The 115343-nt window shown below is 50.1% G+C and carries 99 protein-coding genes, 1 tRNA gene, 2 pseudogenes and 1 riboswitch (1 of these 103 running past the window's edge); of the genes and pseudogenes, 50 read left to right on the top strand and 52 right to left on the bottom strand.

Features of this window, described 5'->3' with window-relative positions:
* Positions 1-613, bottom strand: the 5' portion of a protein-coding gene (thiM, locus tag FDX11_RS03445) for a hydroxyethylthiazole kinase (protein ID WP_042307380.1). Its footprint begins 176 nt before the window's first position; the window shows 613 of its 789 coding nt (coding positions 1-613); the start codon lies at positions 611-613; its stop codon lies off the left edge, out of view.
* Positions 614-644: 31 nt separating this feature from the next.
* Positions 645-741, bottom strand: a riboswitch (TPP riboswitch).
* A gap of 243 nt (positions 742-984) precedes the next feature.
* Here thiM and FDX11_RS03440 point away from each other — a divergent pair.
* Positions 985-1311, top strand: coding sequence for an RcnB family protein (locus FDX11_RS03440; protein ID WP_032941982.1), 327 nt, complete (start codon positions 985-987; stop codon positions 1309-1311).
* A gap of 53 nt (positions 1312-1364) precedes the next feature.
* Here FDX11_RS03440 and FDX11_RS03435 read toward each other — a convergent pair whose 3' ends face one another.
* The 6 genes from FDX11_RS03435 to apbC all read right to left on the bottom strand — a co-directional run bounded on the left by FDX11_RS03435 (position 1365) and on the right by apbC (position 8118).
* Positions 1365-2372, bottom strand: coding sequence for a fimbrial protein (locus FDX11_RS03435; RefSeq protein WP_137349911.1), 1008 nt, complete (start codon positions 2370-2372; stop codon positions 1365-1367).
* Positions 2344-4830 (bottom strand): fimbrial biogenesis outer membrane usher protein, encoded by a 2487-nt coding sequence (locus FDX11_RS03430; RefSeq protein ID WP_137397491.1) that lies wholly within the window; start codon positions 4828-4830, stop codon positions 2344-2346. The genes FDX11_RS03435 and FDX11_RS03430 overlap by 29 nt, the downstream gene beginning before the upstream one ends.
* Before the next feature lie 14 nt (positions 4831-4844).
* Positions 4845-5528, bottom strand: coding sequence for a fimbria/pilus periplasmic chaperone (locus FDX11_RS03425; RefSeq protein ID WP_137349909.1), 684 nt, complete (start codon positions 5526-5528; stop codon positions 4845-4847).
* Positions 5529-5591: 63 nt separating this feature from the next.
* Entirely contained in the window at positions 5592-6176 is a 585-nt protein-coding gene (locus tag FDX11_RS03420; RefSeq protein WP_165407144.1) for a fimbrial protein, read from the bottom strand.
* Between the two features lie 271 nt (positions 6177-6447).
* Positions 6448-6732 carry a DUF2574 family protein gene (locus FDX11_RS03415; protein ID WP_137349907.1) on the bottom strand — a complete coding sequence of 95 codons (285 nt, stop codon included), beginning with the start codon at positions 6730-6732 and terminating at the stop codon, positions 6448-6450.
* Between the two features lie 276 nt (positions 6733-7008).
* Complete coding sequence (gene apbC / locus FDX11_RS03410) at positions 7009-8118, bottom strand: iron-sulfur cluster carrier protein ApbC (protein ID WP_137397489.1); 1110 nt, start codon at positions 8116-8118, stop codon at positions 7009-7011.
* Between the two features lie 164 nt (positions 8119-8282).
* Between apbC and metG the strand changes: the two genes are divergently transcribed.
* The gene (gene metG / locus FDX11_RS03405; RefSeq protein WP_079223487.1) at positions 8283-10316 is read left to right on the top strand and encodes a methionine--tRNA ligase; all 2034 of its coding nucleotides are present in this window, start codon (positions 8283-8285) and stop codon (positions 10314-10316) included.
* Positions 10317-10521: 205 nt separating this feature from the next.
* On the top strand, positions 10522-10980 hold the full coding sequence (locus tag FDX11_RS03400) for a YehR family lipoprotein (RefSeq protein WP_042307369.1): 459 nt from the start codon (positions 10522-10524) through the stop codon (positions 10978-10980).
* Positions 10981-11024: 44 nt separating this feature from the next.
* On the opposite strand, the gene FDX11_RS03395 is transcribed toward FDX11_RS03400, so the two are convergent.
* From FDX11_RS03395 to FDX11_RS03385, 3 genes are read right to left on the bottom strand one after another with little or no spacing between them, the layout of a single operon-like run.
* Positions 11025-11495 (bottom strand): DUF1456 family protein, encoded by a 471-nt coding sequence (locus FDX11_RS03395; protein WP_137397488.1) that lies wholly within the window; start codon positions 11493-11495, stop codon positions 11025-11027.
* Positions 11496-11541: 46 nt separating this feature from the next.
* Positions 11542-12261, bottom strand: a complete 720-nt coding sequence (gene btsR / locus FDX11_RS03390; protein ID WP_042307368.1) for a two-component system response regulator BtsR — start codon at positions 12259-12261, stop codon at positions 11542-11544.
* The gene (locus tag FDX11_RS03385; RefSeq protein WP_042307365.1) at positions 12258-13943 is read right to left on the bottom strand and encodes a sensor histidine kinase; all 1686 of its coding nucleotides are present in this window, start codon (positions 13941-13943) and stop codon (positions 12258-12260) included. Before FDX11_RS03385 ends, btsR begins: the two co-directional genes overlap by 4 nt.
* Before the next feature lie 225 nt (positions 13944-14168).
* Here FDX11_RS03385 and mlrA point away from each other — a divergent pair, with 225 nt between their 5' ends.
* Together mlrA and FDX11_RS03375 are read left to right on the top strand one after the other, a co-directional pair.
* Positions 14169-14900 carry an HTH-type transcriptional regulator MlrA gene (mlrA, locus tag FDX11_RS03380; protein WP_042307362.1) on the top strand — a complete coding sequence of 244 codons (732 nt, stop codon included), beginning with the start codon at positions 14169-14171 and terminating at the stop codon, positions 14898-14900.
* 51 nt (positions 14901-14951) lie between these two features.
* A complete protein-coding gene (locus FDX11_RS03375; RefSeq protein ID WP_003027354.1) occupies positions 14952-15059 on the top strand; it encodes a protein YohO in 108 nt (35 codons plus the stop codon).
* On the opposite strand, the gene FDX11_RS03370 is transcribed toward FDX11_RS03375, so the two are convergent.
* The 5 genes from FDX11_RS03370 to bglX form a co-directional block, all read right to left on the bottom strand.
* A complete protein-coding gene (locus FDX11_RS03370) occupies positions 15040-15771 on the bottom strand; it encodes an ABC transporter permease (protein ID WP_042307360.1) in 732 nt (243 codons plus the stop codon). The genes FDX11_RS03375 and FDX11_RS03370 overlap by 20 nt on opposite strands.
* On the bottom strand, positions 15755-16702 hold the full coding sequence (locus tag FDX11_RS03365; RefSeq protein WP_042307358.1) for an ABC transporter ATP-binding protein: 948 nt from the start codon (positions 16700-16702) through the stop codon (positions 15755-15757). The genes FDX11_RS03370 and FDX11_RS03365 overlap by 17 nt, the downstream gene beginning before the upstream one ends.
* Positions 16695-17861, bottom strand: coding sequence for an ABC transporter permease (locus FDX11_RS03360; RefSeq protein ID WP_305764235.1), 1167 nt, complete (start codon positions 17859-17861; stop codon positions 16695-16697). Before FDX11_RS03360 ends, FDX11_RS03365 begins: the two co-directional genes overlap by 8 nt.
* A gap of 15 nt (positions 17862-17876) precedes the next feature.
* Positions 17877-18794: an ABC transporter substrate-binding protein gene (locus tag FDX11_RS03355; RefSeq protein ID WP_079223473.1), complete on the bottom strand. Its 918-nt coding sequence runs from the start codon at positions 18792-18794 to the stop codon at positions 17877-17879.
* Positions 18795-19017: 223 nt separating this feature from the next.
* Positions 19018-21315, bottom strand: coding sequence for a beta-glucosidase BglX (gene bglX, locus FDX11_RS03350; RefSeq protein ID WP_072014726.1), 2298 nt, complete (start codon positions 21313-21315; stop codon positions 19018-19020).
* A gap of 232 nt (positions 21316-21547) precedes the next feature.
* Here bglX and dld point away from each other — a divergent pair, with 232 nt between their 5' ends.
* Positions 21548-23257 (top strand): D-lactate dehydrogenase, encoded by a 1710-nt coding sequence (dld, locus tag FDX11_RS03345; protein WP_042307352.1) that lies wholly within the window; start codon positions 21548-21550, stop codon positions 23255-23257.
* A 64-nt stretch (positions 23258-23321) separates the two neighbouring features.
* Here dld and pbpG read toward each other — a convergent pair whose 3' ends face one another.
* Together pbpG and FDX11_RS03335 are read right to left on the bottom strand one after the other, a co-directional pair.
* Positions 23322-24269 carry a D-alanyl-D-alanine endopeptidase gene (gene pbpG, locus FDX11_RS03340; protein ID WP_038641951.1) on the bottom strand — a complete coding sequence of 316 codons (948 nt, stop codon included), beginning with the start codon at positions 24267-24269 and terminating at the stop codon, positions 23322-23324.
* Between the two features lie 181 nt (positions 24270-24450).
* Positions 24451-25038 (bottom strand): Yip1 family protein, encoded by a 588-nt coding sequence (locus FDX11_RS03335; protein ID WP_038641953.1) that lies wholly within the window; start codon positions 25036-25038, stop codon positions 24451-24453.
* A 163-nt stretch (positions 25039-25201) separates the two neighbouring features.
* On the opposite strand from FDX11_RS03335, the gene FDX11_RS03330 reads away from it, so the two are divergent.
* Positions 25202-25774 (top strand): DedA family protein, encoded by a 573-nt coding sequence (locus tag FDX11_RS03330; protein ID WP_042307347.1) that lies wholly within the window; start codon positions 25202-25204, stop codon positions 25772-25774.
* Between the two features lie 24 nt (positions 25775-25798).
* Here the strand turns inward: FDX11_RS03330 and mdtQ are convergent, their stop codons facing one another.
* On the bottom strand, positions 25799-27238 hold the full coding sequence (gene mdtQ / locus FDX11_RS03325; RefSeq protein WP_137397486.1) for a multidrug resistance outer membrane protein MdtQ: 1440 nt from the start codon (positions 27236-27238) through the stop codon (positions 25799-25801).
* Positions 27239-27407: 169 nt separating this feature from the next.
* Here mdtQ and FDX11_RS03320 point away from each other — a divergent pair, with 169 nt between their 5' ends.
* Entirely contained in the window at positions 27408-28142 is a 735-nt protein-coding gene (locus tag FDX11_RS03320) for a class I SAM-dependent methyltransferase (RefSeq protein ID WP_042307342.1), read from the top strand.
* A gap of 257 nt (positions 28143-28399) precedes the next feature.
* On the opposite strand, the gene dusC is transcribed toward FDX11_RS03320, so the two are convergent.
* From dusC to FDX11_RS03285, 6 genes are all read right to left on the bottom strand, one after another.
* The gene (dusC, locus tag FDX11_RS03310; protein WP_137397485.1) at positions 28400-29344 is read right to left on the bottom strand and encodes a tRNA dihydrouridine(16) synthase DusC; all 945 of its coding nucleotides are present in this window, start codon (positions 29342-29344) and stop codon (positions 28400-28402) included.
* Between the two features lie 61 nt (positions 29345-29405).
* Positions 29406-30599, bottom strand: a complete 1194-nt coding sequence (locus FDX11_RS03305; protein ID WP_061382060.1) for a 3-hydroxybenzoate 6-monooxygenase — start codon at positions 30597-30599, stop codon at positions 29406-29408.
* A gap of 14 nt (positions 30600-30613) precedes the next feature.
* Positions 30614-31258 carry a maleylacetoacetate isomerase gene (gene maiA / locus FDX11_RS03300; RefSeq protein ID WP_137360893.1) on the bottom strand — a complete coding sequence of 215 codons (645 nt, stop codon included), beginning with the start codon at positions 31256-31258 and terminating at the stop codon, positions 30614-30616.
* 8 nt (positions 31259-31266) lie between these two features.
* Complete coding sequence (locus FDX11_RS03295; protein ID WP_042307334.1) at positions 31267-31968, bottom strand: fumarylacetoacetate hydrolase family protein; 702 nt, start codon at positions 31966-31968, stop codon at positions 31267-31269.
* Between the two features lie 15 nt (positions 31969-31983).
* Complete coding sequence (gene gtdA / locus FDX11_RS03290) at positions 31984-33021, bottom strand: gentisate 1,2-dioxygenase (protein ID WP_137397484.1); 1038 nt, start codon at positions 33019-33021, stop codon at positions 31984-31986.
* A gap of 11 nt (positions 33022-33032) precedes the next feature.
* Positions 33033-34391, bottom strand: a complete 1359-nt coding sequence (locus tag FDX11_RS03285) for an aromatic acid/H+ symport family MFS transporter (RefSeq protein ID WP_079223452.1) — start codon at positions 34389-34391, stop codon at positions 33033-33035.
* Positions 34392-34517: 126 nt separating this feature from the next.
* On the opposite strand from FDX11_RS03285, the gene FDX11_RS03280 reads away from it, so the two are divergent.
* The 8 genes from FDX11_RS03280 to preA all read left to right on the top strand — a co-directional run bounded on the left by FDX11_RS03280 (position 34518) and on the right by preA (position 41472).
* A complete protein-coding gene (locus tag FDX11_RS03280) occupies positions 34518-35426 on the top strand; it encodes a LysR substrate-binding domain-containing protein (RefSeq protein WP_042307328.1) in 909 nt (302 codons plus the stop codon).
* A 121-nt stretch (positions 35427-35547) separates the two neighbouring features.
* Positions 35548-35946: a CidA/LrgA family protein gene (locus FDX11_RS03275; protein ID WP_038641975.1), complete on the top strand. Its 399-nt coding sequence runs from the start codon at positions 35548-35550 to the stop codon at positions 35944-35946.
* Complete coding sequence (locus tag FDX11_RS03270; RefSeq protein ID WP_137397483.1) at positions 35943-36638, top strand: CidB/LrgB family autolysis modulator; 696 nt, start codon at positions 35943-35945, stop codon at positions 36636-36638. Before FDX11_RS03275 ends, FDX11_RS03270 begins: the two co-directional genes overlap by 4 nt.
* A 148-nt stretch (positions 36639-36786) precedes the next feature.
* The gene (gene cdd / locus FDX11_RS03265) at positions 36787-37671 is read left to right on the top strand and encodes a cytidine deaminase (RefSeq protein WP_137397482.1); all 885 of its coding nucleotides are present in this window, start codon (positions 36787-36789) and stop codon (positions 37669-37671) included.
* A gap of 135 nt (positions 37672-37806) precedes the next feature.
* Positions 37807-38526 (top strand): outer membrane permeability protein SanA, encoded by a 720-nt coding sequence (sanA, locus tag FDX11_RS03260; RefSeq protein WP_038641981.1) that lies wholly within the window; start codon positions 37807-37809, stop codon positions 38524-38526.
* 2 nt (positions 38527-38528) lie between these two features.
* Positions 38529-38768 carry a DUF2542 family protein gene (locus FDX11_RS03255; RefSeq protein WP_061382065.1) on the top strand — a complete coding sequence of 80 codons (240 nt, stop codon included), beginning with the start codon at positions 38529-38531 and terminating at the stop codon, positions 38766-38768.
* Positions 38769-39001: 233 nt separating this feature from the next.
* On the top strand, positions 39002-40243 hold the full coding sequence (locus FDX11_RS03250; protein ID WP_137397481.1) for an NAD(P)-dependent oxidoreductase: 1242 nt from the start codon (positions 39002-39004) through the stop codon (positions 40241-40243).
* Complete coding sequence (preA, locus tag FDX11_RS03245) at positions 40237-41472, top strand: NAD-dependent dihydropyrimidine dehydrogenase subunit PreA (protein ID WP_042307320.1); 1236 nt, start codon at positions 40237-40239, stop codon at positions 41470-41472. Before FDX11_RS03250 ends, preA begins: the two co-directional genes overlap by 7 nt.
* 56 nt (positions 41473-41528) lie before the next feature.
* Here preA and mglC read toward each other — a convergent pair whose 3' ends face one another.
* From mglC to folE, 6 genes are all read right to left on the bottom strand, one after another.
* Positions 41529-42539 (bottom strand): galactose/methyl galactoside ABC transporter permease MglC, encoded by a 1011-nt coding sequence (gene mglC, locus FDX11_RS03240; protein WP_005129205.1) that lies wholly within the window; start codon positions 42537-42539, stop codon positions 41529-41531.
* A gap of 15 nt (positions 42540-42554) precedes the next feature.
* Positions 42555-44075 carry a galactose/methyl galactoside ABC transporter ATP-binding protein MglA gene (mglA, locus tag FDX11_RS03235; RefSeq protein WP_005129207.1) on the bottom strand — a complete coding sequence of 507 codons (1521 nt, stop codon included), beginning with the start codon at positions 44073-44075 and terminating at the stop codon, positions 42555-42557.
* 70 nt (positions 44076-44145) lie between these two features.
* On the bottom strand, positions 44146-45144 hold the full coding sequence (gene mglB, locus FDX11_RS03230) for a galactose/glucose ABC transporter substrate-binding protein MglB (RefSeq protein ID WP_006683804.1): 999 nt from the start codon (positions 45142-45144) through the stop codon (positions 44146-44148).
* Positions 45145-45436: 292 nt separating this feature from the next.
* Positions 45437-46462: an HTH-type transcriptional regulator GalS gene (gene galS / locus FDX11_RS03225; RefSeq protein ID WP_038641992.1), complete on the bottom strand. Its 1026-nt coding sequence runs from the start codon at positions 46460-46462 to the stop codon at positions 45437-45439.
* Positions 46463-46606: 144 nt separating this feature from the next.
* Positions 46607-47764, bottom strand: coding sequence for a DUF418 domain-containing protein YeiB (gene yeiB / locus FDX11_RS03220; RefSeq protein WP_137397480.1), 1158 nt, complete (start codon positions 47762-47764; stop codon positions 46607-46609).
* 14 nt (positions 47765-47778) lie between these two features.
* Positions 47779-48447, bottom strand: coding sequence for a GTP cyclohydrolase I FolE (gene folE, locus FDX11_RS03215; RefSeq protein WP_003027410.1), 669 nt, complete (start codon positions 48445-48447; stop codon positions 47779-47781).
* 321 nt (positions 48448-48768) lie between these two features.
* Between folE and fghA the strand changes: the two genes are divergently transcribed.
* Entirely contained in the window at positions 48769-49605 is an 837-nt protein-coding gene (gene fghA / locus FDX11_RS03210; RefSeq protein ID WP_042307313.1) for an S-formylglutathione hydrolase, read from the top strand.
* Here the strand turns inward: fghA and FDX11_RS03205 are convergent, their stop codons facing one another.
* Entirely contained in the window at positions 49606-49995 is a 390-nt protein-coding gene (locus FDX11_RS03205) for a helix-turn-helix domain-containing protein (RefSeq protein WP_061382069.1), read from the bottom strand.
* Positions 49973-51355 (bottom strand): L-serine ammonia-lyase, encoded by a 1383-nt coding sequence (locus FDX11_RS03200; RefSeq protein WP_137397479.1) that lies wholly within the window; start codon positions 51353-51355, stop codon positions 49973-49975. Before FDX11_RS03200 ends, FDX11_RS03205 begins: the two co-directional genes overlap by 23 nt.
* A 214-nt stretch (positions 51356-51569) precedes the next feature.
* Here FDX11_RS03200 and serB point away from each other — a divergent pair, with 214 nt between their 5' ends.
* The 3 genes from serB (at position 51570) to FDX11_RS03185 (ending at position 56135) form a co-directional block, all read left to right on the top strand.
* Positions 51570-52457, top strand: a complete 888-nt coding sequence (gene serB, locus FDX11_RS03195) for a phosphoserine phosphatase SerB (RefSeq protein ID WP_061382071.1) — start codon at positions 51570-51572, stop codon at positions 52455-52457.
* 30 nt (positions 52458-52487) lie between these two features.
* Entirely contained in the window at positions 52488-53810 is a 1323-nt protein-coding gene (locus tag FDX11_RS03190) for an MFS transporter (protein ID WP_137397478.1), read from the top strand.
* Between the two features lie 339 nt (positions 53811-54149).
* A complete protein-coding gene (locus FDX11_RS03185; protein ID WP_137397477.1) occupies positions 54150-56135 on the top strand; it encodes a ligand-gated channel protein in 1986 nt (661 codons plus the stop codon).
* An 860-nt stretch (positions 56136-56995) separates the two neighbouring features.
* Here the strand turns inward: FDX11_RS03185 and lysP are convergent.
* Both lysP and yieE read right to left on the bottom strand, forming a co-directional pair.
* The gene (lysP, locus tag FDX11_RS03170; protein WP_042307301.1) at positions 56996-58465 is read right to left on the bottom strand and encodes a lysine-specific permease; all 1470 of its coding nucleotides are present in this window, start codon (positions 58463-58465) and stop codon (positions 56996-56998) included.
* A gap of 195 nt (positions 58466-58660) precedes the next feature.
* A complete protein-coding gene (gene yieE, locus FDX11_RS03165; protein WP_079223428.1) occupies positions 58661-59542 on the bottom strand; it encodes a DNA-binding transcriptional regulator YeiE in 882 nt (293 codons plus the stop codon).
* A gap of 244 nt (positions 59543-59786) precedes the next feature.
* Between yieE and FDX11_RS03160 the strand changes: the two genes are divergently transcribed.
* From FDX11_RS03160 to FDX11_RS03150, 3 genes are all read left to right on the top strand, one after another.
* Entirely contained in the window at positions 59787-60836 is a 1050-nt protein-coding gene (locus FDX11_RS03160) for a YeiH family protein (protein WP_042307297.1), read from the top strand.
* Positions 60837-60901: 65 nt separating this feature from the next.
* Positions 60902-61759 (top strand): deoxyribonuclease IV, encoded by an 858-nt coding sequence (gene nfo, locus FDX11_RS03155; protein WP_137397475.1) that lies wholly within the window; start codon positions 60902-60904, stop codon positions 61757-61759.
* Between the two features lie 2 nt (positions 61760-61761).
* Positions 61762-62850 carry a sugar kinase gene (locus FDX11_RS03150; protein ID WP_061382074.1) on the top strand — a complete coding sequence of 363 codons (1089 nt, stop codon included), beginning with the start codon at positions 61762-61764 and terminating at the stop codon, positions 62848-62850.
* Positions 62851-62893: 43 nt separating this feature from the next.
* Here FDX11_RS03150 and FDX11_RS03145 read toward each other — a convergent pair.
* The 4 genes and pseudogenes from FDX11_RS03145 to hypT all read right to left on the bottom strand — a co-directional run bounded on the left by FDX11_RS03145 (position 62894) and on the right by hypT (position 67497).
* Positions 62894-64321, bottom strand: a pseudogene (locus FDX11_RS03145) (NupC/NupG family nucleoside CNT transporter).
* A gap of 96 nt (positions 64322-64417) precedes the next feature.
* The gene (locus FDX11_RS03140) at positions 64418-65353 is read right to left on the bottom strand and encodes a pseudouridine-5'-phosphate glycosidase (RefSeq protein WP_079223423.1); all 936 of its coding nucleotides are present in this window, start codon (positions 65351-65353) and stop codon (positions 64418-64420) included.
* The gene (locus FDX11_RS03135; RefSeq protein WP_042307288.1) at positions 65341-66282 is read right to left on the bottom strand and encodes a pseudouridine kinase; all 942 of its coding nucleotides are present in this window, start codon (positions 66280-66282) and stop codon (positions 65341-65343) included. The genes FDX11_RS03140 and FDX11_RS03135 overlap by 13 nt, the downstream gene beginning before the upstream one ends.
* 303 nt (positions 66283-66585) lie before the next feature.
* The gene (gene hypT, locus FDX11_RS03130; RefSeq protein WP_137397474.1) at positions 66586-67497 is read right to left on the bottom strand and encodes a hypochlorite stress DNA-binding transcriptional regulator HypT; all 912 of its coding nucleotides are present in this window, start codon (positions 67495-67497) and stop codon (positions 66586-66588) included.
* A gap of 353 nt (positions 67498-67850) precedes the next feature.
* Here hypT and FDX11_RS03125 point away from each other — a divergent pair, with 353 nt between their 5' ends.
* Positions 67851-68570 (top strand): aspartate/glutamate racemase family protein, encoded by a 720-nt coding sequence (locus FDX11_RS03125; RefSeq protein WP_042307286.1) that lies wholly within the window; start codon positions 67851-67853, stop codon positions 68568-68570.
* Between the two features lie 73 nt (positions 68571-68643).
* Positions 68644-69942, top strand: coding sequence for an anaerobic C4-dicarboxylate transporter (locus tag FDX11_RS03120; protein WP_079223422.1), 1299 nt, complete (start codon positions 68644-68646; stop codon positions 69940-69942).
* A gap of 66 nt (positions 69943-70008) precedes the next feature.
* Here FDX11_RS03120 and FDX11_RS03115 read toward each other — a convergent pair whose 3' ends face one another.
* The 4 genes from FDX11_RS03115 to fruB all read right to left on the bottom strand — a co-directional run bounded on the left by FDX11_RS03115 (position 70009) and on the right by fruB (position 74165).
* Positions 70009-70245 (bottom strand): YgdI/YgdR family lipoprotein, encoded by a 237-nt coding sequence (locus FDX11_RS03115; protein WP_042307282.1) that lies wholly within the window; start codon positions 70243-70245, stop codon positions 70009-70011.
* Positions 70246-70391: 146 nt separating this feature from the next.
* Positions 70392-72080, bottom strand: coding sequence for a PTS fructose transporter subunit IIBC (gene fruA / locus FDX11_RS03110; RefSeq protein WP_137350017.1), 1689 nt, complete (start codon positions 72078-72080; stop codon positions 70392-70394).
* Between the two features lie 16 nt (positions 72081-72096).
* Positions 72097-73035: a 1-phosphofructokinase gene (fruK, locus tag FDX11_RS03105; RefSeq protein WP_006683781.1), complete on the bottom strand. Its 939-nt coding sequence runs from the start codon at positions 73033-73035 to the stop codon at positions 72097-72099.
* The gene (gene fruB / locus FDX11_RS03100) at positions 73035-74165 is read right to left on the bottom strand and encodes a fused PTS fructose transporter subunit IIA/HPr protein (RefSeq protein WP_137397473.1); all 1131 of its coding nucleotides are present in this window, start codon (positions 74163-74165) and stop codon (positions 73035-73037) included. The genes fruK and fruB overlap by 1 nt, the downstream gene beginning before the upstream one ends.
* A 368-nt stretch (positions 74166-74533) precedes the next feature.
* Between fruB and setB the strand changes: the two genes are divergently transcribed.
* Positions 74534-75715 (top strand): sugar efflux transporter SetB, encoded by a 1182-nt coding sequence (gene setB, locus FDX11_RS03090; RefSeq protein ID WP_038642028.1) that lies wholly within the window; start codon positions 74534-74536, stop codon positions 75713-75715.
* Here setB and FDX11_RS03085 read toward each other — a convergent pair.
* Entirely contained in the window at positions 75712-75966 is a 255-nt protein-coding gene (locus tag FDX11_RS03085; protein WP_042307277.1) for a YkgJ family cysteine cluster protein, read from the bottom strand. The two genes, setB and FDX11_RS03085, sit on opposite strands and share 4 nt — an antisense overlap.
* 157 nt (positions 75967-76123) lie before the next feature.
* Between FDX11_RS03085 and yeiP the strand changes: the two genes are divergently transcribed.
* Positions 76124-76696, top strand: a complete 573-nt coding sequence (gene yeiP, locus FDX11_RS03080; protein WP_038642029.1) for an elongation factor P-like protein YeiP — start codon at positions 76124-76126, stop codon at positions 76694-76696.
* Between the two features lie 791 nt (positions 76697-77487).
* On the opposite strand, the gene torD is transcribed toward yeiP, so the two are convergent.
* Genes torD through torC form a run of 3 tightly spaced genes read right to left on the bottom strand, consistent with a single transcriptional unit; the run spans position 77488 to position 81751 of the window.
* A complete protein-coding gene (torD, locus tag FDX11_RS03070; protein ID WP_042307276.1) occupies positions 77488-78120 on the bottom strand; it encodes a molecular chaperone TorD in 633 nt (210 codons plus the stop codon).
* On the bottom strand, positions 78110-80608 hold the full coding sequence (gene torA, locus FDX11_RS03065) for a trimethylamine-N-oxide reductase TorA (RefSeq protein ID WP_137397472.1): 2499 nt from the start codon (positions 80606-80608) through the stop codon (positions 78110-78112). The genes torD and torA overlap by 11 nt, the downstream gene beginning before the upstream one ends.
* Before the next feature lie 9 nt (positions 80609-80617).
* Positions 80618-81751, bottom strand: coding sequence for a pentaheme c-type cytochrome TorC (torC, locus tag FDX11_RS03060; RefSeq protein ID WP_079223412.1), 1134 nt, complete (start codon positions 81749-81751; stop codon positions 80618-80620).
* A 165-nt stretch (positions 81752-81916) separates the two neighbouring features.
* Here torC and FDX11_RS03055 point away from each other — a divergent pair, with 165 nt between their 5' ends.
* Positions 81917-83389: a PLP-dependent aminotransferase family protein gene (locus FDX11_RS03055; RefSeq protein ID WP_137397471.1), complete on the top strand. Its 1473-nt coding sequence runs from the start codon at positions 81917-81919 to the stop codon at positions 83387-83389.
* Positions 83390-83434: 45 nt separating this feature from the next.
* Here FDX11_RS03055 and uxuA read toward each other — a convergent pair whose 3' ends face one another.
* A complete protein-coding gene (uxuA, locus tag FDX11_RS03050; RefSeq protein ID WP_042307270.1) occupies positions 83435-84625 on the bottom strand; it encodes a mannonate dehydratase in 1191 nt (396 codons plus the stop codon).
* A 202-nt stretch (positions 84626-84827) separates the two neighbouring features.
* On the opposite strand from uxuA, the gene FDX11_RS03045 reads away from it, so the two are divergent.
* The 9 genes from FDX11_RS03045 to yejF all read left to right on the top strand — a co-directional run bounded on the left by FDX11_RS03045 (position 84828) and on the right by yejF (position 96487).
* Positions 84828-86294 (top strand): mannitol dehydrogenase family protein, encoded by a 1467-nt coding sequence (locus FDX11_RS03045; RefSeq protein WP_137397470.1) that lies wholly within the window; start codon positions 84828-84830, stop codon positions 86292-86294.
* 119 nt (positions 86295-86413) lie between these two features.
* Entirely contained in the window at positions 86414-87400 is a 987-nt protein-coding gene (locus tag FDX11_RS03040) for a GTP-binding protein (protein ID WP_137397469.1), read from the top strand.
* Positions 87401-87434: 34 nt separating this feature from the next.
* Entirely contained in the window at positions 87435-88148 is a 714-nt protein-coding gene (locus FDX11_RS03035) for a phosphatase PAP2 family protein (RefSeq protein ID WP_079223388.1), read from the top strand.
* Positions 88149-88561: 413 nt separating this feature from the next.
* Positions 88562-89131, top strand: a complete 570-nt coding sequence (gene mepS / locus FDX11_RS03030) for a bifunctional murein DD-endopeptidase/murein LD-carboxypeptidase (protein ID WP_003027474.1) — start codon at positions 88562-88564, stop codon at positions 89129-89131.
* 170 nt (positions 89132-89301) lie between these two features.
* Positions 89302-90861 (top strand): cyclic di-GMP phosphodiesterase, encoded by a 1560-nt coding sequence (locus FDX11_RS03025; RefSeq protein WP_137397468.1) that lies wholly within the window; start codon positions 89302-89304, stop codon positions 90859-90861.
* A gap of 100 nt (positions 90862-90961) precedes the next feature.
* Positions 90962-92776 carry an extracellular solute-binding protein gene (locus tag FDX11_RS03020; protein WP_137397467.1) on the top strand — a complete coding sequence of 605 codons (1815 nt, stop codon included), beginning with the start codon at positions 90962-90964 and terminating at the stop codon, positions 92774-92776.
* Positions 92777-93871 carry a microcin C ABC transporter permease YejB gene (locus FDX11_RS03015; protein WP_137397466.1) on the top strand — a complete coding sequence of 365 codons (1095 nt, stop codon included), beginning with the start codon at positions 92777-92779 and terminating at the stop codon, positions 93869-93871. It abuts the gene before it with no gap.
* On the top strand, positions 93871-94896 hold the full coding sequence (locus FDX11_RS03010) for an ABC transporter permease (RefSeq protein ID WP_061382084.1): 1026 nt from the start codon (positions 93871-93873) through the stop codon (positions 94894-94896). Before FDX11_RS03015 ends, FDX11_RS03010 begins: the two co-directional genes overlap by 1 nt.
* A gap of 1 nt (position 94897) precedes the next feature.
* A complete protein-coding gene (gene yejF / locus FDX11_RS03005; RefSeq protein ID WP_137397465.1) occupies positions 94898-96487 on the top strand; it encodes a microcin C ABC transporter ATP-binding protein YejF in 1590 nt (529 codons plus the stop codon).
* Positions 96488-96490: 3 nt separating this feature from the next.
* Here the strand turns inward: yejF and FDX11_RS03000 are convergent, their stop codons facing one another.
* The 3 genes from FDX11_RS03000 to rsuA form a co-directional block, all read right to left on the bottom strand.
* On the bottom strand, positions 96491-96835 hold the full coding sequence (locus tag FDX11_RS03000) for a YejG family protein (protein ID WP_029139605.1): 345 nt from the start codon (positions 96833-96835) through the stop codon (positions 96491-96493).
* A 334-nt stretch (positions 96836-97169) separates the two neighbouring features.
* Positions 97170-98360, bottom strand: coding sequence for a Bcr/CflA family multidrug efflux MFS transporter (locus tag FDX11_RS02990; protein WP_042307254.1), 1191 nt, complete (start codon positions 98358-98360; stop codon positions 97170-97172).
* A gap of 15 nt (positions 98361-98375) precedes the next feature.
* Complete coding sequence (gene rsuA, locus FDX11_RS02985) at positions 98376-99083, bottom strand: 16S rRNA pseudouridine(516) synthase RsuA (RefSeq protein ID WP_061382086.1); 708 nt, start codon at positions 99081-99083, stop codon at positions 98376-98378.
* 151 nt (positions 99084-99234) lie between these two features.
* On the opposite strand from rsuA, the gene FDX11_RS02980 reads away from it, so the two are divergent.
* Complete coding sequence (locus tag FDX11_RS02980) at positions 99235-100995, top strand: DEAD/DEAH box helicase (protein ID WP_042307971.1); 1761 nt, start codon at positions 99235-99237, stop codon at positions 100993-100995.
* Between the two features lie 124 nt (positions 100996-101119).
* Entirely contained in the window at positions 101120-101404 is a 285-nt protein-coding gene (gene rplY / locus FDX11_RS02975; protein WP_006683755.1) for a 50S ribosomal protein L25, read from the top strand.
* Positions 101405-101523: 119 nt separating this feature from the next.
* Here the strand turns inward: rplY and yejK are convergent, their stop codons facing one another.
* Positions 101524-102531 carry a nucleoid-associated protein YejK gene (yejK, locus tag FDX11_RS02970; protein ID WP_006683753.1) on the bottom strand — a complete coding sequence of 336 codons (1008 nt, stop codon included), beginning with the start codon at positions 102529-102531 and terminating at the stop codon, positions 101524-101526.
* 134 nt (positions 102532-102665) lie between these two features.
* Between yejK and FDX11_RS02965 the strand changes: the two genes are divergently transcribed.
* From FDX11_RS02965 to FDX11_RS02935, 7 genes are all read left to right on the top strand, one after another.
* On the top strand, positions 102666-102893 hold the full coding sequence (locus FDX11_RS02965; protein ID WP_003027506.1) for a YejL family protein: 228 nt from the start codon (positions 102666-102668) through the stop codon (positions 102891-102893).
* 31 nt (positions 102894-102924) lie between these two features.
* Complete coding sequence (gene yejM, locus FDX11_RS02960; RefSeq protein WP_137397464.1) at positions 102925-104682, top strand: LPS biosynthesis-modulating metalloenzyme YejM; 1758 nt, start codon at positions 102925-102927, stop codon at positions 104680-104682.
* 74 nt (positions 104683-104756) lie between these two features.
* Positions 104757-104833 (top strand) — tRNA-Pro (locus tag FDX11_RS02955).
* A gap of 206 nt (positions 104834-105039) precedes the next feature.
* A complete protein-coding gene (locus FDX11_RS02950; RefSeq protein WP_071259011.1) occupies positions 105040-106296 on the top strand; it encodes an integrase domain-containing protein in 1257 nt (418 codons plus the stop codon).
* 151 nt (positions 106297-106447) lie between these two features.
* Complete coding sequence (locus FDX11_RS02945) at positions 106448-107686, top strand: ABC-three component system protein (protein ID WP_071259014.1); 1239 nt, start codon at positions 106448-106450, stop codon at positions 107684-107686.
* Positions 107676-108362 carry an ABC-three component system middle component 1 gene (locus FDX11_RS02940; protein WP_071259017.1) on the top strand — a complete coding sequence of 229 codons (687 nt, stop codon included), beginning with the start codon at positions 107676-107678 and terminating at the stop codon, positions 108360-108362. Before FDX11_RS02945 ends, FDX11_RS02940 begins: the two co-directional genes overlap by 11 nt.
* Positions 108325-110646, top strand: a complete 2322-nt coding sequence (locus tag FDX11_RS02935; RefSeq protein WP_071259019.1) for an AAA family ATPase — start codon at positions 108325-108327, stop codon at positions 110644-110646. Before FDX11_RS02940 ends, FDX11_RS02935 begins: the two co-directional genes overlap by 38 nt.
* A 285-nt stretch (positions 110647-110931) precedes the next feature.
* Here FDX11_RS02935 and FDX11_RS02930 read toward each other — a convergent pair whose 3' ends face one another.
* The gene (locus FDX11_RS02930) at positions 110932-112545 is read right to left on the bottom strand and encodes a tail fiber protein (RefSeq protein WP_137397463.1); all 1614 of its coding nucleotides are present in this window, start codon (positions 112543-112545) and stop codon (positions 110932-110934) included.
* On the opposite strand from FDX11_RS02930, the gene FDX11_RS02925 reads away from it, so the two are divergent.
* The 4 genes and pseudogenes from FDX11_RS02925 to FDX11_RS02910 form a co-directional block, all read left to right on the top strand.
* Positions 112528-112737, top strand: a complete 210-nt coding sequence (locus tag FDX11_RS02925; RefSeq protein WP_170975591.1) for a phosphotransferase — start codon at positions 112528-112530, stop codon at positions 112735-112737. The genes FDX11_RS02930 and FDX11_RS02925 overlap by 18 nt on opposite strands.
* A 274-nt stretch (positions 112738-113011) precedes the next feature.
* Positions 113012-113452 (top strand): hypothetical protein, encoded by a 441-nt coding sequence (locus FDX11_RS02920; protein WP_071260294.1) that lies wholly within the window; start codon positions 113012-113014, stop codon positions 113450-113452.
* Positions 113421-114725 (top strand): relaxase/mobilization nuclease domain-containing protein, encoded by a 1305-nt coding sequence (locus tag FDX11_RS02915; RefSeq protein ID WP_071260292.1) that lies wholly within the window; start codon positions 113421-113423, stop codon positions 114723-114725. Before FDX11_RS02920 ends, FDX11_RS02915 begins: the two co-directional genes overlap by 32 nt.
* A 309-nt stretch (positions 114726-115034) precedes the next feature.
* Positions 115035-115322, top strand: a pseudogene (locus tag FDX11_RS02910) (hypothetical protein); the annotation flags it as partial.
* Between the last annotated feature and the right edge of the window lie 21 nt (positions 115323-115343).

Raw genomic sequence — 115343 nt, 5'->3', positions numbered from 1 at the left:
CAGATAGCGCGCAACCTGTGCCGACCACGCGCGTCATCAATATATCGCCGCCATTCACGCAGACGGTACGCTGAGCATCGGTAACATAGTCCACTTCGCCGGTCACCACGACGATGGTCCCTACCTCACGAGCCAACGCCTGGGCCGCGCCAAGCGCAGCGGTTGGCGTATCGGTCGTATCCACGCCACGCCCCCCGCCGTTCATCCCCGCCAGCGCCAGTATTTCCGAGGCATTACCGCGAATTACGGCTGGCTGTAGCGACAGTAAATCCAGACAAAAGCGGCGGCGAAACTCAAGAGCGCCCACGGCAACGGGATCGAGCGCCCAGGGGGTTTTAGCAAGGTATGCCTGCTCAACGGCAGCGCGCATCGCCGTGGCCCGGTCACGAGTAAGCGTGCCGACGTTAACCAGCAACGCGCTGGCGATAGCCGCAAACTGGCTGGCTTCCTCGGGCTCAATCACCATCGCAGGTGATGCGCCTAACGCCAACAGCGTATTGGCGGTAAAGTTTTGCACGACCTCATTGGTCATACAGTGTACAAGTGGGGAAAGCGTTCTAAATTGGTGTAAGGCGTGGGCCGCGAGCGCGCGGCTGTGCAGGTCAGGCTGCATGGTTCAGCTCCTGCCCGCGCGAAGAAGGGACACGAGCAGTGTCAGACTTCCCTACGCTGGCATTATCCAGATCAGGTGGTACGGGTATTTCTCAGCCTTCACCAGGAAGGGCACCCCGAGTCGTTGAAACACAAACGTAATATGCTGGTTTCAGCAACAGGATACTGTCTGTGTCTGATGATGTAAATCGGCACGGCACGCTGATGCTTCGCCGCTAAACCTCTGGTCACAGTTGCCTGATTTCTGTACTTTCATTTACACTTTTTACGAAATTACTGGAGTGATAACAAAATAGTGCTTGTCAGATGTCCTGTTAGCCAGGAATCATACATGACTGATTTTGATGACCCGAACAGGTAGAGAGGATGGGTATGAAGAAGAAAATGTTGCTGGGTGCGCTGTTGCTTGTAACCAGCACCGTCTGGGCCGCGCCTACAGCTACTGCTGCCGCAAAGGGTATTGATCAATATGAGCTAAAAAGTTTTATTGCTGACTTTACCCATTTCAAACCCGGTGACAAAGTTCCACCACTGTATCTCACCGAAGAATACACCATTAAGCAATGGAATCTGCGCAACCTGCCCGCACCTACCGCAGGCACCCACTGGACCTATATGGGCGGCGCGTATGTGCTGGTCAATGATGCCGATGCTAAGATCATTAAAGCCTACGACGGCGAGATTTTTTATCATCGCTAAAAAAACGCACCCAACATTATTGGGTGCGTCAACTTTCTGTCAAACTGACATTTTTAGTTATAATCTACAACAACTTTTACCCGACTCATTGTATCCCCAGCCGTGACTTTTCCTGCGTACGTTCTGGTGCGGGCATAGATATTGATTGGCACCGTATTCCCTGTCACTTCCTCAGATCGGTAAAGATTATGACTTCCATACTGAATACTGTTGATACCATCCATGGATAACTGAAATCCCACTGAGCCTGCGCTGTTCGCCGCAGTACCATAGTCATTAGTCAGCGTAACCGCATCTGGAGCCAATTGACTCATGGGTTCAAAATAAAATAACAGATTATCCGGTGTAAATTTTAGACTTCCTGCCCCGCTTGCCTGACAGGTGAATTTTACCGGATGAAGCTCAAATTCCTTCTTATCAAGATCTTTAATGTTAATAACGCCAAGATCAATTTCCTGATTGCCAAAATAGCAGGTTGTGATATCGATAAGAATAGTAACATTCAGATTATATATTATTTTTTTAGGGTTACATTTATCCTCTTTTCCTTGACAATAATCGAGCGTTAACTCAGTAACCAGTGGAATAGTTGCACCAGGCGCGATAATCGTTGCACTGCCAGGGCTTGACGCTTCAACAATTTTATAATTCAGGACCAACCCTGCCATGTTAAAAAAGTCGGATAGCGTATATTGCATTTTACTTTCAGGGGGATTACCTGAATTATAACTCACTGAAAATGAAATAATATAGTATTTACTACCAACCTTAAATGCATATTCATTACTACGCATAAAGGCCATTGCCGCCTTCAACCAGGCATTCTCTTTTGAGGTACATTGCAGTATGACCATGCTGTCCTGACCAGAGGAAAAAACGCCACCAGAAAGCGTACCTGACATTGCATCTGGGGTGAATGAATATGCCCCCGTAATATCTCCCGGAAGAACAAAGTCACATTTATCAGCCTGTGCCCAAAAAGAGCATAATGTTAATACCATCAACAATATCCATCTCATCATCATCATCCTTTTACTGGCAAGAGTATGTCTTACTGGCATCAATCTCCTGATTGAAGGATATTGTGCAGTAACGTCCTTGTTGTTTATCAATGGCAACTTTTATTTTTGCAGGTACGTCATTAGTGCGAATAAACAACATACTGCCTTGCCCAACCAGACCAATATTTTCGCCCTGTTCGCTTTCCACTTCATAATCAAAGGTTAATGGGGAACCATCCGGTCGCAGTGCTTTAAAATACCAGGGTTTACGCTGGTCTGTATCAAAGCGAGCTTTGACCACAGCTCCGCGATATGGCGCAACACTTTTACGGTTACCTTGTAACTCTGTTTCACTATGCGAATTAGACACATCCAGCGTCAGCATATTCTCGCGATACGGTGTCATACCGTCATATACCACGGTCCCTTTGCTGTTTGTGACCCGATATTTCTGTCCATTGATATAGGCGTCTTCAAGTCCTGGCGCCTCCACTATCGCAATAGTATCCGAGAATGTGTTTGCCAGATTAACTCCCCCAGACCATGCCACTATCCCACCAGACAGGCTTCCGCTGCTCTGTTTATATTTTGACGATTGGCTATAGCTCCCATTAACCGTTGCCACAGGAGCTCGCCATGTCAGATTTGCTCCGGCCGTCGTTTCGCTATCTTGCCGCTGATGACTCAGGTTTACGCCATAATTAAACTGATTACGATCACCTGCAATACCGCTAATACCGGTGTTATTTGACGCAAAGCCATCATCATCAAACGTAGTCGAGTTTGAGAGATACATTTGTCGCCGTGGGGTTGATACGCCATCTCCCCAATTAAACGGTATAGAGATAAAAATGTTGAAACGTTTATCTTCATTATGATCTTCATCGTAAGCCTGACTGGCCGAAAGCGTATAACTAATACGCTGCCAGCTGTTGGTATAGCTCAACTGGTAATCTTTATTACTACCGCTACGCCCCCAGTAGTCACGCCACAATGTGCTTAGCGATACGGATCCCCAACCTTCAGGAAGAGATTGATTGATGTTGGCTGTAAAACTATTTTTACGGCCAAAATCATACTGATAATAATCAGCTATATCGTAAACATCATTTTCGTCACGGTGATAATTATTTTTATTATTCGCCCACACATGATCGTTAAAAGTTCGGTAATCTCGGGAAGAATATCGATAGGCAGCTAAGCCGAAACGCGTACCTGTTTGCGTAAGATATTTATTCCAGGCGACCTGATAACTCTGTCCGTCAAAAACATCGCCATTATCCTGTTTACTATGTGATTGCGTGGCGTCAAAAGAAACAGCGCCAATACGCGTATTCCAGCCAGTCCCTAGCGTAAAGGCATTATAGTGATCCCCAAGCATTGTGCCGCCGTACAGCGTTAAGAGATTATTATAGCCATACTGATAGCTGGCCTGAACAAAATCACTTTGGTTACTGGCCCCTTCTATATGGCTGCGACCCGCGACAAAATCATACTTAGATACGCCAGGCTGCAGCATATTGGGTACGGAGGAATAAGGAACCAGATAGGTCGTAACCGTTCCATCCGCTTCCTTTACACTCACATCAAGATCTGCCCCCCCGCCAGCTAACTGTAAATCAGCAATTGAGAAAGGTCCCGGCGGCACTTCTTTCTGGTACACGATAAAACCATTTTGCTCAATAGTAACAAGGGCATTGCTTTGCGCGATCCCCTGCACTAACGGCGTAAAATTCTGCTTTGAGTTCGGGAGCATCTGCATATCACGATATAAGCGTACCCCGCGAAACCGCACGGTATCGAAAATATCGGATGATGTATACATATCGCCTGCGCGCAACGTTCCGAGGATTTCAGGGATCCCACGTTCCAGATAAAGAGTATTACTCTTCCACTCACCGCTACTATCATCAGTTTTGTTGTAACTGGCATCAGAGTGCAGTTGCCAACCAAATAAATTTAACCCGCTATTGAAGCGCGCAAAGGTATTTTTACTGTTACCTGCGTCTTTGTAATCGCTATAGTATTGGCTGACATAATATGACGTATATAGCGCATTAATCCCGCGATCCCAGTTTTCAGGTTCGACATAACCGTATTCAAGCTCATTGACAAAAGCTTGCGGGACATTGAGATCAAGGCGAAATCGACTCATATCAAACGTTGACGTTCCGCCCTGCAACGCCGCTTTTAGCGGGACGCACTGTGCATCTTTATCAGCTTTAATCCCTTCAGACTTAATGCCCAGACGATGAACGAGACTCCAGCTTAAGCAGGTCTCATCAGGTTCATCCTTCACGTTGAGCTCATACTTACCACGCCATTGATTGTTTAGATAAAGATCTAAATCATAGGTGCCAGGTAACGGTTTTTCACCATCGAAACTAAAATTACTAATTTTTTCGCCCTTCAATCCCCCCATCATAAAGTGGGTATCAAAAGTTTCCTCTTCAGCAAATAACTGGCCTGAAAACAGCAGCAAAAAGATCGCAGAAGCAAGTGGAGTTATCCTTAACATAGCCACACCTCATATTATTTAACACTGACCGTATCGCTAACATAATTCCCACGATCATCAATAATGGTGACAATATATCGATTGCTGCCGTTGTTTCTCAGTTGAAGTATCTGGCTGGATAACGGTGGCAATAAAATTGTCTTACCATTTAGTTGTACTTTATTTGCCTCAATTTTTGGCACTGTAATCCAGTTAGCCGTAGCGTTTTGCAAACTTAAGCCACTACTATTGCGAGAAAAGGTTAATTTTTTAATACTATTTTGTGTGACCGCCTCAACACCTTTTGGCCGATACAGCATTTTCAACCTATTTTGCATGGCAAATTTAAGTGTGTTTTTTCCATCTTGATTGTTGGTGTTGGGTGGGATATCCAGCACATTAAAATAAAACATACTTTCTTTGTCATCTGGCAGCGTATTGGCCATTTTCTTAATTTTTATTTGCTGACCTGAATTGCCTTTAACACGAACAACCGGTGGTGAAAGCAAAAATGGTACATTAATCTTTTCTGGTGGTAATGACGTGTCTCCATCATCAATCCAGCTTTGTACCAGAGATGGTCGACTGCTCTGGTTCATTAACTGAACGACAATTTCTTTTTGATCAGCCGGATAAATAACACGAGTGCCATAAATCACGATATCGGCGTGTGCCGGGAGCGTCAGCGCTATCAGGCCTGCAAGTAAAATCCGTTTCATAATATACTACCTTAGTGATAGCGCTATATTGCCGGCAACTCCCGGCAATATAGCCATTGAGAATTAATCAGTTACGACAGTAAATTTAATAGTGGATTTTACTTCGCCCGCTTTAATATCCTGAGCCAGACGGGCCCATTGTGCATCAAATTTTAAGGTGTATTTAACGCCCTCAGCGCCAATATCTTCGCCATCCAACTGGCTAACATCCACAATCTGATCGTTATTGTTAATATTAACAAAATTCGAGGCGGTGTTATAAAAATTAACAGAGAAACCTACGCCAGTAGTATCGCCATCATCATCTTGCAATAATCCTGGAAGTGATGAGAAACTAGTTGGCGAAAAAGTAATGTTTTGTAACTTCACGCTTTTCGGGCAAATAATTTCAATTGAATCGGCGCCCGCATCCCATTTAGTAGGATTGACTGCACCAACATTAATTTTGTAAACATCAGATGTTGAGATCGTGCCCATATCAATGATCGCGGACTCTCCACCACCTGCATTAAAATGACACGAAGAACCTTCCACAGTTGCTTTAATAATCAACTGTCCTTCTTCAGTGATAACATTCTGATCAGCCGCGTGTGCCATGCCTGCAAATAAAAAAGGGAGAAGCGCTGAGCAAATAATTGATCTTTTCATACGACATTCCTTATAGGTATAGAAAACACATCCTTTTAACATCCTGGAAATCAAAATGTCACAGGCCTAATCCTGACGCAATATGAAATGATGTTTTATTTGATTTAAAGCAAATTTCAATAAGCATTATTTAATTATTAGATAATAGTTATTTAAGAAATTCACAAATATAATAAATAACGGAAAGTAAATTCATTTACAAAAAAGAACAAAAAAAACAGCAGCATCACATTGCGTAAGCTGCTGTTCAACAGAATAAATTTTGTCGTGATTAATCGTAGGTATTGAGCACGATTTGTCGTTGAGTATCACCCGGCAACATAACACGTTGGGTACTGATGCCCTGGTAGTTTGGCTTTTCACTTCTGGCCATCAACCGCGCCCCGGTCTCCTGACAATCAGTTCGGGGTTTTTCGCCAGTCATGTCGACACGGCACGTAGGCTCGACGACATGCGCAACAATAGTTAACTTTCCGTCAAGTGAATCAGAAGCAACTGCCTGCAAACTCATTCCATAAGCCAGAGTGATAATTCCCAAGAATAAACTAGTTTTCATGCGTTCATTATTCCTGTCATGGGGTAGAAACAGCGCACAAGCTGCTTGTCCGTTGAATTATGAGATAACTTCCCTGCTAAAACCAATTGAAATTATAGATTGATGAAATTGGTTTGATCAATTTGAATGATGCGTTAAGAGGAAATATTCGGAAAAAGGCGTGAATTATAGTGATGTGATGAATAATATTGTGCAGTTTGTTCGGCCAATATATTCACCGCACCAATATATCATTAATACGGTGAATAGGTATAACACTTCTTACGTCAGCAAAAATTACACCGCGCGGAAGGCAATCTCGCCAGGAATAACTTCACCCTGCCAGTACAACTGCGCTGCTACGCGCCCTGCAAGGTCACGGTAAATGGCAGTAAATTCGCTGTCTGGGCGGCTGATAACCGTCGGTGTACCGCGATCGAGGTCTTCACGCAGAGAAATATGCAGCGGCATTTGTCCCAGCAGTTGGGTGTGGTACTGCTCGGCCAGTTTCTGCGCGCCACCGGTGCCAAAGATTGGCTCATGATGACCGCAATTGCTGCAAATATGCATACTCATATTCTCAACAATACCCAACACCGGCACTTCGACTTTTTCGAACATCACAATGCCTTTTTTCGCATCGATCAGCGCAATATCCTGCGGCGTGGTCACTACAACCGCCCCTGTTACCGGAATGTTCTGCGCCAGCGTCAGCTGGATGTCACCGGTGCCTGGCGGCATATCCAGTACCAGATAATCAAGATCCGGCCATAAGGTTTCCTGCAGCATCTGCAACAGCGCTTTACTGGCCATCGGGCCGCGCCACACCATGGCGTTATCGTCAGTGACCAGATAGCCAATGGAGTTGGTCGCCAGACCGTGAGACATAATCGGCGCCATATGAGTGCCGTCCGGCGAAGTTGGACGCTGGTTTTCCGCACCGAGCATCGTCGGGATGGACGGGCCATAAATATCGGCGTCAAGAATGCCCACCTTCGCCCCTTCCGCAGCCAGCGCCAGCGCCAGGTTCACCGCGGTCGAGGATTTTCCTACGCCACCTTTGCCCGAGCTAACGGCAATGATGTTCTTCACACCATTAATACCCGGCTGGTTTTTCACGCGCTTCAGCGTCGCGATGTTATGCGACAACTTCCAGTCAATCGCCTTCGCGCCGGTAATACGCAGCAGATCGGCACTGCATTGCTCTTTTAATGCTTCAAACGCACTATGCCAGACGAAGGGCATGACCAGCTCGACGTGCAACGTGTCATCCATCCAGGCGACGTGGTGCAACGCTTTAAGCGTCGTCAGATTATGCTTCAGGGTTGAATGCTGAAAATTCGCCAGCGTCCCGGCGACCATCGCGCGCAGGGTTTCTGGTGATTTGGCCTGGGATTGTGAGTTCATCCCGACTCCTTTTTGTTGTTCTGAAAATACAATAGTCACCAGGTAGTTTACTCCAACCGCAACAATTATTCATTTACGTATAAATGCCCTTATCGCTTGGCGCAGTAATTACCATTTTGGTACTATCAAAGCCCTTTTCACTACAAAAGAAGTAATTGCCCACTATGACTCAAGTCGCGAAGAAAATTCTGGTAACGTGCGCGCTGCCGTACGCCAACGGCTCTATCCACCTCGGCCATATGCTGGAGCACATCCAGGCTGATGTCTGGGTCCGTTACCAGCGAATGCGCGGCCACCAGGTAAACTTCATCTGCGCGGACGACGCCCACGGTACGCCAATCATGCTGAAAGCACAGCAACTTGGGATCACGCCAGAGCAGATGATCGGTGAAATGAGTCAGGAGCATCAGACTGATTTTGCAGGTTTTGACATCAGCTACGACAACTACCACTCTACGCATAGCGAAGAGAACCGTGAGCTGTCTGAGCTGATTTACACACGCCTGAAGGAGAACGGTTTTATTAAAAACCGCACTATCTCCCAACTGTACGATCCGGAAAAAGGCATGTTCCTGCCTGACCGTTTCGTTAAAGGCACCTGTCCGAAATGTAAGTCTCCGGATCAGTACGGCGATAACTGTGAAGTCTGCGGCGCAACCTACAGCCCGACCGAACTTATCGAGCCGAAATCCGTCGTTTCCGGCGCAACACCGGTGATGCGTGACTCAGAACACTTCTTCTTTGACCTGCCATCGTTCAGCGAAATGCTGCAGGCGTGGACGCGCAGCGGCGCGTTGCAGGAGCAGGTCGCCAACAAAATGCAGGAATGGTTTGAATCTGGCCTGCAGCAGTGGGATATTTCCCGCGACTCACCGTACTTCGGTTTTGAAATCCCGAATGCGCCTGGCAAGTACTTCTACGTCTGGCTGGATGCGCCAATTGGCTATATGGGATCGTTCAAAAATCTGTGCGACAAGCGCGGCGACACGACCAGTTTTGATGAGTACTGGAAAAAAGACTCCGACGCCGAGCTGTATCATTTCATCGGCAAGGACATCGTCTACTTCCACAGCCTGTTCTGGCCTGCCATGCTGGAAGGCAGCAACTTCCGTAAGCCGACCAACCTGTTCGTACACGGTTATGTGACGGTGAACGGCGCGAAGATGTCCAAATCTCGCGGCACCTTTATTAAGGCCAGCACCTGGCTGAAGCACTTCGACGCCGACAGCCTGCGTTACTACTACACGGCGAAGCTCTCTTCACGTATTGATGACATCGACCTGAACCTGGAAGACTTTGTCCAGCGCGTTAATGCCGACATCGTCAACAAAGTGGTCAACCTGGCCTCCCGTAACGCTGGCTTTATCGCCAAGCGTTTCGACGGCGTGCTGGCGGCTGAACTGGCCGACCCGGCACTGTATAAAACCTTCACCGATGCCGCTGCAGTCATTGGCGAAGCGTGGGAAAGCCGTGAATTCGGTAAAGCTATCCGTGAAATCATGGCGCTGGCCGACGTGGCAAACCGCTACGTTGACGAACAGGCCCCGTGGGTTGTGGCTAAACAGGAAGGCCGCGATGCGGACCTGCAGGCAATTTGCTCAATGGGCATCAACCTGTTCCGCGTTCTGATGACTTACCTGAAACCGGTACTGCCGACGCTGGCTGAACGCGTTGAAGCCTTCCTGAACAGCGAACTGAACTGGGATGCTATCGAGCAGCCGCTGCTCGGTCACAAGGTCAACACCTTTAAGGCGCTATACAATCGCATCGACATGAAGCAAGTTGAAGCGCTGGTTGAAGCGTCTAAAGAAGAGGTGAAAGCCGCGGCCGCACCGGTTACCGGCCCGCTGGCGGACGATCCGATTCAGGAAACCATCACCTTTGACGATTTCGCCAAAGTTGACCTGCGCGTCGCGTTGATTGAAAACGCTGAGTTCGTAGACGGTTCTGACAAACTGCTGCGTCTGACGCTGGATCTCGGTGGCGAGAAGCGTAACGTCTTCTCCGGTATTCGTTCTGCTTATCCGGATCCGCAGGTCCTGATTGGACGCCAGACCATTATGGTTGCCAACCTGGCACCGCGTAAAATGCGCTTCGGTATTTCCGAAGGTATGGTAATGGCGGCAGGTCCTGGCGGGAAAGATATCTTCCTGTTAAGCCCGGACGAAGGTGCAAAACCTGGCCAACAGGTGAAGTAAGATATATCAAGCGCTGCAATGGCAGCGCTTTTTTTTGCGTTAGCTTTTCCCCTAATCTTAAGCTCGTCATATCACTCCATTTTCGGACTGCTCAGTTATCACGATTAGATTTATTCTATACTGCTTTGCTATTAAGGTCGTACGGGCCCATTAAATTCACAGGCTCTATTATTTTGCATCCAATATTCATGAAATGGAGTTTTACATGAAAGCGTTACAAAAATTACTTTCACTCGCCGCGGCATCTGTTCTGGTTTTTTCCCTCGCGGGTTGTGGTGATAAAGAAGAGACGAAAACATTCAATGCCAACCTTAACGGCTCGGATATTACCGTCTCTTACACCTATAAGGGCGATAAGGTTCTGAAACAAATTTCTGAAAGCAAAATCAGCTATGCGTCTGTCGGCGCCAGCAATAAAGAAGAAGCAGCAAAAGTCTTCGACGCCTTAAGCGCTAAATATCATAATATTCCGGGCATTGAAGAAAAGCTCACCTATACAGACACCTACGCGCAAGAAAATGTCACTATCGATATGGAAAAGGTCGATATAAAATCGTTGCAGGCCATCTCCGGGATGAAGCTATCTGAGAATGCCGATAAAAACATCAGCATGAAGCAAATGCAAACGGTAATGGAAGCGGCGGGTTTTAAAGAAGTGAAATAAACGACCGGCGACCCGATTTTAATCGTGGTCGCCCGTTTTTTTCGTTATGCTTTCGCGCTATGTACGCGTGAGGTCAAACCGCGCAGGAAATAACGCAGGAACTGATCGCCACATTCGCGATAGTTTTTATGATCCGGCGCGCGCATCATGGCGGTAATTTCCGGCATCGACACGCGAAATTTCTGCTCGGTCATAATGGCCAGAATATCATCGGTTTTCAGCGAAAAGGCGATACGCAGCTTTTTCAGCACCGTATTGTTATTAACACGACGCTCAAGCGCCAGTTCCGGCGCTGAATCATCTTTCCCGCGCAGATGATAAATCAGACCGTTTAAAAAACCGGAAAGAATGATATCCGGGCAGCGCACAAACCCATCTTCATCTTCTTTTGTCATCCAGGTATCAAAACCCGCAGAGGTGGATTCCATGTCAGCAAGCGCAAGAATACGCACCATGTCGTTATTGTTCGCTTTCAGGGTGTAGCGCAGGCTACGAAGAATATCGTTACTTAGCATAGAGCCTTCAACAGTCGGTGATGCAATGGCGCGCAGTGTATCAGTTTTACAGTCCAATCGCCTCTTTTAGACTTTTAAGATAACGACGGCTCACCGGAACGGTCAGCCCGTTACGCAAAATCAGCTCGGCCTGGCCATTATCTTCCAGCCGGATTTCCTGCAACTGCGCTAAATTCACCAGATATTGGCGGTGGCATCGCAGTAGTGGCGTACGACTTTCCAGCGTTCTGAGCGTCAACTCTGTAAACCCCTCTTTACCATCGCTACTGGTGACATACACGCCGCTCATACGACTACTGATAAACGCTACATCATCCATTTGCAGCAAATAAATACGGCTATGACCGCTGCACGGAATAAACTTCAGCGCCTGCTGATGCTCGGGCAGTAGCGATACATCCTGCTTCGTACGTTCCTGACGCAAACGGCTCAGCGTTTTTTCCAGCCGCGCCTCTTCAATCGGCTTAAGCAGATAATCAAACGCGTGTTCTTCAAAGGCTTTAACCGCATACTCATCAAAGGCGGTCAGGAAAACAATGTACGGGCGATGCTCAGGATCAAGCATACCGACCATTTCCAGGCCGCTGATACGCGGCATCTGAATATCGAGAAACAGGACATCCGGGCGCAGTTTATGTACCGCGCCGATGGCTTCCACCGCGTTCGAACATTCCCCGACAATCTCGATGTCGCTTTGCTCCTGCAACAGGATCCGCAGATTCTCCCGCGCTAACGGTTCGTCATCGACAATCAGCACTTTGATCATGCCTGTTCCTCCAGAGGAAGTCGTAATGTGATTCGGGTAAAGCGGTCAGGTTCACACGCTACGCTGATGCCAAAATCATCGCCAAACCGCTCGCGCAGTCGTTTATCGACCAGATTCATACCCAACCCGCTGGCCTCAGACGTTGGCTGATACAGTCCGGCATTATCTTCAATATCAAGCATCAGATACTGCCCTTCGCGACGGGCGGTAATCGACACCTCTCCGGTATCCAGTAACTGAGAGGTACCGTGCTTAATGGCATTCTCCACGATGGGCTGCAGGGTAAAAGCCGGTAATTGCTGATACGAAAGTTCATCAGGCACCGTTAAGGTCACCTGCAGCCGCGACTGGAATCGCGCCTTTTCAATTTGCAAATAGGCGTTCACGTGCTCAATTTCATCGGCCAGTGTGACAATCTCCGACGGACGCTTTAAGTTTTTGCGAAAGAAGGTCGACAGATACTGCACCAGTTGACTGGCCTGCTCGCTATCACGGCGGATCACGGCTTTGATGGTATTGAGCGCATTGAACAGAAAATGAGGATTCACCTGGGCATGCAGGAGTTTTATTTCTGACTGCGTAAGCATTGCTTTTTGCCGCTCGTACTGTCCAGCCAGTATTTGCGCCGAAAGTAGCTGAGCGATCCCCTCCCCCAACGTGCGGTTGATCGAGCTAAAGAGGCGGTTTTTAGCCTCATACAGTTTGATGGTCCCCATCACCCGCTGGTTTTCACCCCGCAGCGGAATCACCAGCGTCGAGCCTAATTTGCATTGCGGATGCAAAGAACAACGGTATGGGACTTCATTCCCGTCGGCATACACCACCTCTCCGGTTTCTATTGCCCGTAGAGTGTACGACGACGAAATCGGTTTACCAGGCAGGTGGTGATCGTCACCAATGCCGGTAAATGCCAGCAGCTTCTCACGATCGGTAATCGCCACCGCGCCGATATCCAGCTCTTCGTACAGCACCTGAGCCACCTTCATGCTGTTAACCTCGTTGAACCCCTGACGCAAAATACCTTCCGTAGAGGCGGCAACTTTGAGCGCAGTAGCGGAAAAAGCGGAGGTGTATTTTTCAAACATCGCTCGTTTATCGAGCAAAATACGCATAAACAGGGCTGCGCCCACGGTATTGGTGACCATCATCGGCGCGGCAATATTGCTGACCAACCGAAACGCATCATCAAACGGACGAGCAATTAATAAGATAATCAGCATCTGTACCAGTTCAGCCACAAAGGTGATGGCACCCGCCGTCAGTGGGCTAAAGACTTTATCGGTACGACCACGACGGGTGAGCACGCTGTGCACCAGCCCGCCGAGTAAACCTTCCACAATGGTCGAAATCATGCAGCTTAGCGCCGTCATACCGCCCATTGAATAACGGTGCAAGCCACCGGTAAGACCGACTAAACCACCGACTACGGGACCGCCGAGCAGTCCGCCCATCACCGCGCCGATAGCACGCGTATTAGCAATAGAGTCATCAATGTGCAGCCCGAAATAGGTGCCCAAAATGCAGAAAATGGAAAAGGTGACATAGCAAAGCAGTTTGTGCGGGAGACGGATAGTGACCTGCATCAGCGGGATAAACAAACGCGTTTTGCTCATCAGCCACGCGATAACGAGAAACACGCACATCTGCTGAAGCAGCAGCAACACCAGATTAAACTCGTACATACGCGCCAACCACACATCACTTAAAAGCGCGTAACATACATGGGCTGCGCGTAACTTTCTTTGAAGTGTTGCAAAAAAACAGGAATTTGTGAGAACGATCACTCGAAAGCGCGAGCATGACGACAAACCCAACCATTCATTGATCAAAAAACAGACAAAACTACCTGGTTCGCAAAAGAGCGTCTAAAGTAAAACTGGGACCTCGCGAGCAAGAGTGAGACGACGATGGCGCTTTACACAATCGGTGAAGTGGCTTTGCTTTGTGATATCAACCCTGTCACTTTACGCGCGTGGCAGAGGCGTTACGGATTACTCAAACCGCAGCGGACAGACGGCGGTCATCGTCTGTTTAACGACGCGGATATCGACAGGATCCGTGAGATAAAACGCTGGATAAACAACGGCGTTCAGGTCAGTAAGGTGAAAATGTTGCTCAGCAATGAGAACATTGATGTGCATAACGGCTGGCGTGAACAGCAAGAGACGCTATTAAGCTATTTGCAAAGCAATAATTTGCATAGTCTGAGAATGTGGATCAAAGAGCGTGGCCAGGATTATCCTGCGCAAACGCTCAACACCCATTTGTTCACACCGTTACGCCGCCGTCTGCAGTGTCAGCAGCCGATCCTCCAGGCGTTACTCGGGATCCTCGACGGCGTCCTCATCAACTACATCGCAATTTGTCTGGCCTCAGCACGCAAGAAACAGGGTAAAGATGCGCTGGTTGTCGGCTGGAATATTCACGATACCACCCGCTTATGGCTGGAGGGTTGGGTTGCCAGTCAGCAGGGATGGCGCGTTGACGTTCTGGCCCATTCACTGAACCAACTACGACCGGAAATGTTCGAAGGGCGAACCTTACTTGTCTGGTGCGGCGAGAACCAAACACCCGCTCAGCAACAGCAGTTGAGTGAATGGCGCGCGTTAGGTCACGATATTTATCCACTCGGTATTTAATATTCTATTAACAAAAGTGTACAATCCTTAGATTCACATAAGGAGTGCACAATGAGCGCAGCTAAAATCGGTGTAATAACCCTCTTCCTGCTGATGGCTATCGGCGGTATCGGCGGCGTCATGCTGGCAGGCTACACATTCATTTTACGTGCCGGGTAAGGTAGCTCGCTAATCGCTCAAATCCGCGATCGACAATCACTGCCGCCAACGCGACCAGCAACGCCCCCTGAATCACATACGCGGTATTGAATCCGCTAAGTCCGATAATTATCGGCGTACCCAGCGTATTCGCCCCGACGGTTGAGGCTATCGTTGCGGTGCCGATATTAATGATCACCGACGTGCGGATCCCCGCCAGAATAACCGGTGCCGCCAGCGGCAACTCCACTTTACGCAGACGCTGCCAGCGACTCATCCCCATCCCGCTGGCGATATCCATCACGCTGGCAGAGATGCCTCCCAGCCCCGCCAGGGTTGCCTGTAGGATCGGTAACACGCCATACAGGATCAGCGCGATAACCGCCGGCTCAAGACCAAATCCCATCACCGGCACGGCAATCGCCAGCACCGCGACCGGGGGAAAAGTCTGCCCCACGGCGGCGATAGTTTCCACCATCGGCCTGAACTCTGCCCCCCAGGGCCGGGTTACCGCAATCCCGGCACCGGTGCCGATGAGTACGGCGATAAGACTCGATATTCCTACCAGCGCAAAATGACTCAGCGCCAGCGCCGTAAAACTTTCCTGCTGATACACGGGGCGCGGCAACTCAGGAAACAGCGAACTAAACAGGGCCTGACTGTGCGGTAACCCGACCAACAGGATCAGGAACAGGACAACCAGCCACAGCAGTGGATCAGTAAGACGTTTCACGGGGCGGCATCTCCGAAAGCAGATCGCGAAAGTGAAGCGTACCGCAGGACACGCCCTGCGGCGTCACAACCGGCAGGACATCGCACCCCCGCGCCACAAACATCGACAGCGCATCACGCAGCGTCATTTCAGCCACCAGCGGCTCACCGTCTGAATGTTCGCCGCGACGGATAAAATCACCTACCGTACGCAGCGACAGTAACCGCACGCCCAGTTCGCTGCGGCCAAAGAACGTTTGTACGAAATCGTTCGCTGGCGCAGTCAGCATCGATAGCGGCGTCCCTTGCTGCACGACCTTCCCCGCGTCCATCAGGACCAGATGTTCCGCCAACCTCAGCGCCTCGTCGATATCATGCGTCACTAATACGATGGTACGCCCCAGCAGACGATGAATACGGGTCATCTCCTGCTGCAACGCACCGCGGGTGACAGGATCCAGCGCGCCAAAAGGCTCATCCATCAATAGCACCTGTGGATCTGCCGCCAGGGCGCGCGCAACCCCAACCCGCTGCTGCTGCCCACCGGAAAGCTGATGTGGGTAACGGTGACGCAAACTCGCCTCCAGCCCCAACAGCGCCATAAGTTCATCTGTTCGATCATCAATACGCGAGCGCGACCACTTTTGTAATTGCGGCACGGTGGCGATGTTCTGCGCGACGGTCCAGTGCGGGAACAAACCGATAGACTGGATCGCGTACCCCATACGCCGCCTTAACTCCAGTACCGGCAGACTGCGGATCTCCTCCCCCGCAAAACGAATCTGCCCGCTGTCATGCTCGACCAGTCGGTTGATCATCTTCAGTGTGGTGGATTTTCCGGAACCCGACGTGCCAATCAGCACCGAAAAGCTCCCCTCCGCCAAATGCAGATTAAGGTCGTCGACGGCTTTTTGCTGACCGTAGGTTTTACTGACATGACTAAATTCAATCATTATTCGTTCCCTTCAGCAGCGCTAGCCCTAAATCAAACAGCGCATCAATCAACACTGCCAGCACAACTACCGGGATCACGCCCAGCAGCACTAAATCAACGGCGCTACTAAGCAATCCCTGAAAGACCAGCGCGCCAAAGCCCCCGGCGCCGATCAGCGCGGCAATCACCGCCATCCCTACCGTCTGGATCATCACCACCCGCAGACTGCGCAAGAAGACAGGCAGCGCCAGCGGCAACTGCACCGAGATAAACCGTTGACGCGCGCTCATCCCCATCGCCCGGGCGCTTTCCAGTACATCCACTGGAACCTGATTCAGTCCAGCCACGACGCCATGTACCAACGGTAAGAGCGCGTACAGTACCAACGCAATAAGCGCGGGTGTCAGGCCGGTTCCCGCAACGCCGAGTGAGCTTAACGAGGGAAAATGCTTAACCAGCCCAGCAAGTGGCGCAATCAACAGGCCAAACAAGGCCACCGAGGGGATGGTCTGGATAATGTTCAGTACGGCGAAAACCGGTCCCTGACGCGAGTCAGAAAAAGAGCACCAAACGCCCAGCGGCACACCAAGGAATAGCGCGGGTATGACGGTGCCGAACAGAATAGTCAGATGCTGCGCCAGTGCGTCGTTAAAGACATCCTGGCGGTTGGCATACTCTTTAAGCAGGGAAAGATCGTTAAACGTGCCGGACAGTAATAACACTATCGGCATAACAAAAAGTTGCGCATGCAGCACCCATCGCCACAACATCTGACGGGTGATGCGCCGAATGGCGTCACTGGCAGCCAGCAACATGAATCCGAGACCCAGCCAGAACCCGGAGCCAAGACTGGTTCTGGCCAGCGTACTGCCCGTCTGCGCCAGATACGTTGCCGTTGTACCTGCAGTTACCAGCGCCGCAATCACCAACAACTGGCTGATAACAAGCGTCAATATATTGCCGGATTTGCCCGACACAAAGCACAGAAGAAACAGTAGCAAACATGCCACCGCCAGTCCCCACGCCATGTCGGGCCTGATATCCCAGAGTTGACGACCTTCGCCGGAAACCAGGCGATTGGGGGCATAACTAATGAAAGGAAGCGCAGCTGCTGCGAAGGTAAGAAGAACCAGCAGCAACAGCACCCGATTAACCGAGATATTGGACAAAACACCCACCCGCCGTAAATTCCGTTACTTAACCCATCCTTTTTGCTTCAGATAATCTGCTGCAACTTTTTTTGCATCCAGACCCTCTACGGCAATACTGGCGTTAAGCTGCTGGAGCGTTTTTTCATCCAGACTGGCAAAAACAGGCTGCAGCCATTCTTCCATTTTCGGATAGGCCTTGAGTACCGACTCACGTACCACTGGCGCAGGCGCATAAATCGGCTGAACGCCTTGCGGATCGCTTAGCGTTTGCAGCCCCAGCGCGGCGACCGGACCATCGGTGCCGTAGGCCATCGCGGCATTGACGCCGGAGGTTTGCTGCGCTGCGGCTTTAATCGTCACGGCGGTATCCCCCCCGGCCAGTGATAAAAGCTGATTCTGATTCAGTTTAAAATCATAGGCTTTTTCAAACGCGGGCAGCGCGTCCGCACGCTCGATAAACTCCGCAGAGGCGGCCAGTTTGAAGGTGCCCCCCTCTTTCAGGTAGCGCCCTAAATCTGCAAGCGAAACCAGTTTATTCTTTTCGGCGACATCCTGGCGGACCGCAATGGTCCAGGTATTGTTGGCGGGCGCAGGCGTTAGCCAGACCAGTTTATTTTTCTCTGCGTCCAGCTTTTTCACTTTGTCGAAACCAGCCTGCGCATTTTTCCACGCCGGATCATTCTCATCTTTAAAGAAGAAGGCGCCATTGCCGGTATATTCCGGGTAGATATCCAGCTCGCCGGATGTAATCGCGCCACGTACCACTGGCGTAGTCCCCAGTTGCACCTTATTGACGGTTTTCACGCCATGGCTTTCGAGCACCTGCAAAATAATGTTGCCGAGCAGCGCCCCTTCGGTATCAATTTTTGACCCAACCGTAACGGGCGACGCGGCCTGCAAGGGCATACTTATCGCGGCTAACAATGCCAACGACCCTACCCCAAACTTTGAGATTATCATGCTGTGCTCCTCATCCTTTTGCGGCCCTTTTCAGAGACTTGAGGAAAAAGCATAGTCGAAAAATCAGGCCTTAACCTGGCAATTGGGTAGTAACACTGAGAGTAATTAGCAGTAAGGCGATAAAAAAATCCGGCAAACCCAAGGTGAATTTGCCGGATAGCGTTATTTCATAGACCAGATAAGCATTGCGCCATCAGGCATGATGCGTGGCTTTCTTCATCAACTACAGCAGTTCAAATTCACCCTGCTTCACTCTGGCGGAATCCACGCCGATAAAGACGTTAAATTTACCCGGTTCAGCATCGTATTTCATACGCTGGTTCCAGAATTTCAGCGCTTCGATATCAATCGGGAAGCTGACGGTCTGCGTTTCACCCGGTTTAAGATTCACTTTCTCAAAGCCTTTCAGCTGTTTTACCGGACGGCTCATTGAAGCGGTCACATCCTGCAAATACATCTGAATCACCGTCGCACCTTCGCGCTTGCCGGTGTTGGTCACCTGGACGCTGGCCGTCACTGTCCCGTCACGTTTCATCGTCGGTGCAGAGAGTTTCACATCCGAAACGGTAAAGGTGGTGTAGCTCAGGCCATAGCCAAAGGGATACAACGGACCGTTTGCTTCGTCAAAATAACGCGAGGTGTACTTATTCGGCTTATCGGCGTTATACGGACGACCGGTATTGAGATGGCTGTAATAGACCGGGATCTGTCCGACAGAGCGTGGGAAAGACATCGGCAGCTTGCCTGATGGGTTGTAATCGCCAAACAAAACATCGGCGATGGCGTTACCGCCTTCCGTCCCGGCAAACCAGGTTTCGAGGATCGCATCAGCTTGTTGATCTTCCTTAACCAGCGCCAGCGGACGTCCGTTCATCAGCACCAGCACCAGCGGTTTACCCGTTGCTTTTAGCGCGGCAATCAGGTCACGTTGGCTCTGCGGAATAGTAATGTCCGTACGGCTGGAGGCTTCATGTGCCATTCCCTGTGCCTCACCGACCACCGCAACCACCACATCAGACTGTTTCGCCGCATTAACGGCTTCATCAATCATCGCCTGCGGCGAGCGCGGGTCAACTTTCACCGCCTCTTCATACAGGTTCAGGAAGTCGACAATGCCTTTATCGTTGGTGATATTCGCCCCTTTGGCGTATACCACTTTACCCTGCTCGCCAATGGCATTTTTAATCCCTGTCAGCACCGTGACCGACTGATCGGCAACCCCGGCTGCGGACCAACTGCCCATCACATCACGCTTGCTGTCGGCCAGTGGCCCGACAACCGCCACGGTGGCGGATTTTTTCAGCGGCAGCGTGTCGAGGCGGTTTTTCAGCAGCACCAGGCTTTCACGCGCCACTTCACGCGCTTCTTTACGGTGCAGGCGGCTTTCGGCGTTGGTATCCACCGGATCAGATTCTTTGGCTCCCAGATGGCTGTACGGATCGTTAAACAGCCCCATATCATATTTCACGTTCAGCACGTGACGAGCAGCGTCGTCAAGCTCCGCCATTGTCACTTTGCCTGATTTAATCAGCCCCGGCAGGTATTTGCTGTAATACTCATCGCTCATACTCATGTTGATACCGGACTTGATAGCCACGCGTACCGCATCCTCAGGATCGGAGGCGGTGCCGTGCTTAATCAGTTCCTTAATCGCGCCGTGATCGGAAACGGTGATGCCTTTAAAGCCCCACTCATCGCGCAGCACGTCTTTCAACAGCCAGGCATCCGACGTCGCCGGCGTACCGTTAAGCGAATTAAGTCCTACCATCACCGCGCCGCTACCGGCATCCAGCCCGGCTTTGTACGGCGGCATGTAGTCATTAAACAGACGCTGCGGGCTCATATCGACGGTGTTGTACTCTTTCCCGCCCTCTACCGCGCCATAAGCGGCGAAGTGCTTGACGCTGGTCATCACCGAATAGCGATCGGCAGGGCTTTTCCCCTGCATCGCTTCCACCATGGTTTTACCCATCGTGGCGGTCAAATACGTGTCTTCGCCAAACCCTTCCGATGCCCGGCCCCAGCGCGGATCGCGGGAGACATCAACCATCGGCGCCCAGGTCATGTTCAGGCCATCATCGGCAGCTTCATACGCTGAAACGCGACCGACGGTTCTGACCGCATCGAGATTAAAGGAGGACGCCAGACCGAGGCTTATCGGGAACACGGTACGCTGGCCGTGCAATACGTCGTAGGCAAAAAAGAGAGGAATTTTCAGGCGGCTGAGTTCCATCACCTGATCCTGCATTTTGCGGATATCCTGGCGTGTGACGGTGTTAAAAATTGCCCCAACCTGCCCGTCTTTGATCATCTCGCGGATGGCTTCCTTCGGATTATCAGGCCCGACGCTGATTAAGCGTAATTGACCAATTTTCTCATCCACGGTCATCTGTTTGAGTAAATCGGTAACAAATGCATCCCGCGCTTCTGGCGTTAGCGGATGGTTACCAAACAGAGTGTCCGCCAGCGCGGGTTGCACCGCCAGACTCACCGCAACACCTACAGAACATAGCCATTTCATGTTGATTCTCTCTTTATTTTTTCCTGACGCATCAGCGAAAATATAACAAAAACCGCAATTTGCCGTAAGACTAAACGGGAGCGCTAAAGAAAGCTAAGGTTATTCTCCTAATTTTCAAAACCAGCGTGAATCAATGAAAGACAAGCCAGAGACAATATGAATGAGAAAGCGTATTGTCATACAAAGCGCTATGCTTGTTCCTGATATTGAGTCCCACCACAAGGAGTGGAGAATGTCTTCCATTACAACAGATAATAAAGCTTTCCTGAATGAACTGACCCGCCTGGTGGGTCATTCGCACCTGCTCACTGAACCCGCTAAAACCGCCCGCTATCGCAAGGGATTTCGCTCCGGCCAGGGCGATGCACTCGCCGTCGTTTTTCCGGGCTCGCTTTTAGAATTGTGGCGCGTCCTGAACGCCTGCGTCGCCGCAGACAAAATCATTCTGATGCAGGCCGCCAATACCGGCCTGACCGAAGGCTCTACGCCAAGCGGCAATGATTACGACCGTGAAATTGTTATTATCAGCACCCTGCGTCTTGATAAACTGCACGTCATCGGCAAAGGCGAACAGGTGCTCGCCTGGCCAGGAACAACGCTTTATTCGCTGGAAAAAGCGCTCAAACCTTTTGGTCGTGAGCCGCATTCAGTGATCGGTTCATCCTGTATCGGCGCTTCCGTGATTGGCGGCATTTGTAACAACTCCGGCGGCTCGCTGGTGCAACGAGGCCCGGCCTACACGGAGATGTCGCTGTTTGCGCGTATTGATGAACAGGGCAAATTACAGCTGGTTAACCATTTGGGCATCGAGCTTGGCCAAACCCCGGAGCAGATCCTCAGCAAACTCGATGACGAGCGTATCAAAGATGACGATGTTCGCCACGACGGACGTCATGCGCACGATCACGACTACGTGACCCGCGTCAGAGATATTGAGGCGGATACGCCCGCACGCTATAACGCCGACCCGGACCGCTTGTTTGAATCGTCCGGTTGTGCCGGAAAGCTCGCGGTTTTCGCCGTGCGTCTGGACACTTTCGAAGCCGAAAAAAATCAGCAAGTCTTTTATATCGGCACCAACCAGCCAGAGGTGCTGACGGAGATCCGCCGTCATATTCTGGCGAAGTTTGAGCATCTGCCGGTTGCCGGTGAATATATGCATCGCGATATTTACGATATTGCAGAACAGTACGGCAAAGATACGTTCCTGATGATAGACAAACTCGGCACCGACAAAATGCCGTTTTTCTTCACCCTGAAAGGCCGCACCGATGCGATGCTGGAAAAAGTGAAATTTTTCCGTCCGCACTTCACCGACCGGGCGATGCAGAAGTTTGGCCATTTATTCCCCAGCCACTTACCGGCGCGTATGAAAAGCTGGCGCGACAAATATGAGCATCACCTGCTGTTAAAAATGGCCGGTGGCGGCGTGGCTGAAGCGCAAAACTGGCTAAATGAGTTTTTCAAAACGGCAGAGGGCGACTTCTTTGCCTGTACGCCGGAAGAAGGCAGTAAGGCGTTCCTGCACCGCTTTGCGGCGGCTGGCGCGGCTATTCGTTACCAGGCCGTTCATGCGGATGAAGTAGAAGATATTCTGGCGCTGGATATCGCGCTGCGTCGTAATGACACCGAATGGTATGAACATCTGCCGCCAGAAATCGACAGCCAACTGGTGCATAAGCTCTATTACGGTCACTTTATGTGCTATGTATTCCATCAGGATTACATCGTCAAAAAAGGCGTGGATGCTCATGCGCTAAAAGAGCAGATGCTGGAGTTACTGCGCGAGCGTGGGGCACAGTATCCGGCGGAGCATAACGTCGGACACCTATACCAGGCGCCAGAAACCTTGACCCGCTTTTACCGCGAGAATGACCCAACCAACAGTATGAACCCGGGTATTGGGAAAACGAGTAAGCAGAAGTTCTGGAAAGAGTCGTAGGCCCGATAAGCGTAAGCGCCATCGGGCACGTTGCCGGGGGCGCTTCGCTTGCCCGGCCTACGGTTTAATCGTTCTGCGCGGTTTGTTCACCCGTAGCTGAACCTGCCGCCGCCATCTGCGCCGCTTTTTGCTTTTTGTAGCTCAGCGCTGCCGCCGGAACCGGCATCACCTTGCCGGTTTCAATCCAGGTGCGTAAACGGCTGGCATCGGCAAAGTGGGTATATTTCCCAAAAGCATCCATCACCACCAGCGCCACCGGTTTGTTATTAATCACCGTGCGCATCACCAGACAGTGGCCCGCCGCATTGGTAAACCCGGTTTTAGTTAACTGAATATTCCAGTTATCGCGATACACCAGATGGTTGGTATTACGGAACGGCAATGTATACGCCGGATTGGCAAACGTCGCCATATCTTCACGCGTAGTACTTAGCTGACCAATCAGCGGATACTGTTTGCTGGCAATCAGTAACTTCGTTAAATCACGCGCGGTTGAGACGTTATGAATCGATAACCCGGTCGGCTCCACAAAACGGGTATGGGTCATGCCCAGCGCTTTCGCTTTCGCATTCATCGCCTTGATAAACGCGTTATAGCCGCCAGGGTAATGATGTGCCAGACTGGCTGCCGCACGGTTTTCAGATGACATCAGCGCCAGTAACAGCATGTCTTTACGGCTGATTACACTGTTCAGCCGTACGCGAGAGTAAATTCCTTTCATCTCAGGCGTCTGACTGATATCAACTTTCAGTTTTTCATCCAGCGGCAGTCGCGCATCAAGCACCACCATCGCCGTCATTAATTTGGTAATCGACGCAATCGGACGCACCAGATCCGGGTGGTTCGAATAGATAACCTTGTTGGTATTCAGATCAACAATCATCGCGCTACCGGACGCTATCTCAGGTTGAGAAGCCGCTACGGTAGGTGCCGTTTTCGCCACGGCTTGGGGTGCAAAAGGAACGGCCAGCACCAGGGCAAGGCTTAATAATGAAACTCGGAATTTCAGCATGATGAGATTTCTGATAAGGGTTCACGCACGTCACAACGCACACCGCCCGAGATTAAGTATTTTCTCAGGCTAGCTCAGGCATCATAGCGATCCGGCAGGTTTGCCGCTACAGGAGAATCGTCTCGAAATGCTGCGTTGCTGACTTTTACGTCAACAACGCAGCGCAGAGGAGTTTTACAGATCAGAATAAGCGATAGCCGTAACCCCACAGGATTACCGTAATCGCCAGCAGAACTTCAAGTACCAGCACACCAATAGCCAGCGTGGAACTGGAAAAACTTAACCCTTCCTCGCGAGTGATATTCAGGAATGTCGGAATACCGAGATAGAGTAAATAACCGGTGTAAAACAGCGCGATAGTTCCCACCAACGCACACAGCCAGACCAGCGGATAAAGTGCGACCAGACCGCTTAAAAACAGCGGAGTCGCGACATATCCGGCAAAGACCATACAGTGCGCCAACGACGGCCGCTGCGGGTAATTACGCGCCATCCACCAGATAACCCGGCCCATGACAGCCACGCCCGCCAGCATCACGCCGTAAAACAGAATGGCCAGCGCCAGTCCGGTCAACAGGGATAACTGTAGTATGTTGCCGTCGCCAAAATTCCAGCCGATTTGTGTGGTGCCGATAAACGCGCAAACAACCGGGATTGCCGCCATCAGCAGTACATGATGGGTATAGTGATGCGAAACGCTTTCGTTTTCGCTGTTGATCACGTGCATTTCACGATCGGGATGGGAAAACAGCCCCCAGACATGGTTCATACCGCCCCCTTCTTGTCAGCTCCGGACCTCAACACTTCAAGTATAATTCAGCTTTTGATTATTTTATGTACACAGAGAAAATACCGGATCGCTACGGCGCGGCTTTTCCGGCATCAAATATTCATAGGGTGTATGCTATAAGCGGTGGAGGTCATACAATCGTATGGATATAAATCATTATGTTGCGCAATACGGCTATGCCGCATTAGTGATTGGCAGTCTGGCTGAAGGGGAAACCATTACCCTGTTAGGTGGCGTCGCGGCCCATCAGGGAGTACTTAAATTTCCGCTGGTGGTGCTCTCCGTCGCGCTGGGCGGGATGATTGGCGATCAGTTGCTCTATTTACTCGGACGTCGTTTTGGCGGCAAAATTCTGCGGCGTTTTTCGCGTCATCAGGCAAAAATTGATTACGCGCAGAAGATGATCCAACGGCGTCCTTATCTGTTCGTGGTCGGCACGCGTTTTATGTACGGTTTTCGCGTTATTGGCCCTTTGCTGATTGGTGCCAGTCACCTGCCACCGAAGATCTTTTTACCGCTCAATATTCTCGGGGCGCTGGTGTGGGCGCTGATATTTACCACCCTGGGTTATGTGGGGGGAGAAGTCATCGCGCCGTGGCTGCACAATCTCGACCAGCACATTAAGCACTGGATATGGCTGGTTCTGGTGATTGTACTGGTGGTAGGCGCACGCTGGTGGTTGAAAAAACGCAGCGGCAAGAAGACGGCCCGGTAGAGCGGTATCTACCGGGCAGGAGTGTTACGACGCGTGGTAGCCGCCGCCCAGCGCGCTGGTCAACTGAATGGAAGCATCCAGCCACTGGCCTTGCAGTACCAGACCGTTGCACTGCTCACGTAACGCCGGGATCTTTGCTTCGCTAACCCGCGAACCCGCAATAATACCGGCGTTAAATCGCGCCTGCGCAAGTCCCACCACACGCTGTGCATCATGTTCAATCTGCTGCTGATGCTGATTCTTCTGCGCCAGTGTTTCCACCTGCGAAGCTGCTCGCGCCACGTCATTCACCGCATCTACCACGGCTTTGTTGTAATTCGCCACCGTCAGGTTGCTTTGCGCTTTGGTGATATCGAGATTGGCATTCAATCTGCCGCTGTCGAAAATAGGCAGCGTGAGTCCGGCTGTGACCCCCATCTGCTGCGCGGAATGGCGGAACAGATCGCTCAGATGTAACGCATCCTGTTGTAAAAATGCCATCAAATTCACGTCAGGATAAAACGCAGCTTTCGCCGCATCAATGCTGTTCAGGGATGATTCAATATACCAGTGCGCGGCCTGTAAATCCGGTCGACGGGCCAGCAGCGAATAGCCTAACTGGGACGGGAGCTGGCTTTCTACGGTAGGTAACTTACTGGTATGCAGTTTCAGAACGGTAGACTGTGAATTAGTCAGGGCGCTCAGTCGCGCCTCAATCACTTTCATTTTGCCGTTAACATCGTTCAGTTGCTGATCCGTTTTACTGGAATCGATATCGGTCTCAACGCCTTCCACCGATGAGGTAATGCCGTTTTGATACAGTTGACGATCGACGTTAATAACGTTCTGTTGCTCATTTTTAATCTGCGTCAGCACGCTTTTCAGCGCCGCCTGCGTCTGCCATTCCCAGTACAGACGTGAAACGCCGCTCGCCAGCAGCTGGCGGGTTTGTTCACGCTCAGCTTCTCGCGCTTTAACAGTCCCAATACGCGCCGTCACTTCGGCCCGATTTTTCCCCCACAGATCCAAATTCCAACCGGCGGTTAAACCAAAGGTCCCGTTGGTGTACCACGGACCTGTCGTTCCGGCGGCAGGATCGGTAATGGCAAACGGTCCCATCAGCCCTTCAGCTGACATTCTCTGACGCTCAACGTCCGCAGAGAAATCGATCTCCGGACCATCCTGCGCCTCAACGGCCTTCGCCTGCGCCTCCGCCAGTTGAATGCGCTGTTCCGCTACCTGCATATCAGGAGAGTTTCGCAACGTGCTGTCAATCAGCGCATTAAGCTGGGGATCGTGGTATGCCTTCCACCATTGGCTGTCCGGCCAGCCATTTTTTAATGCCGCAGGTAATGCGGAATCGACGTTCACAGCTGGGGTCTGCGGTGACAGAGACTGACGGTCATCATGCATAGGCGCACAGCCTGCCATCAGAATAAAAAGAGGCAACAATGCCGTCGCGGCAAAAACAGAATTACGATTCATGGAGATATACAGGTAAGAAAAGATGCGCAGAGAGTACGACTTGTCGCTGTTACTTTTTTAGTTACGCGTGGCAATACATCTTTGGAAATAAAAATATATAATCAGAAAAATATACACTGCACAAATAACACAGTTTAAATAATTTTAATAATTTATAGATGGAAACCTTATGTCACAGAATATTTATGACGACCCGGAATTCTTTGCCGGATATGCCACGCTGGATCGTTCAGTAAAAGGGCTTGATGGCGCACCGGAATGGCCAGCAATACAAGCTATGCTCCCCGCTCTGCAGGGTAAAAACATTCTCGATTTGGGCTGCGGATATGGCTGGTTTTGCCGCTACGCGCGCGATAATCATGCCGCCAGCGTCGTGGGGCTGGATATCTCACAAAAGATGTTAACCCAGGCGCACAATATGACTCACGGCAATGGCATCGTTTATCGCCGTGAAGATCTCGAAACACTTACTCTCTCACCGGCTTCTTTCGACCTGGCTTATAGCTCCCTTGCCCTGCATTATCTACACGATATTGAACGATTATTCGTAACGATTTACCAGGCATTAACACCGGGAGGTATGTTAGTTTTCTCTGCCGAGCACCCGATTTATACCGCACCGCTTAACCAGGGCTGGATAAAAGACAAAACCGGGCAACTGTCCTGGCCGGTTAATCATTATCAACAAGAAGGCGAGCGTATCAGTAACTGGTTTGCTGAAGGCGTTAAAAAACAGCACCGTAAGCTGGCGACCTGGATTAACGCGCTCATTGCCGCCGGATTCGACATTGTGTGTATTGATGAATGGGGACCATCAGCTCAGCAGATTGCTGAAAACCCGGCGTTGGATGAAGAAAAAGAGCGGCCAATGGTGTTTTTACTGAGCGCACGTAAACCGGCATAACAACACCGCCAGGCAGAATAGTTGATACTTTCCTATACTCAATCTGAACTTACCAAAAAAAGGAAAGTTAATGAAAATTCTGCTGTGGATTATTCTAATTATTTTTCTGATTGGACTGTTGGTGGTAACCGGCGTGTTTAAGATGATTTTCTGATGTTGTCATTTAGCCCAGGCCTGATAGCAGAAATGTCAGGCGATTATTCTCTCTGATGCCGGATGGCGGCGTAAACGCCTTATCCGGCGTACCAGAACTGATGTCAGGCGGTAATCTTGATGGCCTGAATTGCCCGAGCGATATCCGGTGAATTGTTTAACGCGCGAACCTCCTGAAACAGTGCCGTTGCCTCTGAATATTCTTTACGCAAATACCCTAACCACTGCTTAATACGCGCCACATGATACAACCCCGTGTCACCCTGCTTTTCGAGACGGGTATATTTTTGCAGCAGTTTCACGACGTCAGGCCACGGCATTCGCGGCTCGTTGTACTTCACCACGCGGCTCAGGTTCGGGATATTTAACGCGCCACGGCCGATCATCACCGCATCGCATCCGCTGATGGCCATACAATCCTGGGCGCTCTGCCAGTCCCAGATTTCGCCATTCGCGATAACCGGAATGGTCAGTCGCTGGCGAATTTCGCCAATCGCCTGCCAGTTAATATGCTCGGCCTTATAGCCCTGCTCTTTGGTACGACCATGCACCGCCAGTTCGCTGGCGCCAGCCTGCTGGACGGCATCGGCAATTTCAAACTGCCGATCGCTGTTGTCCCAGCCCAGGCGCACTTTCACCGTCACGGGTAGATGGTCCGGCACCGCCTCGCGCATGGCTTTTGCGCCGCGGTAGATAAGTTCTGGATCTTTCAATAACGTCGCGCCACCGCCGCTGCCGTTGACCAGCTTCGACGGGCAACCGCAGTTCAGATCGACACCGTACGATCCCAGTTCTACCGCGCGGGCCGCGTTCTCCGCCAGCCACTGCGGGTACTGGCCCAACAGCTGTATGCGCACCTGCGTACCGGATGGCGTGCGGCTGTTGTTATGCAGTTCCGGGCAGAGCCGGTGAAATACTTTTGCCGGCAGGAGCTGATCCACCACGCGCACAAACTCCGTGATGCACAGATCGTAATCATTCACTTCAGTCAGCAGTTCGCGCACCAGGGAATCGAGCACGCCTTCCATCGGCGCCAGTAAAACACGCATATCGTCACCCGCAAAAAAAGAGGCGCTATGGTAGCGCCTCCGTTCGGGAGATTAAAGAGGCTCAGCGCGGCAACAGACAGTTATCTTCTTTCCAGCCGTACAGCCACTCCATACCGCGATAAAACTCCGCCTGTGATTTGCCTTGCCACAGCAGATTACGCACCTGGCGCTCGACGCCCGCAGCGTGATAAACGCGGCCCATTTCGCGCGTCGACCAGACAATCCGCGCCGTACGCGGAATGCGCACCGACTCATACAGGGCAAAGGCATCAGCCGCATCGCCGTCACACTGCTGTAACGCCTTACCGAGCGTGACGGCATCCTCCAACGCCATACAGGCTCCCTGCGCCATATATTGCGCCACCGGGTGCGCGGCATCGCCCACCAGCGTAATGCGGTCGGTGCCCCATTTCTCTACCGGCTCGCGGTCAGCAGTGGCCCAGCGCCGCCATGATGTCGGTTTATCCAGCATCTGCCGTGGACGTGGATGAATACCGGCAAAATAGGAAAGTACCTCCTCTTTACTGCCATCCTTCACGCCCCACTCTTCCTGCTGACGACTATGAAAGGTCACCACCAGATTGTATTGTTTGCCGCCGCGCAGCGGATAGTGCACCAGGTGACAGTGCGGTCCGGCCCACAACACCGGCGCGTTAATGCGCAAATCTTCCGGCATATCATCGCAATCAATCACCGCGCGATAGACCACGTGCCCGGTCACGCGTGGCGCATCGCCAATCAGAGACTGACGGACAACCGACTTCACCCCATCACAGCCGACCAAAATATCCGCCGTCCAGCTGTTGCCATGCTCGTCAAATACCGTCACGTCATCCTCGGTTTGGCGAATATCAACCACGTTAGTTGAAGTGCGATACTCAACGTTGGGATGAACCAGCGCCGCTTCCCACACAGAAGCATGAATATCCACCCGATGGATAACCGCATAAGGACCGCCAAAGTGATCGCGGAACGCCTGTCCGGTTTCAATACGCACGACTTCCTGCGCATTTACCGCATCCATCATGGTGATATGATCGGTAAAAACGGCGCGCTGGCGGGCAACCTCTCCCACACCAAGGCTGTCGAGCGCAGAGAACGCGTTTGGTCCGAGCTGAATGCCCGCGCCAATTTCACCAATCTCATGCGCTTTCTCCAGCAACATCACTTTGATTCCCTGACGGGCCAGCGATAACGCGGTCGCCGCGCCGCCAATCCCACCACCCACGATAATTGCGCGTGTCACTTTAGCCATTGTCGTTCTCCTTATCAGGCTGGAATTTTGTCTTGTTGGTTCTCGGGCGCGGCGGCGATAAACGCCGGAAGCTGGGTACAGGCATCATAGACCGCCTTGCACCGTGGATATGCGCTCAAATCGCAGCCCATACGTAGCGCGTTCGCCCATTGCGGGATCAGGCAGCAATCCGCCAACGTCGGCGCATCACCCACACAGAACGCCCCCGAATGACTCTGGCGCAGCATCTGTTCCACTGCGCTTAACCCTTGCTGGATCCAGTGCGCATACCAGCGTTTTTTATCCTCTTCACTGATCTTTAACTCGTCGCTCAGGTAGCGCAGTACCCGCATGTTATTCACTGGATGGATATCACAGGCGATGGCATAGACAATTTCCAGCACCCGACTGCGCATCGGGAAGTCAGCAGGCAGCAGCGGCAACTGCGGAAAGTGGCCATCCAGCCAGTCGGTTATCGCCAGCGACTGTCCGAGCGATTCTCCGTCGTCGGTCACCAGCGTCGGCACCAGCCCCAGCGGATTCATCCGCCGATAGGCCAGTTCGTTCTGCTGACCGATGCGAATGTTGACGCCCACCGTCTGGTAATCGAGCCCCTTCAGCGCCAGCGCAATACGCACGCGATATGACGCGGAGCTATTAAAGAAACTGTACAGCTTCATCATCTACCTCAGACAATCTTCACGGCGATGGGGGTTAAACCGTCTACGTTGCCGGTGATCACATCGCCTTTCACTACCGCCCCCACTCCTTCCGGCGTACCGGTGTAGATCAGATCGCCCGGCTGCAGTTCGAAAAATCCGGACAGATAGCTAATGGTTTCATTCACAGACCAGATGAGGTGGCGAATATCGCTCCGCTGATGATCGTCGCCGTTAACCTGCAGCCAGATAGGCGCATTGTTAACATCTACGCTTTCACTGGCTTTATGCAGCGGCGCGATGGGCGCAGAGAGATCAAACGCTTTGCCGATTTCCCACGGACGCCCCATCTGGCGCATCTCCATCTGCCTGTCGCGACGGGTCATATCCAGACCGGTGGCATAGCCCCAGATATATTCGTGCGCTTTTTCCAGCGGTATATCGCTGCCCTTTTTACCAATCGCCACCACCAGCTCTATCTCATAGTGATAGTTATCGGTCTGCGACGGGTACGGCAGTTCAAGGGTTTGACCAGCCGCCACCGGAACCACCGCGTCGGCAGGTTTACAGAAGAAGAACGGCGGTTCGCGATCCGGGTCAAAGCCCATTTCACGCGCGTGTGCGGCATAGTTGCGCCCCACGCAGTAAACGCGGCGCACGGGAAATTGTTCATCACTACCAACCACCGGAACGGTAACAGGCGCTTGTGGTTCGAATACGTATTGCGTCATTTTCTCTCTCCCAAATTAATAACGTGCTTCACGGAACAACCCCAGCGCTTCCTGAACCGGTCTGTCCGAAAAACTAAATAAAACGGTATCTTCGCTGGCCTGGAACGACACACCGTGCCAGGTCGGTACCACGAAGATATCTTTTGGCGAAAAGTTGAAGGTTTCGTTGCCGATGGTGACCCGCCCGCTTCCTTCCACCACATGGTAGATAGTGCTGTCAGTGGTACGCGCCATCCGTGAAGAAAAGCCCTTCGGCAACAATTGCAGGAAGGTCCCCATTGACGGCATGGGATAACCGCCGGTTACCGGGTTCACGTAGCGCATCTTGTAACCATCCCACTCATCGGCCTCGCCCAGGCGGGTCAGGTCATGCAATGCTTCACGGCTACGATCGTAGCGATAGTTGAAAATGGGCGATGAATTACCCTTTTGATGACGCAGCGGCAGCATATTGGCCGCATAGCGCGGTAAATAATCCCCTTCCTTGCGCGTGACCGGCTGCTGATCTTCCGGGTAGTCTTCCGCAAAGCCGCAGCCCAACAGATTCACCAGCGGCAGATCCAGACCGTCCAGCCACACTACCGGTTCGCTGCCTGGGTTGCCGTGATCGTGCCAGCGCCATTGCGGCGTCAGAATAAAATCGCCTTCATGCATCTGGGTGCGCTCGCCATCGACGGCGGTAAATGCCCCTTTCCCTTCGACAATAAAGCGTAGCGCAGACTGATTATGACGGTGGCTCGGTGCAACCTCGCCCGGCATAATCAGCTGTAACCCGGCATACAGCGTTGGCGTGATTGATGACTGTCCGCGCAGCGTTGGGTTTTCCAGCACCAGCACGCGGCGAATCGCCTCTTTCGCGCCAATCAGATCGCCGCTTTCCAGCAGCAGCGGGCGGATCTCCTGATAGTTCCAGTACGCAGGCGCGCAATGCGCGTTCGGCGTTGACGGCACCAGACGATGCAGCGACTCCCACAGCGGGGTCAGATTCTGCCCGGAAATATGCTGGTAAAACTGCTGACGGCTGTGCTTAACATCCTGATTCAGTTCAGACATAGGGATTCTCCTTATTCATTCACGATGCCTGCGCGTGGCAAGGCGTCAGGGACAGAGGCCGACTGGCGAACAACAACCGTCAGCAGCGTAAGCATCACCGCGCTGATGGCCGCCGGAACGGCAATAATGAAAAACAGGTTATCGAATGAGAAATTCATCGCCATCATCACGCCGCCGGAAAGCGAACCGACAATAGCGCCGCAGCGGCCAATGGCATTAGACCAACTGACGCCCGTCGCCCGGCTTTGCGTCGGATAAAGGGTAGCGGTTAAAGCATTGAGACCCACCTGAGAACCGCTAATCCCGATGCCGGTGCCAAAAATCGCCAACGCCATCAGCCACAGACCGTTTTCGCTCAGGCCAATCATGACGATACACACCGCCCCCAGTGCATAGCTCACCGCCAGCACGCGGAAAGGATTGTATTTATCCATCAGTACGCCCAGCGCCAGCGCGCCTAACGTACCGCCAATCTGGAAGGCCGCGGTTACCCAGGAGGCATGTTGCAGGTCGATTCCGCGATGGTTAAGCAGCGTTGGCATCCAACTGGAGAGCAAATAAATAATCAGCAGGCTCATAAAGAACACCACCCATAACATCAGGGTAATGGGCAACTGTCGCCCGACGAACAGCTGGCGGATACTGCCTTTGGCAATCGCTGAACTCTCGTTGAGATAAAAATGGGTATCGTCATAACGCTCCCGGGTAATAGCGCTGACAGTTCTGGCAATCACGTTTTGCGGTAGCTGGCGACGAACCTGCCAGCGCGGGGATTCCGGTAACGCAAACAGCAGGGCGACAAACAGCATGAGCGGCAAAACGCCTCCCAGCACCAGAATGCCGTGCCAACCAATAACCGGCACCAGTTGAGCACTGACGATGCCGCCCATAGCCGATCCGAGAGTAAAGCCGCAGAACATCATGGTGACCAATGCGCCACGTCGACGGGCAGGCAGGTATTCCGACGTCATAGTGATGGTATTAGGCATTGCGCCGCCCAGACCTAACCCGGTAAGGAAACGCAAAATAACCAACGTTTGCAGATCGGGCGAAAAAGCCGAGATCAGACTCAGCGCGCCAAACAGCGCCACGCAAAGCTCAATCACCCGTTTACGGCCAAAGCGATCGGACAACGGGCCGCAGAGCAACGCGCCAGCAGTTAGCCCCAGCAGTCCTGCGCCAAAAAGCGGCGCCAGATCTCCGGCAGTCAATTGCCAGTGAGTGCGTATATCGGGTGCGATAAAACCAATAGCCGCGGTATCAAAACCGTCGAGCATGACAACCAGGAAACAGCAAATAATCACGCGCCACTGCGTCTTACCGACGGGGGCAGAATCGATCAGTGCTTGTAGATCACGTTGTTGAGTCATAGTGAATGCCTCAGTGCAGGTAGAGTAGATGTCTGTTTTGTTTTAGGTATGTTGCGACTTTGTATGTTTGGAGATGAAATGTACAATGGCTTTTCATGCAGAGGCATAACCTGGAGGTTATAGCAAATGGCTAACTGGGCACAGAAACTAAAGTTGCACCACTTGCAAACGCTGGTCGCGCTAGGGGAACAGGGAAATTTGACTCACGTCGCCCGGATGATGAATATCACCCAGCCTGCATTGTCCAAATGGTTATCACAGCTCGAAGATGAGATTGGCATCACGCTCTTTGAACGTCACAGCAAAGGCTTGCGTCCTTCCGAAGGTGGCAAGCTGTTACTGCAACATGCTCAGCGCCTGATCAATGATATGGAGCGTTCGCAGTATGAAATTGCCCGTTTCAAGCAAGGCGGTCTGGTGGGAAGCCTGAAGATTGGCTGCTCGCCGGTGGCGACCGACTGCGTTTCACAAGCAATACTGGGTTTGCTTACGGAGCTACCCACTTTACATCTCAATATTGAAGAGAAAGTGATGACCCCGTTACTGCACGATCTGCTGGCGGGTTCAGTGGATGTCGTTGTTGGTCGCGTGGGCGGCCGGGCGCTTCAGCTACCGCTCAATTACCAGGTGCTCTATACCGAGCCGGTCTGTTTTGTCGCCCGCCCCGACCATCCGCTGGCTAAATATCCCCTGCTCACCTGGAACGATCTGGCTAACTGGCGCTGGATTGTCTGGCCGACAGGCACCCCCATTCGGATTAGCATTGACAACGCGCTGGTCGATAATGGCGTAATGCTGCCGGAAAACACCATTGAATCAGCGTCGATAAACGTCAGTACCAACCTGCTGCAAAGTAGCGACATGGTTTCTATTCTTTCTCTGCGTCTGGCACAGCGTTATGCCGCCCAGGGACAGTTGGCTATCCTGAATCTGCCGAAGATTGAACAAAAAGGCAGCGTAGGCGTATTCTGGCGCAACAATGAAACGCCCACCACCGCCCTGAATCGTTTTTTGTATTACCTGGCGCAGGTTTAGGCGGTCATTTGCGCAATGTTCCAGATATCTATTTCCTCTATGCTTAGAATTCATGATGTGATCGGTAGCACGTTTTGAAGTTTAATTGTATGATGAATCAGTCTCGTCAAGGGTTTCAATTATGAGCAAATCACTGAACATTATCTGGCAATACTTGCGCGCATTCGTCCTAATCTATGCCTGCCTCTATGCAGGTATTTTTATCGCTTCGCTGCTGCCGATCACGATTCCGGGCAGCATCATCGGCATGCTGATTCTGTTTGTCTTACTGGCATTGCAGGTATTACCGGCAAAATGGGTTAATCCCGGCTGTTATGTCCTGATTCGCTATATGGCCCTGTTATTTGTCCCGATTGGCGTGGGGATCATGCAGTACTTTGATTTGCTCCGCGCACAATTTGGCCCGGTGGTGGTGTCATGCACCATCAGTACGCTGGTTGTTTTCCTCGTGGTGAGCTGGAGCTCGCATCTTGTACACGGTGAACGCAAAATTGTTGGCCAAAAAGGATCGAAAGAATGATGACATATATCTGGTGGTCATTGCCCCTTACTCTCGCGGTGTTCTTTGGCGCACGTAAGCTGGCAGCACGTTTTAAAATGCCGCTGCTGAATCCGCTGCTGGTCGCGATGGTGGTGATTATTCCCATTCTGATGCTGACCGGAATTCCCTACGATCACTATTTCAAAGGCAGCGAGGTGCTGAACGATTTACTGCAACCTGCCGTGGTCGCACTGGCCTATCCGTTATACGAACAGCTGCACCAAATTCGCGCGCGCTGGAAATCGATAATCGCTATCTGCTTTGCCGGGAGCGTCGTGGCGATGGTTACCGGCACAACAATCGCCCTGTTGATGGGCGCCTCACCGGAAATTGCTGCGTCAATCATGCCAAAATCGGTCACCACACCTATCGCTATGGCGGTGGGAGGCAGTATTGGTGGCATTCCGGCCATCAGCGCGGTGTGCGTCATTTTCGTCGGCATTCTCGGGGCAGTATTTGGTCATACTTTACTGAATACAATGCGCATTCGCACGAAGGCCGCGCGAGGACTGGCAATGGGTACCGCTTCGCACGCCCTGGGAACCGCGCGTTGCGCAGAACTGGATTATCAGGAAGGGGCGTTTAGCTCTCTGGCGCTGGTCATTTGCGGCATTATCACCTCGTTGGTCGCCCCGTTCCTGTTCCCGGTTATTCTGGCAGTGGTCGGCTAACCTTCACTTTTTGGTTATTTATTTGCGATGCGTTGCACATTTTTCATTTAAGTTTCATAAGTTGCACACACAATGAGATTTGGATCACATATAAAGCCGTAACAGGCCCGTAAACTACGATTCCATTACATTGTTATGAGGCATCGCCATGCATCCACGTTTTCAAACTGCTTTTGCCCAACTCGCGGATAACTTGCAATCAGCCCTGGCCCCTGTTCTGGCGGATACGCATTTCCCCGCCATGCTGACTGCTGAGCAGGTCTCTTTGCTGAAACGCGAATCGGGACTGGACGAAGACGCGCTGGCATTCGCTCTGCTGCCGCTGGCTGCGGCCTGCGCACGTACCCCGCTTTCCAACTTCAACGTGGGCGCGATCTCTCGCGGCATTAGCGGCACCTGGTACTTCGGTGGCAACATGGAGTTCCTGGGCGCAACAATGCAGCAAACCGTTCATGCCGAGCAAAGTGCCATCAGCCACGCCTGGCTGCGCGGTGAAAAAGGCCTCGCCGCCATCACCGTTAACTACACCCCTTGCGGCCACTGCCGCCAGTTTATGAATGAACTGAACAGCGGGTTGGATTTACGCATTCATCTGCCGGGGCGCGAACCACACGCACTGCGCGACTATCTCCCGGACGCGTTCGGGCCAAAAGATCTCGACATCAAAACGTTACTGATGGACGACCAGGATCACGGCTTTGCGCTGCAGGGCGACGCGCTGACCCAGGCGGCAATTACCGCCGCCAACAGATGCCATATGCCATACAGCAAATCGCCAAGCGGCGTGGCGCTCGAGTGTAAAGACGGGCGCATTTTTAGTGGTAGCTATGCTGAAAACGCCGCCTTTAACCCCACCCTCCCGCCGCTGCAAGGCGCGTTAAACCTGTTGAGTCTGAACGGTTACGACTATCCGGACATTCAGCGCGCGGTGCTGGCTGAAAAAGCCGATGCGCCGTTGATCCAGTGGGATGCGACCTCCGCCACCCTGAACGCGCTGGGCTGCAACAAGATTGAGCGCGTGCTGCTCAGTTAAATCATAAAGCCCGGTGGCGCTGCGCTAACCGGGTTACAGTGACTAAAATCCCCTCAATCAGACTGCTGTTTCTTGCGCTACGTCTTCCGGTACAGTAGCCTGATTGAAATTCCACCCAAATAACGAGTTTTCTGCATGTTAAAGCGCGTGTTTTACAGCCTGTTAGTCCTGTCAGGCCTGCTGCTGTTGACTGTGCTTGGACTCGACAGATGGATGAGCTGGAAGACTGCCCCCTATATCTACGACGAATTACAGGATTTACCCTACCGCCAGGTCGGTGTGGTCTTGGGTACGGCAAAATACTATCGAACCGGCGTTATCAACCAGTATTACCGCTACCGTATTCAGGGCGCATTGAACGCCTATAACAGCGGCAAGGTTAACTATCTGCTGCTGAGCGGCGACAACGCGCAGCAAAGCTATAACGAACCCATGACGATGCGTAAGGATCTGATTGCCGCAGGCGTCGATCCGGCTGACATTGTGCTTGATTACGCCGGGTTCCGTACACTCGACTCCATCGTGCGTACCCGTAAGGTATTCGATACCAACGATTTCATCATTATTACTCAGCGATTCCACTGTGAACGCGCCTTGTTTATTGCGCTGCATATGGGCATTCAGGCCCAGTGCTATGCGGTACCTTCACCAAAAGATATGCTTACCGTGCGGGTACGCGAATTCGGCGCGCGTTTTGGCGCACTCGCCGATCTCTATATTTTTAAACGTGAACCCCGTTTTTTAGGCCCACTGGTGCCCATCCCTACCATGCATCAGGTACCCGACGATGCGCAGGGGTATCCAGCGGTTACGCCTGAACAATTACTCGAATTGCAAAAGAAACAAGGAAAATAAGCATGGATGTACAAACCCTCTTCGTCGTGTTGGCCTTTCTGCTCATTCCTGTGTTTTGTTTCCGTGAGGCCTGGAAAGGTTGGCGCACCGGGGCCGTAGATAAAATTAAGAAAAATGCACGCGAACCGGTATACGCTTATCGCAATCAAGAACCCCTGCAATTTTGGTCCTATGTGTTGGTTTATGCCGGATGCGGATGTTTATCCTTCGGTATGGTTATTTACTTAATTTTTTATCGATAAAGATATTATCTTTATATTAGTGTTTGAGAATAGCTAATATTATGATAACGGTTACCATTTCAAAGTAAGGGATTAATGCTGCCCGTCAGCATTTCCCGCCATCACTCTTCTATTTGTGAATCCTTTCACAGAATACTCTTCCTGCAGTGCTTAGCCTTAAGAATAGCCTTTCGATTTTTATATTTTGTTATTAACGGTTTGCCTTAATTTACTCACGCATTAAGGAAGAAAATATGCCACAACAAAATTATCTGGATGAGCTCACGCCTGCTTTTACTCCATTATTAGCCATAAAAGAGGCTTCCCGCTGTTTATTATGTCACGACGCCCCCTGTAGCCAGGATTGTCCGGCGCAAACTGACCCGGGAAAATTTATTCGCTCCATTTATTTTCGTAATTTTAAGGGTGCAGCCGAAACTATTCGTGAAAATAATGCACTTGGGGCAGTATGCGCCCGGGTATGCCCAACCGAAAAGTTGTGCCAACGCGGGTGTACACGCTCAGGCATTGATAAGCCGATTGATATTGCACGTCTGCAACGCTTTATTACCGACTTTGAGCAGCAGACCGCAATGAAAATTTATCAGCCCGCCACAAAAACACAGGGCAAGATCGCCATCATTGGCGCAGGCCCGGCCGGATTACAAGCCAGCGTAACGCTGAGCAATTTGGGCTATGACGTCACTATCTATGAAAAGCAGGCCCAACCTGGTGGCTGGTTGCGCTATGGCATTCCAGAGTTTCGTCTGCCACATGCTGTTTTAGATAACGAAATTGCTCGTATCGTTGAGATGGGCGTAACCATCAAATGCAATTGTGAAGTCGGCGATGCCCTTTCCGTTGAGCAACTCAAAACAGAATACCGCGCCGTACTGGTTACCGTAGGGATGTCTTACGGTTCAACGTTACCGCTGTTTGAGAAGGCCAATCACGTTGAAATTGCCGTCGATTTTCTGCAACGAGCCCGGCAAACCAGCGGCGATATTACCGTCGCGCAAAGCGCATTGATCATCGGCGGCGGCGATGTCGCGATGGATGTCGCCAGCACGTTGAAACTGCTGGGCTGTCCGTCAGTTACCTGTGTCGCGCGTGAAGAACTGTCCGATTTCCCTGCCAGCAATAAAGAGTTCAGCAGCACACAAGCGTTAGGGGTATCGATTATTGACGGTTTCACGCCTGCGGCGGTTAGCGGAAATCGGGTTACTTTTAAACACGTACGCTTGCCGGGAGAACTGACGCTTGAAGCCGAACATATTATTCTCGCCGTCGGCCAGCATGCTCAGCTTGAAAATTTCGCCGCGTTAAAACCACAGCGCAATCTTATCGATACGGATAATTATCAAACCGCCGATCCCGCTTTGTTTGCCGCGGGCGATATTGTAAAAGGCGATAAAACGGTGGTTTACGCCGTGAAAACCGGAAAAGAAGCCGCTCAGGCCATTCATCACTACTTAGAGGGAGCTTGCTCATGTTAACGAAAGATCTTTCTATTACTTTTTGCGGCGTCAAATTCCCCAACCCGTTCTGCCTCTCTTCTTCTCCGGTGGGCAACTGCTATGACATGTGCGCCAAAGCCTATGATACCGGCTGGGGCGGGATTGTTTTTAAAACCATCGGTTTCTTTATTGCGAATGAAGTCTCCCCACGTTTTGACCATCTGACCAAAGAAGATACCGGCTTTGTTGGCTTCAAAAATATGGAGCAAATTGCCGAGCATCCGCTGGAGGAGAATCTGGCCGCGATCCGCCGACTGAAGCAGGACTACCCGGACAAGGTCCTGATTGCGTCGATCATGGGAGAAAATGAGCAGCAATGGCAGGAGCTGGCCCGTCTGGTTGAAGAAGCGGGTGCAGATATGATCGAGTGTAACTTCTCGTGCCCGCAAATGACCTCACATGCCATGGGCAGCGATGTGGGGCAAAGCCCTGAGCTGGTTGAAAAATACTGTCGGGCGGTTAAACGCGGCTCTACCCTGCCAATGCTGGCTAAAATGACGCCAAATATTGGTGATATGTGCGAGGTGGCGCTGGCGGCAAAACGCGGAGGTGCCGACGGTATCGCGACCATCAATACGGTTAAATCCATCACCAATATCGATCTGAACCGGAAAATTGGGATGCCCGTCGTCAACGGTAAATCCAGTATTTCCGGCTACTCCGGCAAGGCCGTTAAACCTATCGCCCTGCGATTTATTCAGCAACTGCGCATGCACCCTGAACTGCGCGATTTCCCAATTAGCGGCATCGGGGGAATTGAAACCTGGGAGGATGCCGCTGAGTTTTTACTGTTAGGCGCGGCCACGCTGCAGGTGACCACCGGGATCATGCAGTATGGTTATCGGATTGTGGAGGACATGACCAGCGGGCTGTCGCATTACCTCGCCGATCAAGGGTTTGACTCACTGGAGGAGATGGTGGGCCTTGCCAATGCCAATATCATCCCCGCAGAAGATCTTGACCGTAGCTACATCGTCTATCCGAACATCCATCTCGATAAATGCGTGGGCTGTGGTCGCTGCTACATCTCCTGCTATGACGGTGGGCATCAGGCGATGGAATGGAATGAGCAAACCCGCACCCCACACTGTGACACGGAAAAATGTGTGGGATGCTTGCTGTGCGGCCACGTTTGCCCGGTCGCCTGTATCGACCTGGGTGAAGTAAAATTTAAATCCGGAGAGAAAGAGCACGCGTTAACATTATAACGCTGACAAAAAAGCCGGTGCAGATTGCGCTGCACCGGCTTTTTGGTGTTTTATCGTTACTTCTTACGCGCGTACTTCAGTGAGTCCAGCGCCACCGCGAAGATGATGATGCCGCCCTTAATAATGTACTGCCAGTATGGGTTAACGCCGATGTAAGTCAGCCCGTAGTTGATGACGGTAAAGATAATCACACCGGTCACCACGCCGAAGACGGTCCCTACCCCACCGCTAAACGAGACGCCGCCAACCACGCACGCCGCAATCGCATCCAGCTCATACATAAAACCGAGGTTGTTGGTCGCCGAGCCGATACGTCCTGCTTCCAGCAAACCACCGAAGGCATAGAACACACCAGACAACGCATAGATAATCAACAGGTTCAGCGCGACGTTCACGCCAGACACTTTCGCCGCCTCTGGGTTACCGCCGATAGCAAAAATGTTTTTACCGAAGCGGGTCTTGTTCCACAGCACCCACACAAAGGCCACGGCAATCAGCGCATAGAAGGTGATATAAGAGAGTCGGAAGCTGCCCAGCGCGATAAAGCCCTGCGCAAAGGTAGAGAATCCGCTGTCAAAGCCAGAAATTGGCGATGCGCCGACAAAATCATAGTACAGGGAGTTGATCCCGTAGACGATGATCATCGTACCCAACGTGGTAATAAACGGCGTCACGTTCAGATACGCGATGATGATACCGTTCACCAGACCGATAACGGCGCCAATCACGCAGACAATCAGCACAACCACGATGATCGGCATCGTCGCCATTTCCGGGAATACCTTGTTGGCGTTCTCCATCGACTGCAGTAAGGTTGCCGCCACCACTGCCGCCAGGCCAACCTGACGCCCTGCCGACAGGTCTGTCCCTTGCGTAACAATCAGTCCCGCAACACCCAATGCGATAATAATACGCACTGAGGACTGCGTCAGAATATTACTCAGGTTGAGTAAACTTAAGAAAGTGGGATCCTGGAAAATAATAATTGCCAGCAAAACCAAAAGAACAACGTAAATTCCGCCTTCTTTCAGGTAAGTAAGAAAACTTTTCTTATTTAACGCACTCATGAGGAGCCCCTAATCTTAAAGGTGCAAAGACGCAAGACGGAGGATTTCGTTTTGCGTTGTCGTTTTAGTGTCAACAATTCCGGCAACGAGACCATTGCTCATTACCAGAATACGATCGGTAATACCCAGCAGCTCCGGCATTTCAGAGGAAATAATAATAATCCCCTTATCTTTTTTCGCGAGTTCGGCAATCAACTGATAAATTTCAAATTTTGCGCCGACATCGATACCACGGGTAGGTTCATCCAGCATCAGGATTTCTGGCTGTGTTAATAGCCAGCGGCCAATAACCACCTTTTGCTGATTCCCCCCGGAAAGTGAACCGATTTGTGTACGATGGCCCGGCGTTTTCACCCTCATGGAGTCAATCACCCACTGGGTATCGCTCTTCATGCGGGAATTATCCAGCAGGCCGACTTTATTTTTATAGTTTTGGATATTGGAGATTAACGAGTTAAAACCAATGTCCAGATACGCATAAATACCTGTTGAGCGGCGCTCTTCCGTGACCAGTGCAAAGCCATGGTTGATGGCTTCATTGGCGCTGTGGTTATTAATTTTTTTGCCGTGTAACGTAATCGTACCCGATGATTTCTCACGAATACCAAAAAGCGTTTCAACGATATCAGTGCGTTTTGCGCCTACCAGACCGGCAATCCCGAGGATTTCCCCTTTGTGCAAATCAAACGAGACATCACGAATCGACGGTTGACGCAGCGAGGTCAGGTTACGCACTTGCAGAATCACTTCACCAGGTTTGTTTTCTTTATCAGGAAAACGTTGGTTCAGCGAACGTCCAACCATCATGGCGATGATCTTGTCCATATCCAGCCCTTCCAGCGGCTGGGTTGCGATCCACTGCCCGTCGCGCAGTACGGTAATTTCATCACACAGTTGGAAGATTTCTTCCATTTTGTGAGAAATATAAACGATACCGCATCCACGCTCTTTCAGCTTACGAATAATGGTGAACAGATGATTAACTTCTTTCTCGGTTAACGATGAAGTCGGCTCATCCATAATGACAATTTTGGCATCATAGGAGAAGGCTTTGGCAATTTCGATCATCTGCATTTGTGAAACGGATAATGTACCGACGCGCGCCCGCGGATCGATATCAATATCCAGCTCATCAAATATCGCTTTGGTATCACGGTACATTTTTTCCTGATCGACAAACATACCTTTAGTGGGATAGCGCCCCAACCACATGTTGTCCATCACGGAACGTTGTAATACCAGGTTTAATTCCTGGTGTACCATCGAAATACCATTTTCAAGCGCCTCTTTCGCCGAATGAAAATCGATTTCTTTACCCTGAAATAAAATACTACCGGAATCTTTTTGATAGATACCGAAAAGACATTTCAATAATGTGGATTTCCCCGCGCCATTCTCGCCCATTAAGGCGTGAATCGAATGTGGGCGGACTTTTAAATTAACATTATCAAGAGCCTTAACGCCGGGAAAAGACTTGTTGATGCCGGTCATTTCCAACAAGTATTCGCCTGACGACTGAGTATGTGTGCTGACCATAAATATACCTTGTTGGCCTTGCAAAGCGCATTATTAAGGGCGCAATGACATTGCGCCCACAGACGGAGATTTATTTATTAGTGAACTCAGCCAGATTATCTTTGTCGACACCGACGTACGGAACGCGAACAATTTTGTTGTCAATTTTCCAGTTAGTGCCGTCTGCCGCGCCTTTGCCATCAGCCAGGTTTTTCGCCAAATCGAAAGTCGCTTTCGCCTGGTTGTTGGCATCGTTCAGCACGGTACCGGCCATGGCACCGGATTTCACCAGGGCCAGCGCTTCAGGCAGCGCATCCACGCCAAATACCGGTACGCTGGTTTTGTTGTGCGCTTTCAGTGCTTCAACTGCGCCCATCGCCATCGCATCGTTGTTGGCGATAACCACTTCAATTTTGTTAGCGTTCGGACCGGACATCCACGCATCCATCTTATCTTTCGCCTGAGCGGTATCCCACATCGCGGTATCCAACTGCAGTTGCTCAGTTTTAATGCCCTTGTCGTTCAGCTCTTTGATCACGTAAGTGGTACGTGCTTCAGCATCCGGGTGTCCCGGTTCGCCTTTCAGCAGAACAAACTGAATTTTACCGTCTTTATTCAGATCCCAGTTCGGGTTAGCAGCCCAGTGTTTTGCAATCAAATCACCCTGAATAATGCCAGACTCTTTAGAGTCAGTACCGACGTAATACGCTTTGTCATAGCTGTCCAGCGCTTTACGAGAAGGTTCCTTGTTGAAGAACACGATCGGCACGTTCTGACCGCGTGCTTTTTCAATTACCGTTCCTGCAGCTGCCGGGTCAACCAGGTTAATCGCCAGTGCTTTAACGCCTTTTGCCAGCAATACGTCGATCTGGTCGTTTTGTTTGGACTGGTCGTTCTGCGAGTCATTCATCAGCAATTGTACGTCAGGCGCCGCTTTGGCATCTTTTTCAATAGCCTTACGTACCACAGACATAAAGTTATCGTCGTACTTATAAATCGTCACACCAATGCGGGTATCAGCAGCGTGCGCAGCCGCGCCGAATAACATGCTTGCCATTACAGCAGACAGGGTCAACACCTTCTTATTCATGGTATCTCCGGTTTTATTATGCAGGGTAGTACTTGAGATAAATGCTCGGCAGGCAGAACGTTACTGAAGTGTTACTGATCGCCGAAGCTCACTTTTAAAAATAATTCTTCCGTGCCTGGCAACGCTCCAAAAACTGGCTTTAATTTTTGTTTAAGGCACCAATACCTCGATGAAAGTGATTATTCACCGTTACATAGTAGTTACAGCGCAACAAACAGTGTCATCATAGCTATCGCATTGTTAATATACTGTGAATTTACTCACATATTGAAAGCGGTTACATGGCTCAACTTTATGAGTTAGTGATCGGTGCCGCATTCTGCCGCAATGCCACAGAATGACGACGCACCAGCGTCGGCATAAAGCAATGCGACGCCGCAGGATCTAACGTGCCCGCCGCGCCTTGCAGCGCAAGCTCCGTCGCCATTTTTGCCATTGAGGCGATGGGATAGCGCACGGTTGTCAGTTGTGGATCGGTGTAACGCGCAATGGGAATATCATCAAAGCCAATGATAGAAAGATGTAATGGGATGGCGATGCCATTGTCTTTTAACGCAGTCAGTGCGCCAGCTGCCATGTTGTCGTTGTAGGCGAAGACCGCCGTCAGTTGCAAGTTGCGCCCCAGCAGCTCCACCATCGCAGACTCTCCGCCCTGCATATCGGGCGAACCGGTACCGATCCAGCTTTCCGCCGCATCAATCCCTTGTTCTTTCAGGGCCGATAACCACCCTTCTTTGCGCATCGCATCATCTTCAATACGATGGCTTGATGCCAGGTAACCAATGCGTTGATGACCATTATTCAGCAGCATGCGGGTCGCCATTTTGGCGCCGCTGATATTATCGAGGCAGACGCAGCGGTGGGCGTAACCCGGCACAAGGCGATTGATCAGCACCATGCCGGGGATCTGATCCATAAACTCTGCCAGTTCCCGATCGCTGAGCGCTTTAGAGTGAACAATCAGAGCGTTACAGCGTTGGCGAATCAAAACCTCGATAGCATGACGTTCTTTTTCAGCCTCATGATAGCTATTGCCAATCAGGACATATTTCTGATGCTGCTGGGCAACCATATCTACGGCTTTAACCAGCGCGCCAAAAAACGCATCTGACACATCCATCACCACCACACCAATGGTGTCACTTACCTGGGTCGCCAGCGCCTGCGCATTGGCGTTAGGTCGATAGCCTAACTGAGTGACTGCTTTCATCACCGCTTCACGCGTGTCCGGACTCACCAGCGCACTGTTGTTCAGTACGCGGGAAACGGTCGCTACAGATACGCCAGACTGTCGTGCCACATCACGGATGGTTACCATATTCACTGCCCTGTTTTAGATTGCGGTTAGCCACAGACACCCCAGGCTGGGTATTTTGTCAGCACAATGAAACGGACTGCGTGAGTGATGTCACAGGAATGAAAGCGCTTACATCCATTTTGTTAATGAATGTGATCCAGATCGTTATCTGGATGTACGTGGTAATGATGTCCCTGAAGCACGCAGGGTTAATTGACGCCATAGCCACTCAACCGGGCCCTGCCGGTAAAAACGCAGCCAAATGACGGAGAAAAGAAGATTAACGGCCCAGACAGGAATGACAAAACAGAGCAGCTCCAGCCGATCAAATTTCATAAACAAGCCGAATTGATAAAACAGAATGGTGCAAATTAAGGTTTGCAACAGATAGTTGGTTAACGCCATACGCCCCACGCAGGCGATGGCAATCACCCACTTTAAGCGGCTCAACTGCGGCCAGAAGCCAAACATCAGGGCGGCGTAGCCGATAGTCTGCAACGGCGCGCCCAGCTCGCGCGGAGCTTGTAACAGGAAAGCACACCAGCGGTAGGCCCAGTCCAGATGCCACTGAATGATAATAGCAGGCAGGTTAATCGCCATCCCAACAATGACCAACAGTACGCCGGTACGTCGATAATGCTGCAAACTGTACTGTCCTTTCAGCCAGCCGCTGCGCATTAATGCTGCGCCAAGCAGCATCATCCCAGCCAGTTGCCAGCCGTACTGCGCGCCCAGTGCCAACAAGCTATTGGACATCATATCTACACGATTGCTGACCGCTTCCAGACCGCCATTCACTTTCCAGTATTTTTCATACAGCAAAGCTGAGGCATCCGGCGTCCAGGCCCGACTGGTTTCCCCGCCGGAGATAACGCCCAGCAGCAGCAGCACGCCAATCCCCACCAGATAAAGCAGGACGCCGGTGTTAAACAGGCTTTTTACCGAAGGGGCATCGCGAATCAACCGCCAGCAAATCAGACCAATTAAGCCATACGCCAACAGAATATCGCCGTCCCAGAAGAGTAACCCGTGAATAAACCCCAACAGCACCAGCAGCGTTAGCCGCGACTGGATCCAGCGTTTGCCGCGCGGGAGCAGCATTTGCAGCCCTGCCCCAAACAGCAATGCAAACAGCGTAAGAAACTTGACCTGGGCGAAGAGATCAAGCACCGCCCAGCTCCAGGCGTCGGTTAAGGTGATATTGCCATACCAGGCGGGATTGAGGTATGCCGCCTTTGGCAGACCAAAGGCGTTAATATTGAGAAGCAGGATGCCAAGAATGGCGACGCCACGAATAAAATCCAGCGTGACATTACGCTCCATGGCCCCTGCCTTAATCAGTTGTGATGACGTACTGCGCGTAGGAATTCCTGACGCGTGTTCTGGCTGGACTTAAACAATCCGCCCAGAGAAGTGGTGGTGGTCGCACTGGTCGCATCACGAATGCCGCGCGCTTTCACGCAGTAATGCACCGCATCAATCGACACCGCGACATTATTCGTCCCGAGCAGCGTTTGCAGCGCGGTGAGAATTTGCTGAGTCAGACGCTCCTGCACCTGCGGACGCTGCGCGAAGAACTGTACAATGCGGTTGATCTTCGACAGGCCAATGACTGAATCTTTCGGGATATACGCCACCGTCGCTTTACCATCGATAGTGACAAAGTGATGCTCGCAGGTGCTGGTCAGCGTGATATCGCGGACCGTAACCATCTCGTCCACCTTCATTTTGTTTTCAATGACGGTGATTTTCGGGAAGTTGGCGTAATCGAGACCGGAGAAAATCTCATCGACATACATTTTCGCAATGCGATGCGGAGTTTCCATCAAACTGTCATCGCTCAAATCGAGATTGAGCAATTGCATAATCTCGGTCATATGGCCTGAGATAAGACGTTTGCGCGTTTCGTTATCCATCTCCTGCACGGGCGGGCGTAGTGGTGTTTCGAGACCACGCGCGACCAGCGCTTCATGAACCAAAGCCGCTTCTTTACTGAGTGATGACATTTCTTTTTCTCCTGCAGGTGTGGCGCCTCTGCCCTGCATGGGGCAAAGTTTTTAGGCTGTGTCACAGCCAGAACATTGTGCGTGAGGCGGCGCACATAATCCAGTATTCACCGCGATAATTATTGAAATTGGCACAGCCTTTCAGCGTATCAAATTCACGTAGCGTTCAGCCCGGCGATGTTGAGTGTTAATGTAAAGTTATATAGATGATGAAGTATGTTTGCCCAATGCGGAAGTGAAAGTTACTCACAGTGCAATGAATAATCTGTATTATGATGAATTCGCAAACATATTCAGGTTCAACACAACAAGGAGCCACGCATGGAAATGCTTGAAGAGCACCGCTGTTTTGAAGGCTGGCAGCAACGCTGGCGTCACAACTCCGCCACGTTAAATTGCGCTATGACCTTCAGCATCTTTCTTCCCCCACCTCGTGAGAATACCCCGCCTCCGGTACTGTACTGGTTGTCGGGCCTGACCTGCAATGACGAAAACTTTACCACCAAAGCGGGCGCGCAACGTGTCGCGGCTGAGCTGGGTATTGTGCTGGTGATGCCAGATACCAGTCCGCGCGGCGATCACGTTGCCAACGATGATGGCTACGATTTGGGTCAGGGTGCTGGATTTTACCTCAATGCCACCCAGCAGCCGTGGGCAACTCATTTTCGCATGTATGACTATCTGCGTGATGAGCTTCCGGCCCTGATTCAGTCGCAGTTTAACGTCAGCGATCGTTGCGCCATCAGCGGACATTCCATGGGTGGCCACGGGGCGTTGATTATGGCGCTGAAAAATCCGGGGAAATACACCAGCATCTCCGCTTTTGCCCCCATCGTTAATCCTTGCCGCGTTCCGTGGGGCGAGAAGGCTTTTAGCGCTTATCTGGGTGAAGATAAATCGCAGTGGACCGAGTGGGATAGCTGCGCGTTAATGTTGGCCAGCAGGCCCGAAGATGCGATTCCGACGCTTATCGATCAAGGAGACAGCGATCAGTTTCTTGCCGATCAGCTACAGCCCGCGGTACTGGCCGAAACGGCACGTCAGACCGCATGGCCAATGACGTTACGCATCCAGCCGGGTTACGATCACAGCTATTACTTTATTGCGTCGTTTATTGAGGATCACCTGCGCTTCCATGCTCAGTATTTGCTGAAGTGATCACCAATACAGAGTGTTTTCTATTGCCGCGCTGTAGCTTATCTCTTCTGACTGCGGCGCGGACGCTTTGCGATTTAAATCGGCTGCCTGTTGGCGTACCTGTAATCGCGACGTACTCTCACTTCCCTCATGTCCTTCACTAAAATTCCGTACTTCAGACTCGAATAAGATTGCATCCAGATGATGCAGTTTATTCAGCGCCCGCAGCAGGGAAATAAGCGTATCGAGATTCAATCCCCCACCTTTCTCAATACGTTTAATGGTGGCAATCCCCACCTGAGCGCTGTCGGCAAACTGCTGCTGGGTCAGCGCCAGAGTAATCCGCGTTTCCCGAATACGCGCGCATAATGACAAGATGATTTCATCATTATTCATGGTGTGATATTTCATGCCACCCTCCCCTTTTTCTGGGCTGAATTTTTCCCAGGCAGCCATGATACGTTTCACGGTATTTCGCGCTCATGTCTTTACCCGTTTCATACATGGCTGCAATCACCTCATCGAGCGAAACGCATGGCTCACTGATGCGGCTTATCGCCATCGTTGCGGCGTTAATCGCTTTTACTGACGAAATCGCGTTGCGTTCGACACAAGGAATTTGTACCTGCCCGCCGACCGGATCGCAGGTCAGACCTAAATGGTGTTCCATGGCGATTTCTGCAGCGCTCAGCACCTGACCGACTGAGGCCCCCATCAGTTCTGCTAATCCGGCTGCCGCCATCGAACTTGCCACGCCGATCTCCCCCTGACACCCGACCTCAGAACCTAAAATAGATGCATTTTGTTTGAACAGTAACGCGATGGCGCCAGCGGTTAGAAAAAAGCGGGTAACCGAGGCATTATCCAGTTCACAGACAAACTTATCGTACCAACTAAGGACCGCCGGGATGATACCGCTCGCGCCATTGGTCGGCGCGGTCACCACCCGCCCACCGGCGGCATTCTCCTCACTGACGGCAATCGCAAAGGCATTGACCCAGTTGAGGTTGGTGAGAAAGTCGTTAGCAGAGGGTCTCATTGCCAATGTTTTATGCAGCGCGCAGGCCCTGCGCGGCACCTGATACGGCCCCGGCAACAACCCCTCAGTATGCAGACCGCGATGGACGGCCTGCTGCATAATCACCCAAACGTGCTCAAAATAGTCATGCAACGCCGCCTGGGAATGCACCTGTAACTCATTTTTCATCATTAACGCCGCAACAGATAAGCCATTGCGCTGGCACAGGTCATGCAGTTGCACCGCATGTTGAAAAGCAAAAGGAGATACGTTTTCTTGCGTCGTTGTCTCGGGCGTCGACGCGCCGGGTTTACGAACCTGTCCGGCGCCGGTTGAAAACCATGTTTCTTCATACAACGTAAAATAATCATCCCGGGCGCGAAACGTCATCGCATAGGGATGACCGGCATGCGGTTGCTGATTAGCCAGAATCGTCACCGTCACGGCAACTGAAGGAGAGAGCAGCAAAATACCGTTTTGTTCAGCACGTTTAATGGCCTCCATTTGCTGACGTAAATCAACATCATCCGGCTGGTTACCCAACAAGCCCAGGTAAAGCGCTATATCAACGTTATGGCACTTGCGACTTAACGAGAGCGCACCATATAGCTCAACCTCAATTTTTCGCGTCAGCGGCAAAATCTCCTGCTGCTTTAATTGAGAAATAAAGTTAAACGCAGCACGCATTGGCCCTACCGTTCTTGAACTCGAAGGTCCAATAGCGACTTTAAAAATATCAACACAGCTTTCCATTTTAGCCTCATCCTGTTGGTCACAATAGAATATGCCGCCAGTAGAAACAGACCGTGAGTGATATATCAAAAACGATACTTTTCAGATTTTGTATATTTGCTGGTATAAAAAACAATACTATTTTATCTTTTTTTAACATTCACATCTGTGATAAAGCAGGATTCACTCGTCGCGACCATCTCTTACAATAACTCCAGCTTACAGGAGTGATTTTATGGCAATTATTTATTTTATTAGCGCAAAAGAACCTGAAAAACTGCAGGTATGGTTACATGAAACGTTTATAAATCGCGACACAAAACAAAATCAGTGCACACTGGAACAATTACATATAACACACATCAATAAATCATATTTTAAATTATCAATACCAGATAAATCATTCACAAATGAAATACATAAAAAACTGCGGATCACGTCATACACTCAGCGGTTTGATTTTTTCATTAAACCACAAATCATTCCAGCAAAAGGAATTATTGCATTCGACATGGACTCGACATTTATCGAAGAAGAAGGTGTCGATGAAATTTCGCATGTGCTGGGCATCTCAGCACAGATAGCAGAACTGACTAAGCAGGCGATGGAAGGAAAGCTGGATTTCAATAGCAGCTTTACCCGGCGCATCGGGATGTTAAAAGGAACCCATATCGATGTGATTAATGCCGTATGCGATCAAATGACCGCTTCTCCCGGCATTACCACTATTTTGCCAATTCTCAAACAGAAAGGATTTAAAACGGCGATTATTTCTGGTGGTTTAGACATTTTTACTCGCAGATTACAGGAAAAATATCAACTGGATTATGTTTTTTCTAATACCGTTGAAATCAGGGACGGTAAACTGACAGATAATATCGCTGCGCCCATCATGAATGCAGATAATAAACAGAAAACATTGGAGCGACTCGCCGAAACGTTGCAGATACCGCAGCATAATATTATCGCCTGCGGTGATGGCGCTAACGATATTCCCATGCTGACATATGCAGGCACGGGTATTGCATGGAAAGCTAAACCGGCGGTCAGAGAGTTAATAACAAATCAAATTAATTTTCACGGATTCGAGTCGCTTTTGTTCTTCATCGAAGATGGATTATAACCCACGAGCACTGCCTGAAGGGAAACTCATATGAGCTTGAAATCGTTTATATTCAGCCAGGCTGATAAGCCGGTTGTAAAAGAAAAACAAGAGATTGACCATACTTACAAAAAATTCAGGATAGAGATCATTACCTCGGTTTTTATCTCTTACGCTGTCTTTTATTTAACGCGTAAAAACTTCTCAGCGGCCATGCCGGCAATGTTGTCTGATACCGCTCTGACCGCAGAAGATTTTGCCATCATGTCTTCACTGTTTTACATCCTGTATGGGTCAATGAAGTTTGTTGGCGGCATGCTGGTTGATAAAATCAATCCGAAAGCCATGACCGGCCCGGTGCTCATTGGCGTTGGGATCGTCAATATTCTGTTTGGTTTTTCCGACAGCGTTGCCGCGTTTTATGTATTGTACAGCCTCAACGCCATTCTCCAGGGCACCAGTTTTCCGCCAATGGCAAAGATCATGGCATCCTGGTTTTCCAAAAATGAACGAGGGCGTTGGTGGGCGGTCGTCGAAGCTGCGCATAATATCGGCGGCAGTCTCGCCCCACTGTTGACCAGTTTTGCGATTGTCTGTAGTGGCAGTTGGAAAATGGGTTTTTATGTACCGGGCGCGATCTCCCTGCTGATGGGGATCATTGCGCTCTTTACGATTAAAGACCGTCCCGGGACCTTAGGTTTGCCTAACGTTGGCGAATGGCGCAAGGATCCGACAGAACTTGCCCAGGTTAAGGCCAGTCCGGTCAACCTCTCCTTTTGGCAGATTTTCGTTAAATATATCCTGATTAACCCGCTGGTGTGGATTATTATCATTGGCGATATGTCTGTTTATATTGCCCGCACCATTCTCAACGACTGGCCGCAAATTTACTATTCGCAGGTACATGGCTGGAGCCTGATTAAGGCCAACTCTATTATCTCGTGGTTTGAAGCAGGCGGACTTGCCGGAGGACTACTGGCGGGTTACTTATCGGACTTTATGTTTAAAAGTAATCGCTGGATGACAGGACTAATATTCGCCTTAATGCTGTGCGTGTGTATTATCTTAATCCCAGTGGTACAGGATACTTCATATACCATTACGGCCATACTTTTCACCATCATGGGGTTCGCCCTGTACGGCCCGCATATGCTTTTTGCCGTAGGTTGTCTGGATGTTACTCATAAAGACGCAGCGGGATCGATAACCGGCTTCCGGGGATTATTTAGCTATGTCGGCGCGGCATTAGCAGGCGTACCGGTGATATTAGTGAAGAACAACTGGGAGTGGTCTGGTGTTTATCTGTATGCCGTGATCGCCATCCTGTTAACCACCCTGTCACTGGCCTTACTCGCCAAATTCCATCGGCTATAAGCCAGCCATAACAGGACAGCGGGGTTATAGCCGCTGTCCTTAAGTCAAAAACGTAAGCCATTCTTAAGCATCAAAAACATTTCCCCTCTTCATTCTTCTCGCTTTCTTCACTTTTTCTCCATTTTTCTTTTTAACCTATCTTATTGATTTAAAACAATTCCCATCGAACCAACATCAAACACAAATGATTTCTATTATCATTTGTGTTTACAAAAATTCTCACTTTTGTACAATTCCACCGCTTCTTTACTGAAAAGAGTCCTTAAAAGACAAACACATACAATTGTCATGGCCTTTCACATGACGCGCAGTTTGATTCATTTAAATGGAATGATACAAATGACTATACCTCACGTTAAGGCTGTAGCTGCCGCAGTATGCGTCGCCAGTCTCCCATCACTCGGCCATGCCGCTGAACAGGACACCGTCGTCGTCACCGCTACCGGCTTCGAGCAGAAAATTCAGGACGCCCCCGCGTCGATATCTGTTATTACCAAGCAGCAGATTGAAGATAAAGCCTATCGCGATGTCACCGATGCGCTAAAAGATGTCCCTGGCGTCGTTGTCACCGGTGGCGGTAGCAGCAGCGATATCAGTATTCGCGGTATGGCTTCGCAATACACGCTGTTCCTGGTCAATGGTAAACGCATCAGCACACGCGGCACACGACCTAACAGCGATAACTCAGGTATTGAACAAGGCTGGTTGCCGCCGCTGGAATCTATTGAACGCATCGAAGTCATCCGTGGCCCAATGTCATCGCTTTACGGCTCCGATGCGATGGGTGGCGTTATCAACGTCATCACCAAAAAAGTGTCGAATACCAAAGCCTGGACCGGATCCTTACACGGCGATGCCACTTTCCAGGAAGACAGAGATTCCGGTGATATTTACCAGACCAATGCCTATGCGTCCGGGCCGCTGATTGACGGGTTACTCGGCGCGAAGGTGACCGGATTATTCTCTCATCGTGCCGAAGATGAAATCCTCAATGGCTACAATGAACAGCGTATGCGTAACGGGGGTTTAACCCTGAACTTCACGCCGGATGATAAAAACGACATCGACTTCGATTACGCACGTGAACTGCAGGATCGTGACAGTACGCCGGGCAAATCCAAGGCACAAGAAAACTGCCGCAACGGAAGCTGTAAGCCCAACAGTAAAAGCGAAAGCAAGTATGTGCACACCACATATTCACTCACCCATAGCGGCTATTACGACGACTTCAACTCCACCAGCTATGTCCAGCAGGAAGAGACCGACAACCCTGGTCGCCAGATGAAGTCCTACAACACCATCTTTAACAATCAGAACCAGATTTTCCTCGGGACGCACACCCTGACAGTGGGTGGACAGTACCGTTATGAGAAACTGCGCGATAATGGCAACCAGTTGCAAGCTGCTGATGGACTGAACAAACTGACCCGCTGGAGCTGGGCGCTGTTTGCTGAAGACGAATGGGCTATTACCGATACCTTCGCGCTGACCGGCGGTCTGCGTATGGATAAAGATGAAAACTACGGTGACAACTGGACACCGCGCGGTTACGGTGTCTGGCATCTGAGCGATCAGTGGACGTTAAAAGGTGGCGTATCTGCGGGCTATCGCGCTCCGGATCTGCGTCAGTCTTCTGCCAGTTGGGGACAGGTCACCGGCGGCGGTCGTCTGAACGGGATCATTGTTGGCAACCCGGATCTGAAGCCCGAGAAAAGCCTGAGCGAAGAGATCGGTTTACTGTGGGATAACGGCAACGATCTCAACGCGGGCGTGACCCTGTTCAATACCGACTTCAAAAACAAAATTACCGAAGTACGCCGCTGTAACAGCAGTTCTGACCCGGCCTGCACCATCGGTGGCATCCATTATGATTTCGTCAGCGATCGCGTGAACGTCGATAAAGCCAATATGCGCGGCGTAGAATCCACCTTCGGTTGGAAAATCACCTCCGACGTCAACTGGACGGCGAACTACACCTACACGGAATCTGAACAGAAGAGCGGACAGTTCTCCGGCCAGCCATTAAACAAAATGCCAAAGCATATGTTTAACACCACCCTGGACTGGCAGGCCACGCAGGATCTTGGTTTCTGGAGCCGTCTGAATCTGCGCGGGAAAACGTCTGAGTACCTGAGCCGTACCTCTATGGCACAGGGAACGCCATCCTATACGCAGGTCGATGTCGGTTTACGTTACTATGCTACCAGGGACCTGTTGATGACCGCTGGCGTATACAACGTGCTGGATAAGCAAATCGATTATGATACCTACGACACCGTTCTCGATGGTCGTCGTTACACGGTTGGCATGACTTACAGCTTCTAAGTCTGGCGCAATAAAAAAACCCCGGCAAGGTGAATGCCTAATGCCTGTTAGTTAAGCATGTATGGAGAACATTTTATTCCGCTACGGGGTTCCGTTCACCTCAGCGGTATCACTTCTCTGAATCACAGATACCCGTGAACGTGCAAGGGAGGCTCACCGCCGCCTCCCTTGCATCCCAGGCTCCCGGCGGGAAAATCGTCGCTGCGCGATTCATTCGTCTTATGCCGTCTGCCTGTCGGGTCGGGGCCGAGCCTGCGTCCCTGCAGGCCATCCCCTCTGCCCGCATCCCTGCGGGCAGACCCGGTCAGCCGTCAACGCCTCATCGATTTTCAGCCGGACCGGAGTCATCGCTTCAACGCTCTGACTTCCAGTTAAATCTGTTTTGCTGTTCAGACCAAAAAACGCAGATGGTGAGGTGTGGGCTGGTCCGGCTGAAAATTGCCGACGTGTTTCCGTAAGGCCGGGAGAGCCAGCATGGATGCTGGCTCAGGGCGCGCTTTGCAAGGACGCTACCTCGCGCCCGGCCCGGTAGCCTGAAGGAATAAGCGGAGGGTATTGCGCAGCAACAATTTTCCCGCCGGGAGCCGGGATTGTTAAGGGTGCGGCGATAGCACCCTTAACACGTTCACTGGCGTTCAGTGTACAGAGAAGCGATGAACATGAGGTGAACGGAACCCTTTCTCAGAGAGAGCATGTTCATTATCCCGCCAACACATGTTGATGCTTTCTGAAACTGAGATGTTAACTGAACATGGTGAGTGGCGGGGGGGTTATTGTCTGCCGGATGGCAGCATGGAGGGCTTACCCGACCTACACTATCTTACGTAGGTCGGATTAGCACGGTGCCATCAGGTACAAGATTACTTCTTCACGCGTCCAGGGAATTTCATTTCGCTGTAGCGAACGAAATGAGTACCTTTCGTCAGCTTATAACCAAACCAGATAATCAGGAACAGCGGGATACCGATATAGGTTGCCATCACCCCCCCCCAGTCAATGCTGTCCTTCAGGAACGCTTCGTAGTTCTGACCCAGAGTAATGATCAGGCACAGCACGAAGGCAAAGATCGGCCCCAGCGGGAAGAAGCCAGAACGATACGGCAGATCCTTCACATCGTGTCCTTGCAACACATAACCACGACGGAAACGATAATGGCTGATAGCAATCCCTAACCAGGCGATAAAGCCCGTCATCCCGGAAGTATTCAGCAGCCACAGGTATACGGTCTGGTTACCAAACATTGAGGTCAGGAAGCACAGCCCCGCCACCACCGTAGTTGCATACAGTGCATTACGCGGCACACCACCTCGAGACAGTTTGGCGAAAATACGCGGCGCTTTACCGTCACAGGCCAGGGTGTAAAGCATACGCGTAGAAGCATACATTCCGGAGTTACCCGCAGACAGTACCGCCGTCAGGATAACCGCGTTCATTACCGCCGCCGCAGACAGCAGACCCGCGTGCTGGAATACCAGCGTGAACGGGCTAACGCTGATGTCTTTCACATCGTTACGCAGCAGGCTTGGATCGGTGTACGGAATGATCAGGCTGATAATCAAAATCGCGAACACATAGAACAGCAGGATTCGCCAGAACACCTGACGCACCGCGCGTGGAATATTCTTCTCAGGATCTTCCGATTCCCCTGCCGCGATACCGATAAGCTCAGTTCCCTGGAAAGAGAAGCCGACAATCATCGCCACGCCAATCATCGCGGCAAAACCACCGGCAAAAGGCGCATCACCGGTAGTCCAGTTGCTCCAGCCCACCGGCTGAGCACCTTTGAAGATACCGACAATCATCATCACGCCAACCACGATGAAGATAATCACGGTGGTCACTTTGATCAGTGAGAACCAGTACTCCGCTTCGCCAAACCCGCGCACGGAAATGTAGTTCAGCAGGAAGATAACGCCGAGAAACAGTGCACTCCAGATCCAGCCTGGCGTGTCCGGGAACCACCAGCTCATTACCAGTTGCGCGGCCACCAGGTCAACGGCAATTGTCACCGCCCAGTTGTACCAGTAGTTCCAGCCCAGCGCGAAGCCGAAGCCTTCTTCTACATAGTTCTGACCGTAGGTAGAGAACGAACCGGAAACCGGCATATAGGCTGCCAGTTCACCGAGGCTGGTCATCAGAAAATACACCATCAGACCAATCAGAATATACGAGAACAACGCGCCGCCAGGACCCGCAGCAGAAATAGTTGCACCAGATGCAACGAAAAGACCTGTACCGATGGAGCCTCCGATGGCAATCATCGTCAGGTGACGCGCCTTCAGTTCACGACGTAGCGTGGGCGCTTCTGTGGTTTTAGTTTCGGAAACCATGTGAAAATGCTATCCATCCAAAAAATGAGGCGCGATTGTAGCAGACGAAACGGCTTTCTTCCGGCACAAATGCGCTGTTATAAGAGACCTTCATGACTGGCCGCGGATTATAAGTAAAGCAGAAAATGGGCGGAGCATGGCGGTGAAGACGAAACCGCCATTATGCTTAGAGGTGATATTACGGCAGTGAGGGCGTTATTCGCCCTGCGCAACCTGGTCGCTGTAATGTAAAAAGCGCGTAATGGCGTTAGAGAGATGTTTTTGTCGATGATGAACGCGCCAGAGCGTGCGAACTAAACGCGGCAGCGGCACGGGAACTTCACTCAGCGTGCCCGCCTGTAACTGTTCTGCAATGACTCGACGCGACAAACAGCTGATACCGAGCCCATGGCGCACCGCATGCTTAATGGCCTCGGAGTTACCCAACTCCATCGCCATCTGGAATCTCGGCAGATGCGATAGCAACAGGTAATCTACCAGTTCACGCGTACCGGAACCTCGCTCACGTAAGATCCACGGCGAAGCAGCCAGTTGATCCAGCGTCACGGGGCCTTTTGTTAGCGGCGAAGACGGGGCGGCAAACACCACCAGTTCGTCCTCCAGCCATGGTTCAGAGATAATTTCTGTGCTGTGGCACGGCCCTTCGATCAACCCAATATCTACGCGAAAATCCAGGACAGCGTTGATCACATCCTGGCTGTTACCCACGCTCAGCTCCAGGGGTAAATCCGGGAAATCATGGCGATAACGGGCGATCATGGCGGGCAAAATATAGTTGCCGATGGTGCTGCTGGCATAGACGCGAATCGCGCCATTATCCTCACGAAAAAGCTGTTCGATTTCTATCGTTTGCTCAAGTAACGCCAACGCGCGCGGGTAGAGTAAGCGCCCGTGCTCATTGACCACCAACCGCTTGCCAACGCGATCAAACAGCTGTACGCCAAGCTGCCCTTCCAGATCGGTAAGCGCCGCACTCACCGCCGACTGCGACAGTGCCAGCATGACAGATGCCTGGGTTGTCGAGCCGCTTTTCAGTACCTCAGCAAACACTTCAAGTTGTCGCAGGGTGATATGCATAGTCGTTTTCCACCGGATATCCGTTACTTATACCCTAAATAATTCGAGTTGCAGGAAGGCGGCAAGAGAGAGCATCCCCGGGAGCGTACTTAAGTACGTGACTGGGGTGAACGAGCGCAGCCAACGCGCATGCAACTTGAAGTATGACGGGTATACCACTTATATAGATTAATTATAAATATATAATCAATTTTATTTTTAAACCACATCGCCGTACTCTTTTACCCAGATAAAGGAGAAGGATATGACAGAACTCACCTTACAGACTCATCGTCGTACAGCGTGGCATTTTATTCCGGGGCTTGCCCTGAGTGCAGTTATCACTGGGGTCGCCTTGTGGGGGGGATCCATTCCCGCCGTCGCTGGCGCCGGGTTCAGCGCCCTCACCTTAGCCATCTTGTTTGGGATGGTTATCGGCAACACCGTATATCCACAAATCTGGAAAAGCTGCGATGGCGGCGTCCTGTTTGCCAAACAACATTTATTACGCCTGGGGATAATCCTCTACGGTTTCCGCCTTACCTTCGCGCAAATTGCTGACGTCGGCGTCAGCGGTATCGTAATTGATGTGTTAACGCTCAGCAGCACCTTTATGATTGCCTGCTTCCTGGGGCAGAAAGTGTTTGGTCTGGACCGACACACCAGTTGGCTGATTGGCGCGGGGAGCAGCATTTGTGGTGCCGCCGCCGTGCTGGCAACTGAACCAGTGGTGAAAGCGGAAGCCAGTAAAGTGACGGTTGCCGTCGCCACCGTGGTCATCTTCGGTACTATCGCTATCTTCCTGTATCCGGCGATGTATCCGCTGTTGGCGCACTGGTTTAGTCCAGAAACCTACGGCATTTACATTGGCTCCACCATGCATGAGGTTGCGCAGGTTGTTGCCGCCGGACACGCCATTAACCCGGATGCTGAAAACGCCGCGGTGATTGCCAAAATGCTGCGCGTCATGATGCTGGCGCCGTTCCTCATCCTGTTGGCCGCACGAGTAAAACAACTGTCTCCGGCAACAGGTGGTGAGAAGAGCAAAATCACTATTCCATGGTTTGCCATCCTGTTCATTGTGGTGGCGATTTTTAACTCTTTCCACCTGCTGCCGCAGTCGGTAGTGAGTATGCTGGTGACGCTGGATACCGTGCTGCTGGCAATGGCAATGGCCGCACTGGGGCTAACCACTCACGTGAGCGCCCTGAAAAAAGCCGGTGCCAAACCGTTACTAATGGCGCTACTGCTGTTTGTCTGGTTGATTGTGGGTGGTGGTGCGATTAACGTCGCTATCCACGCGCTGATGGCATAAACGATCACGACTCACTTCCCTTAACCCGCTATACTCTCCCCTTTTGAGTATGGCGGGTTTAATTTATGAAATATATTGGAGCGCACGTAAGCGCCGCTGGCGGTCTGGCTAACGCCGCTATTCGGGCCGCAGAAATTGAAGCTACCGCATTCGCCCTGTTCACCAAAAATCAGCGTCAGTGGCGCGCCGCGCCGCTGACCACTGAAATCATTGATGATTTCAAGTCTGCTTGCGAGAAGTATCACTATACTTCCGCCCAGATCCTGCCTCACGACAGCTATCTGATTAACCTCGGTCACCCGGTCAGCGAGGCACTGGAAAAGTCACGCGATGCGTTTATCGATGAAATGCAGCGTTGTGAGCTGCTCGGTTTATCGCTGCTCAACTTTCATCCGGGCAGCCATTTGATGCAGATCCCGGAAGATGAATGTCTGGCGCGTATTGCTGAATCTATCAACATCGCCCTCGCTCAGACCCAGGGGGTTACGGCAGTTATCGAAAATACCGCCGGACAGGGCAGCAATCTCGGATTTAAGTTTGAGCACCTTGCCGCCATTATTGATGGTGTTGAAGATAAATCCCGTGTTGGCGTCTGTATTGATACCTGCCATGCTTTCGCTGCCGGTTACGATTTGCGTTCCGTCGAGGAATGCGAAAAGACGTTTGCGGAATTTGAACGTATTGTCGGTTTCAACTATCTACGCGGAATGCACCTGAACGACGCCAAGAGCACGTTTGGCAGTCGCGTTGACCGTCACCATAGCTTAGGTGAAGGGAATATTGGCCACGACGCTTTCCGTTGGATCATGCAGGATAGTCGTTTTGACGGCATTCCGCTGGTGCTGGAAACGATTAATCCGGATATCTGGGCAGAAGAGATTGCCTGGCTGAAAGCCCAGCAAACAGAACAAACGGTGGCGTAATTATGAACGACAGGGAAAAGCAGATCCTTAAGATCCTGCGTCGCAATCCGTTGATTCAGCAGAATGAAATCGCCGATATTCTGCAGATAAGCCGTTCACGCGTCGCTGCGCATATTATGGATTTGATGCGTAAAGGCATGATCAAAGGTAAAGGTTATATCCTTACCGAACAGGATTATTGCGTGGTTGTCGGGGCTATCAACATGGATATTCGTGGTGTTGCAGACATCCACTATCCTCAGGCTGCTTCTAATCCTGGCAGCATTCACTGCTCGGCAGGCGGCGTAGGACGCAACATCGCCCACAACCTGGCGCTGCTGGGCCGTGACGTTCACTTAATTTCCGCTGTTGGCAGTGATTTCTATGGGGAAACATTGCTGGAACAAACGCGTCAGGCCGGTGTAAACGTTGCAAGTTGCATACGCCTGCATGGGCATAACACCTCAACCTACCTGTCGATCGCTAATCAGCAGGAAGAAACCGTACTGGCAATTAACGATACCCATATCCTGCAGCAATTAACGCCACAGTTGCTGAACGGGTCGCGAGATTTGATCCGCCATTCCGGTGTCGTACTGGCAGATTGCAATCTGACCGCCGAAGCCATTGAGTGGGTCTTTACGATTGCTGATGATATTCCCGTATTCATTGACACCGTTTCAGAGTTCAAAGCGGCAAAAATGAAGACATGGTTTAAGCGTATTCATACGCTTAAACCAACGCAGAAAGAGCTGGCGATTTTGTGGGGCCAACCTATCCATTCAGATGCCGATCGCATACTGGCCGTCAATAGTCTGCATCAGCAAGGTGTAAAACGGATCTTTGTCTGCCTGGAAGATGATTCCGTTTTTTGCAGCGAAAAGGACGGAGAACAGTTTTTACTGACACCTCCCGATCATACGATCGTAGACAGTTTTGGCGCCGATGACGCTTTTATGGCGGGATTGCTGTACAGCTTTCTGGAAGGTAGCGAGTTTCGTGAAAGCGCTCACTTTGCCATGGCCTGCGCGGCATTATCGCGAGCCAGCGTCAGCATCAACAACCCAACCCTCTCGGCAGATAACGCCTTATATTTGCTGCAAACAGCTTAAATGTAATGCCGGATAGCGCCACGCTTATCCGGCATTGCTCTCACTATGCTATACCGATAAAGAAACCCGCTATGGTGGCGCTCATCAGGTTTGACAACGTTGCTGCTGCCAGCGCGCGCATTCCAAGCTGCGCGATTTCCGGAGCTCGCTGTGGCGCTATCGCCGAAAATGCGCCGACAACAACGCCAATCGAACCAAAGTTAGCAAACCCGCACAGCGCAAACGAAATAATCGCAATGGTCTTCACATCCAGTGCCCCGCCAGTTTGCAAATACGGCGAGAAGTTGAGATAGGCGACAAACTCGTTGATTGCCAGCTTTTCTTCACATCCAGTGCCCCGCCAGTTTGCAGATACGGCGAGAAGTTGAGATACGCGACAAACTCGTTGATTGCCAGCTTCTGACCAATCAGGCTACCTGCCAGCGTCGCATCGCTCCAGTCCACGCCCATAATCCACGCCAGCGGGGCTAATACATAGCCAAAGATCCCTTCCAGGGTGGCATGACCAAAACCAAACCAACCGCGCATCGCTCCAGTCCACGCCCATAATCCAAGCCAGCGGTGCAAGTAGCCAGCCGAATATTCCTTCCAGGGTGGCGTGACCAAAACCAAACCAACCACCAATTCCGCCGATAATGCCGTTAATCAGCGCGATAATGGCGACAAATGCCATTACTACCGTCGCCACGCCTGCGGCAATTTTCAGCCCGGTCATCGCCCCGCTCGCCGCTGCTTCGATGATGCTTTTCGGCGGCGTTTCGGTAAATGAAAGGTTCTCAAAGGTGACGCGTGATTCTTCAGTTGCCGGACTCAGCATACGCGCGAACAAAATACCGCCAGGGATTGCCATCAACGATGCCGCCAGCAAATAGTCAATCGGAACGCCCATTCCAGCGTAACCAATCATCATTGAGCCAGCAATCGAGGCCATCCCGCTACAAATAGCGGTAAACAGCTCATTGCGATTCAGCCGGTCCATAAACGGTTTGACGATCGCCGGGATCTCGTTTTGCCCGAGGAAAATCGTCGTTACTGCGACAAATGACTCGATCTTACTGATGTTCAGCGCTTTCTGGAAAATACCGCCGAGGATGCGGATCAACAGCCCCATCACGCCAATGTAGTAGAGCAGGCTGATTAGGGCAGTCACAAAAATGATGGCCGGGAGCACCCGAAAGGCGAAGATAAACCCGGCGCCATCGAACAGCACATCCATTTTTGGCCCGACCAGGGAGCCAAAGATAAATGCGCTTCCCGCGTCACTATACGACATAACCTTGTGGACACCGAGCGCGGCCTGTTCCACCAGCCATTTCCCCGGCGGGAAATAGAGCATAATGCCGCCGATTGCAATTTGCAGTCCCAGCGCAGCTCCGACTGTGCGCAGACTAATACGCTTTTTATTTACTGACAGCAGAAACGCGATAGTCAGTAATACCACCATACCCACAACACTTCTCATTATATCCATAATGAAATTCCCTTCATGCCAGGAAACCCGGCGTTACCGCCAGGTTTTGGTAGGTTTGCTATCCGCGGGCGACCGCATTCTGCCCGGAAAATTTGGTCAGGCGAGGCGTTGATACTCCTTCGCAATTTCACAAGCCAGTACCGCGTTGTTGAACACCAGCTGAATATTTGATTTCAGGCTGTCACCACCGGTCAGCTCCGCAACGCGCGCCAGCAGGAACGGCGTACTCTCTTTGCCCACAACACCCTGCTCTTCCGCTTCTTTTACCGCCCGATCGATTGCCGCATTAATTTTCTCTTCAGCCATCGCAAACTGCTCTGGGATTGGGTTTGCAACAACCAGACCGCCATCGAGACCTGTCTGCCATTTCACCGCCATGGCACGGGCAATCTCTTTTGCGCTGTCCAAACGAATACTGACCTCAAACGGACTGGTTCGGCAGAAAAATGCCGGCAACGCGTTGGTCTGATATCCAATTAACGGCACGCCAAAGGTTTCTAAATATTCGGTCGTTAAACCGAGATCAAGAATAGATTTCGCGCCGGCACAAATTACCGTGACATTGGTATGCGCCAGTTCTTGCAGATCCGCGGAAATATCAAAGGTATGTTCAGCACCACGATGAACACCACCAATCCCGCCCGTTGCAAATACTTTAATTCCAGCCAGGGAGGCAATAATCATGGTTGAGGCAACTGTCGTCGCACCATTTTTTCCTGCAGCAACCACAAATGGTAAATCACGACGACTGACTTTAGTAACGCTATGTCCCTCTCTCCCAAGCAACTCAATTTCATCTTTGCTTAAACCAACTTTCATTACCCCGCCAATAATAGCAATGGTCGCAGGAACTGCCCCATGTTCACGAATAGTTTCTTCGACTTCAATAGCGGTCTGGGCATTCTGCGGAAATGGCATACCATGAGAAATAATGGTTGATTCGAGGGCAACAATCGGTTTTTTACCGTTTAATGCTTCCTGTACTTCTGGAGATATTTGTAATAATTCAGAGGAAAGAGTTAATTCAGACATTCTGTGTTCTCCACGATTGAGATAACATTCGCAACAGACAAATCAGGGTTATTGGTATATTCACAGGCTAACGCCATTGATGAACAACCCTGCGCAAATCGAACCGAATCAATAAAGGGCATGCCGTCTACCCAGCAGGAAGCCAGTCCCGCCATCATCGCATCGCCAGCCCCGGTAACATTAATGACGTGAGTTTTAATCGGCAGCGACCAACCGCAATCCCCCGCAATATCACTGTAATAAACTCCATCACCGCCCATACTGAGCACCAGGCGATTTAAGCCGCGATCGTGAAACCAGGCGGCAACTTTGCCAACATCATCACGCCCGGAAAGCGCAATACCGCTCAGCGTTTCGGCTTCAAGCCGGTTAGGTTTGAGGGTGTGAATTTGTCCAAGCCGCTCACGAATTTTGACGCACTTCCATGCCGATACCGGGTCGACAAACACCGGAACATCTCCGGCATTTTCCAGTACCCATGCCAGGGCATCTTCGCTGATATTGCAATCGGCGACGATAACTTTCGCCTGCCGAATAAAATCATGCTGCTGCGATAAAAAACCCGGTGAAATATGTTCAGTGATACTCATATCATTAATGGCAACCAGCATTTCACCGGTGTTATCAAGCAGAGATAAATAACTCGATGTATTCTCTCCGGGAACGATAAGACACTTATCAACATGTACTCCGGATAGATTAGTTTGCGCCAATAACGATTGACCATAAAAATCATTACCAACCGCAGTCAGTAACCACGAATTTTTACCCAGCAGCGCGAGATTATGTGCAATGTTGCGTCCAACTCCGCCGGGGGTGAATTTTATCTTTCCTGGATTCGAATCCGCATAATTTAGAGAAGCATGCGAATACCCAGCAACATCCATATTGGCAGAGCCAATAGTTACTATGTATTCCTTTTCACGCATAGCACGTCCCCTGGCAATTATCTTGCCACTAATGAGTTCGTTAAGAATAACCACCGCCACACACAAAATTATTAGAGCATATGTTCAATATCGAACACGTGTTTATAGTAAGCAGGTTTTTGACAAAGTAAACCCATCTGCAAGATCTAAAACCAATAGATATGAACAGAATCACAATTTTTTATAGATACAGTTTGTAAGGGAGAGAGGAAATGAGAGGCAGTACACAAATTAAGCAGACTAAAAAGTATAACTCCGGCATAACCGGAGATTTTTCAGATGCGCCTGGCAAGCTGGCGCGTCTCAGGTAAGCGAAACCAGGTCCTCTGGCACATGGTTGTACAAAATACGCCAGAAATGTTCAGCCGTTTTATTCAATCGCGTGTCCATCCGGTAAATATAGGCCTGAATTGGCACCATCAGCTCAGGTGTCTCCAGACGCACCAGACGCTTATCGCGCAGCTCGTTGACAATCGACCACGCTGGTAGCCAGGCGATGCCATGCCCATCCAGCGCCATGTTTTTCAACAACTCACTCATCGAAGACATAAACAACGTACGTGCTGAAATGCCGCCTACTTCCGCCAACTGACGGTTTACCAATCTTCCCATGTAGGATGTGCTGGTATAGTTCAGAATCGGCGCCTGCGGCTGATAGATATCAAACAACGCGTTCCCCTGACCATCGGTGGCACAGACGGGATAAAGCTCAGACTCAAAAACCTTCAAGCCACAGAAAGGTGACTGCATCAAATCTTCATCACGAAACGAGATAATAAAATCACTTTTCCCCTCGCGCAGGGTATTCACCGCTTGCACCACATCAATCGCCTCGACGTGCCAGACAAATTCTTCCCCCCAGGCCGCCATTGAATGCACTAACCGGGGCAACATGGTCAGCGACAAAGAATGCGCTGCCGCGATTTTTATATTGGGTACCCCAAGCAGATTGTGACCACTGAGTTCGTCCAGATTACATTCCAGCTGTTGTAGCAGGCTACGCGTTTGCGAATGGAATAACTTACCCTCCTCCGTGAGTTGTAGCGGTGTCGTCGTGCGATCAAACAGCTGCACCCCCACGGCTGATTCGAGCGCTTTGATCCTCCGGCTAAATGCCGGCTGAGATATATTGCGCTCCTCCGCAGCCTGGGAAAAATGACGGCATGCCTCCAGCGTCAGAAAATCATATAACCATTTTGTCTCAATATTTTTCATACCTGTCACACGGATGTTTAAATATGTTGATGAGCCTAAAAACATCATGCCTGAAGAATTCCAGAGATGATATTGACGATCAGCCCACGATGATTCGTTTTTTGCATCAAACCTTCGTTTTTGACATTAACATGTCAGCGTCACCCTTCAGCCACAACCCTACTCTGCTTGCAGAACTTCAGGCTTGCCACGCTATCCTAACCCCATAGGATGGCGTAAAAAACTACAGTCATGCAGTTTTTGCATTAAGACAAACATTATTGCATTTCTCCTCGCAACGCTCTGCTGTTAAACATTAGGGCAAGACAAAACACAGCCTGAATATTATTTAACGGTGAAATGAGGTATATATCGTGAAAGGTTTAATTGGCGTTCTTGGTGGTATGGGACCTGCTGCAACCGTCGATCTATTTAATAAATTCGTCACATTTACCGCAGCGCAACGCGATCAGGAACATATCCCATTAATTATTTCATCTATTCCTGATATACCAGACCGAACTGACGCATTAATGCGTCATGGTAATTCCCCTCTTCCGGCCATGCGCGATTATATGCATAAACTCGAAGATGCTGGCGCAGAGTGTATTGTGATCCCGTGTAATACCGCCCACTTTTGGTTTAAAGAGTTAAAAGAATCCTGTCATACAGAGTTGCTCAGTATTGTGGAGACAACCCTGAGTGAGGTTAGAAACTGCGGAAAATCGCGCATCGGATTGCTTGCCACCAACGCCACGTTGTACATGGGTCTCTACCAAAAAGGGATAGAATCTCTGGGGTTAACCTGCGTCAGCCCTGATTCCTCCAGCCAGGAAAAAGTAATGGAAAGCATTTATTGCCTGAAAGCTGGCGATGTTAAGCAAGCACAAAAATTAATGAATGAACAGGCTGAAGCACTTTTCTCACGCGGCGCGGAAGTCATCGTTCTGGGATGTACTGAAGTTCCCGTAATCCTTGCTGAAGCTATCAAGAAATCACCAGCCAAATATATTGATTCAACCGGTTCGTTAGTTCGTGCCGGAATCAAGTGGTATGAAAAACGCGTTGGAAAAAGCCACCTGCTGGCGCAATAAAAAAACAACCATTTAATCATCACATTTAATAAAAGCCATTCTTATAGCAAATTATTATCTGGCGGAGGCCATTATGCTTTGGTTGGAAATTATCGTAGTATTGGGCGCAATATTTTTCGGTATCCGCCTCGGCGGAATTGGTATCGGTTTATGCGGTGGGCTGGGGCTGGCTATTTTAACCCTGGGATTTGATCTAAAAATTGGCTCACCGCCTGTGGACGTCATTCTTATTATTATGACGGTGGTTGTGGCGGCATCAGCGCTACAGGCAGCCGGAGGCATGGATTATCTGGTACGCATTGCCGGCAATTTTATGCGTCGTAATCCTAAATATATCAATGTCATTGCACCGATTATCACCTGGTCGATGACCATAATGGCGGGAACAGGTTTCATTGTATTTTCAACCCTGCCGGTGATTGCAGAAGTTGCGAAAGAGTCGGGTATCCGCCCTTCTCGTACGCTCGCTGGTTCCGTAGTGGCATCCCAGGTAGCGATATCCGGCTCGCCGATCAGCGCCGCAATGGCCGCAATGCTGACCATCATGGAAGGTAACGGCATCAGCTTTATCCAGGTTATGGCCGTATGTCTGCCAGCCTCGTTTGTTGCCGCGATGGTTGGCGCATTCATCGCTTCGCGCCAGGGATGTGAGCTTGAAGACGATGAGGTCTATCTGGAACGCCTGCAGAAAGGGCTGGTGCGTAAATACGAAGGGCAAAACAGTATCACGCCGGGTGCAAGGCTTTCCGTCGCCCTGTTTATGCTGGCCACGGTGCTCATCGTTATTCTTGCCGCATTCCCTCAGTTACGTCCGGGGTTTGACGCTGGCAACCCAATGAATACGCGGGATATCATTATTATCTGCATGCTGGCTGCCGCTTGCCTGATGGTGGTGCTGTGCAAAACATCTACAGATGCCATTGTCCTGACGTCCACTTTTCGCGCCGGGATGAGTTCGCTGGCAGTCATTCTCGGTATTGTTACGCTGGGAACCACATTCATTGACGCGCACTTAGCGGAGATTAAGGACATCGCGGGGAATATTCTGCAGGCCTACCCGATGCTGTTGGCTCTGGTGTTATTTGGCACCTGCGCGCTGCTCTATTCGCAGGGGGCCACCACGCCGTTGATTATCCCGCTTGCCGTCGCACTTGGCGTTCCCACCTGGGCTATTCTGGCTTCCTATGTGGCTGTGACCGGCGTATTTGTTCTACCAACGTACCCGACCTCACTGGCGGCGATGGAGTTCGACACCACCGGGACAACGCGCGTAGGTAAGTATGTCTTAAACCACCCGTTTATGTTGCCGGGACTGGGTGGGATAGTCGCTGGCGTTGCTTTTGGTTTCATCATCGCGCCAATGATTGCCTGAGCCGTCTTATTCAGGGGCGCGACAGAGATATCGCCCCTGAATGATTCTCTACTCATCTGCCCCGACTCACCACATCAATACCGTCTTACCTTTATCTATTTGCTTCACATCGCTGCTTTTAATCACGCGGTGATAGCCATAGGCGTCAGCATATTTTGTCAGTCCTGTCTCGGGGTCTTGCTCAGGCTTGCCTTGCGTCTCTATTGTTGAACCTGACGTTGTTGTCATCACCCAGGTAGTTGAACACCCCGTCAGCAGCAGCGTAGCGAGTGACAGAACAGCAAAAATGGGCGCTTTTTTCATATTCGATTTCCGTGACCAGTTTGATTTAAAGGCACTTTATCGAATTTGCTTAAGGCAGGATGGATTATTGTGGCGATGCTGCAACGGTAAGGGTTAATGCATAAAAAAAGGGCAGAGATTTCTCTGCCCTGGATTTCAGTTCTTAATCAGGCCGCCTTTGCCACAACCTCTGCTTCCGGGCGCTTCAGCACCGCGTAGGAGAGACCGGCGACCAGCGTACCGGCAATAATGGCCAGCAGATAGCCAACCACCGGCGTAATTGCGCCAGGGATTAACAGCACAAACAGACCGCCGTGTGGCGCCATCAGCTTCGCACCTACCGCCATGGAGAGAGCACCGGTAATCGCGCCGCCAACGATACAGCAAGGCAGAACGCGCATTGGGTCACGCGCGGCAAATGGGATTGCGCCTTCGGTGATAAAGCACAGACCCAGCACCAGCGCAGCTTTACCGCCCTCCTGCTGGGCTTTGTCGAACTTACGACGTGCAACCAGCGTTGCCAGACCCAGCGCCAGCGGAGGTACCATCCCCGCAGCCATAATGGCAGCCATCGGCGCATAAGTTTGCGTACTCAGCAGACCTACACCGAAAGCATACGCCGCTTTGTTAACCGGGCCGCCCATATCGGTACACATCATGCCGCCAAGAATCGCACCGAGCAGTACCGCATTCGCCGTACCCATGGTTTGCAGCCAGTGGGTCAGACCTTCCAGAATGCCCGCTACCGGTTTACCGATCAGGTAGATCATGGCCAGGCCCACCACCAGGCTTGAAAGCAGTGGAATGATCAGAATCGGTTTCAGCGCTTCCATGCTCTGCGGGAGTTTCAGCCTGGTACTAATGAGCTTCGCCACATAACCGGCAAGAAAACCGGCAATAATCCCGCCAATAAAGCCAGAACCAGTGCTCACTGCCAGCATACCGCCGATAAGACCTGGCGTCAGACCCGGACGGTCAGCAATGGAAAATGCAATATAACCCGCCAGAACCGGCACCATCAACGCAAAGGCTGAACCACCGCCAATCTGCATCAGCGCCGCCGCCAACGTGCCCTGCTCTTTAAACGCTTCAATACCAAAGGCGAATGAGAGCGCAATACACAGACCGCCAGCGACCACCATCGGCAGCATATAAGACACGCCCGTCAGCAGGTGACGATACGCGCCAGCGCTCTCTTTCTTACCTTCGGTTGCCGCAGACTGAGCCTTGCCGGTTGGCTGATACGGCGTAGCTTCTTCCAGCGCTTTGTCCAGCTCCTGCTTCGTTTTCTTCAGCGCCAGGCCAGTAGACGTGCGGTACATTGGTTTTCCGGCAAACTTGGCCAGATCAACTTCAATGTCAGCCGCCACAATCACCAGATCCGCTTGAGCCACCTCTTCCGGGGTAATGGCATTGCCTGCCCCGACCGAGCCACGGGTTTCAACCTTCACCCACCAGCCACGTTTTTTCGCTTCTGTTTCAATAGCTTCAGCAGCCATAAACGTATGGGCAACGCCGGTCGGACACGCCGTCACCGCCACCACACGTTTTGGACCACTGCTGGCCACAGGCGCTGTCGCAACCGGGGCGCTGTAAGGTTTTGCATGGCCTTTCGCTTCGCTGAGGAAGAGTTCAGGATGCGCAACCGCACGACCGATATCGCCGAGCCAGACTTTTTTGCCGTTCAGCGAGCTGTCGGCAGGAAGCGTGTCGCCCAGAACAATCGCCAGTTCTGCATCATTCGGATTATCAATAATTTCCAGATGCGCTTTTTGCGCCGCCGCTCCAAGCAGGGTTTTCGCCATGTAAGCGCGAGCCTGGCCGAGATTAGCGTCAATAATCAGCAGCGTTTTCATTATGCCTCTCCTGCTGTCAGTTAAACGGTTTTAAGTCGACACGCGCCATCATTGCGGCCAACTGAGGACGATCGGTAATGCCCACGTTACTTTGGCTTACCGCCAGGGCGGCAACAGCCGTCGCCAGACGCAGGGTATGTTCGCTGGACTCACGCATCAGCAGGCCGTAAATCAGACCGCCAACCATTGAATCACCTGCGCCTACGGTGCTTACCACCTCAACTGACGGCGGTTTAGCAATCCACTCACCCGAAGCGTTAACCCACAGCGCGCCTTCCGCACCGAGTGAAATCACCACATGAGCAATACCCTGCTCGCGCAGCGCATGCGCCGCATCAATCACATCTTTCATTTCAGGCAGTTTACGACCCGCCCAGATTTCCAGTTCACGACGGTTTGGCTTCACCAGCCACGGCGCCGCCTTCAGACCTGCCACCAACGCTTCACGACTACTATCAAAGATAATGCACGGACACTGACTGCGCAGACGCGTCATCCAGTCGGTGAAAGCTTCCGGGCTCACGCCGGTCGGCAAACTACCGCTAACGCACACCATGTCGAACTGGCCCAGCCAGCTCAGCGAATCGTTCACAAAGCGTTCCCAGTCAGCAGGGGTAACTTCAAAGCCGGAGAAATTGAAGTCGGTGACTTCACCGTCTTTTTCGGTCAGCTTGACGTTGATACGGGTACGCCCTTGTACAACCTGAAAACGGTTGGCAATGCCCAGCTCGCTGAACAACTGCTGAAAACCATCCTGGTTGTCTTTACCCAGGAAACCGCCCACCGTGACATCGATACCTAAATCTTTCAGGACTTTAGCGACATTAATCCCTTTCCCCGCCGCATGCAGGCCGGTGGTTTTCACCAGATTCACTTCGCCGCGTTCAATTTCAGGGCAGAAACCCACCAGGTCGTAGGCCGGGTTAAGGGTGATAGTAGCAACACGTCTGCTCATTACGCGCCCTCCCCAAGACCTGCCGCGATGGCTTCGCCAATCGCTTTCAGCGCCTGTTCAGCATCCTCGCCCTGGGCGGTAAAGCGCAGGTGATGTCCTTTTTTCACGCCTAATGCCACAACTTTCATCAGACTGCGTCCATTTGCCGGTTTGCCGGTTCCATCGAGATTTGTCACGGTAATTTCACTGTTAAATTGTTTAATCGTATTCACCAGCATGGTGCCCGGACGGGCGTGTAAACCATGCTCATTGCGCACAACAAATTCGGCGCTCAGTACATCATCAGTTAAGGCGTCATCGCTGGTCAGCAGCGCCAGTACCATTGCCGCATCCGCTTTCAACAAACGGTCAGCTTTATTGTTCAGCAGCAGATCGCCAAGGCGTTTCAGCACTGCAACCGGTTGATCGTCATTCATCGCGACAGTCACCAGCAGGGCTGCCACTTCCCCCTGGACATCAAACGCCGTTTCTGCCCGACTGACCGCAACGGCACTGCGCACGTTGCCTTCAGCACAGTCATTCAGCCAGATACCCTGACCGAGATTCATCGGCTGCTCATTGATGGCTCTGGCGACAAATGCGGCATCAACCGCGCCGACCTCTTTCAGCCGCGCGGCGTTGAGCGCCTGCAGCGTAACCAGCGAGCTGGCAACGACGTCCAGCGACAGCGTTTCGTTATCAAGCTTTAATTGTTCGCTCTGCTTTTCGCCCATCAGCAACGCGCGTAGCTCTTCCGCCGTGGTCGCTGATTTCAGCTGTTCAGCAACGGAGTCATCACTCAACACATGCGTCAGCTGACGCAGTAAACCGAGGTGCTCATCAGAGCTGGCGGCAATACCTATCGCCACATACGCGACCTGCCCTTCGCCCCAGGTCACGCCCTGCGGGAACTGAAACACCTGCACACCGGTTTTCAGCACCCGATCGCGCGTGTCCGTCGTCCCGTGAGGAATAGCAATACCGTTGCCAAGAAACGTGGACGTTTGTTGTTCACGCGCCAGCATGCCATCGATGTAGCCTTCCGCAACGTTACCCGCCTGCACTAAGGCCGCGGCAACCTGGCGAATAGCCTCTTCTTTATTCCCGGCCTGTTCGCCCGGGTGAATATCCTGAACAGATAACTGGAACATGGTTCTCCTCTCCCGCTGAATTGAAACGATTCAGCCAACATGAGAAAAAAGGCGTCACCTGACTCCATCAGTTATGGCAAGATGACGCTGAAACGTTTCAAGAAGTCTTGATCTTTTTTCTTCAGCACACAAGTAAAGTTGACAAATTACTTGCTGAATTTAGAGATAACGCACATTTTCTCCTCGGGAGAGATAAAATTGCTGAAGCAAAAATGGCGTCAGCGTGACTGATTCAGCAACATCAGCAAACAGCATTCTTTGACTGAAATGCTATTTTGATTTTTGATGCCGATTTTGATTTGGCTACCTGTTTATTTTCTGGCAAGCAGCGTAAACTCCGCGTCTCTTCACATCATTGATATCAAAACATGCATAACACCCCCGTAGCCGCCACACCTAAGGCGTTCGATTTAACGTCTGCGGCGTTCCTGCTTGTCGCATTTCTGACGGGTATCGCCGGCGCTTTGCAGACACCAACGCTGAGTCTTTTTCTGACCGATGAAGTCCATGCCCGTCCCGGTATGGTCGGGTTCTTTTTTACCGGCAGCGCCGTAATCGGTATCCTGGTGAGTCAGTTTCTGGCCGGGCGATCGGATAAAAAAGGCGATCGCAAAAACCTGATTGTCTTCTGTTGTGTGCTGGGCATGCTGGCCTGCGTGCTGTTTGCCTGGAACCGCAACTATTTTATTTTGCTGTTTGTCGGCGTCTTCCTCAGCAGCTTTGGTTCGACCGCCAACCCGCAAATGTTTGCTCTCGCCCGCGAGCATGCCGACCGTACAGGCCGGGAAGCGGTCATGTTCAGCTCAATTTTACGTGCGCAGGTATCGCTGGCCTGGGTAATTGGCCCGCCGCTGGCCTACGCACTGGCAATGGGATTTAGCTTCACGGTGATGTACCTCAGCGCGGCGGTTGCTTTTATTGTCTGCGGCGCAATGGTTTGGCTGTTCTTACCGTCGATGAGTAAAAATGTGCCTCTCGCCACTGGCGTGGTGGAGGCGCCACGGCGCAATCGTCGTGACACGCTGCTCCTTTTTGTTATCTGCACATTAATGTGGGGGACCAATAGCCTCTATATCATTAATATGCCGCTGTTTATTATCAATGAACTGCATTTGCCGGAAAAACTGGCGGGTATCATGATGGGAACCGCTGCCGGGCTGGAAATCCCGACCATGTTGATTGCCGGATACTTTGCGAAGCGTCTGGGCAAGCGACTGTTGATGCGAATTGCCGTCGTCGCCGGCTTTTTCTTTTATGCTGGTATGCTGTTGGCCCACTCTCCGGCGGTATTGCTTGGTTTACAGCTACTGAACGCGATTTATATCGGCATCCTCGGCGGGATTGGCATGCTCTATTTCCAGGATTTGATGCCAGGACAAGCAGGTTCAGCCACGACCCTTTATACGAATACCATTCGCGTAGGCTGGATTATTGCCGGATCGTTGGCCGGTATTGCCGCTGAAATCTGGAATTATCACGCGGTGTTCTGGTTTGCGCTGGTGATGATCGTCGCCACCATCGTGTGCCTTGCGCGCATCAAAGATGTTTAAGGCGCGGTCAGCGATTCAAGCTCAATAAGATACAGCATGGCCTGGTGCGTCGTCTGTCCGCACATTTCCGCACTGGGCTGTAAACCAGCGCACACTTTTGGCCGCAGCGGCGAAGCGAAAATTTTACAGCGCAATGATTCATCCAACTGAATGCATGGTGTATTAGCGGGCTTGCCATCAGGCATACCGGGGATGGGACTGGAGATTGAAGGCGCGGTGCAGCATGCACCACAATCCGGACGGCATTCCATACAGTATTCTCTTTATCGTGAACCATCGGATTGGGCGAGAAGCGCACAGTACCACCTTTTTTGCACCAGCAAAAGCATCAATTCCACTTGCCTGAATGCCCCGGCGCGAGTAGTTTTACGCGATATTTTAGACACTCCTCACTACAGGATTTTTTCGATGCCAAGAGCGAACGAAATTAAAAAAGGTATGGTACTGAACTACAACGGCAAGCTGCTGATTGTAAAAGATATTGATATTCAATCGCCAACCGCACGTGGCGCCGCCACGCTGTACAAAATGCGTTTTTCTGATGTCCGTACCGGCCTGAAAGTTGAAGAGCGTTTCAAGGGCGATGATATCGTTGATACTGTCACCCTGAGCCGTCGTGGCGTTGATTTTTCCTACGTCGATGGCAATGAATATGTCTTTATGGATAAAGAAGACTATACCCCGTATACCTTCACCAAAGACCAGATTGAAGAAGAACTGTTGTTCATGCCGGAAGGCGGAATGCCGGACATGCAGGTTCTGACCTGGGACGGCCAACTGCTGGCGCTGGAACTGCCGCAAACGGTAGACCTGGAGATTGTTGAAACAGCGCCGGGCATTAAAGGGGCATCAGCAAGTGCGCGTAACAAACCTGCGACCCTGACTACCGGTCTGGTGATCCTGGTTCCTGAGTATCTGAGTGCGGGCGAAAAAATCCGTATTCATATCGAAGAACGTCGCTACATGGGCCGGGCAGACTAATTTTCTGCTCCTCATTGACGAAAAGGGACAGCGCAGGCTGTAAGGCTTGTTAGTTTACAAAGATGAATGATCGTAACGATATCTGAGAGTGGAACAATCGGAGGTATTGAATCTTTTACCTCCGGCGTATTGTGACGTTCACCCTATGTTTATCACTTCTCTGAAACGATACTGTCTGTGAACGTGTTAAGGGTACTATCGCCGTACCCTTAACAATCCCGGCTCCCGGCGGGAAAATTGCCACTTCGTGGTTCCCTCCGCTCATTCCTCCAGGCTTCCGGGCCGGGCGCGATGTAACGTCCCTGTAAAGCGCGCCCTGAACCCGCATCCCTGCGGGTTCTCCCGGCCTTACGGAAACACGTCGGCAATTTTCAGCCGGACCAGTCTACACCTGACCATTTGCGTTTTTTGTTTAAACAGCAAAACAGATTTAACTGGAAGTCAGAGCGTTGAAGCGATGACTCCGGTCCGGCTGAAAATCGATGAGGCGTTGACGGTTGACCGGGTCTGCCCGCAGGGAGGCGGGCAGAGGGGACGGCCTGCATGGACGCAGGCTCGACCCCGACCCGACAGGCAGACGGCATAAGACGAATAACTCGCGCAGCGACGATTTTCCCGCCGGGAGCCTGGGATGCAAGGGAGGCGGCGGTGAGCCTCCCTTGCACGTTCACGGGTATCTGCGCTTCAGAGAAATGACTCCGCTGAGGTGAACGGAACCCTGTGCTGCAATAAAATATTCTCCATAATGCTTAACTGACTGGCATTACAGCACCAGCTGTCCCTTTTCATTTTCAGCGCTGGCTACTGAGATAAAAATCATCCATTAACAGCGATTCCAGATACTGTTCATCCTCGCGCATAAAACTCACTATCAGGTTGACTGCCTGCGGGTAAAACCCCTGTTCATCTCGCGCCAGGCAGGCATCGCGTAGCAATGGCGCCCAGCACATCATATGGTGATGCAAAAAGTAATACTGTGCAGATACCGCCTCCTCTTTAGCAACCATCTTCGCCATCAATGCCAGTTGAATGGCGATATGATCGGATGGCTCATTTTCCCGCGCGGCCAGACCGTGTTCGATCAGCAGCACATTCATTTGCTGACGTTCTGCTGACGCGGTCGTATGCGGATAGTGCCCGGCATAGGGAGAAACTCCGCCAGGCGGTGCCAGCAGAAACAGCGAGGCAAAATCCGCGGCGAGTTCCAGCTGTCGGGAATCACGACGCAAAACCCGGGTCAGGCTACGCTCAAAATGCTTAACCTTGCCAGACAATCCAGGAATCACCGCCAGTGAAATAATCCACGCCCGATTATCGCCGTTTTCAAGGCTGGCAAGTTGCTTTTCGTCCAGCTCACGGAACAGCAATTGCGAGAACCACTGGTACATGTCCGCCCGCTGCTGATGTATTTGGTTATGCTGCACTTCCCCCCTCCTCTTTTACTGTCTCCGGGCCACCGAATGCCGTTACCTGTGGGGCTTTCTGCTGATAACGTTCGACCTCCACCAGCACGGTATGCGCTGAAGGGCCTTGTGCCAGCTGTGAAGTACTAATATCGGCGCTCAGGACATTCGGGTCGCCATAGGTGCATAACGTCCCGGCTTTTCCACCTTCCTGCGGGGAATACCACGCCCCTTCATGAATGCGGATTACGCCTGGAGTGAAATCAGGGCTAATCACCACCCCAGCCAGCACCTGACCGCGGTCGTTGAAGACGCGTGCAATATCACCTGCTTTCAGGCCACGGGCGGCGGCATCCTGCGCGCTGATATAAAGCGGTTCTCTTCCGGCAACCGCATAGGTGTTGCGAAACGCCTCGCTTGAGCACAGCTGAGAGTGCAGACGTTTATCCGGATGGCAGGATTGCAGATGCAGCGGGTATTTATTTTTTTTAGCGGAATGATTACGTTCAAACGGTTCCATCCATACCGGATGACCCGGACAATCCTCGTAGGCAAAGCCAGCAATGGTTTTACTGTAGATTTCAATCAGACCTGAAGGCGTTCCCAGAGGATTGAGGTCTGGCTGGTCGCGAAACTCACCGTGACGCACCCACGGCTGTCCGGCCGGATATTCAATATATCCTTCACCCTGCCAGAATGTCGCAAAGTCTGGTAAAGAGACGCCGAGCGACGCACCCATCTTCACGCCTTCGTCATAGAGCGCTTGTATCCACTGCATTTCGTCACGGTTCTCGCGGTACACCGCTTCTTTGTCAAAGCGCTTACATAATCCGGCAAAAACGTCAAAATCATGCCGGGCTTCATATTGCGGTTTAACGATCTGATGCAGCGCCATCAGCCCTTTATTCGAATGCGTACCAAACTGTTCAATATCGTTGCGTTCAAAACGGGTAGTCACGGGCAGGACGATATCGGCAAATCGACACGACGCGGTCCATTGATGATCCAATACCACCACGGTTTCCAGCTTCTTCCACGCCTCGATCATGCGATTACGATCCTGCTGCGCATGGAATGGATTCGCCGCGCTGTAGATCGCCATTTTGATATCAGGCCAGGTTAACGTTTCGCCGTTAAAGGCAACCTTTTTGCCCGGCTCAAGCAGACAGTCAACGATGCGTGAGGTGGGGATATGCTCCGATGCGCCGCGAAAATCCGCTTTATACTTCGCCGGTGGAGGATTCGCGATCCCTCCCAGCCCGGAGAGTACAGGTCCGGCGGATGTCACCGTACCACCGCCGTTGTAATGCCAGCCAAACCCTACGCCCCCGCCCGGCAAGCCAATTTGCCCAACCATACTGGCCAGCACCACCAGCATCCAGGGATACTGTTCGCCATGATGCATGCGTTGTACGCACCAACCGCCCATAAATTGGGTCCGGCCTTTGACCAGCAGGCGGGCGAAATCACGGATCTGCTCCGCCGTCAGGCCACAGATTTCCGCTGCCCATTCGGCATTTTTCGGCTGCTTATCACTCTCCCCAAGCAGATACGGTAAAAACTGCTCAAAACCGACGGTGTAATCGTTGATAAACGCCGTGTCATACAGTTTTTCTTCATACAGCGTATGAGCGAGTGCCAACATTAGCGCGACATCGGTTTGAGGCCGAAGCGCCAGTTGTTCGCAGCCAAGATAGTTTTGCGATTTGCTACGCACTGGATCGACGCTGATAACACGCATTTTACCCTGCGCAACCGCCTCTTTAATTTGTTGCCAATAGCCAAACGCATCGTGATCGGGGACCAGGAACTCGATCTGCAGGTTCTTGATCGGATCGCAACCCCACAGCACGATGGTGTTACTGTTCTGGATAACCAGGGGCAGCGACGTTTGCTGCTCATAAACTTCCAGCGAACCAATCACATGCGGCAAGATAACCTGCGCCGCGGCCGCAGAGTAGTCGCCGACGGTCGTCACATAGCTACCATGCAGGCCAAGTCCTCTGTCCATCGCCCCGCCCGCTTTATGGTATTTTCCCACCATTTGCCAGTCGGCCAGCCCGGTAAATACCCCCGATGAGCCGTAGGTTTTTTGTACCCGTTCCAGCTCTTCGTAAAACAGATCCAGCGCCTGATCCCAGCTTACCCGCACAAAACGATTATCTCCGCGCTGGCTGCGATCCGATTTCTCACGCTTGCGTAACCAGTCCAGACGAACCATTGGATAACGCACCCGCGACGGGTTATAGACCACTTCACGCACCGCGTTCAGCATATCGCAAGGGTATTTGTCATGTTTGAAAGGCCGGGTTTCCAGCCACTCGCCGTTGACCACTTTGGCTTCAAAAGCGCCATAATGCGAACCGGATTGAATCCACTTTTCGGGGTTTTCTCCCGCCGCCCATACTTTTGAGATCAGCGGATTCGGTGCCAGAGCACTGGCTGCGCCCACCGCCAACATACCGCTCAGAAAACGGCGGCGAGACGGGTTAAAATCATGAATATCCATACATTTTCCTTAATTTTTGTTAGATTCAGACACATCGCTGGCATGGGTCTGGAGGTATTTCAACAACGTACGTTCTTCCACCGGATTAAGTCGGTAATAGGTGGACATCGCTTTCAATCCGGCGATCCAGCCGTTGGCGGTATATCGGGTCGTAGGAGGAGTGCTATGACAGGCGCTACAGGTGGATTGCAGCATTTGATCCGAATATTCCCAGATCGGTGCAATATCGCTGATAAGCCCCTGGGCAGAGGTCCAGGCGGTCACGCTCACCTGCTGCCATTGCTGATGTGAGTCAGGATCGACCTGAGTTTGCAGCACTTTGACGTTAGCCATCAGAGAGTCATCCAGCACGGCCGAGAACACACGCTTACCCATATACTGGGTTATCACCCGCCCGCGTCCTTTGCTTTCACGCCAGCCCGTCAGTTCAAGCTGCACGTTGCTGCCCTCTTTTTGCAGCACTTTGACCTCGGTGGCAGGAAATAACAGCGCTTTACCTGCGGGGCTTCCGGCCGTTGCCGTCAGTGCTTTTTCGCTTAACGAGAACAGCGTGCTCGCATTCGATAAAGACGCTCCCTGCTGCTGCAACTGCTTATAGCGATCGCGGAAACCGCTGCTCATATCGGGTTTGTGATGGGCAATACCTTTATGGCAATCAATACAGTTGCTGTCTTTTGCCGCCGCCGAGGTCATTTGCGCCGCCGCATTCGCAGATTGTTTGCCGTGATCCATCGCCTCATAGCTGTGGCAAGATTTACATGCCGCCGAATTGTTAGCGCTCATTCGCGCCCACTCTCGCTGGGCCAATTCTGCTCGTTTTGCGGCAAATTTTTCCGGGGTATCAATCGAAGGAGAGATAAAGGTGTGGTAGAGGTCGTTTAAGGCTTCCGTTTTACGAACCAGCGTCGGGACGATCCCTGGCGGAATATGACAATCCTTACACTCAGCACGCACGCCAGAAGCATTGCGAAAATGCACGCTGGTTTTATATTCCTCTCCTGGTGTACGCATCGAGTGACACGATAAACAAAATTCGGTGGTACTGGTGTAATGAACGCCTTGCCACGTCCCCCAAATTGCCAGGGCCATTGCTACTGCCCCGACGAATGCGCACCACAGTGCGTTCTTTTTTATCCACGACATGCTTGCCTCCATTTTTTTAATAGCGACACGCTAAGCGATCATAAAAATCAAAAATAGAGACAGCAAAAGCAGCTTATAGGAACAGCATCTACTCTATGAGGTGCATCAAAGCGGAAAGAAGAGAAGCTCGTAATATAGTGCGTATATATACATAAGGAATTTCTCATGCTAACACTGACTCTCGATCGAGAAAGCCGTACCCCGCTGCAATTGCAGATATTTCAATTTTATTTCCAGGCCATTCAGCGCGGTGATTTGCTTTGTGGAGATAAACTTCCCTCTATTCGCGAGCAGGCGCAGGTATTAAACGTTGCCAAAATAACGGTCGTGATGGCCTATGATAAGCTCATGGCCGCGGGATTAATTAAGAGTCGACAAGGTATCGGCTACGAGGTCATCTTCACCACACCTGTACGCACAACGCCAGCAATCGTGCCCGTCGCGCAGGGTTCCCCGCCGATGAAACCTAAAGCGGCTGGGATCCCCACCGATGTTTATGTAGAGCCTGGACGAGAGTGCTATTGTCAAATGAGCGTTCCCGATCCCAATGCTTTTCCCTGGTCAAGCTGGCGCAAATGGAATAACGCCCCCAGCATCCTCAAGGAACAATTATTTACCCGATATCATTCACCAAATGGATTATTTTCACTGCGTGAACAATTGGTCAGATATCTTAATTTATCTCGCGGTATTAATACTCGAGCAGAGAACATCATTATTACTAACGGGATTCAGGAAGGACTATCACTGCTCACTCAACTCTTTATTAACCATCATACTTTCAGTCAGCAAAAAAAGTGCCATATTGTAACCGAGTCCCCTTGTTATTCGGGTGCCTGGCATCTGTTTAATTATTACGGCGCAGACATTACGCCAATTGCCGTCGATAACCACGGACTGCAAACAGATAATTTACCGGAATATGCCACCCAGCTTTGTTATGTTACTCCAGCGCATCAGTATCCGCTGGGTAGCGTCCTGTCACTGGAGCGGCGTCAGGCATTATTAACATGGGCGCAGCGCGTCGGCGCTTACATTATTGAAGACGATTACGATGCCGTTTTTACCTATGGAGAAAATCCCCTTCCCGCGCTGAAAGCCATGGATTATCACAACCGGGTTATCTATATGGGGACATTTTCCAAAACACTGGGACCTGGAGGACGTCTTGGCTATCTGATTTGCCCTGACGAACTGCTTCCGGCCGTACAGAATATGAAAGCGCTCAACAACAACGGGAGCCAGTGGTTGTTGCAGCAATTTTTGGCCGAATTAATGCAAAATCAGGTGTTTTATACGCATATCAGCAAGCTGGCCTGCAATTATGCGGCACGTCTTACGCTATTACGCGACGGCCTGTCCGCGTTGTTTCCGGAAGGGAAAATCGCTGGTGCAACGGCAGGTCTGCACCTCTCTTTACGCATTGCCTGGTCCCCCGAAACTATCGCCAGGCTGCAACAACGCTGCCTGCTGGCCGGGATTCGTTTTGATACCCTGCCAGATATAGAGAATGGATCAGAATCCGCATGGCGTAAGGAGAACAGCGATGCAGTCATGTTTTTTGGTTTTGGTGGATTGCAGATACAGCAGATAAAAAGAGTCCTGGCAGTACTGGAACAGGCGCTATCGCAGCCTTGATGGATTACAGGGATCGAGCCTGCCGCTCAATCCCTGTTGTTCGCCTTACAGCAGATCGCGAAACTGCGTTTGTTTCAGCGCCAGCTCAACGCCACGGACTTCCGCCAGGCCTTTCAGACGACCAATCGCAGAGTAGCCCGGGTTGGTTTTCTTATGCAAATCATCAAGCATCTGGTGCCCGTGATCGGGGCGCATCGGGATTGGACGCAGATCGCCCGCCTGTTTACGACGTTGCTCTTCGCTCAGAATCGCCGCCACCACCGATACCATATCCACATCGCCCTGCAAATGCGCACCTTCGTGGAAGGTTTTCGGGTTATCTTCACGGCAAGTTGAACGCAGATGCGTGAAGTGAATACGATCGCCAAAAGTTTCAATCATTTTCACCAGATCGTTATCGGCGCGTACGCCGTAGGAGCCGGTGCACATGGTGAAACCGTTATTGATGCTGTCGACGGTGTCTTTCAGCCACTGCATATCTTCAATGGTCGAAACGATGCGCGGCAGGCCGAGGATCGGACGCGGCGGATCGTCCGGGTGCACGGCAAGACGGACGCCGACTTCTTCTGCCACTGGCACTATCGCCCGCAGGAATACCGCCATATTATTGCGCAAATCGTCTTTACTGATGCCGTCATATTCAGCAAGGCGCGCACGGAACTGATCCAGGGTATATCCCTCTTCGGCACCGGGTAGACCTGCAATAATATTGCGCGTCAGTTTTTCAATATCGGCTTCGCTCATGGCATTGAAATAGTCCAGCGCCTGGCGTTGTTCTTCCGGGGTGTAATCTGCTTCGGCCCCAGAACGTTTGAGGATATGCAGCTCAAAGGCAGCAAAAGCGATCTGGTCAAAACGCAGCGCTTTGGAGCCGTCCGGCAACTGATATTCGAGGTCAGTACGCGTCCAGTCGAGGATCGGCATGAAGTTATAGCACACGGTATCGATGCCGCAGGTCGCCAGATTACGGATACTCTGCTGATAGTTAGCAATCCACGTTTGATACTGACCAGAGTGCGTTTTGATATCTTCGTGGACGGGGATACTTTCCACCACTGACCAGGTCAGCCCTTTTTCAGCAAGAATAGCCTGCCGCTTTTTAATCTCTTCTACCGGCCAGACTTCACCGTTGGCAATGTGGTGCAAGGCGGTCACAACACCCGTTGCGCCAGCCTGACGCACATCATCAAGCGATACTGGATCGTTAGGTCCGTACCAACGCCAGGTTTGTTCCATTGTTTCACCTCACAAGTTGTTATACCAAATTAAACTCACTTAATGACGACTACCATACAGGCATCTGGGCGAGGATCAACGAATCCGCGATGATTGGTTGATCCAGCTCACATTCCCCGGATAAATGAGGCACACCAATTCAATTTGCTGTCATATAACTTTATACTGCCATTGTTAATTAATGGTTAATCAGGTGTATTGAATGAAAACTATTGCCTCAGCGCCGCTCGCGAAAAATGTCATGATGCCGCAGTACGATCGCCAACAATTAAAAACGCGGATTGTGCATTTTGGTTTCGGTGCTTTTCACCGCGCCCATCAGGCATTACTGACCGACCGGGTACTGAATGCACAGGGTGGGGACTGGGGAATTTGCGAAATAAGTCTATTCAGCGGCGATAGGCTAATGAGTCAGCTTCGCGAGCAGGATCATTTATTTACCGTGTTAGAAAAAGGGGCGAATGGTAACCAACCGATTGTTATTGGCTCCGTCAAAGAATGCCTGAACGCCACGCTGGATTCACTGGCGGCCATTATCGAAAAATTCTGTGAACCTCAGGTGGCGATTGTCTCGTTAACCATTACGGAAAAAGGCTACTGCATCGATCCGGCAACAGGCTCGCTGGATCTTTCTCATCCACGCATTGTTCATGATCTACAGACTCCGGCTGAACCACACTCCGCACCCGGCATTATTGTTGAAGCGCTGCACCGCCGACGTGAACGCGGGCTGCAGCCTTTTACCGTCCTCTCCTGCGATAATATCCCGGACAATGGCCATGTGGTAAAAAACGCCGTACTGGGAATGGCGGAGAAACGCTCACCTGAGCTGGCCCACTGGATCCAGGAACATGTCAGCTTCCCGGGTACCATGGTGGACAGGATTGTTCCTGCCGCCACCGAAGAGTCACTGGCTGAAATCGCCCGCGAGCTGGGAGTGGCCGATCCCTGCGCAATCAGTTGTGAGCCCTTTATCCAGTGGGTGATTGAAGACAATTTTGTGTGTGGTCGTCCGCAGTGGGAAACCGCCGGCGTACAAATGGTTGAAAACGTTCTGCCGTGGGAACAAATGAAACTGCGGATGCTGAACGGTAGTCATTCGTTTCTCGCGTATCTCGGCTATCTGGCTGGGTTTCAGCACATCAGCGACTGCATGCAGGACAGCGCATTTCGTGAAGCCGCCTACCGCCTGATGCTCAACGAACAGGCACCTACGTTGCAAATCACCGATGTTGATTTAGACCAGTATGCCGCTAACCTGCTGGAGCGCTTTGCCAACCCGGCGCTGAAGCATAAAACCTGGCAAATCGCGATGGATGGTAGCCAAAAATTACCCCAGCGTATGCTGGAAGGGATCCGCGTACATTTAGCACGGCGCAGCGAGTGGCCGCTGCTGGCGCTTGGCGTCGCAGGCTGGATGCGTTACGTGAGCGGAGTGGATGATTCAGGTGCGGCCATTGATATTCGCGATCCATTGAGCGAGAAAATCGGCGCTCTTGTGGAGCAGAGTACAGACTCAGAACGCGTCAGCGCTCTGCTTTCTCTGCATGAGATTTTCGCCACCGATCTCGTACAGAATCCGCAGTTTGTTGCGGCTATTCAGCTCGCCTGGCAACGTATTGCCCAATATGGTGCGCATCAGGCTGTCATTGAGACGTTAAAAAGTTAACGATTTCTGCCATTAATCAGGACGAAGCGCGTCTTCGTCCTCTCACCCCTTCTCTTTTTCCCCGTTTTTCGCCAGGATTGTTAAATGCCATTACGGCAATTTATGATTCTGGAGTAAATGTGACTAAAACCAATCTCATCACCGGTTTTCTCGGCAGTGGCAAAACCACCTCTATTCTTCATTTATTGGCAAACAAAGATCCCGCAGAGAAGTGGGCCGTACTGGTCAATGAGTTTGGCGAAGTAGGTATTGATGGCGCCCTGTTAGCCGACAGCGGCGCATTGCTGAAAGAGATCCCCGGCGGCTGTATGTGCTGTGTTAACGGTCTGCCAATGCAGGTTGGCCTCAATACATTGTTGCGTCAGGGAAAACCCGACCGACTGCTCATTGAACCCACCGGACTCGGACATCCCAAACAGATTCTGGATTTACTCACCGCGCCGGTTTACGAACCGTGGATTGATTTGCGCGCGACCCTTTGTATTCTTGATCCGCGCCAGCTACTGGATGAAAAAAGCGTCGCCAATGACAATTTCCGCGATCAGCTGGCTGCCGCCGATATCATCGTCGCCAACAAAGCCGACCGCGCCACAACGGAAAGCGAAAACGCCCTGCAAACCTGGTGGCAGCACTATGGCGGCAATCGTCAGTTGGTTCATGCCGATCATGGAAATATTGCCGGTCAATTACTGGATTTGCCCCGACTAAACCTGGCGCAGCTTCCCGCAAGCGCTGAGCACGCCCATAGTCATGCTGACAAAAAAGGGCTGGCGGCGTTAAGCTTGCCCGCACAACAGCGCTGGCGTCGCAGCCTGAACAGCGGTCAGGGTCATCATGCCTGCGGCTGGATTTTTGACGCCGATACGGTGTTCGATACCATCGGCCTGCTGGAATGGTCGCGCCTTGCCCCTGTAGGGCGTGTAAAAGGAGTCATGCGTATAAAAGAGGGTCTGGTGCGCATTAACCGTCAGGGAGAGGACTGGCATATTGAGACGCAAAACGTTGCTCCGCCGGATAGCCGTATTGAACTCATCTCCGATACTGACACCGACTGGAATACGTTACAGAGCGCATTGTTGAGACTTCGTTTAGACGGTAGCGCGTAAGGTTGCCTTCGTTTTTTAGCAATGGTAAACGACGATGAAAACCCGATACCCTCTTATTATACTGCTCAATATTGCAGGTATAGCGCTGTTTCTGTCCTGGTATATTCCCGCCGGGCACGGGTTCTGGTCCTCACTGGATACGGGCGTTTTCCGTTTCTTCAACCAGAAGCTGGTTGAAAGCCCGCTGTTCCTGTGGATTGTTGCGATCACTAATAACCGGGCATTTGATGGCTGCTCGTTGTTGGCGATGGGCGCACTGATGCTGCACTTTTGGCTGAAGGATACGACGGAAGGTCGCCGGCGTATTGTGGCTATAGGTCTGGTGATGCTGCTCACCGCAGTGGTATTAAATCAGTTGGGCCAGGCGCTTATTCCGGTTAAACGCGCCAGTCCTACGCTGATGCTGGATAATATTCATCGCGTCAGCGAACTGCTGCATATTCCAACCAAAGATGCCTCCAGAGACAGTTTTCCTGGCGATCACGGCATGATGCTGCTTATTTTTTCCGCATTTATGCTGCGTTATTTCGGAAAAGTTGCAGGTATAATCGGCCTTATTATCGCTGTGGTTTTTGCCTTTCCGCGTGTAATGATCGGCGCTCACTGGCTCACCGATATCGTGGTCGGCTCCATGACGGTTGTGCTGATTGGTTTGCCCTGGTGGCTAATGACGCCATTAAGCGATCGTCTGGTCACGCTGTTTGTGAATTATCTGCCCGGCAAAAACAAACAATTTTCAAACAAATAACGCAAAATAATTAACATCATCAGGGATACTTCTGATTCCCTGATGATGCCGACCAATATTCCATCATTCTGATTGTCATTCTCCTGTCATCTTATTCATGTTTAGAATGAATGACTTGCGTATTTTTTGCGCTAATTGTTCTTAATTTAGCCAATGCCGTTTATTCACTTTCTGTATCAATTTTTCTTATAAGAAATCACATAAAATCTCTCGCAATGACTGGGGCGATCGGGTAACCTCGAACTCGTTTTGCCTCGCGGGACAATTATTCCCTTTCTGAATAAATTTGTGCGTTCTGCCACAGATTTGACCTTAAGGAATTGTCTCATCGTGCGATGGTAATTAGTCTCGTCACGTTTGGCATTTTTTATAACGATATTTATCGTTAAGGACTTCAAGGGAAAACAAACAAAATGGTCAAATCTCAACCGATTTTGAGATATATCTTGCGGGGCATACCCGCGATAGCAGTTGCGGTTCTGCTTTCCGCATGTAGTACCACGAACACCGCCAGGAATATGCATTCTGAGACGCATGCTGTGGGCAATGGAGATAACTCTTCACTGCAAGCCTCTCAGGATGAATTTGAAAATATGGTCCGTAATATCGATGTTAAATCACGTATTATGGATCAGTATGCTGACTGGAAAGGCGTGCGTTACCGCCTTGGCGGCAGCACCAAAAAAGGTATTGACTGCTCCAGCTTCGTACAGCGTACGTTCCGTGAGCAGTTTGGTTTAGAGCTTCCGCGCTCAACCTACGAACAACAGGAAACAGGTAAATCCGTTTCGCGTACTAATCTGCGCACAGGCGATCTGGTTCTGTTCCGCGCTGGCTCCACAGGCCGTCACGTCGGTATCTATATCGGCAACAACCAGTTTGTTCATGCCTCGACCAGCAGTGGCGTTATCATTTCCAGCATGAACGAGCCTTACTGGAAAAAGCGTTACAACGAAGCTCGCCGGGTCCTGAGCCGCAGTTAATTTCGTTTGGCAGCTATCCCTTGGCTATCCTGATGAGACATATTGAAAAGCACTGCTACGGCGGTGCTTTTTTTTGCGTTGCCTTGAGACTAAGAAAAATCTCACATGGTGAGTCATTTCAGGTTATATTCATACAGAATAAGCGGTTAAATCAGGTAAAATAAGGATCTATGTTCAGACGCTCCTCTTCATCCGGTCGGAAAATCCTGCTTTCCTGTATGATAACGGGGCTTATCGTCGCAATCCTTGTGAGTACCCTGCAATTTTTGGTCACCTGGCATAAACGAGAGGTTAAGTACGAAACGCTGCTTGCCGATATCCAGAATTATGTCAGTAGTTACTTTGCAGATCTCAAAACCACCACCGATGCGCTTCAACCCCTGCTGGAAAAGAACTGCCAGCAAGTCGCTGCAAAACTTACCTCCAGTGCGGCTTTTAACCTCAACGTTCGTGCTTTTTTGTTGGTAAAAGACGGTATTGCTTTTTGCTCCTCCGCAACAGGCGCAATGAACGCCCCCATTTTGTCGCTGATCCCCAAGCTGAATATCAACAAAGATGTTGATGTGGAAATACTTTCCGGTACGCCCATGATGCCGGATAAACCCGCGATAATGATTTGGCACCGCAATCACTCACACCATAACAGCGGCGTATTTTCTTCACTGAATATCAACCTGGCCCCCTATCTGCTTTATACCGCCCGCGAAGATAATTTTAATGGTATTGCCGTTATTGCTGGCGACACGGCTATTTCAACATTTTCATCCCGAATTATGGACGTCTCTGCGCTACCTAACACGCCATGGCGCCAGGCGACGCTTAAAGAGGTGCCGCTGAAAATTCGTTTGTATGCGCAAGAGTGGACGTACAACGACATCTGGTACGCGATTATGTTGGGATGCATGGCCGGGATTATCACCGGGGTTCTCCTCTGGTATTACATCTTCACTATCCGGTTACGCCCTGGTAAAGATATCCTCCACGCCATCAAACATAATCAATTTTATGTGGTGTACCAGCCCGTCGTAGAGATGCAAACGCTGGAGGTAAAAGGTGTTGAGGTGTTATTACGTTGGCATCATCCATCAACGGGTGAGATCCCCCCGGATGCCTTCATTCATTACGCAGAATCGCAGAAAATGATTGTCCCGCTGACCCAACATCTCTTTAAGTTGATAGCGCAGGACGCCCCGACGCTGCAAAAAGTGTTTCCTGCTGGCGCCAAACTGGGGATTAACATCGCACCAACGCACCTGCACGGCGAGAGTTTTAAAGACGATATTCGACGGCTGCGCGCCTCACTTCCCGCGAACCATTTTCAGTTAGTGCTGGAAATCACTGAACGCGATATGCTCAATCAACACGAGGCGACCCAGCTATTTGAATGGCTACACTCTGTTGGCTTTGAAATTGCTATTGATGATTTCGGCACCGGTCATAGCGCGCTTATCTATCTGGAACGCTTCACCGTTGACTACCTGAAAATCGATCGCGGGTTTATTAACGCCATCGGCACAGAAACCCTGACCTCTCCGGTTCTGGACGCCGTGTTGACACTCTCTAAGCGTCTTAATATGCTGACGGTTGCTGAAGGGGTAGAAACACCTGAGCAAGCTCGTTGGCTGCGCGATCGTGGAGTACATTTTTTCCAGGGGTACTGGATTAGCCGACCGTTAAAGCTTGCTGATTTCGTGCGTTGGATGGCACAGCCCAATAAGCCAACGTGGTGATCGCAGTTTGCGATTCATATACTCTTACTCGCCGCCACACCCCTTATCTCTCAGGCATGATGCCCGTCGGGTTGTGACAGGAAAAGGAAAGCGCTTTTATATGATCCCTCGCCTACTGCTGCTGTTTATCGCCCTTATCGGGTTTAGCGTCCAGGCGCAATCCATCAAAGAAAGCTATGCGTTTGCCGTACTGGGCGAACCGAAGTACGCGTTTAACTTTAACCACTTTGATTACGTTAACCCGGCCGCCCCCAAAGGCGGGCAAATCACCCTCTCCGCGATTGGTACGTTCGATAACTTCAACCGCTATGCAATGCGTGGCAACCCCGGCGCGCGTACAGAAACGCTATACGATACGCTATTTACCACCTCTGACGACGAGCCTGGCAGCTATTACCCGCTCATTGCCGACAGCGCGCGCTATGCTGACGACTATTCCTGGGTAGAAATCGCTATTAATCCGCGGGCGCGTTTTCATGATGGCTCCCCCATTACCGCCAGCGATGTCGCCTTCACCTTTCACAAATTTATGACTGAAGGCGTGCCGCAGTTTCGCCTCGTCTACAAAGGCACAACGGTAAAAGCCATTGCACCGTTAACCGTACGTATTGAATTAGCCAAACCGGGCAAAGAGGATATGCTCAGCCTGTTTTCATTACCCGTGATGCCTGAGAAATACTGGAAGGATCATAAACTCAGCGCTCCCTTATCTTCCCCACCGCTTGCCAGTGGCCCGTACCGTATCACCCAGTGGAAAATGGGCCAGTATATTGTCTATTCGCGTGTCAAAGATTATTGGGCCGCGAACCTGCCCGTTAACCGCGGGCGCTGGAACTTTGATACCATCCGCTACGATTACTATCTTGATGACAACGTCGCGTTTGAAGCGTTTAAGGCCGGTGCGTTTGATCTGCGTCTGGAGAATGATGCCAAAAACTGGGCGACACGTTATACAGGCAAAAATTTCGCAAATCATTACATCATCAAAGATGAGCAGAAAAACGAATCCGCACAGGATACGCGTTGGCTGGCCTTTAATATTCAGCGTCCGGTATTCAGCGATCGACGCGTACGTGAAGCCATCACGTTGGCCTTTGACTTTGAATGGATGAATAAAGCCCTGTTCTATAACGCCTGGAGCCGGACAAACAGCTATTTTCAGAATACCGAGTATGCCGCAAAAAATTACCCCGATGCGGATGAACTGGTGATCCTCGCGCCATTGAAAAAAGATCTCCCCCCTGAGGTCTTCAGCCAAATTTATCAGCCGCCGAAATCAACAGGTGATGGTTACGATCGGGACAACTTATTGAAAGCCAATACCTTACTGGAACAGGCTGGCTGGATACTAAAGGGACAGCAGCGCGTGAACAGCGCCAGCGGTAAACCTCTGAGCTTCGAACTGTTGCTCCCGGCGGGCAGTAACAGCCAGTGGGTACTGCCGTTCCAGCACAACCTGCAGCGCTTAGGCATCACCATGAACATCCGCCAGGTTGATAATTCGCAAATCACGAACCGTCTGCGCAGTCGCGACTATGACATGATGCCGAGGTTGTATCGCGCGATGCCGTGGCCGAGTTCAGACCTGCAAATTCTGTGGGCCTCTGAATACATTGACTCCAGCTACAATGCGCCCGGCGTGCAAAGCCCGGTGATTGATAAATTGATCAATCAAATCATCGCGGCGCAAGGTGATAAAGCCAAACTGATCCCGCTGGGACGGGCGCTGGACAGGGTATTAACCTGGAACTACTACATGTTGCCAATGTGGTACATGGCCGAGGATCGTATCGCCTGGTGGGATAAATTTTCACATCCTGCTATTCGCCCAATTTACACCATCGGCCTCGATAACTGGTGGTATGACGTCAACAAAGCTGCGAAGCTACCCGCAGCCAGACGGCAGGGAGAGTAAATGGGCGCTTATCTGATTCGACGTCTGCTACTGGTGATCCCGACGCTCTGGGCCATCATCACCATTAACTTTTTTATCGTGCAAATTGCCCCAGGCGGTCCCGTTGAGCAGGCCGTCGCCGCTATTGAGTTCGGGCAAAGTGGAGCCTTACCCGGCGCGGGCAGCGAAGGCGTTCGCGCCAGCCACGCGCAAACCGGCGTGGGTAACATCAGCGACAGCAATTATCGCGGAGGCCGCGGTCTTGACCCGGAAGTGATTGCAGAAATCACCCGCCGCTACGGGTTCGATAAGCCTATTCATGAGCGTTACTTCAAAATGCTCTGGGACTACATTCGTTTCGATTTCGGCGACAGCCTGTTCCGTAGCGCTTCGGTGCTGACGCTTATAAAAGACAGCCTACCCGTTTCCGTCACGCTGGGGCTGTGGAGCACACTCATCATCTATCTGGTGTCGATACCGCTAGGTATCCGCAAAGCGGTTCACAATGGTAGTCGATTTGATGTGTGGAGCAGTGCATTCATTATTATTGGCTATGCCATCCCGGCATTTCTGTTTGCGATTTTGCTGATCGTCTTTTTTGCCGGGGGAAGCTATTACGATCTGTTCCCGCTACGCGGGCTGGTTTCCGCTAATTTTGACGCTCTCCCCTGGTATCAAAAGATCACCGACTATCTCTGGCATATTACCCTGCCGGTGCTGGCGACGGTGGTTGGCGGGTTTGCCGCGCTGACCATGTTGACCAAAAACTCATTTCTGGATGAAGTCCGCAAACAGTATGTCGTCACCGCGCGCGCCAAAGGAGTAAGCGAGAAAAACATTCTATTGAAACATGTGTTTCGCAACGCGATGTTGCTGGTGATAGCAGGTTTCCCGGCAACGTTTATCAGCATGTTTTTTACCGGCTCGCTGCTGATTGAAGTCATGTTCTCGCTTAACGGACTGGGGTTACTGGGGTATGAATCCACCGTATCACGCGACTATCCGGTGATGTTTGGCACGCTCTATATCTTCACCCTGATCGGACTGCTGCTGAATATTCTCAGTGATATCAGCTATACGCTGGTCGATCCCCGTATTGATTTTGAGGGACGCTAATGTCGCGATTAAGCCCCGTCAATCAAGCCCGCTGGGCGCGTTTTCGCCATAACCGCCGCGGCTACTGGTCGCTGTGGATTTTTCTGGTGTTGTTTGGCCTTAGCCTGTGTTCCGAACTGATTGCCAACGATAAGCCGCTGCTGGTGCGCTATGACAGCAGTTGGTATTTCCCTCTGTTCAAAAACTACAGTGAAAGCGACTTCGGCGGACCGCTGGCGACCAAAGCTGATTATCAGGATCCCTGGCTACAGCAGCGCCTGGAGAAGCAGGGCTGGATCCTGTGGGCGCCCGTACGCTTTGGCGCCACCAGCATTAACTTTGCCACCGATAAGCCCTTCCCTTCCCCACCTTCTGCACAAAACTGGCTGGGGACGGACGCCAACGGCGGCGATGTGCTGGCGCGTATCCTGTACGGCACTCGTATCTCGGTCCTGTTTGGTTTAATGCTGACCCTGTGTTCCAGCGTGATGGGGATCATGGCTGGCGCAATCCAGGGCTACTATGGCGGCAAGGTGGACCTGTGGGGACAGCGATTTATTGAGGTTTGGTCTGGTATGCCGACGCTGTTTCTGATCATTCTGCTGTCGAGCGTGGTTCAGCCAAACTTCTGGTGGCTGCTGGGCATTACCGTGCTGTTTGGCTGGATGAGTCTGGTTGGCGTGGTGCGTGCGGAATTTTTACGTACCCGAAACTTTGATTACATTCGTGCCGCGCAGGCGCTCGGCGTCAGCGATCGCAGTATTATTCTGCGTCATATGCTACCCAACGCGATGGTCGCCGCCCTGACTTTTTTACCGTTTATATTATGCGCCTCGATCACTACCCTGACCTCGCTGGATTTTCTCGGATTCGGCTTACCGCTTGGCTCGCCATCGTTGGGAGAACTCCTGTTACAAGGTAAAAATAACCTGCAGGCGCCGTGGCTTGGGATCACTGCGTTCATCTCCGTTGCCCTGCTGTTATCGCTACTGATCTTTATTGGTGAAGCGGTACGCGACGCGTTTGATCCCAATAAGGCAATTTAAAATGACACAACCTCTGTTAGCTATTGAGAATTTATCGGTAGGTTTTCGCCAACAAGAGACCGTGCGCACCGTAGTCAACACTCTCTCATTGCGGGTTGATGCCGGGCAAACGCTGGCGCTGGTGGGCGAATCTGGCTCAGGGAAAAGTGTGACCGCGCTTTCTATTCTGCGCTTATTACCGTCCCCTCCCGCGGTTTATCTTGCCGGTGATATTCGTTTCCATGGTGAATCATTGCTTCACGCCAACGAGCAGACGCTTCGAAGCGTACGAGGGAACAAAATCGCCATGATTTTCCAGGAGCCGATGGTGTCACTAAACCCGCTTCACAACCTGGAAAAACAGCTTTACGAGGTGCTGTCGCTGCATCGGGGAATGCGTCGCGAGGCCGCCCGAGCAGAGATTCTGACCTGTCTGGACCGCGTCGGGATCCGTCAGGCGGCCAAACGTCTCGCAGATTACCCGCACCAGTTGTCTGGCGGTGAGCGCCAACGTGTAATGATCGCCATGGCGCTGTTAACGCGGCCAGAACTGCTGATTGCCGATGAACCCACCACCGCGCTGGATGTCTCCGTCCAGGCACAGATCCTGCAATTGTTACGGGAGTTACAGCGAGAGCTGAATATGGGATTACTGTTCATCACCCATAACCTCAGCATTGTGAAAAAGCTGGCCGATACCGTGGCGGTCATGCAAAACGGCCTGTGCGTTGAGCAAAATTGTGCCGCACAGCTGCTCTCTGCGCCCTCGCATCCGTACACGCAGAAATTGTTAAACAGCGAACCTTCCGGTGACCCGGTCCCCTTACCTGTAGGGCAAGCTCCCTTGCTGGAAGTGGAAAAACTCCGCGTCGCCTTCCCTGTCCGCAAAGGCATTCTGAAGCGCGTAGTAGACCATAACGTCGTGGTTAACGACGTCAGTTTTTCCCTGCGGCCCGGTGAAACGCTGGGACTGGTCGGTGAGTCAGGTTCCGGAAAAAGCACCACCGGACTGGCGCTACTGAGGCTAATCACATCGCAGGGGAGTATTGTGTTCGATGGCCAGGCGTTGCATACCTTAAATCGTCGCCAACTGTTACCCGTACGTCACCGCATTCAGGTAGTATTTCAGGATCCTAACTCCTCGCTAAACCCACGCTTAAGCGTGCTACAAATTATTGAGGAGGGACTACGCGTTCATCAACCGACACTTACTGCCGAACAACGTGAAGCGCAGGTGAAAGCGGTAATGACAGAAGTGGGGCTGGATAGCGAAACGCGGCATCGTTATCCCGCAGAGTTTTCCGGTGGTCAACGTCAACGCATAGCCATTGCCCGAGCGTTGATTCTAAAACCTTCGCTGATCATTCTGGATGAGCCGACATCCTCACTCGACAGGACCGTACAGGCGCAAATCCTGATGTTGTTAAAGTCCTTACAGGAAAAGCATCGTCTGGCCTATATTTTTATCAGCCATGATTTGCATGTCGTACGCGCGTTATGCCATCAGGTTATTGTGCTAAGGCAGGGAGAAGTTGTGGAACAGGGGCAATGCGAGCACGTATTCAACGCGCCACAACAGGCCTATACGCGTCAGCTGCTCGCGCTAAGCTGACGCTCAAAACGGATTGTTATTTGAAAAAGGTTCTGCAATTGCTACGCCGAAATTTTTCAGTCTGCAGGTCGCAGCAAACTCATCCTGACGATTCACAAACAGGCACGGCTCCCCTTCGCATTCCAGCACGGAACAAGGAACCTCAATATCACTGAGGGCCTGGCTGAGTTTATGCATAACTGACCACGCGCTATCACCATCCGGGCTGAGCAATTTGAGCGCCACCAGGCTGTTCTCATTGCTCTGGCCGTTCTGCGGAATCGGTTCAACTTTCGAACCTGCGAAACCCACCGACCAACGATAGCACTGCGGCAGACGATGAACGATTGAGAGTTGTAATGTCATCACTTTCTTTCCCTGGAAGCACAATCACTTCACAATTATTTTACATCAATATTAACACATCATTGACAAAACGTCTTTAAACAGTTGGTAAACGTTTACACCCATGTCCATATGCTACTTTCCGAACCAGGTATTTAAATTTATTCAATGGTTCTGGCAAATTTCCGGGCTATATGTACTCGTTTCTGCGATCTAACTCAACCTTTTTAACTACAATGATGTGACTTTTTACATAAATTGATTTTACATAAAATAAACATAAGCAGGAGAATTGATAGATTTGCGGTTGATATACATCAACTCTGGAGGCCTTATGACCTCCATGTTGTGTATTAGATCACCGTTTTTTAGCGCGACTGGCGTAGAGATAGAAGAGAATAGAGCTGGTGGCGCAAAACGCTATCGACCAAATCATCGGCCAGGCCGAGTTAAAGGTCGCCAGTGACAACAGTGCCCCAACAATAGCGCCAATGCCAAAGCGGAACGTCCCCGCCAAAGATGATGCCGTTCCCGCCATGTGTGGGAATTCATCCAGGATGACCGCCATCGCATTAGATGACACCATCGACACGCAGCCGACAAATGCCGCCACGCCCACCACCAGCGCCCAAAAACCTACCCCGAACAGCGCACTGAAAACCATCCAGCCCGCCATCACAAACTGGATCCACAGCCCTGCACGGAACATATTCAATGCCCCTACCCGACGGACAAAGCGGCTGTTGATAATGGTCATCACGAACAGGAAAACAATATTCAGCGCGAAGTAGTAACCGAAATGCTGCGGTGAAACATGGTTAATCTCGATGTAGACAAAAGGCCCGGCGCTAAGGAAAGAAAACATGCCGGCAAAACTGAACCCGCTGGCCAGCATATAGCTCAGTACGCGCTTATGACGAAACAACGAGGCAAAGTTGCCCAGAGTCGTGCGCAAGCGAAATGGCTGGCGACGCTCTACGGGCAACGTTTCTTTGATCAGCGTAAAGATCATCACTGAAGCCAGAATAGCCGCCACAGCGAGGATCCAAAAGATATAGTGCCAGCTCAGCCATACCAGCACCCAGCCGCCCACAATGGGCGCCAGCAATGGCGCTATTGTGGTGACCAACATGACGAATGACATCATGCGCGAGAACTCTTCCTTCGGATAGATGTCGCGCATCAGGGCGTTGATAACCACGCTCGCTGCCGCAGCCGCCAGACCATGGAAGAAACGCATTATGATCAGTTGATCGATAGTTTGCGCCAGCGCACAGGCAACTGCCGCCGCCGCAAACACCAGCGTTCCGCCCAGTATTACCGGTTTACGCCCAATGCTGTCTGCCATTGGACCATACAGCAACTGCCCCACCGCAAAACCTAAAATATAGGTACTGAGGGTCATCTGCGCGCTACCGGCAGGCACCCCAAACTGCTCAGAGATAACAGGCAGCGCCGGAAGATACATATCAATCGACAACGGCATCAGCATGGCTAACAAGCCAAGGATAAAGACAATGGCAATTGACGAGTTCTGCCGGGTGGTCACATTTAGCTCCTGAGATTAACGCGGGGTTAAGTTAACGCTGGCAATTTCTTCTTCAGTTAATGGACGGTATTCACCTGGCTCAAGATCATCATCGAGCTTAATGGCGCCGATCCGTTCACGGTGCAGTTCTACAACGTGGTTCCCCACGGCGGCAAACATGCGTTTCACCTGATGATAGCGCCCTTCGCTGATGGTCAATCGCACCTGAGTTGGCGTAATGACCTCCAGCACGGCCGGCTTTGTCAGGTCTTTTTCGTTATGCAGTTGTACACCACGGGCAAACTGCTCGGCGGTATCATCCGCCACCGGCGATTCCAGTGTCACCAGATAGGTTTTCTCACAATGGTGACGTGGTGAAGTGATGCGATGCGACCACTGACCGTCATCGGTCATCAGCACCAGTCCGGTGGTGTCGATATCCAGACGCCCTGCCGCATGTAATTTGTGGGCGACGGGTTCATCAAGGAAATAAAGAACCGTCGGGTGATCCGGGTCATCCGTTGAACAAACATAGCCCTGAGGCTTATTCAGCATAAAATAGCGCGGGCCATTTTGTTGAATCAGGGAATTGCCGTCATATTCGACGTCATGTTCTGGCAGCAGCTTAAAGGCGCTATTTCTGACGATTTCACCGTCGACGGTAACGCGGTTAGCACGGATCTCACGCCCGGCAATAGCGCGGCTGACGCCGAGTTGCTGAGCGATAAATTTATCAAGTCGCATGAGTGTGATTTTTGCCTGTAAAAATACGAGAATCGGGTTTGCGCCCGAAAAGTGGGACTGTTATCCGCCCAGTATAGCGGCGTTACACCATCCCTCAAGGGAAATGATTCATGGCATACTATTCATTGTTACTGTTTACCTTAGTGAGCCCATGATTTTTACTCTTCGCCCGTACCAAAAAGAAGCCGTGGACGCCACGCTCAACCATTTTCGCCACCACCGCACGCCGGCGGTTATCGTCCTGCCAACTGGCGCGGGCAAAAGCCTGGTGATAGCGGAACTGGCCCGCGTGGCGCGTGGGCGCGTGCTGGTACTGGCGCACGTCAAAGAGCTGGTCGCGCAAAACCACGCCAAATATTGCGCGTTGGGGCTGGAGGCAGATATTTTTGCCGCCGGGCTGAAGCGTAAAGAGAGCCACGGGAAAGTGGTATTCGGCAGCGTACAGTCGGTGGCGCGCAATCTGGACGCCTTTCAGGGAGAGTTTTCCCTGCTTATCGTCGATGAATGCCACCGCATCAGTGATGATGAAGAGAGTCAGTATCAGCAAATCCTCACTCACCTGACCAACGTCAATCCCCACTTACGCCTGCTGGGGCTTACCGCCACGCCTTTTCGTCTGGGTAAAGGCTGGATTTACCACTTTCATTATCACGGAATGGTACGCGGCGATGAAAAAGCGCTGTTTCGCGACTGCATTTATGAATTACCGCTGCGTTACATGATTAAACACGGCTATCTGACGCCGCCGGAACGCCTCGACATGCCGGTCGTGCAGTATGACTTCAGCCGTCTGCAGGCGCAGAGTAACGGCCTGTTCAGCGAGGCGGACCTTAATCGGGAATTAAAGAAGCAGCAGCGAATCACGCCGCATATCATCAGCCAGATTGTCGAGTTTGCCCAGTCGCGCAAAGGGGTGATGATTTTCGCCGCCACCGTTGAACACGCCAAAGAAATTCTGGGCCTGCTGCCTGCTGACGATGCCGCGCTTATCACCGGAGATACGCCAGGCGCGGAGCGTGACGTGCTGATTGAAGAGTTCAAAGCCCAGCGTTTTCGCTTTCTGGTGAATGTGTCGGTCCTGACTACCGGCTTCGATGCCCCGCACGTCGACCTTATCGCTATTCTACGCCCGACTGAATCAGTCAGCCTGTACCAACAAATTGTTGGTCGAGGACTGCGCCTGGCCCCAGGTAAAACCGACTGTCTGATCCTCGATTACGCGGGCAATCCCCACGATCTGTACGCCCCGGAAGTGGGCGCGCCGAAGGGAAAAAGCGACAACGTGCCGGTGCAGGTGTTCTGTCCTGCCTGCGGATTTGCCAACACCTTTTGGGGCAAAACAACGGCTGACGGTACGCTGATTGAACATTTTGGTCGCCGCTGCCAGGGATGGTTTGAAGATGATGACGGCCATCGCGAACAGTGCGACTTTCGTTTCCGTTTTAAAAATTGCCCGCAGTGCAACGCGGAAAATGACATTGCTGCCCGCCGCTGTCGTGAATGCGATACGGTGCTGGTCGATCCGGATGACATGCTAAAAGCGGCGTTGAGGCTAAAAGATGCGCTGGTCCTGCGCTGTAGCGGGATGGTGTTACAAAATGGCCAGGATGAGAAAGGCGAATGGCTAAAAATCACCTATTACGATGAAGACGGGGCCGACGTCAGCGAACGTTTTCGTCTACACACTCCTGCGCAGCGTACAGCATTCGAACAACTGTTTATTCGCCCACACACCCGAACTCCCGGTATTCCCTTACGCTGGATAACCGCCACCGATATCCTCGCCCAGCAGGCGCTATTGCGCCATCCTGATTTCGTGGTTGCGCGTATGAAAGGTCAGTACTGGCAGGTGCGTGAAAAGGTCTTCGATTATGAAGGTCGCTTTCGCCGGGCACATGAATTACGCGGTTAATTGTACTTTTGATTGATGTACCAGCCGTTTGAGTATAGAATCTCGCCCGCTTTTGCATACGCAAAGCAGATCACTTACCTGTTGCTGGGTCGCCTGTAGCAGGAATTATTAAAGAGAGATTTAAATGTTTACTATCAACGCTGAAGTACGTAAAGAGCAGGGTAAGGGTGCGAGCCGCCGCCTGCGTGCCGCTAACAAGTTCCCGGCAATCATCTACGGTGGCGCAGAAGCCCCGATTGCTATCGAACTGGATCACGATGCAGTTATGAACATGCAAGCTAAAGCTGAATTCTACAGCGAAGTTCTGACCATCGTTGTTGACGGTAAAGAAGTTAAAGTTAAAGCTCAGGCTGTACAGCGTCACGCTTTCAAGCCGAAGTTGACTCACATCGACTTCGTTCGCGCGTAATCGCCTGGAAGTTGAAGAAACCCCCGCCTCGGCGGGGTTTTTTTATGGGATTCTGTTGGCGCTAAAGATAGATCACGCAGGCCGGATAAGGCGTTTCCTCCTCCACCCGGCAAATGGTTTTATTTCCCGCCCGACGTGCGGCGCTGGAGCTGGTCGCGCAGGTTCGGCGGCGTACCTTTGATGGTTAACGTGTCCGTCGCCGGATCCCAGAAAATACGCTCGCCCAGCAGCATGGCGTCAAAATTAATGGTTAACCCACCGCCGCTGCCGGCAAATTTGGTTAACTGGCGCAGCGTACTGCGATCCGCCGGGAAGCTCTCTTCCAGCTCATACCCTTTATCAGCAGCGAATTCGCTGAAGCTGACTTCACTGACGCCGGAAAGCTCTTTAGACAGCGACTCCAGCTCAATCTCTTCACCGGCCTGTAGCTGCTCGTTGCAGTAGCTGTAGACCTGCTGACGCACATTCTGGCGCTCGGCTTTATCCAGTTGCGCCTCATTGGTGAAGTCATCGACCGCCTGCAGCAGACCGCGGTTTTGCGCTTTGGCGTTCAGACCTTCGCTGGCGCCGAGAAAGTCCATGAAGAAATCGGCGACTTTGCGCCCTACCCGCCCTTTCAGGAACGTCAGATAGCGTGTGGACTCCGGATTGGTTTCCCACTCGGTTAAATCAATACGCGCCACGATGTCCGCATGATTGATATCCAGATAGTGCGTCGGGTTGATATCCAGATTTTCATTGACGCGCATGCTGCTTAAATTGTTCAGCACGGCAACCAGCAGATACTCTACCGCCAGATAGCGGTAATGGCAGAACAGGACAATACCGCCGTCGGCAAAAGGATATTTCGCCAGCTCGTCCCGCAAACGCCCTGTCGCGGCACGGCTAAAAGCCAGAAAATCCTCTTCGCCCTGACGCTGTAAACGCAGCGTTTGCGCCAGCTCGCTCTCTTCGCTGAACAGGCCATAGGCTTTATTCTTGGCGCTATACACCCGATGCAGTTCAGCCATCATATCGACAACGGTCGCTGTCGGTTCCAGTAATGAATCGCGCAAGACCAGCTCAAGGTTTTGCTCATCACGTTTGATAAGCTGGTGCAGGGCAATCTGGTTGATATCCAGACTCATGATAAACTCTCCTTTTAGACCGGGCGGTATTCAACCACCTGCCGGGCAGTGACGCAATAGAAGATAAAAAAGCAGAAAAAAAACTGTCCGTACGGTAATATGTTGCCCTTTCATGAACAGACTGATTTCGATTTATGCCACAAATTTCCCGCTATAGTGACGAACACGTTGAACAACTGCTGAATGAGATGCTCAACGTACTGGAAAAACATAAGGCGCCGACCGATCTTTCCCTGATGGTACTGGGAAACATGGTGACTAACCTTATCAATACAAGCATCGCACCGGCCCAGCGCCAGGCGATTGCCAACTCTTTTGCCCGCGCATTGCAGTCTTCGGTAAACGACGACCAAGCGCATTAAGAGCCTGCTCCGGGGAAACGAACAACAGTTTATGGTAACTCATCGTCAGCGCTACCGTGAGAAAGTCTCCCAGATGGTTAGCTGGGGGCACTGGTTTGCTTTGTTCAACATTCTGTTGGCCATGGTACTCGGTAGCCGTTACCTGTTTGTCGCCGACTGGCCGACTACGCTTGCAGGGCGCGTTTATTCCTACCTGAGCGTTGTCGGGCATTTTAGCTTCCTGGTGTTTGCCACCTATCTGCTGATCCTGTTTCCCCTGACGTTTATCGTCATGTCCCAGAGGCTGATGCGATTCTTATCAGCTATCCTGGCGACGGCGGGCATGACGCTGTTGTTAATCGACAGCGAAGTTTTTACCCGCTTCCACCTGCACCTCAACCCGATCGTCTGGGAACTGGTCATTAACCCTGACCAGAATGAAGCGGCGCGTGACTGGCAACTGATGTTTATCAGCGTGCCGGTTATTCTGTTAATCGAAATGCTGTTTGCGACCTGGAGCTGGCAAAAGCTGCGCAGCCTGACGCGTCGTCGCCATTTTGCGAAACCCTTAGCAGCATTCTTCTTCGTTTCCTTTATCGCCTCGCATGTGGTGTACATCTGGGCAGACGCCAATTTCTATCGCCCTATTACCATGCAACGCGCGAACCTGCCGCTCTCCTATCCGATGACGGCGCGTAAGTTTCTGGAAAAACATGGTCTGTTGGATGCGCAAGAATATCAACGCCGCCTGATCGAGCAGGGAAACCCGGAAGCGGTTTCCGTACAGTACCCGCTCAGCGACCTGCGCTACCGCGATATGGGAACCGGCCAGAACGTTCTGCTGATTACCGTAGACGGCCTGAACTACTCCCGTTTTGAAAAACAGATGCCAGCGCTGGCTGAATTCGCTGAGCAGAATATCGCCTTTACGCGTCACATGAGCACAGGCAACACCACAGATAACGGGATTTTTGGCCTGTTCTATGGCGTGTCCCCAAGCTACATGGACGGCATTTTGTCGACCCGAACGCCTGCGGCGCTGATCTCTGCACTGAACCAGCAGGGGTATCAGTTGGGGCTATTCTCCTCGGATGGCTTTACCAGCCCGCTTTATCGCCAGGCGCTACTGTCAGATTTCTCTATGCCGAGCGTGCAAACGCAGTCTGACGAGCAAACCGCAAGCCAGTGGATTAACTGGTTGGGTCGCTACGCACAGGAAGATAACCGCTGGTTCTCCTGGGTCTCCTTTAACGGAACGAACCTTGACAGCAACCAGAAGAACTTTGCCAAACGCTACGCCAATGCCGCTCAGGATGTGGATGCCAACATTAACCGGATCCTTAGCGCCCTGCGCGACTCCGGTAAACTGAACAACACGGTGGTGATTATTACTGCTGGTCGGGGCGTGCCGCTGACTCAGGAAGAGAACAGCTTTGCGTGGTCGCGCGGCCATCTGCAGGTTCCTCTGATTATTCACTGGCCGGGAACACCTGCTCAGCGCATCAATAGCCTGACCGATCATACAGACCTGATGACGACGCTTATGCAACGTCTGCTCCACGTCAGCACGCCAGCTAACGAGTACTCGCAGGGCCAGGATTTGTTTAATGCAACCCGCCGCCATTACTGGGTTACCGCCGCCGACGGCAGCACGCTGGCAATTACCACACCAGAGATGACGCTGGTGCTTAACAACAACGGTAATTATCAGACGTATGATTTACACGGTGAGAAGATAAAAGATCAGAAACCGCAGCTGAGCCTGCTGCTGCAAGTTCTGACGGATGAGAAGCGATTCATTGCTAACTGATTAATTATAAATCAGTTAGCAAGCCATCCTCTTGCATTCGCGGTGGAAAGCAGTAGTATTATCAGCCATAGCGTCGGCACGTAGCGCAGCCTGGTAGCGCACCGTCATGGGGTGTCGGGGGTCGGAGGTTCAAATCCTCTCGTGCCGACCAACTTATCCCCAACGTTTTGTCTGCTGAAGTCCAGACAAGACTATAAAAAATTGAATAAACAGTAGGTTGTACAGACCTGCTGTTTTTCTGTTGTCTAGCAAAGTCCACACTGATACAGTGAAATCCAACATTTTTAGGCATATCTTTAGGCATACAAACCATCGTGTCGTCTGAGCCATATGCCTAACCAGTGATTGGAGAATAATATGGCACGTCAGACAAAACCCCTTAACAACACCGAAGTCAAAAATGCCAAAGCGACTGAACGTGCCACTATCCTGTATGACGGGGACGGCTTAGAGCTACTGGTTAAACCCGGTGGCTCAAAACTCTGGCGATTCCGCTATTACAAACCTTTCACTCGCAAACGCGCCATGATTAGCTTTGGTGCTTACCCTGCTGTATCTCTCTCTGAGGCTCGTCAACTTCGTGAAGATGCCCGTCTTCTATTGAGCAAAGAGATTGATCCGCAGGAGCATAAAAAAACCGAACAGTTGCGGCAAAAAAGTGCCACTGAGAACACTTTTCAAAAGGTCGCTTCCGAATGGTTCAAAACCAAAGAATCAGCGGGGCTGGCAACTCATACGTTAAACGATATCTGGCGTTCTATGAGTAAATATGTATTCCCACATATTGGCTCTATGCCCATTGCTAACATCACGGCTCAGCAGTTCATCGGAGCGTTAGAGCCAACACACGCTGCCGGAAGACTCGAAACGGTTAAACGTCTAAGCCAGCGTATCAATGAAGTTATGGATTACGCCCTCAATTCTGGGCTGGTATCTGTAAACCCCGCAGCACGGATCGGCCGAACATTCCATAAACCAAAGGTAAAGCACCGCCCTGCCCTACCTCCAGAGCAACTCCCCCTTTTGATGAAAACTCTGGCATTTGCCAGTATCGGACGACAAACTCGCTGTCTTATCGAATGGCAATTACTTACGATGATCCGACCTGCCGAAGCGTCAACGACTCGCTGGGATGAGATTGACTTTGACGCAAAAGAATGGCGTATCCCTGCTGGCCGCATGAAGATGAAGCGTGAACATATCGTTCCGCTTTCTGAGCAAGCGTTGGCTATTCTGGAAGTGATGAAGCCTATCAGTAAGCACAGAGATTATGTTTTTCCTGGCTACCGTAATCCACTTGAACCAATGAATAGTCAGACAGCAAACATGGCGCTTAAACGGATGGGCTTCAAAGATCTTCTTGTCGCTCATGGGATGAGAGCCATTGCCTCAACAGTGCTTAACGAGAAAGGTTTTCCTCCTGATGTGATCGAAGCTGCGTTAGCACATATCGATACTAACGAAGTCAGGAGATCCTACAATCGTTCTCAATACCTTGAACAACGTAGAGAGATGATGGGCTGGTGGGGTGAATATGTGGAAGCGGCATCCTTTGGAAATTCATCAATCAGTGTTGTTGGCAAGTTAACCTCAACAGAAGGATATACCGATTAAAATCTTTAGCTGCTCTCATAATTGAGCTTTCTCACAGTTATGAGCAAGATAGTGAACATTTTGCATTTCATTCGCACTAAAAATGATTAGTATGTCTATGTAAGAATTCTGATTTATAGCTATGTTCAGTAAAATTTTCATAGGATAAAAAATGTCTAACATAGAGGAAACACTGCCAGGAAGTGCGATCAGTTCCTGGGGGGGCTTTGTTTACCAAGGGAAAGTAGCTCTTTATCACTGCCTGAAACTATTAACGGTAAAATCATTTCAACAGAGAATAATTGATAATTTTGAGTTGCAATTAGATAGCACAGATGACTTTGCTATTTATTGTGATGGCAAGGTGATCTCAACTCATCAAGTAAAAGCAAAGCTATCGCAATATCGTTCTGAATATGTCAAAGCTATTTATAAAGCAGCATGTATAGCTACTGACTGTGATGAAAATACAATCAGATATTTTCATGTAGCTAAAGAACTTGATAATTTTGAAAATTATACAAGTAATGATGGAAAAATAGTTGAGTTTTACAGTTATGGCGATAGTAAATACTGTTTACTATCAAAAATAAATGAATTGATTGATGAACAAATTGAATTATTTTTAGATACCAATAATTTGATTAAAACAAAAAATTTAATTATTGAAAAATCCACTTTACTATCAGAGCTTATAACTAATAAAGTAATTGTAATTCATAACTTAGTTCACAATGGACAAAAACAAGACTACGCAGCATATCATAATAGAATAGCAAGTAGCATTTTTTTGGAATTACTAACATCTCCCCCACTTAATCGGACAGACGAAATATATCAAGCATTATTAACCAAAGAAAAAATAACAAATATTATTGAAACTGAGTTCTATAATGATTTGGACGCTTTTAGCGAGAAGCAAATTGAATCGATATCAAATGTTTTCAGATTTATTTATAGCTTGAATTATAACTCTGCCATACAATTGCATACCTCTTTACAGCCTCACAGACAAAACAATGTTATAAATGAAGATGATGTCCGGGATTATCTTGATGTAGTATCAGCAATATCCCACATACCAAAACTAATGGGCTTGCCTCACTATTCTAAAAAAATAAATAAATACCTCCCAACAGCTTTGACAATTAGAGATGGAAGAAGACGAAATACTTCATTCCAAGAAGAGTTGAAAAATCACATAAGGGATAATGCTACACTTGCATCATTGCTTTATGAATATAATAACATAATAGCCTATAAAGTATCAGATGATACTATAATTTCAGCAACCTCAGAAAAAATCACAAAAATTAACGACTCTAAAGAGAACAATAACCATATTGTTAGGGAATTTAATTTAAGGGTTATATCTACTGATAAAGCAGAGGCGGAACTAAATGCTAAATAATTTTATAAAACAGGCTATTGAAGATCACCAATTTATAGAAGTTGAAAGTACACTAGAAAATATTTCTTTTTTTAAAAAGGAGAAAGATGCATTACGTCGATATATAATAACCTACAGAACTGATAAACTTGAAGATGCGAGTTTCATTAATGAGTTAATTATTAACAACACCCCAACTGAAATTTTAGAAGCTCCAGCTTTTGCAAAAAACACTGATCTTATAATAGTTTTTCAACTCGACAAACTTTCAAATTACAAGCTATATGAAAAAAGTATATTTGATATAGAAGAAAATGCTTATCACTTCAAAAAGTATGTATTGTATTATTCAAATGAAGAGAATCAATTAATTTCCGGGAAGAACTTCAATAATCTTAGAGCAGTTCTCTCAGATCATGAAGAATTCTCCACATATAAAGCAGATCCATCTCGACCCAGCCTGTATAACATGGCAGCTAGAATTTTCATTAAACTACCTTTTTTAGAAATGCCTGATATAAAAAAGGATATTGTTCCAATTGATCTCCAAATTAACACGCTGGTAGATTCATTAAATTTATCTGAGATATATACTAAGATCAGCACAGCAAATAAACAAAGTGATGTAAATTTAGACATGCTAATTGAGGAATTAATAAATGAAGAACTGGAAGCTATCAAAGCTGAGAATAAATAACTTCAAGGCCTTTGATAAAGTCGAATTCGATTTTGAGAGTTCTTCTTTGTTGACACTTGAAGGCCCTAATGGATATGGCAAAACAAGCGTATATGATGCTTTAGAATTGTTGTTTACAGGAAAAATAAAAAGGATTGTACAACTATGTGAAACAATAATGCCAGGAGGCATTAAAAATTATAGTGATAATCTTTTCTGGAACAAAACAAATGGAGAGAATGATATCGAAATCAGTGTCGAGATGTCGAATGATAATAATGAGAAACTTTACTTTTCACGCAGAGCACATGCAAAAGATTTAAAAATAATACAGAATAATAAAGCAGATAATTTTAGCATATTTAAACTCTATAAATTAGGTTTATTAGACTCTTACGAAAACAGCACCTTAATTACACAAAATGAACTTGATGAAATATTAGGCGAAAAATTCACTGATAACTACAACTTTCTTAACTATCTTGAACAAGGACAGAGTTCATTTATTTTTGCTAACAGTATTAGGCAGCGAAAAAATGCTATCAGTGGTTTGATGAACGTTAGTGAACTAACTGAAAACATAAATTTATGTGGACGAGTTCAAAATGCATTGACGAGGAAATCAACCGGTCTGAATTTCATTCAAAAGAGGGATTCAATCACATCTCAAATTCAAGCGATAGGTGTACCAAGAACAAATAATAATAATCCTGTGCAGTATGAAAAAATATCAACTCATCTGACTACGCCATCATGGGATGTTGAGAACCCTTCAATTTTTTCTGATATTGAAACAACAGAAAAAAATGAGAATAAAATTTCATTACTTAAAAACCTAATTACTAACAAAGAACAGCTTCGCGTAATTATTGATAATGCCAGAATAGAAGATTTCATAAGCAAAAATGAAAAACTATTAACCGAGGTAATTAAAGTAGGACATCATATTGAAGCCTACCCGGAACTGGCTCAAAAGAATAAGATTAACAATGGGATCAATTTATCGTTAAGCATTTTGCGCAAGAAAGAAGATTCCATAAGTCCGGATGATATTGATAAAATTATAGATAATACAAATATAGATATTATCGATTTCAAAAAACGCTTACAACTTAGAGATAATTACAAAAAAGAAATAGGTGAGAAAAATGCTATTCTTGTAGAGATTAGCCAAGCAAGAAAAAAATTAATAGAAGAACATCAAAAGAAAACTTCTCTATCAGAAAAACATTGTCTACTTTGTGGGCATGACTGGATAACAAAAGATCTGCTATTAGACGCAATCGATATTAAAAGTAAATCTTTAGAAAGTTTATTAGATAATGTAGGGAAACAGCTACAAGCCGAACTCGATGAAATAAAGCAATCTAAGGATGCTGAGATTCAGCGTTTGGTAGAAGCACAAACTCAGCTTAAATTTGACAAAAAAATATTTGATAGTTTACAAAAGTCAGAAAGCATATTCGAAAAAATAAAAAAAATAAATGAAAGACTTTCACAAATCGGAATATCTTACTCGCAGACCTTTACAGATTCACCAGAAGAAATAGAATCAAGGAAACAATCATTAGTGTTGTTGATACGTCAACAAAAGAAAAATGAGCTGATTTCACTTCCTGAAGGATGGGAATCAGTCTTGAATGAATCATTCGCTACACCAGATGATGTTTTCAACATAGACTTAGAACAGATCAATCGAAAAGATAAATATTTCTTATACAAAAAGAATGAAGCGAATAATCTTAGACTTAAAGCTTTAAAAAAAGAGCTTAACGATTTGTTAGATATGGATAAAGCCTTAACAAATGCTAAACAGAAAATTACCACATTAAAGGAACAACTAACTATACTAAACAAAGATTATTCTAAAAAAACCATCGCTGATATAGAGTTAACGTTCCATATTTATAGCGGTAGACTTATCCAAAACTACCAACGTGGCTTAGGACTATTTATAGATGAAGGGAATGGAGATAGACTGAGGTTCTGCACAGCAGAAAAATCAGAACATGACGCAACCATGTCAATGAGTTCTGGACAGCTATCGGCATTGAGCTTGGCCTTTTTCCTATCACTTAATAAAGTGTATGCGAAGTCCCCCCTTGTTCTGATAGATGATCCAGCTCAATCTCTTGACGAGATAAATATAGCTTCTTTAAGCGACTTGTTACGCTGTGAGTTAAGTAATAGGCAGTTGATACTCTCATCACATGAAGATAATATTTCTTCATATCTCAGGTTTAGATTCATGCGTGCAGGTTTGACGCAAAAACCATTTAATATGCAATCACATACGAGTAAATAAGATGATATCAGCTAAGATAGCCTCATACTTAGCTGATAATTTCATTACTTTTCTGCCAGACAATGATGCTGCCATTATATTTCAATTTCAGATTGTCAGCGAGTATATAAGTTTGTTTTTACCATTTTCTCATACAAACCACATAAGCGTTAAGATCTTCAGGAGTACTGCTTTGAGGATGCATCCCACTAACATACCAGCCCTTTAGATTATCTTATAATCTAGTTATGTCAAATCCCGATATGGTGAAAGTTTTAGTTTTTTCCAGATCGGGATTTATGGCTTTTATCCCTGTTTAATAATATACATTACTGATATATTTTTAGGTCTGTTTTCTGCGGCGGTTGGAACTTGGCGTGAAACGTCAAAATCAACAACACCATGTTCATACCAACCACTAAATCCAGCCCCTTGCAAGCCTGAAGATTTTTGATGGAACACACCTTTTGCCAATCCACTATCATATCTTCCAGATGAAGACTTAAACTCTCCTGTTATATTTCTTATCGCATCACCTTGTTTTGATAAAATCGCACGAGACGAATCTGGATCGACCCCCGCCCCATGATCCCATGCTCTTACAAACTGTCCCCTAAAATCAGGAAGTGATCCTGATGGATAAAGAGAAGCTAACATGGGATTTTTCGCCTTATCAAAAGACTGTCCATTTAACTCAAGCCATCCATCCGGTATTTTTTGACTTCCCCAAGCTATAATTGCGCCAACTGGCGTGCTATCGACTAACGACCAGACGCCATTAGTGCATGACAGAATTGCACCAGCCGTATTTCTCCCTTGTAAGCCATTAGGTGAGCACGCAGCGCCAACCGTTGCTACCCCATTAAGCTGAACAAATTCGCCTACCGTTGTTCTGCCAGTCGATACCAGCGTAGCGCCCTTTATTTGCTCTGAAGATGTAATGTTCCCGGAAGCAGTGATCGCATTCTTCGCTGTCACCGCTCCCGTCAATGTACTAGTACCTGCAACAGTTAGTGTATTATTGGCATTAACCGCACCTGCAAGGGTTGAAATCCCCGCGACATTTAATGTTGAACCTATAACTGTTGCCCCTTTCAGACTGCTGGCCCCGGCTACGGTCAGTGTATTATTGGCATTAACCGCACCTGAAAGAGTTGATGAGCCGGTCACCACCAAGTTCCCTCCGACACTGACCATACCTGAAGCTATAATATTATTTGCACCATAAATATTTTTGGTTCCCATATTTAGATCACCTGTCATAGGTAATGTGCCATCTCTACGTAAAAAAGCAGAATAAGAATTAGAACCATAACCCGCAATAAAACCTAATAAACCTAAATTGTTTATATTTGAATAATCAGTTTGTGTAGCAGACCATGAGCCTTTATAACCATCTATTTTGGTAGCTAAGGCTCTTGTCATTCCACTATCAACTCCAGCTCCTTGCATTGCTTTTCCAAGTAAATCATAACGCACTGCACCACTTACTAATAAGGGCTTATCTGTTGTTATTAGAGAAGATATATTCCAGTAAGGTGCTGTTCCTTTTCTGGCAATAATTATTTTATAACCAGAACCATATATATTTTGATTACTAAAAACTGGTGGTAACATTCCTTCGTTAGCTAATGTTTGTGTCGTAATTTCACATGTCTGAGTTGTCGTGTTGCACGTTCTTGGTCCAGAATCTAAGCCACTACCTGTTGAATTCGTTAATTTAGATAGCACGTCATAATGATTGACTATATAATTATTTACACCAGAACCAATATTCTTAATTTGTTGACCCAAGATAGCAGCCTGCTTGTTTTCATAATCTTTATTTAAGCTTTGAAAGGATAGAAAACTAATAATTGCAATTACTGCTAATGTTAAAATAAGTTCTATCAATGTAAAGCCTTGACATTTCATTTTCATAATAACACCATTGGCTTCTGGCTTCTGGCTTCTGGCTTCTGGCTTCTGGCTTCTGGCTTCTGGCTTCTGGCTTCTGGCTTCTGGCTTCTGGCTTCTGGCTTCTTCTGGCTTCTGGCTTCTGGCTTCTGGCTTCTGGCTTCTGGCTTCTGGCTTCTGGCTTCTGGCTTCTCAGCAACATATATTCACCTTTAAATTAGTCAATTGTTATTTATAATTAAATTAATATATTGCTATACATTGTCAATTCACAGAGTAAACCAGTTATCTTTTAAATAATAAATAAGCAAGGGCTAACTCTACGAAGCGCTACGCTGCTTCTTCGAGTTCTCCCTTGTTTTTTCGCCCTTTGGTTGAAAAAAATTAAAAGCAAAATAAACACACTGCATTGACATTATTAGTTCCTATCATATAAATAAATTAAGCATAAGGAATATGCTTTTATTTAATTATATGAAAAGGAGTTCATATGATCGCAAGTAATACTTTTAATAAGATCGTTGTGAGTAAGCATTCTCATAATGGAAGCGTTAACGAAGCGAAGTACTCGCACAACAAGATTCGTTCTCATTGCGTCAGTGTCAGATTAAATGATGAAGAGCTAACGCTTCTCAATGAGAGACGTGGCCGTCATCGTAAAGGCGAATGGCTTCGTATGGCGTTTCTGCATAACCTCCCCTCTGTTATTCCATCGATTAATCTCGAAGCATGGAAATCGCTGAGCGAAATTTCACAGAAGCTGAACAAGCTTGTCGCTCATCTGGATAATAAAAGCCAAGGTAGCTCTCTGACGCAAACAGAACTATTCGCAGTGAAGCGCCAGATATCTGAGCTTCGCATGAAGCTGATCACAGCCGACCTATGGAGATCACCTTCTGATGAAGGGAATGCAAAAAATCAGCAGGGGTAAAAACTTCTCTGGTGTCGTTCTCTACGCATTAAAGCCAGGCTCTCACCATAAATGCACACCTTATGTCATTGGTGGGAATATGGATGGAAGTGATGCTGGAGATCTGATAGCTGAATTTGATGCTACAAAAACGCTTCGCCCGGATGTTGCTAAACCCGTCTGGCACAATTCGCTTCGCTTGCCGAAAAACGAAGCGCTGACAGATGCTCAGTGGTCAGGGATTGCTGATGATTACATGTCCCGAATGGGCTTCTCTGAAACGCACCTCAGATGCTATGTCCTTCATGATGATGCGGCCGGCCAGCACATCCACATTATTGCCAGTCGTATAGATCTATCCAATAGAAGCCTTTACTTAGGCAAAAATGAAAACCTCATCAGCACCCGTATCATCCAACAGTTAGAAATAGATCACCATATGACCAAAACCAAAGGGCCAGAATTGGTAGCATCACCATCCCCAGCTTCGCTATCCAGAAAATCCCTGCCCCAAAAACCGATAATCGCAATACCGAAACCTAAAAAGCTATCGCGTAACGAAGCGATGGTGGAGAAGTATAAAGGAGAGCTATCACCCAAGTCGGTTATCCAGGAAGCCCTGGAAGCATTACTTGTCGATAAACCATCCACCACTGATTTTGTGATGCAGCTTGCCGCCAACAATATCAAAGCGCTTCCGAATATTGCTTCAACAGGGAAAATGAATGGGTTTTCATTCGAATATCAGGGGATTGCTTTCAAAGCTTCGCAGTTAGGTAAAGGTTATTCCTGGTCTGCCTTACAAAACAGGCTAGATTACCAGCCGGAACGCGATAATGCTTTCCTGTTTGCATTGAAAATGCCCTCAGTCAGTAAGGCATCGGTTAGCGAAGCGCCTGATAGTGCCATAGCAACACATCCCCATGAAATCACCACAGAAGACGTGAACAGTCCTGTCGAATCGCTTATCCTCGATAACCATGCTGGTCAGGACGAATACACTAACGCCTCTCACTTAGAAGTTGGTGCTGGTGCTAAGGAATCGATAGCAATCGAAGAGTTAAAAGAGGCTCCCAAGCGAAGCTATACGGTCCCATCGTTTAGATGGCTTGAAACCATATCCTATCTCCAAATCATCATTGGTATGTTGAAAAACCTAAAAATCCCAACGCTCCAACGTACTAAAAAACACAAAACTATCACTGGCGTGAGAGTGGTAGAAATTACGCCCTCAACTACAGCAACCGACATTGAAATTCCCTCAATTCATCGTAGACCATCGCCAACAATGTAATGTTGGCAAGCTTTTATTGATAAATACAGCCCAACACATCGATCGTTTATATCGATCGATAATCTTTTGTTGATAGTTAAGTTCTATCATTAGCCCGTAATCGATCGGTACAAGTGATTTGCGTTTCTTACGAACTAAGTCAAAATGACAATTTACGTGCAATCATCTAACGATATGATTTAACTAGCCTATTTACTTACTCATTAGCTCAAACGAAGGGTTTGAAATGGCAACTACCATCTCAACTGTAAGCCTGGACGGTTTCATACATCACCGAATATGACTTCATCTTGACACTAAGGAACTTGTATGAGCATCTCCGCTACGAAAAGCAGGAAGAAAGAAGCTGAAGCTGGTCTTTCTGATGATCCTCGGCAAACGGAAATCACGACACCCAATTTTGTGCTGTTTGGTGAAACTTTCACATTTATTGAGACTTTCTCTGCCACTGTCATCGACTCCGATCCAGGCAATGGTCATATCTGGGTAAAAACCAACACAGGGGATGAGAAGCAGATTTCTGACTATGGCATCCCTTTCAGAAGTTCACACACTATCCATAAATACGAGCTTCGCCAATATAGTGAGGATGAATCGCCACAGATAATCTAGACACTT

The sequence above is a fragment of the Citrobacter sp. wls714 genome, assembly GCF_005281025.1.
Lineage (GTDB): Bacteria > Pseudomonadota > Gammaproteobacteria > Enterobacterales > Enterobacteriaceae > Citrobacter > Citrobacter werkmanii.
The sequence above is the reverse complement of the archived record's forward strand: the minus strand, read 5'-3'. Positions and strand labels throughout refer to the sequence as shown.

Bases quoted from the DNA above. Each gene is read 5' to 3' on its own strand.
- lysP (WP_042307301.1), bottom strand. From the start codon at position 58,465: ATGGTTTCCGAAACTAAAACCACAGAAGCGCCCACGCTACGTCGTGAA.
- FDX11_RS03255 (WP_061382065.1), top strand. From the start codon at position 38,529: ATGGATGTACAAACCCTCTTCGTCGTGTTGGCCTTTCTGCTCATTCCT.
- serB (WP_061382071.1), top strand. From the start codon at position 51,570: ATGGCAATTATTTATTTTATTAGCGCAAAAGAACCTGAAAAACTGCAG.
- FDX11_RS03305 (WP_061382060.1), bottom strand. From the start codon at position 30,599: ATGGCTAAAGTGACACGCGCAATTATCGTGGGTGGTGGGATTGGCGGC.
- setB (WP_038642028.1), top strand. From the start codon at position 74,534: ATGCATAACACCCCCGTAGCCGCCACACCTAAGGCGTTCGATTTAACG.
- FDX11_RS03190 (WP_137397478.1), top strand. From the start codon at position 52,488: ATGAGCTTGAAATCGTTTATATTCAGCCAGGCTGATAAGCCGGTTGTA.
- FDX11_RS02940 (WP_071259017.1), top strand. From the start codon at position 107,676: ATGCTAAATAATTTTATAAAACAGGCTATTGAAGATCACCAATTTATA.
- FDX11_RS03415 (WP_137349907.1), bottom strand. From the start codon at position 6,732: ATGAAAACTAGTTTATTCTTGGGAATTATCACTCTGGCTTATGGAATG.
- fruK (WP_006683781.1), bottom strand. From the start codon at position 73,035: ATGAGCAGACGTGTTGCTACTATCACCCTTAACCCGGCCTACGACCTG.
- dld (WP_042307352.1), top strand. From the start codon at position 21,548: ATGTCTTCCATTACAACAGATAATAAAGCTTTCCTGAATGAACTGACC.
- FDX11_RS03025 (WP_137397468.1), top strand. From the start codon at position 89,302: ATGTTCAGACGCTCCTCTTCATCCGGTCGGAAAATCCTGCTTTCCTGT.
- FDX11_RS03395 (WP_137397488.1), bottom strand. From the start codon at position 11,495: ATGCTAAGTAACGATATTCTTCGTAGCCTGCGCTACACCCTGAAAGCG.
- FDX11_RS03280 (WP_042307328.1), top strand. From the start codon at position 34,518: ATGGCTAACTGGGCACAGAAACTAAAGTTGCACCACTTGCAAACGCTG.
- FDX11_RS03385 (WP_042307365.1), bottom strand. From the start codon at position 13,943: ATGTACGAGTTTAATCTGGTGTTGCTGCTGCTTCAGCAGATGTGCGTG.
- FDX11_RS03020 (WP_137397467.1), top strand. From the start codon at position 90,962: ATGATCCCTCGCCTACTGCTGCTGTTTATCGCCCTTATCGGGTTTAGC.
- FDX11_RS03435 (WP_137349911.1), bottom strand. From the start codon at position 2,372: ATGCCAGTAAGACATACTCTTGCCAGTAAAAGGATGATGATGATGAGA.
- FDX11_RS03365 (WP_042307358.1), bottom strand. From the start codon at position 16,702: ATGATTGAATTTAGTCATGTCAGTAAAACCTACGGTCAGCAAAAAGCC.
- FDX11_RS03250 (WP_137397481.1), top strand. From the start codon at position 39,002: ATGCCACAACAAAATTATCTGGATGAGCTCACGCCTGCTTTTACTCCA.
- bglX (WP_072014726.1), bottom strand. From the start codon at position 21,315: ATGAAATGGCTATGTTCTGTAGGTGTTGCGGTGAGTCTGGCGGTGCAA.
- FDX11_RS02950 (WP_071259011.1), top strand. From the start codon at position 105,040: ATGGCACGTCAGACAAAACCCCTTAACAACACCGAAGTCAAAAATGCC.
- yeiP (WP_038642029.1), top strand. From the start codon at position 76,124: ATGCCAAGAGCGAACGAAATTAAAAAAGGTATGGTACTGAACTACAAC.
- FDX11_RS03135 (WP_042307288.1), bottom strand. From the start codon at position 66,282: ATGCGTGAAAAGGAATACATAGTAACTATTGGCTCTGCCAATATGGAT.
- FDX11_RS03285 (WP_079223452.1), bottom strand. From the start codon at position 34,391: ATGACTCAACAACGTGATCTACAAGCACTGATCGATTCTGCCCCCGTC.
- FDX11_RS02945 (WP_071259014.1), top strand. From the start codon at position 106,448: ATGTCTAACATAGAGGAAACACTGCCAGGAAGTGCGATCAGTTCCTGG.
- yejM (WP_137397464.1), top strand. From the start codon at position 102,925: ATGGTAACTCATCGTCAGCGCTACCGTGAGAAAGTCTCCCAGATGGTT.
- FDX11_RS03160 (WP_042307297.1), top strand. From the start codon at position 59,787: ATGACAGAACTCACCTTACAGACTCATCGTCGTACAGCGTGGCATTTT.
- FDX11_RS03120 (WP_079223422.1), top strand. From the start codon at position 68,644: ATGCTTTGGTTGGAAATTATCGTAGTATTGGGCGCAATATTTTTCGGT.
- yejK (WP_006683753.1), bottom strand. From the start codon at position 102,531: ATGAGTCTGGATATCAACCAGATTGCCCTGCACCAGCTTATCAAACGT.
- mlrA (WP_042307362.1), top strand. From the start codon at position 14,169: ATGGCGCTTTACACAATCGGTGAAGTGGCTTTGCTTTGTGATATCAAC.
- FDX11_RS03140 (WP_079223423.1), bottom strand. From the start codon at position 65,353: ATGTCTGAATTAACTCTTTCCTCTGAATTATTACAAATATCTCCAGAA.
- metG (WP_079223487.1), top strand. From the start codon at position 8,283: ATGACTCAAGTCGCGAAGAAAATTCTGGTAACGTGCGCGCTGCCGTAC.
- FDX11_RS03150 (WP_061382074.1), top strand. From the start codon at position 61,762: ATGAACGACAGGGAAAAGCAGATCCTTAAGATCCTGCGTCGCAATCCG.
- nfo (WP_137397475.1), top strand. From the start codon at position 60,902: ATGAAATATATTGGAGCGCACGTAAGCGCCGCTGGCGGTCTGGCTAAC.
- FDX11_RS03420 (WP_165407144.1), bottom strand. From the start codon at position 6,176: ATGAAAAGATCAATTATTTGCTCAGCGCTTCTCCCTTTTTTATTTGCA.
- torA (WP_137397472.1), bottom strand. From the start codon at position 80,608: ATGGATATTCATGATTTTAACCCGTCTCGCCGCCGTTTTCTGAGCGGT.
- FDX11_RS03440 (WP_032941982.1), top strand. From the start codon at position 985: ATGAAGAAGAAAATGTTGCTGGGTGCGCTGTTGCTTGTAACCAGCACC.
- FDX11_RS02930 (WP_137397463.1), bottom strand. From the start codon at position 112,545: ATGAAAATGAAATGTCAAGGCTTTACATTGATAGAACTTATTTTAACA.
- uxuA (WP_042307270.1), bottom strand. From the start codon at position 84,625: ATGGAACAAACCTGGCGTTGGTACGGACCTAACGATCCAGTATCGCTT.
- FDX11_RS02980 (WP_042307971.1), top strand. From the start codon at position 99,235: ATGATTTTTACTCTTCGCCCGTACCAAAAAGAAGCCGTGGACGCCACG.
- sanA (WP_038641981.1), top strand. From the start codon at position 37,807: ATGTTAAAGCGCGTGTTTTACAGCCTGTTAGTCCTGTCAGGCCTGCTG.
- FDX11_RS03320 (WP_042307342.1), top strand. From the start codon at position 27,408: ATGTCACAGAATATTTATGACGACCCGGAATTCTTTGCCGGATATGCC.
- galS (WP_038641992.1), bottom strand. From the start codon at position 46,462: ATGGTAACCATCCGTGATGTGGCACGACAGTCTGGCGTATCTGTAGCG.
- btsR (WP_042307368.1), bottom strand. From the start codon at position 12,261: ATGATCAAAGTGCTGATTGTCGATGACGAACCGTTAGCGCGGGAGAAT.
- FDX11_RS02915 (WP_071260292.1), top strand. From the start codon at position 113,421: ATGAAGGGAATGCAAAAAATCAGCAGGGGTAAAAACTTCTCTGGTGTC.
- fruB (WP_137397473.1), bottom strand. From the start codon at position 74,165: ATGTTCCAGTTATCTGTTCAGGATATTCACCCGGGCGAACAGGCCGGG.
- FDX11_RS03355 (WP_079223473.1), bottom strand. From the start codon at position 18,794: ATGATAATCTCAAAGTTTGGGGTAGGGTCGTTGGCATTGTTAGCCGCG.
- pbpG (WP_038641951.1), bottom strand. From the start codon at position 24,269: ATGCTGAAATTCCGAGTTTCATTATTAAGCCTTGCCCTGGTGCTGGCC.
- FDX11_RS03010 (WP_061382084.1), top strand. From the start codon at position 93,871: ATGTCGCGATTAAGCCCCGTCAATCAAGCCCGCTGGGCGCGTTTTCGC.
- FDX11_RS03055 (WP_137397471.1), top strand. From the start codon at position 81,917: ATGCTAACACTGACTCTCGATCGAGAAAGCCGTACCCCGCTGCAATTG.
- FDX11_RS03295 (WP_042307334.1), bottom strand. From the start codon at position 31,968: ATGACGCAATACGTATTCGAACCACAAGCGCCTGTTACCGTTCCGGTG.
- mepS (WP_003027474.1), top strand. From the start codon at position 88,562: ATGGTCAAATCTCAACCGATTTTGAGATATATCTTGCGGGGCATACCC.
- FDX11_RS03330 (WP_042307347.1), top strand. From the start codon at position 25,202: ATGGATATAAATCATTATGTTGCGCAATACGGCTATGCCGCATTAGTG.
- rplY (WP_006683755.1), top strand. From the start codon at position 101,120: ATGTTTACTATCAACGCTGAAGTACGTAAAGAGCAGGGTAAGGGTGCG.
- FDX11_RS03035 (WP_079223388.1), top strand. From the start codon at position 87,435: ATGAAAACCCGATACCCTCTTATTATACTGCTCAATATTGCAGGTATA.
- mdtQ (WP_137397486.1), bottom strand. From the start codon at position 27,238: ATGAATCGTAATTCTGTTTTTGCCGCGACGGCATTGTTGCCTCTTTTT.
- FDX11_RS02935 (WP_071259019.1), top strand. From the start codon at position 108,325: ATGAAGAACTGGAAGCTATCAAAGCTGAGAATAAATAACTTCAAGGCC.
- FDX11_RS03045 (WP_137397470.1), top strand. From the start codon at position 84,828: ATGAAAACTATTGCCTCAGCGCCGCTCGCGAAAAATGTCATGATGCCG.
- FDX11_RS03375 (WP_003027354.1), top strand. From the start codon at position 14,952: ATGAGCGCAGCTAAAATCGGTGTAATAACCCTCTTCCTGCTGATGGCT.
- mglB (WP_006683804.1), bottom strand. From the start codon at position 45,144: ATGAATAAGAAGGTGTTGACCCTGTCTGCTGTAATGGCAAGCATGTTA.
- rsuA (WP_061382086.1), bottom strand. From the start codon at position 99,083: ATGCGACTTGATAAATTTATCGCTCAGCAACTCGGCGTCAGCCGCGCT.
- yeiB (WP_137397480.1), bottom strand. From the start codon at position 47,764: ATGGAGCGTAATGTCACGCTGGATTTTATTCGTGGCGTCGCCATTCTT.
- FDX11_RS03085 (WP_042307277.1), bottom strand. From the start codon at position 75,966: ATGGAATGCCGTCCGGATTGTGGTGCATGCTGCACCGCGCCTTCAATC.
- gtdA (WP_137397484.1), bottom strand. From the start codon at position 33,021: ATGTCTGAACTGAATCAGGATGTTAAGCACAGCCGTCAGCAGTTTTAC.
- FDX11_RS03185 (WP_137397477.1), top strand. From the start codon at position 54,150: ATGACTATACCTCACGTTAAGGCTGTAGCTGCCGCAGTATGCGTCGCC.
- hypT (WP_137397474.1), bottom strand. From the start codon at position 67,497: ATGAAAAATATTGAGACAAAATGGTTATATGATTTTCTGACGCTGGAG.
- fghA (WP_042307313.1), top strand. From the start codon at position 48,769: ATGGAAATGCTTGAAGAGCACCGCTGTTTTGAAGGCTGGCAGCAACGC.
- yejF (WP_137397465.1), top strand. From the start codon at position 94,898: ATGACACAACCTCTGTTAGCTATTGAGAATTTATCGGTAGGTTTTCGC.
- cdd (WP_137397482.1), top strand. From the start codon at position 36,787: ATGCATCCACGTTTTCAAACTGCTTTTGCCCAACTCGCGGATAACTTG.
- FDX11_RS03205 (WP_061382069.1), bottom strand. From the start codon at position 49,995: ATGAAATATCACACCATGAATAATGATGAAATCATCTTGTCATTATGC.
- fruA (WP_137350017.1), bottom strand. From the start codon at position 72,080: ATGAAAACGCTGCTGATTATTGACGCTAATCTCGGCCAGGCTCGCGCT.
- FDX11_RS03400 (WP_042307369.1), top strand. From the start codon at position 10,522: ATGAAAGCGTTACAAAAATTACTTTCACTCGCCGCGGCATCTGTTCTG.
- mglC (WP_005129205.1), bottom strand. From the start codon at position 42,539: ATGAGTGCGTTAAATAAGAAAAGTTTTCTTACTTACCTGAAAGAAGGC.
- FDX11_RS03115 (WP_042307282.1), bottom strand. From the start codon at position 70,245: ATGAAAAAAGCGCCCATTTTTGCTGTTCTGTCACTCGCTACGCTGCTG.
- FDX11_RS02965 (WP_003027506.1), top strand. From the start codon at position 102,666: ATGCCACAAATTTCCCGCTATAGTGACGAACACGTTGAACAACTGCTG.
- FDX11_RS03200 (WP_137397479.1), bottom strand. From the start codon at position 51,355: ATGGAAAGCTGTGTTGATATTTTTAAAGTCGCTATTGGACCTTCGAGT.
- FDX11_RS03270 (WP_137397483.1), top strand. From the start codon at position 35,943: ATGATGACATATATCTGGTGGTCATTGCCCCTTACTCTCGCGGTGTTC.
- dusC (WP_137397485.1), bottom strand. From the start codon at position 29,344: ATGCGTGTTTTACTGGCGCCGATGGAAGGCGTGCTCGATTCCCTGGTG.
- folE (WP_003027410.1), bottom strand. From the start codon at position 48,447: ATGTCATCACTCAGTAAAGAAGCGGCTTTGGTTCATGAAGCGCTGGTC.
- FDX11_RS03015 (WP_137397466.1), top strand. From the start codon at position 92,777: ATGGGCGCTTATCTGATTCGACGTCTGCTACTGGTGATCCCGACGCTC.
- FDX11_RS02920 (WP_071260294.1), top strand. From the start codon at position 113,012: ATGATCGCAAGTAATACTTTTAATAAGATCGTTGTGAGTAAGCATTCT.
- FDX11_RS03425 (WP_137349909.1), bottom strand. From the start codon at position 5,528: ATGAAACGGATTTTACTTGCAGGCCTGATAGCGCTGACGCTCCCGGCA.
- FDX11_RS03430 (WP_137397491.1), bottom strand. From the start codon at position 4,830: ATGTTAAGGATAACTCCACTTGCTTCTGCGATCTTTTTGCTGCTGTTT.
- torC (WP_079223412.1), bottom strand. From the start codon at position 81,751: ATGTCGTGGATAAAAAAGAACGCACTGTGGTGCGCATTCGTCGGGGCA.
- FDX11_RS03335 (WP_038641953.1), bottom strand. From the start codon at position 25,038: ATGAACCATGTCTGGGGGCTGTTTTCCCATCCCGATCGTGAAATGCAC.
- FDX11_RS03275 (WP_038641975.1), top strand. From the start codon at position 35,548: ATGAGCAAATCACTGAACATTATCTGGCAATACTTGCGCGCATTCGTC.
- mglA (WP_005129207.1), bottom strand. From the start codon at position 44,075: ATGGTCAGCACACATACTCAGTCGTCAGGCGAATACTTGTTGGAAATG.
- yieE (WP_079223428.1), bottom strand. From the start codon at position 59,542: ATGCATATCACCCTGCGACAACTTGAAGTGTTTGCTGAGGTACTGAAA.
- preA (WP_042307320.1), top strand. From the start codon at position 40,237: ATGTTAACGAAAGATCTTTCTATTACTTTTTGCGGCGTCAAATTCCCC.
- apbC (WP_137397489.1), bottom strand. From the start codon at position 8,118: ATGAACTCACAATCCCAGGCCAAATCACCAGAAACCCTGCGCGCGATG.
- maiA (WP_137360893.1), bottom strand. From the start codon at position 31,258: ATGAAGCTGTACAGTTTCTTTAATAGCTCCGCGTCATATCGCGTGCGT.